Origin of the sequence: Pedobacter polaris (assembly GCF_005116505.1) — a bacterium.
GTDB lineage: Bacteria > Bacteroidota > Bacteroidia > Sphingobacteriales > Sphingobacteriaceae > Pedobacter > Pedobacter polaris.
Map to the genome: position 1 here is coordinate 1 of NZ_SWBR01000006.1, position 101,757 is coordinate 101,757.

General features: G+C 34.5%; 96 protein-coding genes and 2 pseudogenes. 55 read left to right on the top strand and 43 right to left on the bottom strand.

All coding sequences use genetic code 11. The annotated features are described in order from the left end of the window. The first annotated feature begins 192 nt into the window (after window positions 1–192). The 6 genes and pseudogenes from FA048_RS20150 (at window position 193) to FA048_RS18665 (ending at window position 5,185) form a co-directional block, all read left to right on the top strand. Entirely contained in the window at window positions 193–1,188 is a 996-nt protein-coding gene (locus FA048_RS20150) for an RHS repeat-associated core domain-containing protein (protein ID WP_394347501.1), read from the top strand. A 9-nt stretch (window positions 1,189–1,197) separates the two neighbouring features. Continuing rightward, a complete protein-coding gene (locus FA048_RS18645) occupies window positions 1,198–2,004 on the top strand; it encodes a toxin-antitoxin system YwqK family antitoxin (RefSeq protein WP_136843997.1) in 807 nt (268 codons plus the stop codon). A gap of 234 nt (window positions 2,005–2,238) precedes the next feature. Beyond that, window positions 2,239–2,481 (top strand): annotated as a pseudogene (locus FA048_RS19970) (RHS repeat-associated core domain-containing protein); the annotation flags it as partial. A gap of 545 nt (window positions 2,482–3,026) precedes the next feature. Beyond that, on the top strand, window positions 3,027–3,512 hold the full coding sequence (locus tag FA048_RS18655; protein WP_136844000.1) for a hypothetical protein: 486 nt from the start codon (window positions 3,027–3,029) through the stop codon (window positions 3,510–3,512). 234 nt (window positions 3,513–3,746) lie between these two features. Beyond that, window positions 3,747–4,037, top strand: a pseudogene (locus FA048_RS19975) (RHS repeat-associated core domain-containing protein); the annotation flags it as partial. Window positions 4,038–4,687: 650 nt separating this feature from the next. Next, window positions 4,688–5,185 (top strand): PsbP-related protein, encoded by a 498-nt coding sequence (locus FA048_RS18665; protein ID WP_136844002.1) that lies wholly within the window; start codon window positions 4,688–4,690, stop codon window positions 5,183–5,185. Here FA048_RS18665 and FA048_RS18670 read toward each other — a convergent pair. Further along, a complete protein-coding gene (locus FA048_RS18670; RefSeq protein ID WP_136844004.1) occupies window positions 5,144–5,509 on the bottom strand; it encodes a hypothetical protein in 366 nt (121 codons plus the stop codon). The genes FA048_RS18665 and FA048_RS18670 overlap by 42 nt on opposite strands. A gap of 166 nt (window positions 5,510–5,675) precedes the next feature. Here FA048_RS18670 and FA048_RS18675 point away from each other — a divergent pair, with 166 nt between their 5' ends. The 10 genes from FA048_RS18675 (at window position 5,676) to FA048_RS18720 (ending at window position 14,186) form a co-directional block, all read left to right on the top strand. Further along, complete coding sequence (locus FA048_RS18675; RefSeq protein WP_136844006.1) at window positions 5,676–6,026, top strand: hypothetical protein; 351 nt, start codon at window positions 5,676–5,678, stop codon at window positions 6,024–6,026. After that, window positions 5,981–7,561, top strand: coding sequence for an RHS repeat domain-containing protein (locus FA048_RS18680; RefSeq protein WP_136844008.1), 1,581 nt, complete (start codon window positions 5,981–5,983; stop codon window positions 7,559–7,561). The genes FA048_RS18675 and FA048_RS18680 overlap by 46 nt, the downstream gene beginning before the upstream one ends. Next, on the top strand, window positions 7,545–7,928 hold the full coding sequence (locus FA048_RS18685; protein ID WP_136844010.1) for a hypothetical protein: 384 nt from the start codon (window positions 7,545–7,547) through the stop codon (window positions 7,926–7,928). The genes FA048_RS18680 and FA048_RS18685 overlap by 17 nt, the downstream gene beginning before the upstream one ends. Before the next feature lie 765 nt (window positions 7,929–8,693). After that, window positions 8,694–9,389, top strand: a complete 696-nt coding sequence (locus tag FA048_RS18690; protein WP_136844012.1) for a hypothetical protein — start codon at window positions 8,694–8,696, stop codon at window positions 9,387–9,389. Between the two features lie 404 nt (window positions 9,390–9,793). Then, window positions 9,794–10,846, top strand: coding sequence for a hypothetical protein (locus FA048_RS19855; protein WP_205943527.1), 1,053 nt, complete (start codon window positions 9,794–9,796; stop codon window positions 10,844–10,846). An 8-nt stretch (window positions 10,847–10,854) separates the two neighbouring features. Further along, on the top strand, window positions 10,855–11,664 hold the full coding sequence (locus FA048_RS18700) for a hypothetical protein (RefSeq protein WP_136844014.1): 810 nt from the start codon (window positions 10,855–10,857) through the stop codon (window positions 11,662–11,664). Between the two features lie 27 nt (window positions 11,665–11,691). After that, the gene (locus tag FA048_RS18705; protein WP_136844016.1) at window positions 11,692–12,450 is read left to right on the top strand and encodes a hypothetical protein; all 759 of its coding nucleotides are present in this window, start codon (window positions 11,692–11,694) and stop codon (window positions 12,448–12,450) included. Window positions 12,451–12,759: 309 nt separating this feature from the next. Further along, window positions 12,760–13,113: a DUF2752 domain-containing protein gene (locus FA048_RS18710; protein ID WP_225872582.1), complete on the top strand. Its 354-nt coding sequence runs from the start codon at window positions 12,760–12,762 to the stop codon at window positions 13,111–13,113. A 4-nt stretch (window positions 13,114–13,117) separates the two neighbouring features. Continuing rightward, window positions 13,118–13,627: a CCC motif membrane protein gene (locus tag FA048_RS19860; RefSeq protein ID WP_205943528.1), complete on the top strand. Its 510-nt coding sequence runs from the start codon at window positions 13,118–13,120 to the stop codon at window positions 13,625–13,627. Between the two features lie 148 nt (window positions 13,628–13,775). Continuing rightward, complete coding sequence (locus FA048_RS18720; RefSeq protein ID WP_136844018.1) at window positions 13,776–14,186, top strand: BrxA/BrxB family bacilliredoxin; 411 nt, start codon at window positions 13,776–13,778, stop codon at window positions 14,184–14,186. Between the two features lie 124 nt (window positions 14,187–14,310). Here the strand turns inward: FA048_RS18720 and cdaA are convergent, their stop codons facing one another. Together cdaA and folP are read right to left on the bottom strand one after the other, a co-directional pair. After that, a complete protein-coding gene (cdaA, locus tag FA048_RS18725; RefSeq protein ID WP_136844019.1) occupies window positions 14,311–15,108 on the bottom strand; it encodes a diadenylate cyclase CdaA in 798 nt (265 codons plus the stop codon). A gap of 91 nt (window positions 15,109–15,199) precedes the next feature. Beyond that, entirely contained in the window at window positions 15,200–16,054 is an 855-nt protein-coding gene (folP, locus tag FA048_RS18730; protein ID WP_136844171.1) for a dihydropteroate synthase, read from the bottom strand. 55 nt (window positions 16,055–16,109) lie between these two features. Between folP and FA048_RS18735 the strand changes: the two genes are divergently transcribed. The 5 genes from FA048_RS18735 to FA048_RS18755 are packed head-to-tail and all read left to right on the top strand — an operon-like array spanning window position 16,110 to window position 19,809. Further along, window positions 16,110–16,652 carry a DUF1599 domain-containing protein gene (locus FA048_RS18735; protein ID WP_136844021.1) on the top strand — a complete coding sequence of 181 codons (543 nt, stop codon included), beginning with the start codon at window positions 16,110–16,112 and terminating at the stop codon, window positions 16,650–16,652. 11 nt (window positions 16,653–16,663) lie between these two features. Next, on the top strand, window positions 16,664–17,815 hold the full coding sequence (locus FA048_RS18740) for a BT_3928 family protein (protein WP_136844023.1): 1,152 nt from the start codon (window positions 16,664–16,666) through the stop codon (window positions 17,813–17,815). Further along, on the top strand, window positions 17,815–18,870 hold the full coding sequence (locus tag FA048_RS18745) for an ABC transporter permease (protein ID WP_136844025.1): 1,056 nt from the start codon (window positions 17,815–17,817) through the stop codon (window positions 18,868–18,870). The genes FA048_RS18740 and FA048_RS18745 overlap by 1 nt, the downstream gene beginning before the upstream one ends. A 1-nt stretch (window position 18,871) precedes the next feature. Beyond that, window positions 18,872–19,315 carry a DinB family protein gene (locus FA048_RS18750; protein WP_169306908.1) on the top strand — a complete coding sequence of 148 codons (444 nt, stop codon included), beginning with the start codon at window positions 18,872–18,874 and terminating at the stop codon, window positions 19,313–19,315. Further along, entirely contained in the window at window positions 19,312–19,809 is a 498-nt protein-coding gene (locus tag FA048_RS18755; protein WP_136844029.1) for a shikimate kinase, read from the top strand. The genes FA048_RS18750 and FA048_RS18755 overlap by 4 nt, the downstream gene beginning before the upstream one ends. A 25-nt stretch (window positions 19,810–19,834) precedes the next feature. Here FA048_RS18755 and FA048_RS18760 read toward each other — a convergent pair whose 3' ends face one another. From FA048_RS18760 to FA048_RS18805, 10 genes are all read right to left on the bottom strand, one after another. Continuing rightward, the gene (locus FA048_RS18760) at window positions 19,835–20,233 is read right to left on the bottom strand and encodes an acyl-CoA thioesterase (protein ID WP_136844032.1); all 399 of its coding nucleotides are present in this window, start codon (window positions 20,231–20,233) and stop codon (window positions 19,835–19,837) included. A 199-nt stretch (window positions 20,234–20,432) separates the two neighbouring features. After that, the gene (locus FA048_RS18765; protein WP_136844034.1) at window positions 20,433–22,838 is read right to left on the bottom strand and encodes a TonB-dependent receptor; all 2,406 of its coding nucleotides are present in this window, start codon (window positions 22,836–22,838) and stop codon (window positions 20,433–20,435) included. A gap of 224 nt (window positions 22,839–23,062) precedes the next feature. Then, the gene (locus FA048_RS18770) at window positions 23,063–24,766 is read right to left on the bottom strand and encodes a M28 family peptidase (RefSeq protein WP_136844036.1); all 1,704 of its coding nucleotides are present in this window, start codon (window positions 24,764–24,766) and stop codon (window positions 23,063–23,065) included. A 151-nt stretch (window positions 24,767–24,917) separates the two neighbouring features. Further along, window positions 24,918–25,361, bottom strand: a complete 444-nt coding sequence (locus FA048_RS18775) for a DoxX family protein (protein WP_136844038.1) — start codon at window positions 25,359–25,361, stop codon at window positions 24,918–24,920. A gap of 147 nt (window positions 25,362–25,508) precedes the next feature. Then, window positions 25,509–27,026: a glycosyltransferase family 39 protein gene (locus FA048_RS18780; RefSeq protein ID WP_136844040.1), complete on the bottom strand. Its 1,518-nt coding sequence runs from the start codon at window positions 27,024–27,026 to the stop codon at window positions 25,509–25,511. Between the two features lie 166 nt (window positions 27,027–27,192). Beyond that, the gene (locus FA048_RS18785; RefSeq protein ID WP_136844042.1) at window positions 27,193–29,151 is read right to left on the bottom strand and encodes a beta-N-acetylhexosaminidase; all 1,959 of its coding nucleotides are present in this window, start codon (window positions 29,149–29,151) and stop codon (window positions 27,193–27,195) included. Between the two features lie 100 nt (window positions 29,152–29,251). Beyond that, window positions 29,252–29,713, bottom strand: coding sequence for a hypothetical protein (locus tag FA048_RS18790; protein ID WP_136844044.1), 462 nt, complete (start codon window positions 29,711–29,713; stop codon window positions 29,252–29,254). 4 nt (window positions 29,714–29,717) lie between these two features. Continuing rightward, complete coding sequence (locus FA048_RS18795) at window positions 29,718–30,227, bottom strand: GNAT family N-acetyltransferase (protein WP_136844046.1); 510 nt, start codon at window positions 30,225–30,227, stop codon at window positions 29,718–29,720. Window positions 30,228–30,318: 91 nt separating this feature from the next. Beyond that, the gene (gene dacB / locus FA048_RS18800; RefSeq protein ID WP_136844048.1) at window positions 30,319–31,728 is read right to left on the bottom strand and encodes a D-alanyl-D-alanine carboxypeptidase/D-alanyl-D-alanine endopeptidase; all 1,410 of its coding nucleotides are present in this window, start codon (window positions 31,726–31,728) and stop codon (window positions 30,319–30,321) included. Between the two features lie 112 nt (window positions 31,729–31,840). Continuing rightward, window positions 31,841–32,833, bottom strand: a complete 993-nt coding sequence (locus FA048_RS18805; RefSeq protein WP_136844050.1) for an aspartate-semialdehyde dehydrogenase — start codon at window positions 32,831–32,833, stop codon at window positions 31,841–31,843. Between the two features lie 48 nt (window positions 32,834–32,881). On the opposite strand from FA048_RS18805, the gene FA048_RS18810 reads away from it, so the two are divergent. Both FA048_RS18810 and FA048_RS18815 read left to right on the top strand, forming a co-directional pair. Beyond that, window positions 32,882–34,681: a lamin tail domain-containing protein gene (locus FA048_RS18810; RefSeq protein WP_136844052.1), complete on the top strand. Its 1,800-nt coding sequence runs from the start codon at window positions 32,882–32,884 to the stop codon at window positions 34,679–34,681. 55 nt (window positions 34,682–34,736) lie between these two features. Beyond that, window positions 34,737–35,099 (top strand): YtxH domain-containing protein, encoded by a 363-nt coding sequence (locus tag FA048_RS18815; protein WP_136844054.1) that lies wholly within the window; start codon window positions 34,737–34,739, stop codon window positions 35,097–35,099. A 143-nt stretch (window positions 35,100–35,242) separates the two neighbouring features. Here the strand turns inward: FA048_RS18815 and FA048_RS18820 are convergent, their stop codons facing one another. From FA048_RS18820 to FA048_RS18860, 9 genes are all read right to left on the bottom strand, one after another. Next, complete coding sequence (locus FA048_RS18820; protein WP_136844055.1) at window positions 35,243–36,118, bottom strand: sugar phosphate isomerase/epimerase family protein; 876 nt, start codon at window positions 36,116–36,118, stop codon at window positions 35,243–35,245. Window positions 36,119–36,136: 18 nt separating this feature from the next. After that, window positions 36,137–37,363 carry a nucleoside permease gene (locus FA048_RS18825; RefSeq protein WP_136844057.1) on the bottom strand — a complete coding sequence of 409 codons (1,227 nt, stop codon included), beginning with the start codon at window positions 37,361–37,363 and terminating at the stop codon, window positions 36,137–36,139. 71 nt (window positions 37,364–37,434) lie between these two features. Then, a complete protein-coding gene (locus FA048_RS18830) occupies window positions 37,435–38,127 on the bottom strand; it encodes a 3-keto-disaccharide hydrolase (RefSeq protein WP_136844059.1) in 693 nt (230 codons plus the stop codon). A gap of 19 nt (window positions 38,128–38,146) precedes the next feature. After that, window positions 38,147–39,604 (bottom strand): Gfo/Idh/MocA family oxidoreductase, encoded by a 1,458-nt coding sequence (locus FA048_RS18835; RefSeq protein WP_205943529.1) that lies wholly within the window; start codon window positions 39,602–39,604, stop codon window positions 38,147–38,149. A 23-nt stretch (window positions 39,605–39,627) separates the two neighbouring features. Continuing rightward, on the bottom strand, window positions 39,628–40,008 hold the full coding sequence (locus FA048_RS18840) for a c-type cytochrome (protein WP_136844061.1): 381 nt from the start codon (window positions 40,006–40,008) through the stop codon (window positions 39,628–39,630). A gap of 78 nt (window positions 40,009–40,086) precedes the next feature. Then, window positions 40,087–41,139, bottom strand: coding sequence for a sugar phosphate isomerase/epimerase family protein (locus FA048_RS18845; RefSeq protein WP_136844064.1), 1,053 nt, complete (start codon window positions 41,137–41,139; stop codon window positions 40,087–40,089). A 4-nt stretch (window positions 41,140–41,143) separates the two neighbouring features. Then, window positions 41,144–42,298, bottom strand: a complete 1,155-nt coding sequence (locus FA048_RS18850) for a Gfo/Idh/MocA family protein (protein WP_136844065.1) — start codon at window positions 42,296–42,298, stop codon at window positions 41,144–41,146. A gap of 66 nt (window positions 42,299–42,364) precedes the next feature. Then, a complete protein-coding gene (locus tag FA048_RS18855) occupies window positions 42,365–44,065 on the bottom strand; it encodes a GMC oxidoreductase (RefSeq protein WP_205943530.1) in 1,701 nt (566 codons plus the stop codon). Between the two features lie 18 nt (window positions 44,066–44,083). Beyond that, window positions 44,084–44,764, bottom strand: a complete 681-nt coding sequence (locus tag FA048_RS18860; protein WP_136844069.1) for a gluconate 2-dehydrogenase subunit 3 family protein — start codon at window positions 44,762–44,764, stop codon at window positions 44,084–44,086. Window positions 44,765–44,994: 230 nt separating this feature from the next. Between FA048_RS18860 and FA048_RS18865 the strand changes: the two genes are divergently transcribed. Together FA048_RS18865 and FA048_RS18870 are read left to right on the top strand one after the other, a co-directional pair. Further along, entirely contained in the window at window positions 44,995–45,942 is a 948-nt protein-coding gene (locus FA048_RS18865) for an NAD-dependent epimerase/dehydratase family protein (RefSeq protein WP_136844071.1), read from the top strand. Between the two features lie 110 nt (window positions 45,943–46,052). Then, window positions 46,053–46,781 carry a YebC/PmpR family DNA-binding transcriptional regulator gene (locus FA048_RS18870; RefSeq protein ID WP_136844072.1) on the top strand — a complete coding sequence of 243 codons (729 nt, stop codon included), beginning with the start codon at window positions 46,053–46,055 and terminating at the stop codon, window positions 46,779–46,781. Between the two features lie 181 nt (window positions 46,782–46,962). Here the strand turns inward: FA048_RS18870 and FA048_RS18875 are convergent, their stop codons facing one another. From FA048_RS18875 to FA048_RS18925, 11 genes are all read right to left on the bottom strand, one after another. After that, the gene (locus FA048_RS18875; protein ID WP_136844075.1) at window positions 46,963–47,739 is read right to left on the bottom strand and encodes a carboxylesterase family protein; all 777 of its coding nucleotides are present in this window, start codon (window positions 47,737–47,739) and stop codon (window positions 46,963–46,965) included. 111 nt (window positions 47,740–47,850) lie between these two features. Continuing rightward, on the bottom strand, window positions 47,851–50,154 hold the full coding sequence (bglX, locus tag FA048_RS18880) for a beta-glucosidase BglX (RefSeq protein WP_136844077.1): 2,304 nt from the start codon (window positions 50,152–50,154) through the stop codon (window positions 47,851–47,853). 18 nt (window positions 50,155–50,172) lie between these two features. Continuing rightward, a complete protein-coding gene (locus FA048_RS18885; RefSeq protein ID WP_136844079.1) occupies window positions 50,173–51,156 on the bottom strand; it encodes a metallophosphoesterase in 984 nt (327 codons plus the stop codon). A 1-nt stretch (window position 51,157) separates the two neighbouring features. Then, entirely contained in the window at window positions 51,158–52,492 is a 1,335-nt protein-coding gene (locus FA048_RS18890; RefSeq protein WP_136844081.1) for a glucoamylase family protein, read from the bottom strand. A gap of 11 nt (window positions 52,493–52,503) precedes the next feature. Next, window positions 52,504–54,180: a glucoamylase family protein gene (locus FA048_RS18895; RefSeq protein ID WP_225872583.1), complete on the bottom strand. Its 1,677-nt coding sequence runs from the start codon at window positions 54,178–54,180 to the stop codon at window positions 52,504–52,506. A 73-nt stretch (window positions 54,181–54,253) separates the two neighbouring features. Further along, window positions 54,254–55,138 (bottom strand): LamG-like jellyroll fold domain-containing protein, encoded by an 885-nt coding sequence (locus FA048_RS18900; protein ID WP_136844083.1) that lies wholly within the window; start codon window positions 55,136–55,138, stop codon window positions 54,254–54,256. A 17-nt stretch (window positions 55,139–55,155) separates the two neighbouring features. Then, window positions 55,156–56,697: a RagB/SusD family nutrient uptake outer membrane protein gene (locus tag FA048_RS18905; RefSeq protein WP_136844085.1), complete on the bottom strand. Its 1,542-nt coding sequence runs from the start codon at window positions 56,695–56,697 to the stop codon at window positions 55,156–55,158. Between the two features lie 29 nt (window positions 56,698–56,726). Further along, on the bottom strand, window positions 56,727–59,753 hold the full coding sequence (locus FA048_RS18910; RefSeq protein WP_136844087.1) for a SusC/RagA family TonB-linked outer membrane protein: 3,027 nt from the start codon (window positions 59,751–59,753) through the stop codon (window positions 56,727–56,729). A 253-nt stretch (window positions 59,754–60,006) separates the two neighbouring features. Then, window positions 60,007–62,910, bottom strand: a complete 2,904-nt coding sequence (locus FA048_RS18915; RefSeq protein WP_136844089.1) for a triple tyrosine motif-containing protein — start codon at window positions 62,908–62,910, stop codon at window positions 60,007–60,009. 309 nt (window positions 62,911–63,219) lie between these two features. Then, window positions 63,220–64,149 (bottom strand): oxygen-dependent tRNA uridine(34) hydroxylase TrhO, encoded by a 930-nt coding sequence (gene trhO, locus FA048_RS18920; RefSeq protein ID WP_136844091.1) that lies wholly within the window; start codon window positions 64,147–64,149, stop codon window positions 63,220–63,222. 121 nt (window positions 64,150–64,270) lie between these two features. After that, the gene (locus FA048_RS18925) at window positions 64,271–66,721 is read right to left on the bottom strand and encodes a DUF5686 and carboxypeptidase regulatory-like domain-containing protein (protein ID WP_136844093.1); all 2,451 of its coding nucleotides are present in this window, start codon (window positions 66,719–66,721) and stop codon (window positions 64,271–64,273) included. A gap of 133 nt (window positions 66,722–66,854) precedes the next feature. On the opposite strand from FA048_RS18925, the gene kbl reads away from it, so the two are divergent. The 15 genes from kbl to FA048_RS19000 all read left to right on the top strand — a co-directional run bounded on the left by kbl (window position 66,855) and on the right by FA048_RS19000 (window position 78,535). Then, a complete protein-coding gene (kbl, locus tag FA048_RS18930) occupies window positions 66,855–68,042 on the top strand; it encodes a glycine C-acetyltransferase (RefSeq protein ID WP_136844095.1) in 1,188 nt (395 codons plus the stop codon). Between the two features lie 36 nt (window positions 68,043–68,078). After that, a complete protein-coding gene (locus FA048_RS18935) occupies window positions 68,079–69,005 on the top strand; it encodes an alpha/beta hydrolase (protein ID WP_136844097.1) in 927 nt (308 codons plus the stop codon). Between the two features lie 109 nt (window positions 69,006–69,114). Then, window positions 69,115–70,155 carry a phenylalanine--tRNA ligase subunit alpha gene (pheS, locus tag FA048_RS18940; RefSeq protein WP_136844178.1) on the top strand — a complete coding sequence of 347 codons (1,041 nt, stop codon included), beginning with the start codon at window positions 69,115–69,117 and terminating at the stop codon, window positions 70,153–70,155. Next, window positions 70,155–70,553, top strand: coding sequence for a Rieske (2Fe-2S) protein (locus tag FA048_RS18945; RefSeq protein ID WP_136844099.1), 399 nt, complete (start codon window positions 70,155–70,157; stop codon window positions 70,551–70,553). Before pheS ends, FA048_RS18945 begins: the two co-directional genes overlap by 1 nt. Continuing rightward, window positions 70,553–71,128, top strand: a complete 576-nt coding sequence (locus FA048_RS18950) for a TetR/AcrR family transcriptional regulator (protein ID WP_136844101.1) — start codon at window positions 70,553–70,555, stop codon at window positions 71,126–71,128. The genes FA048_RS18945 and FA048_RS18950 overlap by 1 nt, the downstream gene beginning before the upstream one ends. Window positions 71,129–71,381: 253 nt before the next feature. Continuing rightward, entirely contained in the window at window positions 71,382–71,960 is a 579-nt protein-coding gene (locus FA048_RS18955; RefSeq protein WP_136844103.1) for a Crp/Fnr family transcriptional regulator, read from the top strand. Window positions 71,961–72,062: 102 nt separating this feature from the next. Beyond that, entirely contained in the window at window positions 72,063–72,599 is a 537-nt protein-coding gene (locus tag FA048_RS18960; RefSeq protein ID WP_136844105.1) for a YceI family protein, read from the top strand. Between the two features lie 11 nt (window positions 72,600–72,610). After that, on the top strand, window positions 72,611–72,829 hold the full coding sequence (locus FA048_RS18965; RefSeq protein WP_136844107.1) for a tautomerase family protein: 219 nt from the start codon (window positions 72,611–72,613) through the stop codon (window positions 72,827–72,829). A 4-nt stretch (window positions 72,830–72,833) separates the two neighbouring features. Then, window positions 72,834–73,568 carry an SDR family NAD(P)-dependent oxidoreductase gene (locus FA048_RS18970; RefSeq protein WP_136844109.1) on the top strand — a complete coding sequence of 245 codons (735 nt, stop codon included), beginning with the start codon at window positions 72,834–72,836 and terminating at the stop codon, window positions 73,566–73,568. A gap of 72 nt (window positions 73,569–73,640) precedes the next feature. Further along, entirely contained in the window at window positions 73,641–74,021 is a 381-nt protein-coding gene (locus FA048_RS18975) for a nuclear transport factor 2 family protein (protein WP_136844111.1), read from the top strand. Between the two features lie 11 nt (window positions 74,022–74,032). Further along, window positions 74,033–75,121, top strand: coding sequence for an NAD(P)H-dependent flavin oxidoreductase (locus FA048_RS18980; RefSeq protein WP_136844113.1), 1,089 nt, complete (start codon window positions 74,033–74,035; stop codon window positions 75,119–75,121). 749 nt (window positions 75,122–75,870) lie between these two features. After that, entirely contained in the window at window positions 75,871–75,981 is a 111-nt protein-coding gene (locus FA048_RS18985) for a phenylalanyl-tRNA synthetase subunit alpha (RefSeq protein WP_136844115.1), read from the top strand. A gap of 142 nt (window positions 75,982–76,123) precedes the next feature. Further along, window positions 76,124–77,554 (top strand): 23S rRNA (uracil(1939)-C(5))-methyltransferase RlmD, encoded by a 1,431-nt coding sequence (rlmD, locus tag FA048_RS18990; protein ID WP_136844117.1) that lies wholly within the window; start codon window positions 76,124–76,126, stop codon window positions 77,552–77,554. Further along, entirely contained in the window at window positions 77,551–78,117 is a 567-nt protein-coding gene (locus FA048_RS18995; RefSeq protein ID WP_136844119.1) for a hypothetical protein, read from the top strand. Before rlmD ends, FA048_RS18995 begins: the two co-directional genes overlap by 4 nt. Before the next feature lie 4 nt (window positions 78,118–78,121). Continuing rightward, window positions 78,122–78,535, top strand: coding sequence for a hypothetical protein (locus FA048_RS19000; RefSeq protein WP_136844121.1), 414 nt, complete (start codon window positions 78,122–78,124; stop codon window positions 78,533–78,535). Between the two features lie 143 nt (window positions 78,536–78,678). Here the strand turns inward: FA048_RS19000 and FA048_RS19005 are convergent, their stop codons facing one another. Next, window positions 78,679–79,395: a head GIN domain-containing protein gene (locus FA048_RS19005; protein ID WP_136844122.1), complete on the bottom strand. Its 717-nt coding sequence runs from the start codon at window positions 79,393–79,395 to the stop codon at window positions 78,679–78,681. A gap of 133 nt (window positions 79,396–79,528) precedes the next feature. Between FA048_RS19005 and FA048_RS19010 the strand changes: the two genes are divergently transcribed. Further along, on the top strand, window positions 79,529–80,038 hold the full coding sequence (locus FA048_RS19010) for a phosphoribosyltransferase family protein (RefSeq protein ID WP_136844124.1): 510 nt from the start codon (window positions 79,529–79,531) through the stop codon (window positions 80,036–80,038). Between the two features lie 164 nt (window positions 80,039–80,202). Here the strand turns inward: FA048_RS19010 and FA048_RS19015 are convergent, their stop codons facing one another. Beyond that, complete coding sequence (locus FA048_RS19015; RefSeq protein WP_136844126.1) at window positions 80,203–81,156, bottom strand: Fic family protein; 954 nt, start codon at window positions 81,154–81,156, stop codon at window positions 80,203–80,205. Between the two features lie 150 nt (window positions 81,157–81,306). On the opposite strand from FA048_RS19015, the gene FA048_RS19020 reads away from it, so the two are divergent. After that, on the top strand, window positions 81,307–82,155 hold the full coding sequence (locus FA048_RS19020) for a 4-hydroxy-3-methylbut-2-enyl diphosphate reductase (RefSeq protein WP_136844128.1): 849 nt from the start codon (window positions 81,307–81,309) through the stop codon (window positions 82,153–82,155). 112 nt (window positions 82,156–82,267) lie between these two features. Further along, on the top strand, window positions 82,268–83,281 hold the full coding sequence (gene hemH, locus FA048_RS19025) for a ferrochelatase (RefSeq protein WP_136844130.1): 1,014 nt from the start codon (window positions 82,268–82,270) through the stop codon (window positions 83,279–83,281). Here the strand turns inward: hemH and FA048_RS19030 are convergent. Continuing rightward, a complete protein-coding gene (locus tag FA048_RS19030; RefSeq protein ID WP_136844132.1) occupies window positions 83,278–84,486 on the bottom strand; it encodes a 3-deoxy-D-manno-octulosonic acid transferase in 1,209 nt (402 codons plus the stop codon). The two genes, hemH and FA048_RS19030, sit on opposite strands and share 4 nt — an antisense overlap. Before the next feature lie 65 nt (window positions 84,487–84,551). On the opposite strand from FA048_RS19030, the gene FA048_RS19035 reads away from it, so the two are divergent. The 6 genes from FA048_RS19035 to FA048_RS19060 are packed head-to-tail and all read left to right on the top strand — an operon-like array spanning window position 84,552 to window position 90,236. Then, window positions 84,552–85,865, top strand: coding sequence for a UDP-glucose dehydrogenase family protein (locus tag FA048_RS19035; RefSeq protein ID WP_136844133.1), 1,314 nt, complete (start codon window positions 84,552–84,554; stop codon window positions 85,863–85,865). After that, window positions 85,865–86,854, top strand: coding sequence for a UDP-glucuronic acid decarboxylase family protein (locus tag FA048_RS19040; protein WP_136844180.1), 990 nt, complete (start codon window positions 85,865–85,867; stop codon window positions 86,852–86,854). Before FA048_RS19035 ends, FA048_RS19040 begins: the two co-directional genes overlap by 1 nt. Next, complete coding sequence (gene galE, locus FA048_RS19045) at window positions 86,854–87,873, top strand: UDP-glucose 4-epimerase GalE (protein ID WP_136844135.1); 1,020 nt, start codon at window positions 86,854–86,856, stop codon at window positions 87,871–87,873. Before FA048_RS19040 ends, galE begins: the two co-directional genes overlap by 1 nt. Beyond that, window positions 87,874–88,440: a hypothetical protein gene (locus FA048_RS19050; protein ID WP_136844137.1), complete on the top strand. Its 567-nt coding sequence runs from the start codon at window positions 87,874–87,876 to the stop codon at window positions 88,438–88,440. Window positions 88,441–88,443: 3 nt separating this feature from the next. Further along, window positions 88,444–89,496 carry a dTDP-glucose 4,6-dehydratase gene (gene rfbB, locus FA048_RS19055; protein ID WP_136844139.1) on the top strand — a complete coding sequence of 351 codons (1,053 nt, stop codon included), beginning with the start codon at window positions 88,444–88,446 and terminating at the stop codon, window positions 89,494–89,496. Between the two features lie 2 nt (window positions 89,497–89,498). After that, window positions 89,499–90,236: a tyrosine-protein phosphatase gene (locus FA048_RS19060; RefSeq protein WP_136844141.1), complete on the top strand. Its 738-nt coding sequence runs from the start codon at window positions 89,499–89,501 to the stop codon at window positions 90,234–90,236. Window positions 90,237–90,260: 24 nt separating this feature from the next. Here the strand turns inward: FA048_RS19060 and FA048_RS19065 are convergent, their stop codons facing one another. Further along, on the bottom strand, window positions 90,261–91,490 hold the full coding sequence (locus FA048_RS19065; RefSeq protein ID WP_136844143.1) for an ABC transporter permease: 1,230 nt from the start codon (window positions 91,488–91,490) through the stop codon (window positions 90,261–90,263). Window positions 91,491–91,580: 90 nt separating this feature from the next. Continuing rightward, window positions 91,581–91,934, bottom strand: a complete 354-nt coding sequence (locus tag FA048_RS19070; protein ID WP_136844145.1) for a HesB/IscA family protein — start codon at window positions 91,932–91,934, stop codon at window positions 91,581–91,583. Window positions 91,935–92,021: 87 nt separating this feature from the next. Between FA048_RS19070 and FA048_RS19075 the strand changes: the two genes are divergently transcribed. From FA048_RS19075 to dnaA, 3 genes are all read left to right on the top strand, one after another. Next, window positions 92,022–92,552, top strand: a complete 531-nt coding sequence (locus FA048_RS19075) for a DUF7935 family protein (RefSeq protein ID WP_136844147.1) — start codon at window positions 92,022–92,024, stop codon at window positions 92,550–92,552. A gap of 5 nt (window positions 92,553–92,557) precedes the next feature. Next, complete coding sequence (locus tag FA048_RS19080; RefSeq protein WP_136844149.1) at window positions 92,558–94,102, top strand: acyl-CoA mutase large subunit family protein; 1,545 nt, start codon at window positions 92,558–92,560, stop codon at window positions 94,100–94,102. Between the two features lie 193 nt (window positions 94,103–94,295). Further along, a complete protein-coding gene (gene dnaA / locus FA048_RS19085; protein WP_136844151.1) occupies window positions 94,296–95,726 on the top strand; it encodes a chromosomal replication initiator protein DnaA in 1,431 nt (476 codons plus the stop codon). A 98-nt stretch (window positions 95,727–95,824) separates the two neighbouring features. Here dnaA and FA048_RS19090 read toward each other — a convergent pair whose 3' ends face one another. From FA048_RS19090 to FA048_RS19110, 5 genes are all read right to left on the bottom strand, one after another. Continuing rightward, a complete protein-coding gene (locus FA048_RS19090; RefSeq protein ID WP_205943531.1) occupies window positions 95,825–96,364 on the bottom strand; it encodes an NUDIX hydrolase in 540 nt (179 codons plus the stop codon). A 5-nt stretch (window positions 96,365–96,369) separates the two neighbouring features. Further along, window positions 96,370–96,756, bottom strand: coding sequence for a hypothetical protein (locus FA048_RS19095; RefSeq protein ID WP_136844153.1), 387 nt, complete (start codon window positions 96,754–96,756; stop codon window positions 96,370–96,372). A gap of 38 nt (window positions 96,757–96,794) precedes the next feature. Continuing rightward, window positions 96,795–97,577 carry a TPM domain-containing protein gene (locus tag FA048_RS19100; protein ID WP_136844155.1) on the bottom strand — a complete coding sequence of 261 codons (783 nt, stop codon included), beginning with the start codon at window positions 97,575–97,577 and terminating at the stop codon, window positions 96,795–96,797. After that, window positions 97,577–98,023, bottom strand: a complete 447-nt coding sequence (locus tag FA048_RS19105) for a TPM domain-containing protein (RefSeq protein WP_136844157.1) — start codon at window positions 98,021–98,023, stop codon at window positions 97,577–97,579. Before FA048_RS19105 ends, FA048_RS19100 begins: the two co-directional genes overlap by 1 nt. Before the next feature lie 79 nt (window positions 98,024–98,102). Then, on the bottom strand, window positions 98,103–98,684 hold the full coding sequence (locus FA048_RS19110; protein ID WP_136844159.1) for a LemA family protein: 582 nt from the start codon (window positions 98,682–98,684) through the stop codon (window positions 98,103–98,105). 184 nt (window positions 98,685–98,868) lie between these two features. Here FA048_RS19110 and FA048_RS19115 point away from each other — a divergent pair, with 184 nt between their 5' ends. The 3 genes from FA048_RS19115 to FA048_RS19125 are packed head-to-tail and all read left to right on the top strand — an operon-like array spanning window position 98,869 to window position 101,260. Beyond that, window positions 98,869–100,407: an NAD(P)/FAD-dependent oxidoreductase gene (locus tag FA048_RS19115; RefSeq protein ID WP_136844161.1), complete on the top strand. Its 1,539-nt coding sequence runs from the start codon at window positions 98,869–98,871 to the stop codon at window positions 100,405–100,407. A 33-nt stretch (window positions 100,408–100,440) separates the two neighbouring features. Then, window positions 100,441–100,908, top strand: a complete 468-nt coding sequence (locus FA048_RS19120; protein ID WP_136844163.1) for a DinB family protein — start codon at window positions 100,441–100,443, stop codon at window positions 100,906–100,908. 37 nt (window positions 100,909–100,945) lie between these two features. Next, window positions 100,946–101,260, top strand: coding sequence for a CoA-binding protein (locus FA048_RS19125; protein WP_136844165.1), 315 nt, complete (start codon window positions 100,946–100,948; stop codon window positions 101,258–101,260). Window positions 101,261–101,757: the final 497 nt, after the last annotated feature.

Consider the following 101,757-nt stretch of genomic DNA (forward strand, 5'->3'; position numbering starts at 1 on the left):
GAAAAAGTGGTGATTTTATTATCATTGAGTAGTGCTTACTTTGATTAGTGGAAAGCTGATTGGCTAAAGTTACTTCCTATTTATGCAAGCTTCTTGTATTTAATCAAGTTAAAATTAGTTCGGCATATTGTAAAAGATATGCTGAACTTTTTGGTTTGAAAAGCTTGAAATTATCATTTCATTAAAGGAAATGTGAGATATAGTTTCGATATTTATAACGGAGCTGTTAGGAAGCTGCAGGAGGACAACTACTATGCCTTTGGACTGAGGCATAGCGCAACGGCGGGTACGAACAACTATCTGTACAATGGCAAGGAGCTGCAGGATGAACTTGGAGCTTATGATTACGGAGCAAGGTTCTATGACCCGGTTGTGGGGAGGTGGAATGTGATTGATCCGTTAGCAGAGATTAGTAGAAGGTTTAGTCCTTATGTATATGGGAATAATAATCCGATACGTTTTATTGATCCAAATGGGATGTCAGCGACGGACAAATATATGCCTATGCATTGGGCATCTTCATCTCCTCCTGATTGGGTCAAGAGTGGGAATACATGGGTCTGGAGAGAAGATATAACTAGTGCAGAACAAGCAAAAGAACAAGGGTTTGATGATTATAGGGCGCCAGGCTCTATCTTAAGCAATGCTAAAATAGGTACAAATGGAGCTACAGGTGCAGTGCGACTAGGGGACAATGCATCAGACGTTTCTTATATTGTAACGAGTAACTCTGAAAAACAAGAGCCCGGCTTTTTTGATAAATTAGCTGGTTGGCTTAGCAGTTTTCAATCGAAGGATGCTTCTGTTGGGGAGGGAATGCATATGTTTAATAATAATAACCTTGGAGGTGGGGACCCAGATGCTCACCTTAGACCAAATTCTATAGGAGAAAAGACTTACTTAGGAGATATTTCATGGCTTTTAAGTTATGGCGGACAAATAAGAACAAACAATTCAGGATATAATAAATGGAATCCCTTTGAGCCATATGACGCATTTGAAAATGTAAGAGATGTTACAACAAAAATTGCAGAAAATATAAAAATTAATGAACCTAGAATGTATGTAGATCCAATAAAAAAGGATACGGTAACTAATACTGAAGCTATAAGAAGACAAATTAAAAGATACGGTTCTGAAAATTGGAGTAGTTGGACACAGTTAGGTAGGGGTGAATATAAGTATTAACATATAAAAATGAAAGGCAAATACATTTTTGGTGCATGTACCATTATTTTGATGATAGTTTTTTTCAGCTTGTACATAGATGAAATTAGTAATTTATTCTATAAGACATTCCAGTTGAGTGGTAAATATGTTCGTTACAACAAGAAAGGGCAAATCCATGGCGAAGCAATTGCATATGTAAATGGAAAAATGTATGTCAAGGAGAATTTTGCCAACGGAGTAAAACAAGGATGGTCTTATGAATATTATGAAAATAAGATGCTAAAACGTAAGACACAGTTTGCTAATGGGAAGGCTCATGGACAAGAATTTCTTTTTGATGAGAAGGGTAGAATACTTGAATCAAGAAATTATCTCATGAATAAACCGTATGGGAATTGGTTTAAATATGATACTTTAGGCAATCTAACTTCATACGCTTTAGTCGATATTTCACAAAATATTATTTTTTCTTCTAAAGTTGATAAATTAGGTGAACTAAAGGATATGCATGGTTTTGTTGTAAGTTCTAATTTTTACTCATTCGACGCTGATAAAAACATTATTAACTTAATTAAAGATACAAGCTCATTAAAGAAAGGAATTAAAGATCTTTTTATCACGGTAGTCAATGTGCCAAATGATAAATTATTATTAAATGTAAATATTAATGGTTATAAATATGTTTTTGATAATATTAAAAGTAATACCGTAAAAATCCCAAACATCTTTAAAGCACCCGGTGATTATCATATTTTCTTGAAAAGTAAATTGGTTAATAAAAGGAATCAAATAGTAAATGGAATTGATATAGATGAAAAAATTGTAATAAATTAAATTCCAACCTCATCTAATGTAAGTGCCTCGCATGACCGAGTTAAAATAAGTTCAGCATATTGTAAAAGGTATGCTGAACTTTTTTGTTTGAAAAGCATTGAAATTATTATTTCATTAAAGGAAATGTGAGATATTTTTCGATATTTATAACGGAGCGGTTAGGAAGCTGCAGGAGGATAACTATCCACGTTTGGTTGTTGTTTTCAATGGCGTGAATGAGCTCGCAAGCTCGGTTACTATGCCTTTGGACTGAGGCATAGCGCAACGGCGGGTACGAACAATTACCTGTACAACGGCAAGGAACTACAGGACGAGCTGGGAGCTTATGACTACGGGGCAAGGTTCTATGATCCGGTTATTGGGCGGTGGAACAGTGTGGATCCAAAAGCTGAACTGGGAAGAAGATATTCACCTTATAATTATGTGTTCAACAACCCAATAAGATTAATTGATCCAGATGGCATGTGGCCAATTGATCCATTTGCAGCATTCAAGCTTGGCTGGGGTATTATGTCTAATAAAATGCAGAAAATTATGAGGCATGCAGGCAATACTGCACTGAAAATGGAAAAACCTCGAAAAACAACTACTGGTCAAGATGTTATGGGCATAGGATCTGGAGTAAACCTAGCTAGTGATAATGGGAAGAATAAGATTTCTAAATTAGAGGTGGAGTTTAAAACAGCCGCTAATACGGAGACTGGGTGGACAACTACAGCTTCAGCTGGGGGTGGATTTAAGAATTTATTTGAGGGTCAATTTTCAGTAAAAGTATCAGAGGGTCCTTTAAATGAAACTAAGGTTGAAAGTAAATTTGAGTTTAAAAATGGAGAAGACGCGATGAAAAACCAAAAGCCAAGTGAAGAAAAAGTTATACAGGGAGAAGGTATAAATTTAGCAGGTAACCCAAAAGAATTTATGCGGTCACTAAATGACGCTATAGATGGTGCTACAAAATATATTAAAGCAGAAATAGAGCAGTTAAAGACCGGGATGAATGGGGGAAAGAAAAATAATTAATTATGAAAAAACTCAATATAATAATAAGTGCCTATTTAATAATTACAGGCTTAGTTGGTATTATAAATTTGCTAGACATATTAACTAAGACTGATCACTATAATTTATTGGTTTTATTGTCAATTGTTTTTTTATGCCTTTCAATAAGCATTACTATATTAAATAATTTCTTCATCCTTAAAAGATTAAATAATATACCAAAAAAAAGTTTTTTAACTAATTTTATAATATGCTCTTTACAGGTCTTTAGTTTGTCCCTTAACGGTTTTCAGTTTAAATTTAATCAAGGAATTGAAGCAACTATTTATACAAACATTGGGAGTATTGGAAATTTCAATATTGGCGCATACTTTAATAATTTTAATCTTGCACTAAAAATCGAATTTTTAAATGTTGATTCTACTAGTATAGAAGTTAATATTTTAGCTCTTTTACTAACTGTGTTCTACTACATACAAATTCATAATAGTAATAGAAGGATCTCTTAATCAACGTATGCATTTTAGCATAAATATCTTTTAAGCGATATAATCAAAGGTTCAGCATATTGAAAAGGTATGCTGAACTTTTGTTTTTGAAAAGCATTGAAATTATATTTCATTAAAAGGAAATGTGAGATATAGTTTCGATATTTATAACGGTGCGGTTAGGAAGCTGCAGGAGGATAATTATTCACGTTTAGTTGTTGTCTTCAATGGCGTGAATGAGCTCGCAAGCTCGGTTACTATGCCTTTGGACTGAGGCATAGCGCAACGGCGGGTACGAACAGCTATCTCTACAACGGCAAGGAACTTCAGGACGAACTTGGGCAGTACGATTATTCATTAGTTATATATTTTTAAAGGTATTCATGAGCTCGGCTATGCCTCGGTTACGGGGCAAGATCCTATGATCCGGTGATAGGTAGGTGGAACAGTGTGGATCCGTTGGCGGAGAAGGGAAGACGATATTCCCCTTATAATTATGTGTTCAACAACCCTATAAGGTTTATTGATCCAGATGGGATGTGGCCAGATTGGAGTGGTTTAGTCAAACAGGCAAAGAATTATGTTATTAACAAAACAGTTCAAGTGGCTGCAGCTATTGTAAAAAATACAGCAACCTATATTAAAAACAAGTCTGTTGAATTTGTACGTTCTGCAAAAGTTGAAGCTAAGTCGGAGGCCACCTTATCATTAGGGGCCCAAGTTGCAGCTAAAATTGATAAAACTGCAGGCGGGAGTCTTAACGTTGCAAGTGTTGATATAACGAAAATCAAGATAGGATTTGAAGTTTCAGCAACGGGGGTTAAGAATACTTCATCTATAACAAATGTCATGGATGGGGGGAATTTTGACGTTCGATCAAGTGCATCAATTAATGCATCAATACCTGTAAGTGAAGCGACTGTTATTGGTACTGGTTATGACATAGAGAATACCGCGGCATTTAATGTTAAAAACAACAAAATTAATTATGTTGGGAACAACCTTTCAATGTCGAAAGGTATTTCTTTAAACTCTGTGAACGCTAGTGCAGGTGTAGAATTTGACAAGGCCAAAGGAGAAGATGCAAAAGAATACCTTAAATTAGGTCTTTCTAATGGGGGAGAAGTTGCTGCAGGCTTTGGTATTAGGTGGAGTTCTGGCGTTGAAGTTAAAATGCCTATTAATAGAAAATAGAAATGAAAAATTATATAGTAGTAGTATGGCTGGCATGCCTCTTTACTTCATGTCAACAAAATAATGAGACTTATCTTTATAAACACTCACTTTTTCAGATTGAAGTACCTAAAGGATGGTTAGAAGAGGAATCAACAAAGTCAATGCTTTTCGGTGCAAATGAAAATGCTAAAGAAAAGATCCTATCTGCAAACTATCATGTAATTATAATAGAACCTGAAAAGAATTTATATTCTGGAGTAAAACAGAATAGTGAAAGAAATTGTCTTAGGGGTGTATGTAAGAGTACATTACTAAAAAAAAGAAAAATTAATAATCAACCGTGCTATGAGGTTTGCCAGGACATAATTATTAATAATCAAAGATTGATAATTAGGCAGTATTACTTTGAAGGCAAAGACATAGTTTATCGACTATCCTTTGTTCATCTAAAGAGTGATGGTGAAAAAACGAACAAACTATTCAATAAGATTGTAAATTCCTTTATTTTCAAAATCTAGATAATATGTAAATTTGCTATTAACATTTACAATTCTTTCAATGCAAACAATCCCTTTTAATCTCTGTAGGCTTTGACTCTCAACGTCTACAGATTTGTAGTTTTGATGAATGGATTGCCCACTTTGAAATCCTCTAACAAAGGTGTCATCTTCGATGAATTTTGGTTTTTCAATTTGTTTAATAGCAATGACTTTGTAGCCCAGTGAATTGAATTTCTTGATAATTGTATTTTTGTTTTTTTCTTTAATATAATAATTTGAGAAAATGAAGTAACATAAAAAGAAAATAAAGCAAAAAATAATAAATAGAATAGCAATAATCATTTTGGTTTAGATTAGTTAATACAAACTAATAACGAAAAAAAAAATGATATATCCATCTTTGTATGTAGATTAACGTCAAGAAATTAAATGTTGAAATGAAATAATTCTGCTATTAACTAATTTACTCTTAGGGGAGGGGTAACGGTTCAGGATAAAAAGAATTAAAATGAAAAAATATATTTCTAAACTTATGTTGCTGTCGTTTCTTTTCCATATGGGCTGCAGTAATGAACCAAAGAAAAATAATGTTAAACAATTTAAAAGCGAACTGAACTGTAATCCAATACAAAACAACATTATTTGCATACCAAAGGAATGGAAAGTTATAAAACAGTCTGAACTGTTTTTCTTTGCCGCCCCCGAGAGTGATTATAAGTATACATTCTTTACGGTTGGAAAATATAATCTACGCTCGCACCAGGCTTCGAAGCGCAGCTTGGCTCTACCTTCAGCGCTTCCATTGCCGTGGGTATGCTCCAGCGGACGGAATATACTTATAATGAGCGTGGCTGGCTGAAAAGTAGCACCAGCGATCAGTTCAAGATGCAGCTCGATTACCAGGACGGCACCCATCTACAGTTCAACGGCAACATTTCCAACCAGCGCTGGGGAAGTTCTCTAAGCAACGTGTTCACCTACCAATATGATAAACTCAACAGGCTTGTGAATGGGACGAGCACAGGCGTACTAATGTCTGAGGTACTTACCTACGATATGATGGGCAACATTACCAGCATGGACCGTGACAATTTCGGTCCAATGGCTTACACCTATAAGAACGGCAACAACAGCAGCCAGTTGGATGCCGTTGCCGGGCTGACCACCACCAGTTATAGCTATGATGCCAATGGCAATGCCACAACCGATGGTAGGAATGGAGTTACACTGGCCTACAACCACTTGAATCTGTCGATAACGGCAACAAGAGAAGGTGTAGCTCCGCTTAGTCTTGCCTATGCCTATGATGCAACCGGAAAAAAATTAAGGAAGGTGAGCAATACAACTGGGACTACTGACTATTTAGATGGTATCCAGTACCAGGACGGCTCGATAGAGTTCATCCAGACAGAGGAGGGCAGGGCAGTGAACAATAGCGGCATCTATGTTTACGAATATAACCTGACCGATCATTTGGGCAACGTAAGGTATACCTTTAACCAACACCCTACAACTGGGGTAGTGCAAATGCTGCAAACAGATGATTATTATGCATTTGGAAAAAGATTTGGAAGCGGTGGTACAAATAAATATCTTTATAATGGCAAGGAGTTGCAAGATGAGCTGGGGCAGTATGACTATGGGGCAAGATTCTATGATGCAGCTGTTGGAAGGTGGAACGTGGTTGATCCACTTGCGGAGCTACATTTTGGCATTTCATCATATCAATATGTACTCAATAATCCAATTAATTTTATTGATCCTTTTGGTTTAGATACGCTGAAGTCTAGTCAAATTGTGCCACCTCAACCTGGGGTAAGACAGTTAGATTCTGATAAAGATGTTATTCTATTAGATAATGTTGTAACAATTACATATATTAAACCACTAACAGCTAAATTAGATAATTTAGCTTACCGTGCGCCAATGATGGCTCAGTATGACGATAAGCGGCATGATAGAGATAATTCTATAGTCAAGTATATGCAAGCTGTTAATAAACCTTTTGAAATCGGTAATGAACTTAATCCCAACAGGTTTAAGTTTTCGGGGCCAGTATCTAATGTTCTAGATGGTTTGGATGTATTGAATTCCAAGAGTAAGGACGAGGCCATTGAAAAAGTTACAGGGATAGCTCTTGAAAGAGCAGTAGAAAGAATGTTGGGAAGCAATACTCTAACAACGGCAGTAGTTTTAGTTAATGATTATCATACTAAAACAGTTAGAGGTAGTGCCGAAATGGCAAAAACTTGGCATTTAAATGCAATGAGAAATTTGGCATTATATAACCAAACAAAAAATGAAATGTACTATAAGTATTATTTAAGAGATATGAATATGTTTAGGTCTGCATCCCAAACTTTTTTAAAAAATTATAATGAAGCAAAAAAATAATTCAATTAAATTTGTGGTTTTGATACTATCTACACTCTTTTCTTGTGTATATAAAAATAATGGACCTGATGCGGGCGAAAACGTTGTTAAAACCTTAGATAGTCTGTCCCAATCTTTTAATAGGGATACCTTAAGTATTGCTGTGGCAAAGCTTGATAGTGTGCTGTCTTATGATGAAAACAAAAAATATGGGCACTATTATTATAAACGAGGTTATTGTCATACTGTATTGGGTAATTATGAGAAAGCGATAAAGGATCTCGTGGTGTCGCAGAAAATGGGATATAATACTAATAAAAGTAGTGAATTAATAGAGTACAATAAGGGCTTACTGGATAATGAAAGGAAATATGCGCCCTATCATTGATATAATTATTTCCTGGAATGTTTTTTCTTTGTTTGTAATAGAACGGATTTGGAGTAAGGATGCTTCCGAAAGTAGGAAAATAACTGTAAGTTTAACTTTGTTACTTATAACAGGCTTTTCTTTCCACGTTTTAATTTCAGAGATATGGAAGCCTTATAATTGGAAAGCTGCTTTCTTTTTAATATACTTTGTCCAGATTTTTCTATCAATAATATTTAGGAAAAAAATCTCTAACAATGTAGTCAATTTCCACAAAGGAACTTTTAAGAACTATTTTTGGATATATATAGTTTATTTGGCTGCTACATTATTGCTATTCATTTATTATGTTTATTCCTATTAGACTGTAATTAATATTTCCATCTAGCGCAAGCATCACAGCTTGTGATTGGGGTAAATAATTGTTACTGTCGTCCTAAAATAGGTTTACATTAAAGGATATATAAAAAGTTCAGCATAGTTTTATGCTGAACTTTTTGTTTTATAGGATTTGATAATCTTACCACGGCACTTATAATCTTATCCTAATTAAAAATTTCTTCCAAACCCTAATTTTAAGCAGAATTCGTCAAATTTCTTCTTTTTTAAGAGCGAAAAATGTCAATTTTCAATTTCAAATATCAGCCCAAAATGATAGTTCATCATGAGATTCGTATCGTTCGTCACCCGAAAATGGCAGTTGGCAAAAATATTTCATCAATGCTATATTAAGAGATAACTTGAACAGTAATTTTTAAGTTTTATTCACTCTTTAATATTCATAAAATGATTTCCTTATTAAAAAATAGAAAAATAACCTATACTTTATTGGTCTGCCTATTAAGCCTTAAAGCTTTTTCTCAAACTAATACTTTTCCACCCAGTGGCAATGTAGGTATTGGTACATCTGCTCCCACAATGAAGCTAGATATTGTTGGATGGATGAAATTGGGGGATACCCAGAGTTTCAACTACTTTGGACAAGATGCGGCCGGTGGTTTTATTGAACAGGTTGGTAGCACTTCAGCTACCAGTAAATTGCGGATTCAAACTTCGAAAAATGGTGATGGAAGCAATTACGCTTATATTTCTATCGACCCAATGAATGGAATTTCTTTTAATCACTTGGGCAATGGGAATTCTAATGTTGGAATCGGAACTGCCACACCCAATGAAAAGCTCTCCGTCAATGGTAAAATACGTGCTCATGAAATTAAAGTAGAAACTGCCAATTGGCCAGACTATGTTTTTGAGGATGACTATAAAATAGCTTCGCTAACCGAGCTTGAAAAGTACATCAAAGAAAATAAACATTTACCAGAAATGCCGTCGGCCAAAGTGGTAGAAGCAAATGGTGTTGAACTAGGTGAAATGAATAAGCTTTTGCTAAAAAAGGTGGAAGAGCTAACACTACACCTTATAAAATTAAATGAAAGGATAGAGGAGTTGGAGAAAAACAATCAAAAAGCTAAAACGAATTAAAAGATTATCAACTTCTACAGATTAGTTTACAGTATTATAAAATATCTAGCCTCGGCTTGTGCTAAGGTTAAACAAAAGTTCAGCATATCAAACTATGCTGAACTTTTTGTTATATAGGATTTGAAAAATCTTATCGTAATAACTCATAACTTTTAATCTTATCCTAATCAAAGATTTCTTCCAAAACCTACTTTTAAGCAGAATTCGTCAAATTTCTTCTTTTTTAGGAGCGAAAAGCGTCAATTTTCAATTTCAAATATCAGCCCAAAACGATAGTTCATCATGAGATTCGTATCGTTCGTCACCCGAAAATGGCAGTTGGCAAAAATATTTCATCAATGCTATATTAAGAGATAACTTGAACAGTACTTTTTAAGTTTTATTCACTCTTTACTATTCATAAAATGATTTCCTTATTAAAAAATAGAAAAATAACCTATACTTTATTGGTCTGCTTATTAAGCCTTAAAGCTTTTTCTCAAACGAATACTTTTCCAGCTAGTGGTAATGTAGGTATTGGAACTACTAATCCTGGGCAAAAATTAGATGTCTTAGGCAATATCTCTGCCAGTGCAGGCTCAAATGAGGGGCCATCATTAATATTAGACAATTCATGGAAAGTGGCCCCTGATGTTGCCTTTCGCTGGGCATTATATAATATGACTGGCCATTATGGCAATTCTCTCCAATTTTGGAGTTATAATCAAGCCGGTACTGTTTATGGGGCAAGGTTAACCTTATCAGATAATGGGAATGTTGGTGTTGGAACTAATCCAACAGAAAAACTTACAGTTGACGGGAATGTTAAACTTACGAATAGGGGATTAGGTTATCAGATTCTTAATGCTTCCTTATCAGAAACCAATGGAGGGGCATCAACCATATTGGGAAATAATGTAATGGCTGGTAGCACCAGTAATACGATAAAGAGAATATCCAATCCAGCTGATGCTGGCTCGTTTGTTTCTTTAAATTATAATCATGGAATTACATTCCATGCAGGAGTTACTGAGGGATTAAATGTTGATGTTCCAGTTGAGGGTAGTGAGAAGATGCGAATTACACAAGTTGGAAATGTTGGAATTGGAACTACCACACCCAATGAAAAGCTCTCCGTTAATGGCAAAATCCGTGCTCACGAAATCAAGGTAGAAACTGCGAATTGGCCAGACTATGTTTTTGAAGATGATTATAAAATAGCTTCGCTAACCGAGCTTGAAAAATACATCAAACAAAATAAACACTTACCAGAAATGCCGTCGGCCAAAGAAGTAGAGGCTAATGGTGTGGAATTAGGGGAGATGGTAAAACTACAACAAAAAAAGATCGAGGAGCTTACTTTACACTTGATTAATAAGGATAAGGAATTGCAAACTTCTGATAAAAGATTACAAAATGTAGAAGCTAGGCAAAAAGAGTTAGAAGCCTTATTGAAAAAATTAATTGAAAATAAATAATCAATTCTATGAAAAAAATTAATCTATTATTTCCACTAATGATGATTTCGCTTGCTGGCTTTGCTCAAACCTTAGCAGAAACTCAACAGCAAAACGCAAGGGCTACGGGATATGCTATTGTAGCATCAAGAAATCCGGGAAAGAATATATCTATAATCGTAATTCCATGGGATGGAACCAATACCTTAGAGTATAATGCTAATAACCAATTAAATAGCGGCTGGCATGCTCAAGCGGCAATAAAAGGTAACTATTTTGATCAGGCTTTTGATGGCAATAACTTTACGGCTTATAGTTCAGTAGTATTAAATCAGGCTGATTTCGATTTGTATAAACATACTGGTACTCAATGGTGGATTGTCTGTTCACCTGTAATCCCTCCCTTTAGCAATTCTGGAATAACCATTTCAGACGATCAAAATGTTGGAATCGGAACTACAACGCCAAAAGAAAAACTATCTGTTAATGGTAAAATCCGCGCTCATGAAATTAAGGTAGAAACTGCCAATTGGCCAGACTATGTTTTTGAAGATGACTATAAAATAGCTTCGCTAACCGAGATCGAAAAATACATCAAACAAAATAAACACTTACCAGAAATGCCCTCGGCAAAAGAAGTTGAGGCTAATGGCCTGCAGTTAGGGGAGATGAATAAGTTGTTATTGAAAAAAGTAGAGGAACTTACTTTACACCTTATTCAAAAAGATAAGGATTTATTAGAGACTAAAAAACTAATGGAAAAAACGAAAACTGATTTAACAGAGAAACTAACATTGCAAGAGGCAAGGCTTCTTAAAATTGAAAATCTTATCAAATAATAAACTACATCTCTAAAACTAATCTTTATGAAATTATCTCTTTCCTTAATTATAATCATACTCATAGGTAACACTGTTGCTGCACAACAATCTGAGCTCAATTTTACACATCAGACAACTAATTTTTCTACTACACCTCCTCGTTCTGCTATAAACCCAATGTCAATAAAACTATGGGATAATTATGGAAATGGGGGGCCAACTACTTATGGAACAATTCTAGAAATCTATGGGCGGTCCTCTCATCAAACCAGTCAATTGTACTTTGGGGGTTGGGATGATTCTAAGATTAGATATAGAGAGGCGTTTTATGGAGAAAGTACATGGTCTAACTGGATTACAATGCTTGACTCAAAGAATAATGTTGAGTCTGCAGGACGATTGATGGTAAGTGGAATTGGCAATCATTTTATAAATGGCGGCAACGTAGGTATTGGAACTGCCACACCTAATGAAAAGCTCTCCGTTAATGGCAAAATCCGTGCTCACGAAATCAAGGTAGAAACTGCCAATTGGCCAGACTATGTTTTTGAAGACGACTATAATATAACCTCGTTAACCGAGCTTGAAAAATACATCAAAGAAAATAAGCACTTACCAGAAATGCCGTCGGCAAAAGAGGCAGAGGCTAATGGTGTTGAACTAGGTGAAATGAATAAGTTGTTATTGAAAAAAGTAGAAGAATTAACACTTTTACTCATCGATCAAAATAAAAAGAATGATAAGCAAGATGAGACAATAAATAAACTAATTAAAGAATTAAATGGTATAAAAAAGCTCAAATAAAGTTTCTCTTAACTTATTTTTTTGGGCTAACAGCCTCAATGATTTTAAGTTTTAACTGAATGTCAGTTTCAGTACTATGTCAGTCTGAGCTTGCCGAAGACCATTGCCACGATCTGTAGTAATTTGTTAACAGGTTCTTAAATTTTCGAAAAACAAAGTCAGTATTTCATAGCAAATCAAGCCCCGCTATTCATTTCAATCTTTTACCCCTAAATCCCTAAAGAAAACTTGGTAAAAGTATTTACATTTCTATCGGGTTTAAAAACAAAGTTTGTGCATCAAAGGCAGAATGCATAATTTTAGCAAGCCATGAAGAACCACATATTCTTAATTTTGTTAGTTGCTCTCTCCAAGAGTAATGGTATTATGCAATGGCTCAAACACCATTTGTTAACCTGTCCCTTTAAAGCTTCTACGGGTTTAGATTGCCCTGGTTGTGGTATACAACGTTCACTTTTAGCTTTAATGCAAGGAGATCTAATTGCTTCTTTTAAACTTTATCCGGCAACAATACCAATTATCAGTTTATTAGCTTTTACTGTTATTCATTTAAAATTTGATTTAAAAAACGGGGCGTTTATTATAAAAATGCTTTATATTGGTATCGCATTAATTATTGTAATCAATTACACCTATAAAATATTTACCAATCAACTAATTTAACGTTATGACTGAAGAACAATTGCCGCAAGAAACGCCAAAAGAAAATTTACCAGAAGGAGCTTCACAGCCTTTAGAACCAAAACAACCTCAAAATACTAATGGTGGTGGTTTTCCGCCAAATAACGGCGGCTTCCCTCCAAACAATGGTGGTTTTCCTCCAAATAATGGCGGATTTGGGTATGGCATGCAACAATCTTTGCCAAACGCAACAGCAGTATTGGTGTTAGGTATTGTATCAATAGTTTTATGCTGCTGCTATGGTATTCTGGGTTTAATCCCAGCTATTATAGCTTTAGTTTTAAGTAAAAAAGATAAAGCACTTTATGCCGCAAATCCAACCTTGTATACAGAAGGTTCTTTTAAAAACCTTAATGCAGGTAGAGTTTGTGCCATTATAGGTTTGGTATTAAACATTTTAACATTAATCTATTACGCAGTTATCATTATCATGTTTGGTACAGGAATGCTGAGTGATCCAGAAGCAATGCAAGATTTCTTAAAAGGATTGCAATAATTGCTAACTATATTATTGGAACGGTCTATATTAATTTATAGACCGTTTTTTTATGTGCTGTAAGTCAGTAAATTGTTATTTTATGTTACGATAAATATTAGCGCATCATATTTGCTATCTTTGCACTGTTTAATAAAAATAGAAAGAAATGTATCCAGAATATTTAGTAGAGCCAATGCGTGCTGAGTTAACAAACGTTGGTTTTGAAGAATTAAAATCGGCAGATGCTGTTGATAGTGCAATTAAAAGCGAAGGAACTGTATTTGTTGTAGTAAACTCTGTATGTGGTTGTGCTGCGGCTAATGCTCGTCCTGCAGCTAAATTAGCAGCTTCTAATGCAAAACACCCAGATAAATTGGTAACAGTTTTTGCTGGAATGGAAAAAGATGCAGTAGATAGAGCAAGAGCATATATGATGCCTTTCCCTCCGTCATCACCTGCTATGGCATTATTTAAAGATGGAAAATTAGTACACATGATTGAGCGCCATCAAATTGAAGGCCGTCCTGCACAAATGATTGCCGATAGTTTAATTGGTGCATTTGAGCAATATTGCTAAAGGTTAATTACACCGCTTAAGGTGATTTCACAGATAATAAAGAGCCCATTCTGCTTTATGTAGGATGGGCTCTTTATTTTATAGGAATCTGTGTAATCTTCTTAAATCCGTGTAATCATCTTCTTTAAAAATCTTTATTCAGCAACTTTTCTAGCTCTCCGAAAGATACGTTCATTCTAACCCTGCCTTGTTTGGCGTAAGCAATTTCTCCAGTTTCTTCTGATATAATTACAGCAACTGCATCTGTTGTTTCAGATACACCAATGCCTGCTCTATGGCGTAGACCAAATTGAGGTGGTAATTTATCATTATCGGTTAAAGGCAAAATACAACTTGCACTTTTAATTTTATTTTCAGCAATCACTACCGCTCCATCATGTAATGGACTGTGTTTTTGAAAAATACTTTCTAATAATCGTTTTGATATTTTAGAATCAATTAATTCGCAACTATTGCTAAAAAGTTCATCATCATAAAATTTCACAAACACAATTAAAGCACCTGTTCGAGTCTTTTTCATGCTTTTGCAAGCATCTATAATTGGCTTTATTCTAATTAAGTTATCTCGCTCTAAATCTTTACTGCCGAATAAATAGCCCCACCAGGCTTTGTTTTTTTGCAAGAAAGTACTTTTTCCGATGTGGAGTAGAAATCTTCTTATTTCTGGCTGAAAAATAATGATAAGCGCCATAATACCTACGCTTATAAATTTATTAATGATGGTAGACAGCAAATCCATATGTAAACTTTTCACCAAATGGTAAAAAAGAAATATAATTAGCATGCCTAATAATAAATTTACTGCTAATGTATTTCTAATCAGGCTGTACACATAATAGATTAGTATGGCTACAACTATGATGTCGATTACACTTACCCAAGTTATTTTTTCTAGAAGGAAATCGAAATCAAGGTTTTTCATTGAGCACAAGTTAATTATTTTGAGGCTTTAAATCAACTAATTAAGAATTTGGGTCTTAAAAAAGAGATAATAAGCTATTTTATGTTAAAAATTAAGGGAATTTTATTTTTTCTGAGAGATTTATGCACTCAATTGCTGCTTTTACATCATGAACTCTTAAAATTGATGCACCTTTCTGTAAAGCAATAGTGTTTAGTATGGTAGTTCCATTTAAAGCATCTTCATTTTTTATGTTCAGTACTTTTGTAATCATAGATTTTCTTGAAAAACCCACTAGCATTGGCAACTCAAAAGTAGTTAGGCTTTGCATTTGTTGTAAAAGTTCATAGTTATGAGAAATTGTCTTTGCAAAACCAAAACCTGGATCAATAATGATATCCTTAACGCCTAATTTTTTTAAACTCGAGAGTTTTTCTGTAAAATAAGTTAGCACTTCAGCTGTTACATTTTCATAAGTTGGGTCTTGTTGCATGGTTTGCGGCGTTCCTTTCATATGCATGATAATATAAGGAATTTGAAGTTTTGCAATAGTTTCAAACATTGCCTCATCTAAACTTCCTGCAGAAATATCATTAATTAAGTGAGCCCCAGCATGAATGCTTTCTTCGGCTACTTTAGCTCTGAAAGTATCTATAGAAATTAGAATCGAAAATTCTTTTGATATAGCTTCAACTATAGGAATTAATCGTTTTAATTCTTCCTCTAAACTCACATCAATTGCACCTGGTCTAGATGAATAAGCACCAATATCTATAAACTTAGCACCCTCATTTATAAACTTTTCGGTAGATTTTAATGCTTCATCAATAGTGTTTACCCTACTTTTCTGGTAAAATGAATCAGGGGTAATATTTAAGATGGCCATAACAGCAGGAGTACTTAAATCTATTAGTTTCCCTTTGCTATTTAGTGTTAATTTTCGGTTTAAAAATGTATCTTTAGCCATCATTTAATACAAAAATAGGTATTAAAATAGCTTTAAACTAAATATTTTAATTGTTTTGGCAGTAAATACATCACACGAGTACGATAGCGTTATAGCGGTTTGCAAATCGCTTTTTTTAAAGAAGACAAAAGATTATGGAACAGCCTGGCGCATTCTTAGGCCAGCCTCTATAACAGATCAAATTTTTATCAAGGCACAACGCATCCGTACATTAGAAGAAAAGAAAGTTTCTAAGGTAGGAGAAAACATTACATCAGAATATATTGGTATTGTAAATTACTGTGTTATTGCTATGTTGCAGTTAGACCTAACTGAAAATGAGCCTAATGAGATGGAAGTAGATCTTGTGGAAAATTTATTTGATAAAAGAGTTAATGAAACAAAAGAATTGATGTTTGCCAAGAACCATGATTATGGAGAAGCTTGGAGAGATATGCGCATTAGTTCATTAACTGATTTAATATTGATGAAGATATTAAGAGTTAAACAAATTGAGGATAATTTAGGTCAAACTATAGCCTCTGAAGGTGTTAAAGCCAATTATCAAGACATGCTGAACTATGCCGTTTTTGCATTAATTAAACTTGGAGTTAATTAAAATCAACTGATATGCAGAAGATAGCTTTGAATTTTTGTAGATGGTTTATTGGAATATTATTTATTTTCTCTGGCCTAATTAAAGCTAACGACCCGCTTGGTTTTGGTTATAAACTGCAAGAATATTTTGAAGTTTTTCATATTGGTTTTCTAAACAATTGGGCTACTGGAATTGCTATCATTTTATGTGTGCTCGAGATAGTTTTAGGAGCTTTATTGTTATTTGGCTTCTGGAAAAATCAAGTAACTAAAGGTTTGCTTGCTTTAATTATTTTCTTTACGTTTTTAACATTTGTTTCTGCTGCTTTTAAAGTAGTTACTTCTTGTGGCTGTTTTGGCGATGCAATTCCACTTACGCCATGGCAATCTTTTAGCAAAGATTTGATTTTGCTAGTTATGATTGTCTATTTGTTCATTCACCGAGCTAAAATTAATCCCGTTACATCAAGTGCAAAATTGCAAAGAGGTTTATCATTAGCTGTTTTTTTAATTGCTTTGGCTTTTGGTATTTTCACTTACAACTACTTGCCAGTTATAGATTTTTTACCATATAAGGTTGGTTCTAGTATTCCTGAATCAATGAAGACTCCTCCCGGTGCTGCTCAAGATGAATATTTGATCATGTATGAGTTAAAGAATAAGAAGACTGCTGAAACTAAGCTCATGAGCGATAAAGATTACATGAAATTAGAGGTTTGGAAAGATGAGAATTGGGAAGTTGTTGGTACGCCAGAGAAGAAACTAATAAAAAAGGGATTTGAGGTTAAGATTAAAGATTTAATGATTTCGGATGCTTCTGGAACAGACTATACAAAAGAGATTGTAGAAAATCCTTATTATAATTTGGTTGTAGTTGCCTATGATTTAAATCATACGAATGAAAAAGCCATAGCAGAAACCAATGCTTTAGCTTTAAATGCTGCTGAGCAATTTAACATCAGAACGGTTTTATTAACTTCTAATTCTGCACAAGATGCAACTGTGTTTGGTAAAAAAATGAAACTATTTATAGAGATTTTTTATGCTGATGCGGTTCCTTTAAAAAGTATGGTAAGAGCAAATCCTGGTGTTTTGTTATTAAAAAATGGAGTTGTCATTAATAAATGGCATTACCATAGTTTGCCTTCGTTTGACGAATTGACCGAAAAATATTTCAGCAAATAATGGGAATTTACGCACTAAGAAAACTACTGTATGGCTTTGCTGTAATGGCCGGAGTTATTTTAGTTGTTTTTGTGCTTTTTAATATCTTACCTGGTGATCCAGCCAGAATGACTATGGGACAACGTTCTGATGTGCAATCTTTAGAAGCTGTTCGAAAAGAGTTTGGTCTAGACAAATCAAAGCCAGTTCAGTTTTTTCTTTACATTAATGATTTGTCGCCCATTAGTATTCATGACAATGATAAAGAAAACCAAGAAAAATACCATTATCAAAAACTGATTAGTGTTGGAAGTGATGTTATTGTTATTAAAAGCCCTTACTTAAGACGTTCTTATCAAACTAAAAGAGATGTAACCACTATACTTTCAGAAACTGTTCCGAATACATTTGTATTGGCATTAACAGCAATGATTTTCGCTACAATAATAGGCGTTTTTTTAGGAGTACTTTCTGCGGTAAGACAAGGAACTTGGATAGATAATGCAGCCAATACATTTGCAATTTTGGGCATATCTGCACCTTCATTTTTTGCTGGTATTATCATTGCATGGCTTTTTGGATTTGTACTGGCAGATTATACGGGCTTAAATATGAGTGGGAGCTTATATAGTTACGATCCATTTAAAGGAGAAATTATTACTTGGAGAAACCTCTGGTTACCAATGATAACTTTAGGATTGAGACCATTGGCTATTATTGTGCAATTAACTCGTAGTGCGATGCTAGATGTACTTGCACAAGATTATATTCGTACTGCAAGAGCAAAAGGTTTAAGCCGCAATACGATTATCTATAAACATGCCTTAAAAAATGCTTTAAATCCGGTAATTACGGCAATATCAGGATGGTTTGCATCTTTATTGGCAGGTTCATTTTTTGTAGAATATATTTTTGGATATAATGGATTAGGTAGAACAACAGTTACAGCTTTAGAAATGTCTGATTTTCCTGTTGTAATGGGCTCCATCTTATTTATTGCTTTCATATTTGTGGTGGTAAATATATTGGTTGATTTGCTATATGCTTGGGTTGATCCAAGAGTTAAATTGGCCTAATATGTTAGAAGAAAGCATTAACTATACTAAAATTGCTGATGGAAAATTGATTTCAATTTTTAAACAGCATCCAGAAGTTTCTCCAAAAGCAATTGCATTATTTTGCCATGTTTTAAATGCACAACATATTTGGGCAAATAGAATTTTAGGCTTAGCTCCAAAATATCAAGTTTGGCAAACTTATGGCGTTGAATTATTCGAACAGATTTCAGCTGAAAATTTCAAATTGCTAGCCCAGATATTTACAACTATCCCATTGGATAAGGAAATTACTTATACCAATTCAATTGGTGATCAGTATAAAAGTTTAGCTAAGGATATTTTATTTCATGTTGTAAATCATTCTACCTATCATAGAGCTCAAATAGCTACCATGTTTAAGTTAGATGGGATTACTCCACCTGTTACAGATTATGTCATTTTAAAACGCGATCATCAGTTATGAAAGTCTTCCTAATTGGATTTATGGGCTGCGGTAAGAGTACCAAAGCAAAACAATTGGCAAATAGATTAAATTGTCCGGTAATAGATTTAGATGCCGAAATTGTAGCGCAAGAAGGAAAAACAATTGCCGAATACTTTGCTGAAAATGGTGAAACCGCTTTTAGAGAATTGGAAAGTCAAACCTTAAAAACATTTCCTTATCCAGAAACCTGTGTAATTGCAACAGGTGGAGGACTACCTTGCTTTTTTGATAATATGGAATGGATGAATGCGCATGGTAAAACCATTTATTTGCAAATGACACCACCACAATTAGCGTCTAGACTTCACAATAGAGAAAAGAGACCTTTACTTAAAGGCATGGATGATGAGCAATTGCTGGCTTTTATAGAAATGAAATTAACAGAGCGAGATATTTACTATAACCAAGCTCAAATTATTGTAAACGCATTTGATTTAGATGTAGAGATTTTGGAAGAAAAATTGAATGCCTAGGGCGTATTATAAGCAGTCAAACTAACTATTGCTTTTCTTGCTCAAATTGTTCTTCAATGTATTTGATTTTTGTCTTGCCATGTGGTGTTGGCTCACCATAATCGTTGATATTTACAAAAACAATTTTATCAATTGTTAAAATACTTTTTCTGGTAATCTTATTTCTTACTTCACAACACATGGTGATAGATGTAGTGCCAAAAGATGTAGCCGTGATTCCCAATTCAATAATGTCACCAAGTTTGCCAGAACTAACAAAGTTAATTTCAGACATGTATTTGGTTACAACCTTTGGATTTTCTAATTGTACAATAGCATAAATGGCAGCTTCTTCATCAATCCATTTTAACAAGCTACCACCAAATAAGCCTCCATTGGGATTTAGGTCTTCTGGTTTTATCCATTTACGAGTGTGAAAATTCATAGTCTTATTTTAAGTATCAATTACATCCTATCAAACACAAAGATCCTTTTGTTGTATGCGTTTTCACTAATTTAATAAGAATCAAAAGAAGTGAGAATATTTTAAGTAATTTGAATATACTTAATTGTTATTGAATTCTTAAATGACTAATAAATGATAGATCGGATAGTTTTAACCCAATCCGATCTACCTATCAATATTAGAACTTATAACCTAAGGTTGCAGCAAACTGACGAGGAGGAATTGGATTTACACTATAGTTTTCGTGTACATAATAGTTTAGCTCATTTCCAATGTTAGAAAGCTTAGCCAGGATGGTGAATTTTTTGTAAGCGTATCCTGCAGAGAAATCAATAGTGGTAAATCCATCTAATGAAATAATTCCAGATGATGAATTGTTCTTAGTAGTATTTCTGCCACCTAAACGATCACCAACATAAAATGCAGAGGTGCCTAGTTTTAATCCTTTCAACCTACCTTGTGTAAAAGTATAAAACAAGGTTCCATTAGCCGTGTTTTTGGTAGTACCCACTAAACGTTCACCTTCCACAATCCCTGTAGTAGCTAGTGTTGAAGTATAACGCATGTAATTATAACTGTAACCTGCTATAAAATTTAATCCTTTTACAATTGTACCAGAAAGATCAATTTCTAAACCATCACTTTCTGTACTACCAGAAAACTCTCTTTTGGTAGCATCAGCTAAAGCGGTCTGGGCAAATTTATCGTTCTTAATTTTATAATAAGTAACGTTGGCAGAAAGCTTTCCATCTAGAAAGTCATTTTTTACTCCGGCTTCATATTGGTCAATAATGGATGGATCCATGGGTGCATCTGTAGCTATATCTGTTCCTGCATTCGAAGTAAAGTTGTTTGAATAGCTGACATAGATAGAAGTAGTTTTTAAAGGTTGGTAGATTAGGCCAACCTTAGGAGAAAAGGCTTTGTCAATCTTATCTGCAACCTTTCCTTTAGTCCTAGTGCCATTTGCTAAACTATCGATAGTAGTTGTTGGTGTTTTTTGGAATGACCATCTTACTCCTGCTAACACTTTAAATTGATCAGTTATTACCATTAAATCCTGAACAAATCCACCCATTCTAAAAACAGAAGCTTGGGTGTTAGCTATTCTTGTTGTTGCAGGCATATTGAAGTTAGTGGCTTGGTTTAAGCCAGAAAGCTCAAGTAAGTTTACTGAATCATAATATCTACTAGAAGCTGGACCAAGTGTGTTCGGATTAGAAAAACCAGCAGTTATGATTCTTGATTGATCTGCATCAGCTCCCACTAATAAGGAATGTTGAATAAAAGCAGTTTTAAATGATCCATTTAAATTGATTTGTTGGTTATAGGTAAACTCTTCAATATTAGAACGTGTAAGTGCACGTTTCCAAAGCCCTGCTGCATCAGCAAAAGGTCTTTCAGTAGAAAAATAATCTCTTTTATATGATTGCAAAGATGCAATCACATTTAATTTCCAATCCTCATTAAATTTATGGTTCACATTTAATTGTGCTGTAGCAGTGTGCGTATTGTTATATGCAAAGTCTGTGTTTATGAACATATTTCTGCTCAATGGTGAAATTGCATTTGCTACAGTACCTATTCCAAAATCAGGAGTGAAATCACTTTTTAGGTAATCACCTTGTAAAATCACCTCGGTTTTGTCATTAATTTTATAAAGTAATGAAGGATTGATATATAATCTTTTCGACTTTACATTGTCGCGGTAGCTGCCGGCACTTTCATAAGTAGAAATTACCCTGAAGGCAAGTTTTTTTGAAATTGGACCATATAGATCAACTATAGGTTTATAAAGATCATAACTTCCAACACGCATAGAAACCTCGCCACCATATTCAAATTTTGGTTTTTTTGTCACCATGTTTACTACTGCTCCGCCAGAAACACCACCATATAATAACGCTGCACTACCCTTAAGTACCTCAACAGATTCTAGTGTACTCGCTTCTGGAATACCACCAATTGTAGTACGAGCCCCATTTTTGAAAACATTATTTGCGCCTAAACTATAGCCTCTTGCATAAAAATTCTCACCAACAGAACCTCTATTCGCTCCAAGGGCAACCCCATTCACGTTTTTAAGTACATCACCTAATCGATTAGCTTGTTGGTCTGTAATAACCTGACTCCCTATTACCTGTACTGATTGAGGAAGATCTCTTGCTGGAATTGCAATCTTCCCTGTATTTGTTGTTTTTGTATTTGATGATTTGTAGGTAGAAATAACAATTTCATCCAATTGGTCTGCATTTTCTGAAAGTGTAAAATTAAGCGTAACAATCTGACCCTCTACAACTGATACTTTCTGTGACTGAACTTTTAACCCAACGTAAGAGGTTTTAACAGTATAATCACCGCTTTTTAAACCATTAAAAGTATAAACACCATTTGCGTTTGTAATGGTTCTTTTATTGGTTTCCAAAATTTGAACACTTACAGCAGCAGCAGGCTGGCCATCATTTGTGGTTACTTTACCAGTGATGGTTCCTTTTGCTACCATAGAGGTTAGTTGAGCGAAACTTTGAAATCCAGTTATTAGTAGAATTGTGAAAATTAGTAGTAGAGTGTAGGTTTTTTTCATAGTATATTTATTTAGATTAATTCTAATTTGCGGCAAATGTATCATTTGTGTTCGAATGATGCAAGTTCTATTTAGAATTATTTTAAATAATAGTGTATGGAGTACGTAGCTATATAGCTCGATCTTTTCGACAGATCATTAGCTAGTGCTAAGAAAAATGCAAATGGATTTGATACTCTCTAATTGGAAGAATTGAGGACTGATTAATAAATAGAGTATATAACTTATTTAAGTTCAGTTAAATAAGTCTGTGTTTGTTTTTCAATTTCGAGTGTAGCAACTTTAATTGCAGAGCCAACTTTAGTGGTTTCAGGTTTTACTGCCATAGTTCCAATAGTTGCCAAAGCATCTCTATAATATTTGCCCCAAACCTCTACAATGTGTTTTTCATCAGCTACAGATTTACCATCAGCAATTGCCTTTTTGCTCAATTCAAATTCAGTTTTTAGGCGAATTAAGGCATCATTTTTAACTTGAGTAACAGTAGCAGATGCCGTAATTTCATTCGCTGTAACTAGTGTATAGGCTGCAGTTAATGCACTAATGCCTACATTTTTCATCGTTGTAGCAGAAACCTTATCAATCCTATCGTTATCCGTGTGATAAAATACATCTGTAAAATGCCACATCAATAAACCAGGGATTTTATTCTGCAAGAATGGTGTATGGTCACTTCCCCCTTCAAAAGGGTTAAAATTTACTGTCCAATTAGCAAATTTGCCCTGTGCTTTGCAGATGTCAAATATGAAATCGTTGTAATAATGAGGGAAAAGGTCTTTTTCTTTTACATCTCCAGCACCCCATTCGCTATGTTTATCTGTACCACGTGTCCAAATTGCAGATGGATCTGGCATTTTTTCAATTAAAAAAGACCCTCCCGTTTTTTGGGTGTCTTCGCCAACCATATCTAAACTCATTCCCCATAGGATGCCTTTTGAACGAGTAGTGTCTTCAATAATGTATCTTCTTGTAGAAACAATTTCATCACCCCATAAAAAAGTTAAAGTACGTTGTGGCTTCAGCTTTCCAGTTTTTACTAAACTAGCAGTAACTCTTGCCATTTCTGCTAATGTGCCTACACCTGTGGCGTTGTCATTGGCACCAGGTTCCTGTACGTGAGCACTATAAACAAAGCGTTCATTGGGCTTTATATTTCCTTTTACATTAGCAACTATCGTTAGCTCTTCTGATTGGTAAATTTTGGTTTGGATATTTACTTTTAATTCTACTTTCCCTGTAAGACAGGCCGCTTTAAGTTTTTCTTTAACACCATATGATAAAAGCAAAGACCAAATGCCTGCATCAGCTGGCATACTACCAAAAGAAATTGAGGTTTGGTATTTTTCGGGTTGGTTATATTTTGGCATGGCGTATCCCATTACACCAATAGCGCCAGCTTTTGCTGCAGTAGCAATCAATCGACCAGTAGAAGCATCTGCAAACAAAATTTTACCTTTTAAATCTTTACCTTCTAACTCTTTCGCAGTTCCTCTGCCTACAAAAATTACCTCAGCCGTAATGCCTTCAGTTGGTGTTGAAGGGCAGTTAATCGGGATCATATTTCTGTTTGTTTGATAAGCTATTAAGGGCATTTTCTCGCCAACAATGGTTACACTCGCATCTACGGGTTCCCAAGTGTTTCTTTTCATTGGTCGTTTTTCAATGCGGTAGGTTAAAGGCGATTCGAATTCATCATTTTTTTGCTCAACAAAACCAGCCTTTTTCAAGATATTTTCAACATAGTGGATGCTCGCATTGAAGCCTGTATTTCCCGGAACACGAAAATATTTTTCTACAAATGCTGTTGTTGCATATGCATTGTCTTGATTGAAGTTCGCTCTAGTTAATTTAAAATAGGTGTCTGTTTGACTTTGCGAAAAAACAGTTGTTGTGATTAATGTTAGCGCAAAAAGAATAATTTTTTTCATGGTGTAATTTAAAGGCGAAAGTAATAAGTTTATCTTTAAAATTACTCATCATAAAGGCTAACACTGTAACAATTTCCTGCCAAATCTACCGGTTTGTTACCTGTAATTTAACGGCATGCATACATCACATATAATCAATGCCAATGAACTCTTAATGCCTTCTTCTAATCTGATGATCAACAGAAAATGGCCCAGAACCAATTACCCAGAACAGAACCAATAGACAAAGTACAATTAACGATAACCACAATTCTGAATTTAGCGCAGAAAATCCGTTAGAGATATTTACAAATAAGATTGCACACACTAAAATTGGAATTTGAATAACCACAGCAAATCTTGTGACTAAACCAATGGTAATTAAAATGCCGCCCACCAAATGTGCAAAAGCAATAATATGAATAGCTAAACTTGCTATCATTTCTGAAAAGCCGAAAACACTATTCTTTAACAAAAGTTCTTGTTGCTGACCAGTATCGCTGATGAGTGCAATACCCTTACTAAAAATTATTAAGCCTAATACGATGCGTACTACATCTAACCATTTTGCGTGATGGGCATCGCCCCAGTGCTCAACTTTTTGGATAACGTTCATGATAAACCTCCTTTTTAAGCTATATGAAGTTACAAAAATTATTGAGATCTGCAAATAAAAAACAATCCGCTATCGCTAAAAATGAATAACAATAATTTGTCTTGTAATGGTTTTCTGATTTAAGGATTTATGGAATAATTAAGCCGTCTAATCTAAATTTCCAGCAGCTCTTTCTTTCCTTAAAAGTTTGGCCAAATCTATTTTAGGATAACTTAAAATGATAACTTTTGTACCTTTTTCCCTGGCAAACTTATTCTCAATTTCTGCGACCTGAACTATACTTCCAAATAAGGATTTATCTCTAGTATAATCAGTGTTATCGATCTCCTTAATTCTAATCACTGTTTTAATTTCTTTGTCTAAATCTACCCAGCCCACATAATCTGCACTAAATGAATTGGCTATTAAACCTTTGGTTTTCGAATAATAGTTAATGGCACCTGCCTGCCCATAATTATCGCAAAGGATGAAAACAGTCTTCTTATCGCTTATGCCAGCATAAATAGAATCAACTTTTAGCGCTAATTCTTTCCAAGCAATCATATCTGCAAAATCCTGAGATATAAAATGTTTTTTACCGTCTTCCCAAGTATGTTCGCTAAATGGCTTATGCTCCTTCGCATCATTGGCATATTTAGCTGGTGTGTATACAGGTAAGGCAGTTTCTATCAATGGATATGCAAATAATAATATAATAACTATTGCTACATATCGGATATAATACTTCCAACCATGTTGTAATAGAATGCTTAAATAAACTGAACCAAAAGCAAAGAAAATAGGATAGAGGCCAATTGCATAATATGCTTTTGCTTTAAAAAAGATAAAAATTAGGATTGTAAAAATGTAGGTCCAAAAAAATAAACGATAAGGTTTGAAGGGAGTATAGCTGAAAAATGAAATAAATGAGATTATAATAATAAAAATAGAGCCTATAAAGAAGAAGATTTGCTCTTTTATAAAATCCATTCTATTTACATGAACTAACTGGGTTTCTGCTAATTCTTTCATGTGCTTAAGCACTGGAAAATCATTTTCAATTTGCCAGATAATATTTGGACTGATTAAGGCCAGGGCCAAAATTATACTGAAGTAGAACTCAGGCTTTAAAAATAATTTTCTGTGTTTGGTGAGCACTATTGCAGGTAGCAAACCTAATAAGCAGAATACAATATTGTATTTATTTAAAAATCCAATAGCAAAGCTGACTGCTAAAAAATATAACCATTTAGAATTACCTGTTTGGATAAAATGAATGAATGTGTAGTAGATTAAAGTCCAACATAAAATATCTAAAGAATTAGGTTGGTATAAAATATTTATCCTTAGCAAAACCGAAAAAAGTAATGCAGTGGAAGCTAATATACAGGCAAATAAACTTCCCTTTAATGCTTCAATTGTTTTCCAGACCACCAAAATTGTTAATGAGCCAAAAAGTGCAGGAAAGAATTTAATCCAAAAAGTGGAGTTGCCAAGTTGTAAAATTAGCCAAGAAATCCATGAAGTTAATGGTGGTACTGAATGAAAACCCCAAGCCAAATGTTTGGCCTGATCTAAATGTAAAAATTCATCCCGATGCAATTCATAAACTGGGTTAACCACTAAATATTGCAATACAATTTTAGCTAGAATAAACAATACAAGTAAAATAGTTTCTTTCTTCATTACTGTAAGGTTTCTAATAAACTCTTTTTGCTTTTTTCAACATGGTTAATGTATAAATATCAACCCAGAACTTAATTGCCCACAAGAAGCCAGCTAAAATAATAGAAAGATACAGGGTTAATAGGTTACCACGCATTGCACCAAAACTTTAGTATTGGCATTTATATTATCTCTTACCAGCTCTTTTCTCTAGTTCTTCAATAGGCATGTTCATCATTCGTCCAACTGGATCTTTACCTCTATATGTAATTACTTTTAGCACTTTGGCATCAATAGGAGGCACTAGGGGAGTAGTATACTTTGGATAGAAACGGTCTGGGAACGAATTATCGAAGCTATAATAAATATCTAAACCTTCTACTTCTGTGCTTAAATTAATAGAAAGATTTCTGTCTGCACTTCTTTTAACTGTAAATATTGGGTCATACACGCTTGGTGCATATTTAGTTTCAGCTATATCTAAACGCTTAAAATGTTGTTCTGTACGGGCAAAAAAGTTTGTCCAATTTTTTTTCTCTTTTGGACTCCAAACAGATTCTGCAATAGCAAAACCACGGGGCCAAGTCATATACTCTGCCTGACGGATATTGTAAACTTGCTCTGTCCATAAGTTAGCTTGCCCCCCTTTAATTAAAGCTGGGTTTACACCTTGTGGTATTGGATCAAACTCATAAGATTTACTTAGTCTTAAAGAAGCATATACTTTCGGTTCTGTAATGGCATCAGCCTGCATGTAATCTATATAAGCATATTGTGTTGGTGTCATTACTACTTCATGACCAGCCAAGGCAGCCTCTTTACCGTATTTCATATCTCTCCAACTCATTACTGCTGCACTTTGAGAAACACCACCTTCTAAAACCTCATCCCAAGCCATAAACTTTTTACCCTTAGCTACAATAATTTGCTCTACTCTTTTTTCAAAATAAGCTTGCACATCAGGGATAGTTTTTAAACCCTCACGCTTCATTAAATCTTTTATTTGGTCATTCTTTTCCCAAAAATTGCGAGCAACTTCATCACCCCCAACATGGATGTATTGGAAAGGAAACAGTTTTGCAATTTGAGTAAATACAGTATCTAAGAAAACATAAACTTTTTCATTAGCTGGGCAAAGCGTATTGTCTATTAAACCAAGTGGAGGGGCACCGCGGCTCCAGTCCATAATTTTTTCGCCGCTGCGTACTTTATAATTTACAGCTTCTGGTGTGCATGAAAGCTCTGGATATGATGCGATTGCTGCCAAACTATGACCAGGGACATCTATTTCAGGCATGATATCTACAAACCGATCTTTAGCATAAGCTACCAATTCCTTAATATCTTCTTGCGTATAAAAACCACCATAATTACGAGGTTCTTCAGGTTTTGGTGGTATAAAATCTCCAAAAGTACCTACTCTTTTAACATTCCAAGCACCAACTTCTGTTAGCTTTGGCAAACCTTTAATTTCAATTCTCCAGCCTTCATCATCGGCTAAATGTAGGTGCAAAATGTTATACTTATAGCGCACCATTGCATCAATATATTGTTTTACTTCTTGTTTAGTAAAAAAGTGCCTTGCAACATCAAACATTAGCCCTCGCCATCCTAAACGTGGAAAGTCTTTTACTTCTACACATGGAGCAGTCCATCTTATATTTTTAACTACTTCTTTACTTTCTATTTCTTTTGGTAGCAGTTGTATCAATGTTTGTACGCCATAAAATAAACCTGCAGGTTTGTTAGCTCTAATGATCACTTGCTTTAACCCAACAGTTAAATGATAACCTTCACTTCCTAAAGTTGCATCCTCAGAGTCGTTTATAATTAATTTAATAGTGGCATTGGCTGAAGGAGGATTAACTGAACTTACATAATATCCAGTCGGTATAGATAAACGTTCTTTTAAAAATGCTACCGTTTGTTTTAACTCTGGCAATTTGCTGACCTGAATGGTAATGTTATTTGGTAATACAAAATGTCCAGCTTGTTTAATTAAGCTAACAGGTTCTGGAATAATTGAAATTTCACTATTTGCTATGGGCTCATTGTTTGCAAAAATTTCAGTACTTCCATCTAAAGATTGTGCTGAAACATTAACAGATAAAAGTAAAAGTGGTATAATTCGGAAGATAAATTTCATCGGGTAGAAAAATTAGTAAAATTAAATCGCAATTTATCAATTATTTAAGACATTAAGAATTGGGGTACAATGGATTTATAGTAACAATTGAAATAGGAACTTAATCTTTAACAGATCTCGCATGTTTATGGAACAAATAGGAAAGAGGTAAGCCGATACAGCTAATTAAAATTAAACAATTAATTAATCCAGCCGACCATGAAAATGGAATTTGTGAGGCTTTTGAATTTGGAACAATAATTAAATTCATGATTGACCAAACAAAAACACCATATAAAATTGCAATAAGAATTGTGTTTTGAAACCATTTCCAAAGTTTGGAATAGATGAGCGAAAACAATATTGTAAAAATTAATGCAACCAGAAAATGCATTAATAAACCAAATAAAATCATGTCTGTGCCTCCAGTCATTGCAGTTTTACCAAATACAGCGCTGGCGATATATTTTAAGACAATCGTTACATTTTTACCTGTTTTTAGATAAAAATTCAAGAAAGCTGCAATGATATCTAAAGTTCCAGCAATTAAGCCAGCTTTAATAATTAGATTGATATTCTTCATGATTTTAAAGATTTGCTTGTTTCCTTATCGCATAAATTACTTCATCATATACAGTTCCGTTTTTATAGAATGTTTCCTTTAGCTGTGCTTCTAAAGTAAATCCTGTTTTTTCTAAAACTCGTTGAGATTTAATGTTGGTATCAAAAGTTCTGGCAAAAATTCTTGTGATGTCAAATGTTTTAAAGCCGTAATTTACCATCAATTTTATTGCTTCAGGAACAATACCCCGACCCCAATATTCTTCAGAAATCCAGTAACCCATTTCCGCATTTTTACAATAAAAGTCTAATTGTGGATGTATACCGATTGAACCAGCAACCTCACCATTAACTACAATTGCAAAAATTTGATTGGGTGTTGAGGATTGCGCAAAATTGATAAACCTAATACCATCATCTTGTGTATAAGGAAATGGGAATTTATTACTTAGATTTTTTGCAATATTATAATTGTTGGCATGTTTTACCAAGCTCATTAAATCTGTAGTTTGAAAAGGACGAAGCTCGAATTGCATTGATTTTAAACTTTATCATTCCGACTTTAGAGGAATCTGATAAGTTGAATATACTTAATAGATTCTTTGCTTAGCTCTGAATGACAAATAATTATTTCAATGCATCCAAAACTTTAAACAACTTTTTGCTAATTCCAGAACCATTGTAATTGTTGATGTTAATTACAGCAATGTATTTGTTCCCTTTGTTGTCAGTATAATATCCAGCATAAGCAGAAACATCGTTTATACTGCCACTTTTTAATTTCATACCATTATTTTCTGGAAATGAATTGTAATAAGCAGCAAACCAATCTTCTTTTTGAGCTTGGAATAAAATAGAGGCCATTGCTGAAGTGGTTACCCTTGTTCCTGGAGAAAGCCCACTTCCATCTAAAATATTCAATGCATTTTTATCAATTCCTTTAGCAGCCCAGAAGTTAATTATCGCTGATGCTCCATTTCTGGTGCTAGGGGTTTTGTCTAATTTCCAAGCAATTGTTTTTAGCAGTTGCTCCCCATAAAGATTAACGCTTTTTTTATTGAACCAATAAACGATTTCGCTCAAATCTGGCGAACTAATTGTTGCAAGTTTTTGTGTTATGGCCGGTAAAACTTTGCCTTCTAAGTGTAGCCTCCTAGCAGTTGTAGCCTCTTTACTAGCAGAAATAGCTAATCTCGATAAAGTATCTCGTAAGCGATAAGCTGCATCATATGCAGGATCTGGTAGTGCCAAAGAAATTCCGGCTTTGCTAATTCCCATACCCCAAGTGCCCCGTAAATAAGCTATTTCACTATAAGGAGGTAGAAAACCATAAGCATTATCTCCTGAACCTGTTGAGCCAGTTTTAAGTTCATTAATAACTTTTAAATAGGGCATTGCCGGAACAACTTTTTGTACACTAGCTTCTGCACCTGTGCTTCCTCCAGGTTTTAATTGGATGTCAAATTGGTTTTCCCTCCAAGCCAATGCTGAGGTTCCAGCTCCATAGTAATTCCCCATGTCTTGCCAAATCCAGCCTTCTGGCATAGATTGAGTGCCAAATAAACGATCATCTCCAATTATTGCACCTTCAATCTTTTTAATTCCAGCAGTTTTTATTGCGTTTACCCAACCTGTTAATATTACATTTTCTTTGGTTTGCTCATAACGCCATGATCCAAGCGTTGGGTCTCCACTACCAATAATGATTAAATCACCAAGTAAAGTTCCATCAGCAGTAATTTTTCCACTATATGCTAATGTTGTTTGATATTTAAAATCTTTTCCTAAAATGCTGAAAGCAGTAGCAGATGTAATTATTTTTAATGTTGAAGCGGTTGCTAGCCCAATATTTTCATTTTTAGCAAAAATCACTTTTCCAGTTTTTGCATCAAGTACACAGAGTGAAGTAATGGCATACTTTGCCTGTTCATCATTTATTAAATTTTGGTAAGCCTGCTCTAGTTTAGCGACTGGAAATTGAGCAAAACATTGACATGTAAAAAATAATAACAGTAGTTGAATCTTAAATATTTTCATTAGAATAATTTGTCTATTAAAAACGATTGATATTAAAAAAGTGATGCATAAGATACATCACTTTTTAAAATTTATATAAACTTAAAACGTATAATTTACAACGTTTAACTATCTAAACCAGCTCTTTTCTTACCAAATACTCAGCAATTTGAACAGCATTTGTAGCAGCACCTTTACGTAAATTATCAGCTACTATCCACATGTTTAATGTATTTGGCATCGATTCATCTCTACGGATACGACCTACAAATACTTCATCTTTTTCATGTGCATCTTTTGGCATTGGATATTTTAAATTTGCGGTATCATCTACAACGATAATTCCCTCAGTTTTTTCTAACAAAGAAGTTACATCAGCTAAATCGAATTCATTTTCAAACTCAATGTTTACTGATTCTGAGTGCCCACCCATTACTGGAATACGAACCGTAGTAGCTGTTAAACGAATATTGTCGTCGCCCATAATTTTACGAGTTTCGTTAATCATTTTCATTTCCTCTTTTGTATATCCATTATCTGTAAATACATCAATTTGAGGGATAACATTTAAATCAATTTGATATGGATAAGCCATTTCACCATCATAAATGCCTTTACGTTCATTCATCATTTGCTCAACCGCTTTAACACCTGTTCCGGTTACCGATTGATACGTAGAAACAACTACACGTTTGATTTTATATTTATCATGCAATGGTTTTAATGCAACCACCATTTGAATGGTAGAACAATTTGGATTAGCAATAATTTTATCATCTATTGATAAAGTATTTGCATTCACTTCTGGAACTACTAACCTAATAGCTGGATCCATTCTCCATGCAGAAGAATTATCAATAACTGTAGTGCCAGCTTCTTTAAAACGAGGTGCATGTTCTAATGAGGTACTTCCACCTGCAGAAAACAAAGCAATATCTGGGCGCATTCCAATCGCAGTATCCATGCTAACGATTGGATACTGTTTACCCTTAAACGTAATTAACTTACCAACGCTCTTTTCTGAAGCAACTGGAATTAATTCGGTTAATGGGAAATTTCTTTCCTCCAATACTTTTAACATTACAGTGCCTACTAAACCTGTGGCACCTACTACTGCAACTTTCATTTCTCTCTTTTTTTATTATATTTAGTTAATTCTTAATATCTACCAAATATGAGAAAAAGTTTACTTTTTTTAATGCTGCTGAGTGTTAAACTTACATTCGCACAAGTTTCTGATGATTTTAGTGATGGAAATCTTACATCAAATCCAACTTGGGTTGGTCAAACCTCACTCTATAATGTCAACACTTCTAAACAATTACAGAGTTCGCTAAGTTCTATTGCTCAAATAGTTAGCTTGTCAACATCCAGTTTTTTAGCAGTCAATACTAAGTGGGAGTTTTTTGTGCAAATGAACTTTGACCCATCTTCAAGTAACCAAGCAAGAATTTATTTAATTTCTGATCATCAGGATTTAAATGGTCCATTAAATGGATATTTTGTTCAAATAGGAGAGAGCGGAAGCGCAGATAGCTACGATTTATATAAACAAACTGGTACAATTGTCACAAAAATCATAGATGGTGCTGCAAAAACTAGGGCTAATGTTAACATACTCTTGGCTAAAATTAGCGTAACTAGAAGTGATGTAGGTAAATGGGAGTTGGCAACTGATATAACTGGTGGTACTAATTATTTTTTAGAAGGAACTGTTACAGATTTAACACATACTAATACGGATTGGTTTGGTGTAAGGTGCGATTACACAGCCACTCGTTCTTCGGGATTTATTTTTGATGATTTTTCTATTGCTGAATTGATACCAGATGTTACACCACCAGCCTTAGTAAGTGCAAAAGTATTAGATGAGTTTAATGTGGAAGCAGTTTTTTCTGAACGATTGCAACCGGCATCAGCCTTGATGGCAAGTAATTATTCTACTAGTTTAGGTACGCCAATAGCTGTTACTGCGACCTCTAATGCGAATGTTTATAAGCTAACTTTCGCATCTCCTTTACCCTCTGGTGGATATAAATTAACGGTTACTAATGTTAAAGATTTAAAGGGAAATCAGATTGGAACAGCTAATACAGCTTCATTCTTTTATGTAAAACCATATATACTTAAAAAAGGGGATGTTTTAATTAGTGAAGTTTTGTCTAATCCAAAAACCGGAGGAGTGGACTTTATAGAAATTTATAACAATACCAATCAGATTTTAGATTTGAAAGAATTGCAATTGGCCAATATTGATGCAACAGGAAGTCCAGCTAATATTAAAAACGTAAGTTCAACTTCAGTTTATATGCCAGCAAAAACATATTGGGTATTAACAACAAGCCCAACAGTTGTTAAACAGCAATATAATACAAAATTTCTAGATCAATTTATACAAATGAGCAGCTTACCCACCTTTAATAACGATAAAGGCTCAGTTGTTTTATTAGGTACTAATGGATTATTAGAGCAATTTGATTATAATGAAGGAATGCATATTGCACTCTTACAAGATGGTGATGGGGTTTCATTAGAAAGAGTTTCCTTTACGAGGGAGGCAAATGCCTATGGTAATTTCAAATCTGCAGCACAAGCTACTGGTTTTGCTACACCGACTTTTAAAAACTCGCAAGAAGAAGATATCAACCTTTTAAAAAGTAAAGTCAGCTTAGCTCATAAAACTTTTTCTCCTGATGGAGATGGCTTTGAAGATTTATTGCAAATTGATTATAGTTTCGTTAACAATGGCAATTTTGCTACAGTAAATATTTATACTGATAGAGGAGTTCTAGTTCGCAAGTTGGAAAGAAATACTTCTATAGCAACTGCTGGAAATTTTAGTTGGGATGGCTTAACAGATGCTGGTAAAAAGAGCAGGGTAGGCATTTATATTGTAAAGTTTGATGCTTTTGCTTTGAATGGCAAAATGGAAAGCTTTAAGGAGACTTGTGTATTGGCAGCAAAACTGAATTAAAATTTTGAAAAACAATTCCATAATACACTTGTTGTTTTTAAAAAAAGATTTAGCCATGAAATACAGAAAATTATTATCGAGTCTTACTAGAAGGTCTAACAGCGGTTATGTAGCTGTTGCATTGGTTGCTGGTTTAGCGGCAGGGGCCATATTAAGTATTTTGTTTGCTCCTGAAAGTGGAGAGGATACAAGAAGGTTAATAAGTGACAAAGCAAAAGGATTAGGAAATAATGCCAAAGATAAATACACGGCATTAAAAAATAAACTAACAGGTCATGATATGGAAGAAGAGGATGCTGTAGCTCCTGAAGTGCCTCATTTTACCCATACCACAACAAAAAGGCGTAAATCAGACATTAAAGACATCATTCATGATAGCCATGTAGAAGGACAGCATAATGAAGAAGCAACTAGCTAAAAATTCTATTTAGAATTCAGGAAATATTTTCGCGATGAAATAAATTATCCGACTAATCATATTTGATATTACAATGTGATTAGTCGGATTTTATATGCAATAGCACTAAAGCTTTAACTAATTAGTACTCTTAAGAAGCTAAACTATAACAATTGATTGTTAACGTATTCGAAACTTGTTTTAACAGAGCCCAATTCATCAGGTTTATAATTAAACTCATGCTCTACAAAATAATGTTTTACACCAGCTTGTTTAGCACCTTTAAATATTGATTTAAAATCAACCATCCCTTGTCCAATCTCTGTATTTACAGCTTTGTTGGTTTTGTCAATATCTTTCACATGGAACATTTTGAAGCGACCAGGATGAGCATTGAATAATGTTAAAGGATCAGCAGCAGATCGCACTGCCCAATATAAATCCAATTCAAAATCTACTAGTTTCTTATCTGTATTATTCAACATGATTTCATAACCAGTTGTGTTTCCAAACTTGGTAAATTCGAAGTCGTGGTTATGATATGCAAATTTTAAACCAGCCGCATTACAAATTTTAGCCCCTTCATTAAGTTTATCAGATAACCTCTTAAAATCATCAGCAGTTTTTCTTATTGAGCCTCCTAGGTATGGTACAGTAATGTATTCACTGCCAATAACATTTGCAGCTTCAATGTATGATTTTAAACCATCGCTACTTTTACCAGACATAAAATCTTCCAGGTCATAATGACCACTTGGAGCCTTCATTCCATATTCTTTTAGTAAACTATCAAATGCTTTTGCATCTAATCCCCAAAAGCCATCTTTAGCTGAATAACCGTAGGTTTCTACTTCTTTATATCCTATAGCAGCAACTTTAGAAATAATACCTTTAATATCATTTTTAATAATGTCTCTTAAACTGTAAAGTTGCAAGCCAATAGCATGTTTGGCAATTAGAGTGCAGGCAAATGATGGCGTAACAGTAACAGCAGCTGCTAATAAGCCTGTTTGTTTAATAAAGGTTCTTCTAGAGTTCATGTTGTGTAGTCTTAAATATTAAATATCGGTTTGAGCTTCAGTTTTATCGTTAAATAGCAATGCGAATATTAAAAAGACTACAAATGCGATGCCAGCTGGAATAATCCAAATCATTTTCCAGTCTTCAGCACCATTAACTTTATACATCTCTGTAATTTGACCAGCTACCATAAAACCTATTAACATTCCAATTCCATAAGTAGCTAATGTAATTAAACCTTGAGCAGCACTTTTAAATTTATCACCAGCTTTAGAGTTGGTGTAAATTTGTCCAGAAACAAAGAAGAAATCATAACAAATCCCATGTAATGCAATACCTGTAATTAACATGAAGCTAAACTCACCAGCGTTGCCATAAGCAAATAATACATAACGAATAGCCCATGCAAGCATACCCACTAAAATAGTTTTCTTAAAGCCGAATTTCTTAAAGAAGATAGGTAGCGCTAATAAAAATAATACTTCTGATGCTTGTCCAATTGTCATCTTACCAGTTGGATTATCCATACCTACATTTGTAAGGAAATTATTAGCATTTTGATAGTAAAAAGCTAATGGGATACAAATTAAGATTGACGAAATAAAGAAGATTAAGAAGTTTTTGTCTTTTAATAATTTCAATGCATCCAACCCTAAAATATCAGAAATAGTTATTTTTTCACCTGCACCTTTTGGAGGTGTTTTAGGTAATAAGAAACTAAATAAACCAAGTACTATTGAAGCAATACTTGCCATCAAAAATGTGTTTCTTAACAATCCATCTTTCACACCATCTTGAGAATCCCAGTGAAAAGCAAAACTTATTAATAAGCCAGCAGCTATCCAACCTAATGTTCCCCAAATTCTAATGCTCGAAAATTCTTTCTCGGGATCCTTCATTTGGTTAAATGATACTGAATTTACCAAGGCTAAAGTTGGCATATATAATATCATATAACTTAAAACATATGGGTAAAAAACAGACATATCAGCAGCGTTATACATTTGATACATTAAAATGGCGCCAAGGATATGTAATACACCAAGAATTTTTTCGGCATTAAAATAACGATCTGCAATAAGACCAATAATAAAAGGAGCAATAATGGCACCCCAAGATTGGGTAGAAAAAACAGCTCCAGTTTCTGGGCCTGTTGCACTTAAATTTTTGCTTAAGAATGTTCCGAGTGTTACAAACCATGCACCCCAGATAAAAAATTCTAGGAACATCATTAAAGACAATTTGACGCGGATAGTTGGGTTCATTTGTTTATTTGGTTAGGGTTGATAAATATAAGAATGGTTGATAGTTATTTACCATCAACCATTCATTTTTATTATTTTAATTCTTTAATCATGATATTTCTATACCAAACTTCATCTCCATGGTCTTGTAAACCAATCTTTCCACTTTTGTAGGTTCCAAAACCTTCCCATTTGGCAAATTTACTTCCAGCAATCAGTGCTTTCCAATTGTCATCCCACATAGTAGTTTTAACCACCTCTACGCCATTTAGTATTAAAGTTAATTTACCGTTGTCGCTAATAATTTCTGCTTTGTTCCATTCGCCAACAGGTTTAACCGGCTCGCTTGTGCTTTTTACCATGTCGTATAAATCACCAGCTCTGTGTTTGGTTATTTTACCATCTTTATGGCCATCATTGTCAATTACTTGCATTTCTGGACCAGTTAAGTAAGTCTGGCTATATTTTGGGCTTTCGAAAACATTAAAGATAATACCGCTATTAGCGTTTGGAGCAACTTTCCATTCTAATTTTAAATGGTAATTTGCATATTCCTTATCGGTAACTAAATCGCCACCACCATCTTTACCCTTTTTTGCAGGATTCATGTGAATTGCTCCATCTACAACTTCCCAGGCAGAGCCAACACCAGTTTTGTTATAGGTGTGCCAACCTGTTGTGGTTTTGCCGTCAAATAATTTTACAAAGCCCTTCTTTTTAGTCTGAGCAACAGAGCCACAGCCCATTGCTACTATTGCTATTACTGCAAATATGTATTGTTTCATGTTTCCTTTTAAATTAATATTAAGCACCTAAAGTCCAACCTTTACGGTACTCTCTTTTTACAAATTGATTTACATCATCGAAGTTCGTTACTTTCATTTGGTTATTATCCCAAAGCAATTTAGTGTATCTACCTGGATAAGTAATTTTTCCGTTAGCATCTTTACGTTGAATATCAGCACCGCGAATAGCTAAGTTCGCCATTAATAAAGCCTCAGTTAAAGGTCCAGCAATTTCAAATGGAGAACTTAATTCTTGTTTGCCATAACCAGCAATTGAAGCTTCTACCCATTGGGCATAATGTCCATTTGCTTGGTCTTTAACACGGGCAAATTTTTCTTTCACTTTGATATCTGCATTTTTTGATAAAGGCAATAAACGAGGATTAGCACTATAAGTACTTGCCATCATTTTACCTTTTGTACCAATAAACAAAGTGCCATTTCCACCATCGCCAAAAACTTCATTGGCACCAAGTTCTACAGGTCTTTCTGGTTGTATACCACCATCCATCCAGTGAACTGTAACATCACCTTTGGTTTTATTAGTTTTAGGGAATTTTAAAGTTACGTGGCTAGAAGGAGGACAACTGTCTGGGAAATACCCACGTTTAAATTCATCAACATAAACAGAACCAACGCTGGCTTCTACTTCACTTGCATATTTAAGATTTAAAACGCTAAATGGTGCTTCTAGTAAATGGCAACCCATATCACCTAATGCCCCGGTTCCGTAATCCCACCATCCACGCCAGTTAAATGGTACTAACTTATCTACATAGTCTTTGTAAGGAGCGGTTCCTAACCATAAATCCCAATCTAATTCTTTAGGGATATCTGCTTTATTTGCAGACCATGGAATACCTTGTGGCCAAACAGGTCTATCAGTAAATGCATAAACAGTATGCACATCTCCAATTAAACCTGCATCGTACCATTCTTTCATTTGTCGTGGACCATCATTTGATGCGCCTTGGTTACCCATCTGAGTAACAACCTTATATTGGGCAGCAGCTGCAGTTAAAGCACGAGCTTCATAAATGTCGTGGGTTAATGGTTTTTGAACATAAACATGTTTACCTAATTGCATTGCGGCTAAGGCTTGTATAGCATGGTTATGATCTGGCGTAGAGACTGAAACAGCATCAAAGTTTTTATGTTCTTTTTCATACATCTCACGCCAATCTTTATAGAATTTTGCTTTCGGGAAAGCTTTTACACTATCGGCAGCTCTACGTGTATCTACATCACAAAGGAAACCAATATCAGCTTTTCCGCTTTTTGCAAACATAGCAACATCGCTTTTTCCTTTTCCACCTACACCAACACTAGCAATGATTAACCTATCACTAGGAGCCAAATATCCCTGACCACCTAAAACATGACGAGGTACAATTGTAAATGCTGCTGCTGCGATTGCACTCGTTTTAAGAAAGTTACGTCTGCTGTTATCGGTCATTTCTTTTTTTAGTTTTTCCATTTGATTAATGTTTAAAGTCCAGGTTATTTTTTAAGTGATAAGATATATTTTACCATTGATTTCGCTTCGTCTTCAGTAATTTTAGTATGTGGTGTCATTGGTACTGCGCCCCAAACACCTTTTCCACCTTTTATAATTTTGCCAGCCAATAAAGCTATATTTTCATCATTTGATGGATATTTAGCAGCAATTTCTTGGTACGCTGGCCCAATTAGTTTGTTTTCTTTATGGTGGCAACCCACACAGTCAGATTTTACAATTAGCAATTCTCCTGCATCCATTGCAGGTTTAGCAGCAGGAGTAGAACTTGATGCCGTAGTAGTACTTTCGGTTGAGTCACCAGAGCCACCACAGGCAGCAAAAAATAGAGTAAGTCCGCTTAAAAATAAGAATGTTTTTTTCATCAATTTATGTTTTTTAATGGCATGAGCATATTGTGTAAGATGGGCTCATAATGGTTTCATTTGTATGTTTGTTTTTTATTATATGCCTAGTATTGTTTTGTTAAAATCTTGGTTTCCGCCAGATGCGGCAAAATCATCAAACGCTTTTGTAGTAACCGGAATAATGTGATTTTTAATAAATTCAACACCTTCGCGAGCTCCTGTTTCTGAATCTTTAATACAGCATTCCCACTCCATTACGGCCCAACCTTTAAAATCGTACTGTGTTAATTTGCTAAAAATCTTTTTAAAATCTACTTGTCCATCTCCGGGAGAGCGGTATCTTCCTGCTCTGTTTGCCCAACTTTGATAGCCTCCAAATGTACCTTGTTTACCTGTCGGATTAAATTCGGCATCCTTAACGTGGAAGGCTTTAATTCGCTCATGGTAAAAATCGATGTATTGGATATAGTCTAATTGTTGCAACACAAAGTGTGATGGATCATACAATAAACATGCTCTTTGATGATGATTAACTTTGTCTAAAAACATTTCATAGGTTTCTCCATCAAATAAATCTTCTCCAGGATGAATTTCATAGCAAACATCAACCCCGCAGTTGTCAAATTCATTTAAAATAGGCAACCAACGTTTCGCTAATTCGGTAAAACCATCATCTACTAAACCTTCTGGTCTTTGTGGCCAAGGATGAAAAGTATGCCATAACAAAGAGCCACTAAAAGTAGCATGTGCTTTTAAACCTAAATTCTGAGAAGCTTTAGCGGCATATTTCATTTGCTGAATGGCCCATTCTGTTCTCGCTTTCGGATTGTTTTTTACTTCTGGTGCAGCAAAAGCATCAAATAGCGAATCGTAGGCAGGATTTACAGCAACCAACTGACCTTGCAAATGTGTAGAAAGCTCTGTAATTACTAAGCCATAAGAAGCAACTTTTGCCGTTAATTCATCAGCATAGGTTTTGCTTTCTGCAGCAAGTTTTAAGTCTATAAATCTTTTGTCTAGTGTGGGCATTTGTATGCCTTTGAAACCTAAACTTGCTGCCCATTTACAAATTCCATCAAGGGAATTAAAAGGGGCCTCATCTCCAATAAATTGGGCTAAAAATATCGCTGGTCCTTGTATTGTTGTCATTATATTATACTTTAAAATCGAACCATTTCTGATCGGATTTGCTTGAAGCTACTACATTTTCTATAAAAGCCATTCCTCTAATTCCATCATCAGCATTAGGAAAATCTAGCATTGCTGCACTAGGTTCTTCGCCAATTTGTTTAGCCATAATAGTTTGTGCAAAGTTTTTATAAATATTAGCGAAAGCTTCTAAATATCCCTCTGGGTGACCAGATGGGGTTCTGGTATTGTATTTAGCAATTTCTGAATTGTAGCCATTACCAGTTCTGTAAATTTGCATAGGTTGATCTAACCACTTTACAGTTAAAGTATTTGGTTCCATTTGATGCCATTCTAAACCGCCTTTTTCGCCATAAACATAAATTTTAATTGCATTTTCTTCACCAGCGGCAATTTGTGATGCAAATAAAACTCCATTGGCACCATTGTTAAATTTAAGTAGCACGTTGCCATCATCATCTAGCAATCTATTTTCTACTACAATATTTAAATCTGCACATATTTTAGTGATTTGCAAACCAGAAATATATTCAGCTAAATGTGCTGCATGCGTACCAACATCAGCCATGCAACCGCTTATGCCACTTTTTGATGGGTCTGCTCTCCATGCTGCCTGCTTGTTATCTGCATCTGCTGGAAGGCTTAACCAACCTTGAGGATACTCAACAACAACCTTTCTAATTTTGCCCAATTTACCATCGGCCACCATTTGTTTAGCTTGTTTAACCATCGGATATCCTGAATAAGTATGGGTTAAACAAACCATTAATCCGGTTTCAGTTGCTTTTTGCTTTAGAATTTTGGCCTCAGCAAGGCTAAAAGTAATTGGTTTATCAATTAATACATGAAACCCATTTTCTAGAGCCAACATAGCTGGTTCAAAATGTAAATTATTTGGTGTAACGATACTCACAAAATGCATTCTCTCTGATTGTGGAAGTTTGCTTTCTGCAATAATCATTTCTTTATAGCTGGTATATATTCTGTCTTCTGGAAGAAATAGCTCTTTGCCAGAAGCGATTGCATTAGCTGGATCACTACTTAAAGCTCCACAACTCAATTCTATTAATCCATCTAAACTAGCAGCCATACGGTGAACAGCGCCAATAAAGGCTTTTTTGCCACCGCCTACCATGCCCATTCTTACTTTTTCTTTCATATTTAAAAGTGGTAAGTTGTACGTTATAAGTTTACGTATCACTTATAACGTATCACTTTTTACTTACTAAAGGTTTCCTTTTTTCAATTCTGTTACTGCAAAATCACACGCTCTTGCAGTTAATGCCATATATGTTAATGATGGATTTTGGCATGCAGCTGATGGCATACATGAGCCATCAGTTACAAATACATTTTTAACCTCATGCATTTGATTCCATTTATTTAAAACAGAAGTTTTAGGATCAAGACCCATTCTTGCTGTTCCCATTTCGTGAATTGCCATACCTGGCTCAGAACCATTGTCGAATGTTTTAACATCTTTAAGGCCTGCAGCTTCTAACATTTCTGCAGCATCATTCATCATGTCTACACGCATCTTTGCTTCATTGTCCCCAAATTCACAATCAATTGCTAATACTGGTTGACCCCATTTATCCTTTTTAGATTTATCTATATAAACATGGTTTTTATGGAATGGTAGTGTTTCACCAAAACCACCCAAGCCCATATTCCAATTACCTGGTGTACTAATTAAGTCTTTAAAATCTCCACCAAAAGCTAATTCTGCAATATCATTATGCCAGCCAGAACGACTTGCACCGCCTTGAAAACCAAAGCCACGAACATAATCGCGTTTATCATTGCCAACGTTTCTATAACGAGGAACATAAATTCCATTTGCTCTTTTTCCGTACGTATATTTATCCTCAAATCCTTCAGCTTGTCCATTGGCACCACAACGGAAATGGTGATCCATTAAATTATGGCCTAATTCGCCACTTCCATTACCCAATCCATTTGGATGTTCTGCAGAAGTAGAGTTTAATAATAAGAAAGTAGAACCTAAAGTAGAACCGTTTACGAAAACAATTTTAGCAAAATAATCTATATGCTCCATTGTTTCAGAATCAATTATTCTAACTCCTTTTGCTTTTTGAGTTTCTTTATCATAGATGATCTCATTAACCAAAGAAAATGGTCTTAGTGTTAAATTTCCAGTTGCTACAGCAGCTGGCAGGGTAGAAGATTGCGTGCTAAAATAAGCACCAAAGGGACAGCCGCGGCTACATAAATTTCTATATTGACAACTTCCCCTTCCGCCATGTTCAACAGTAAGATTTGCTACACGACCCATGGTCATGATACGGCTTCTGTTGTATTTTTTTTCAATGCGTTCTTTCACAGCTTTTTCTACCACATTCATTTGCATTGGAGGTAAAAAATGGCCATCTGGTAAGTGAGGATAGTTTTCTATCGCACCACTAATTCCTGCAAACTTCTCTACATAATCATACCAAGGTGAAATATCTTTATAACGGATTGGCCAATCTACACCGTGACCATCTTTAACATTTTCCTCAAAATTTAAATCACCTAAACGATAACTTTGGCGGCCCCACATTAAAGATTTTCCACCAACATGGAAGCCACGATACCAATCAAATCTTTTAACTTCTGTGTAAGGGCAGTCTAAATCATTTACCCAAAAACTTTCATTGTATTCTTGGTAAGGGTAATCTCTTTTTTGTACAGGGTGAGTTCTTTTTTGCTCTTCTGTAAGTTTGCCGCGATGCTCAAACTCCCAAGGCTTTTTCATTGCCGTAGTGTAATCTTTGATATGTTCTATATTTCTGCCACGCTCAAGTAACAGAACTTTTAAACCTTTTTCAGTTAATTCTTTTGCTGCCCAACCACCACTAATTCCAGATCCTACAACAATAGCATCATATGTATTTTGTGCAGTTGCTTTTGTATTTAAATTCATTATAAAATGAGATAAGATTTATGCGTAAACTCTTTGACCAGGCTTCATGTCAACATCGCCATCATAACGACCTGGAATTTCAACAAATTCGTATGCTTTGGTAGCTCCTATTTCAGAAGTGAAAAAGCCCAATATTGTTAAATCTCTTGCAATAGCAAAAAATTGTGGCGCAGTTTTAGGTTTTTCTTTAACCGCCATTGGATTTCCTGGTTTTTCTATTTCTGGTTTAATTTCTTTTGGATTTTCTTTAACTACTTTTTCGCCTGCTTTATTGGCATCACTCTTATCTTTTTCAGATTTTTGAGCTGCAACTGTTTCGTCACGCAGTTTAGTAACTAATTGTTCACGTTCCTTTACGCTTATTTCTAAAAAAGATTTGCTATAATCTTTTTTAGATCTAGCTTCTAAATCATCTAATCCTTTTACAAATGCATTTTGTGCATCTTCAGGATAACAATCTTTAATCATCATAGTGATAAACGGCCCAACACTAGCTGCTTTGGCCCCAGGAGATTTAGCAGTAGTTGGTATAATAATATCGGCTAGCTCTGTAACTAATTTTTGGTGTTCTGCAGTGAATAAATTTTCACTGTTTTTTCCAGGCTCGTTACAGCTATCAAACAAAGTGGCAATTGTGGTAGCTGACAATGCTCCACCAATTAAAAAAGCTACACTTTTTACGGCTTCTCTTCTGTCCATATGATTTGGTTTGGTTTTGTGCAATTAAATTAGGTAAAATATCTCAACATAAAGAAACTTAAAAAGGTAATTTATTAGGATAAGAATTAAATAGGTGTATAAAGTACACTTTGTGGCTATTTGAAGCTAAATTAAATGAGTTTGTAAAAATTAGTTTACATTAATAAATCGTTTTACCTATTATAAGGTTTGGTGCATTTTTTTACCTTTGTTCATTATCATTTTAAGGTATGAGCGAAAAAATATTAGTTTTAGGTTCTAATGGACAAATAGGTACAGAATTGGTTACTGCATTGAGAAGTGCTTATGGCAATGACAATGTAGTTGCGTGTGATATCAGAAGACCAGACTATGAGACCAAAAATGCTGGACCATTTGAATTTGTTAATGTTTTAGATAAGGAAATTTTAAAAGAAATCTTTCAAAAATATAAACCATCTCAAGTTTATTTGTTAGCAGCTTTATTATCAGCAACAGGCGAACAAAACCCAAAATTAGCTTGGGATTTGAACATGAATGGCTTGTTGAATGTATTAGATTTAGCCTTAGCCTTTAAAACTACTAAAGTTTATTGGCCAAGTTCTATTGCTGTTTTTGGTCCAAATTCACCTAAAGAGCGAACGCCACAATATTGTACAATGGATCCGAACACCGTTTATGGGATCAGCAAAATGGCGGGCGAGCGTTGGTGTGAATATTATTATCAAAAATATAATTTAGATGTAAGAAGTATCCGTTATCCAGGGTTAATTAGTTGGAAAGCTGCACCAGGCGGAGGAACTACAGATTATGCGATTCATATTTTTCATGAAGCCTTGAAAAAAGGAAGCTATTCATCATTTTTATCGGCTACTACAGAGTTACCAATGATGTATATGGATGATGCCATTAGAGGAACAATCGAGTTGATGGATGCTCCGGCAAAGGAAATTTCAATTCGATCAAGCTATAATTTTGGAGGAGTTAATTTTACACCAGAGGTTTTGGCTGCAGAAATTCGTAAGCATATTCCTGAATTTAAATTATCTTACACCGAGAATGATCCTCGTCAGGATATTGCGAATAGCTGGCCAAAATCTATTGATGATAGTTTTGCAAGAAAAGATTGGTTATGGAAGCCAGAATTTGATTTGGCTAGAATGACCGATGATATGTTAAAGAATTTGAAAAAGAGCTAAAAGACTAAACTGAAAAAGCGAAGAAAAAATAAGAAAATAAAGTAAAGGGCTGAAAGGTTGAGGGCATAAAGTCTCCTATCTCACATCTCGATACTCAATACTACAAAATAATGGGAAGAGCATTCGAATTTAGAAAAGAAAGAAAATTTAAACGTTGGGCTAAAATGGCTGTGCAATTTACACGTATCGGAAAAGATATTGTAATGGCTGTTAAAGATGCTGGGCCTCATCCAGAGACTAACTCTCGTTTACGTACAGCGATGCAAAATGCTAAAGCTGTAAACATGCCAAAAGATAGGGTAGAAGCTGCGATTAAACGTGCTTCTGATAAATCTATGGCTAACTACGAAGAGATTGTTTATGAAGGATATGCTCCTCATGGAGTGGCAGTTTTAATTGAAACAGCTACTGATAATACCAACCGTACTGTAGCTAATGTTAGGAGTTATTTTAACAAAACAAATGGAACACTTGGTAAAACAGGTTCCTTAGATTTCGTTTTTAATCGTAAATCTATTTTTAGATTTGTGCCTGCAGAGAATTTAGATTTGGAAGAGCTGGAGTTTGAATTGATCGATGCTGGTTTAGAAGAATTGTACGTAGAAGCTGATGAAGAAGGAAATGATATAGCAGTTGCGCAGGGAACTTTCGAAAATTTCGGACCACTTCAAAAAGCTTTAGAAGAAAAAGGAATTGAATTGAAAAGTTCAAAGCTAGAACGTATTGCTTTATCGCACCACGAAGTTACTGAAGAGCAAGCTTTAGATGTTTTAAAATTGATTGATAAACTTGAGGAAGATGATGATGTGCAAGCTGTTTACCATAACATGGCTGAGTAGAAATTTGTCATTCTGAACGAAACAGAAGATCTATAAATGAAGATAAAAGGGCTTGGAGATATTTCTTCAGGCCCTTTTTTTTACTGTAATTTTAAAATCTCGTCTGCTGAATTATTTCAGCATCTTAATTTTAGAAAAGACCCTGAAATAAATTCAGGGTGGAAACTTTACTAATAAAAATTTATTTCTTGTGACTAAATAACCAGGGTAATAATTCTGGCTCTGCAAATGCAGAATCCCAACTGTTATGATTTGCTTTTGGATAGATTGTATATTTTGGCTCATGCCCTAACGTTCTCAATTCTCTAAAAACACTATAAGAAAGTTGTGGATTTACCACATCATCTAAGCCACCATGAAAAATCCATAAGGGTACATTTTTGTATTTTTTAGCATTTGCGATGTTATCGCCACCACAAATAGCAAATGCTGCTGCAAATGTTTTAGGCTTACGTCTTAAAATTTCAAAAGTTCCCATTCCGCCCATAGATAAACCCCCTACATAAATTTTACTTTGATCTGCGGAAGGTTGACTTACAAAATAATCGGTTAGTTTAAGTAATAGCGACATTGACTTTGTAGATTCGCCACCTTTTACAAATGTGAAAAATCTTTTAGTATTGATAGCTTCAATTTCAACATTTGCCCAATAGCTTTCTTCTGCACACTGAGGAAAAATAACAATGGCCGAAAAACTCTTTCTGAAACTATCAGTTAAAAACATCTTTGCCCCATGTGTTAACTGTTTTTCATTGTCATTCCCACTTTCTCCTCTACCATGTAGAAAGAACAAGATTGGGTACTTTTTAGCGGAGTTATAGTTCTCTGGATAAAGAATCCGATATTTAATGGTATCAGCACCAACGATAAAATTCTCTTTTTTATACAGCGATAAATCCTGAGCAAAAGCTGATGAAATAATTAAACAAAGCGTAAAAATTAATGCTATTCTTTTCATTATTTGAATTAAATATATTTTAGGGATATGTCATCCTGAGCGTAGTCGAAGGAATTCTTCAATCTATAATTTAAAAGTCTTCGACTACGCTCAGACTGACAATATTTGTAATTATTTTATTAATTTAAAACTGGTTTCTTTAACATCTCTAGAATTTGCTCCAATAAACAATTTGAAATCTCCGGCTTCAGCTACAAATTTTAAATTCGAATTGTAGAATTTAAGATCTTCCTCTGAGATGGTAAAGGTAACATCTTTAGATTCGCCTGCTTTCAAGCTGATTTTTTGGAAACCTTTTAACTCCTTAACAGGTCTAGTGATGCTTCCGACCAAATCTCTTGTGTAAAGCTGCACCACTTCTTTACCATCATATTTACCATTGTTGGTTAATTTAACAGTAGCAGTAATTGATTTTCCGCTTGTTAATGTATTAGAACTTAACTTAATATCACTAAATGTAAAGTTGCTATAACTTAAGCCATATCCAAAAGGGTAAAGTGGATCATTAGTAACATCTAAATAATTAGAACGGAATTTTGTGAATTTTCCTGTTTCCGGACGTCCTGTATTTTTGTGAGCATAGTAAAGTGGAATTTGTCCAACGTTTTGTGGGAATGTTGCTGTTAACTTACCTGAAGGATTTACATCGCCAAATAAAACATCGGCTATAGAATTTCCTGCCTCGCTACCTGGAAACCATACATTTAATATAGCGGGTAAATTTTCATCCTCCCATTTTAATGCTAATGGGCGACCAGTAAATAAAACCAATACTACGGGCTTGCCTGTTTTTGCTAGTTCTTTTAATAAATTCTTTTGCGTTTGCGGAATTTCGATATTAGTCACACTGCTACTTTCTCCAGTAAACTCAGAACCTTCGCCCATTACTGCTACAATAACATCAGATTTTTTGGCAACTTCTAAGGCTTCTTTTATTAGTTCTGCTTCGGTTCTAGAATCGCGTTTATAAGTTGGATTATGAACATTCACATAACGATGTTCCATTACTGAGTCTGCCAAAAAATTAGAACCACGAGCGGTGATAACTTTGGCATTGTTACCTAAAACATTTTTTAAACCTTGTAAAACTGTTATAGATTTATCGGCATTTTCTGGCAGTGCAGCAACGCTCCAAGTTCCATACATATTTGCCGTATTATCTGCCAAAGGACCAATCAGACCAATAGTGCCAGTTTTTTTTAATGGCAAAGTGTTATTGCTATTTTTTAACAGAACAAAACTTTCTGCTGCGATTTCTCTAGCAGTTTTGCGATTCTCTAAGGTGAAAACCTCTTTTGCGGCTCTGCTTTCATCACAAAATTTATATGGATCTGTAAATAAACCTAATTTATATTTAGCCTCTAAAATTAACCTACAAGCACGGTTAATTTGCTCAATGGTTACTTTTTTCTCGGCTAATGATTTCTTTAAAGTATTAAGGAAACCATCACCAACCATATCCATATCGATACCAGCGTTTAAAGCTAGTGCAGAAACAGTTTGTAAATCACCCATACCATGCGCTATCATTTCGGGAATACCAGTGTAATCTGTAACTACAAAGCCTTTAAAGCCCCATTCTTTGCGCAAAACATCTGTCATTAACCACTTGCTAGCCGTAGCTGGAATTCCTTCTACTTCATTAAAAGAAGCCATAATACTTCCAGCACCAGCATCTATTGCAGCTTTGTAAGGAGGTAAATATTCATTGTACATCCTCACACGGCTCATGTCTACAGTATTGTAATCTCTTCCTGCTTCGCCAGCGCCATACAGTGCATAATGTTTAACACAAGCTAAAATTTCATTATTTGCTTGTAATTTGCCTTGATAACCCGTTACCATAGCCTTGGCAATCTGAGAGCCCAAATAGGCATCTTCACCACTTCCTTCAGAAATACGTCCCCAACGTGGGTCTCTAGAAATGTCAACCATAGGTGAAAATGTCCAGTTAATACCACTTGCACTTGCTTCAATAGCACCTATTCTAGCTGATTTTTTAACAGCGTCCATATTCCAAGTTGCGCTAAGACCCAAAGGGATTGGGAAAACAGTGTGGTAACCATGAATAACATCCATACCAAAAAGTAACGGAATTTTCAATCTGCTATTTTCTACAGCAATTTGTTGAACAGCTTTAATTTTATCAACTCCTTTAATGTTAAATAAACCACCAACTTGACCAGCTTTAATTTTTCTACTGATATCCGAACTGCTTGCCTGACCTGTAGTGATATCGCCAGAACTTGGTAAGTTCAGCTGTCCAATTTTTTCATCTACTGTCATTTTAGACATTAAATTGGTTATGAAGCTGTTCATTTTCTGTTGCGCAGGATTTATCGTTTTCTTTTGCTGAGCAGAAGTTGAAAAGGAGTGGAGAGCGGCTAATAAAAGTAGGAAGCTGAGTTTTTTCATTATGCGTGTTTTAGTATTCTATTTTATAATTGAGTTGTATTTGATGTCCTTCAGATCAAAATTTTGCGTTGGCTCTAATTTGTATTCATTTAAATACGGAGAGTAGGTACGTACTTTAATAGATTTCTTTTTGAAGTTTAAATCTAGTATTCTCAAAAAGCCGTTTCCTCCGTTAACAGAGCCTTTAACGCCTTCTTGATAATTAGCTAACATTTGATAAACTGGTAAACCTTTTTCATTAATACTAGTAAGTGTACCTACGCCTGTGTTAAGTATATGGCCTGAAAAAACAAAACGAACATTTTGATTTTTGCTGACTAATTTATTCCAAATTTGTTCGCCATCATTAACGGCTTTGGCAGCACTATCTTTCCCTATCCCGTATGCCTGTGGCCTCCATTTATCTCCTTCGCCAATTCTTGTATTGTCATCATACATATATGCATGTGTGTTAATAATGGCTAACCTATCTTGATGTTTTCCTAATACCTGATCTGCCCATTCTAACACTTCATTTCTTGGCCCGAATTCTAACGTAATGATGATCCATTTTATTTTGCCAGTTGTAATTAAGTAATAAGAGTTATCTAATTTTTCTTGTTCAAAACTACCGCCAAAGAACGGCGCCTTCGCATATTCTTTAAATGGGAAATAACTATTAAATGCAGCACTATTCCTTACGTCGGCATATTTTCCTGGTCCGCTGCCCATATCATGGTTACCTACCGCTAATACATACGGAACTTTATTATCTATTTTTGAAAAGGCCTTTTTTACGGCAATCCATTCTTTATCGTTATTGTTTTGGGTCAAGTCTCCTTGTTGCAAAACGAAGCTAATTTCCTTTTCATTTTTGGCAATCCAGTTGAGCTGGCTTTCCATAATTTCAGGGAATTTTTCAGCATAGGTTTGCGTATCAGGCAATAAAATAATTCTTGCTTTTTGACTACAAGAAGCTAAAAATAAGCTAACTACCAAAAAGTAAATTGGTTTAACGTTCATTTTATATTTTTGGGCTTTGAAAATCTAATTTTTTTAAACCTTGTTGTATTTCTGGTGCACTCATAAAAAGATTCCAGATTAAACCTGTACGGCCATTTTCTATCATTACAACTATTGGACCTTGATCTATACCAATGTAACGTTTTGGAAACCAATTAGCAGTTTCGCTGTAAGCGTCATAAAAACCGAATTCTCCCCAAACTTTATCACCGAGATTTTCATACAAATGCCTAATCATTTGCATGCTTTCTACAGGTGCATAAGGATATGAAGAAAGTGCGGCGGTTGGACTTATTACTCCGAAATCTTCATTTGGCATATGTGCAGCATAACCTTTTACTGAATAGCTAGCTGTTAAGCCCCAAGAGTTTTTACCGTAACCTTTGTAACCTTTAGGATTAGCAATAGCATAATCGTAATTGATTAAGGTGTGATTTTTATTCTCTTCCCAGTAATCAGCATATTTATCTTTTAAACCTTTAGGATTTAAACCCAAATAAGAATAGTGCGACCAAAAAAGTGGCCCAACACTTTCTCCTACAACATTATGTTTTAATTTAACAGGATGACCATATAAAGAAATATTGGTATTGATAGCTCCGTTTTTCGCCCAACCTTTATGATATACATCAGCAGGAACCCCATAAGTTGGCGAGCAGGCGGCCATAATGTAGGTAATTAAACATTCATTATACCCCGTAATGGCAAAATTCATTTTCCAACCAGAGTTTGGCGACCAATGCCAGTACAATACATTTTCATTATTTTTTCTGTAAAAATTCCAATCGATACCTTTCCAAAGTTCATCTGCTTTACTAGCTAATGCTTTTTCTTCGGCATTGCCATTTGCATAATATTGGCGAACACAAACCAAAGCCTGTGCGAGGAAAGAAGTTTCTACCAAATCTCCAGCATCATCATTTTTGCCAAAAGCTTTTGCTTTTCCGGATGGTAACATCCAATGTGGCCAAGCTCCATGAAATCTATCGGCTTTTGCCAAGAAATCAAGTCCCTTTTTAAGATGCTTATATCCTTGTTCTCTGGTAATAAATTTACGTTCAATAGCTACAATCGTTCCCATAATGCCAAAGCCACTTGCACCTGTTGCAATGATATCTTTATCATTTTGTGGATACACATTATCACTATGGTAACGCTCTCTTGAAAGACCAGAAATAGGTTCTGCACCTTCATAGAAATATTTATAGGTTTGTTTTTGAACCAATGTAAGCAATTGGTCATCAGTAAGCCTGCCTTTAGTAGACAACTTGTTTTTTTGCTGTGTACTACAGCCGCTTAATACGATGAGTAGTAGGAATATATATATAGGTTTCATTTGTGTATTCTTTAAAGATTAGGACTTGTAAAGCCTAAATTTTTCATTCCTGTTTTTACTTCAGGAGCACTCATGAACAAGTTCCATAGTAATTTACTCCTATGGTTTTCTATCATGATGATTATTGGGCCTTGGTCTATAGCTAAGGTAGAAGAAGCAAACCAAGGTTCATTTAAACTAAAAGCATCAACAAAACCGTATTCTTTGAAAATTTTATCACCTAATTTATAGTAAAAAAACTTTAAGGCTTGCATAGATTCTGTTGGTGTGTATGGGAAAGAACTTAAAGCTGCAGTTGGTGCAATCACTCCTTTATCATTTGTTGGTGAACTAGCACCATAACCCGTAGGAAGATCGCTCGCTGTTAAACCCCAACAATCCGCACTGTATCCAGCATATTTAGCAGGATTAGCAATACAATAGTTGTAATTGATTAATGTATGTGCTTTAGTTTGCATCTCATAATTTGCATATATATCCGACAAGCCAATAGGATTGATTCCTAAAAATGAATAATGTTCAAGGAAAAGTGGTCCACCACCAGCCGGACCAAGGGGTAATTGAACTCCATAATAAGAGTTTCCATTCTTTATTGATCCATTTTTCGCCCAACCTTGATCATAAACTGATTTTGGTATTGTTGACGTAGGAGAAGCTGCCGCCATTACATAAGTGATTAAACATTCGTTCCAACCTTGAATTGGCAAGTTGATTTCCCATGCATTTGTAGGGCTCCAATGCCAGTATAAAGTATTGCTATTGTCTTTTCTAAACCAAGCCCATTCTACACCATTATAAATGTAATTAATATCAGCTCTTAATGCAACTTCTGAAGCATCTGAACCGCTAAAATATTGCCTTGCAGTGATTAAACCTTGTATTAAATACGAAGTTTCAACCAGATCTGCTCCGTTATCTTTTGCGCTAAAAGGTAGGGTTGCACCAGTATTGCCATCAATCCAATGTGGAAAAGCACCATGGTGCTTTGTAGTTTTGTTTTTAAGGAAGTCTACAATTTTTTGCAATCGGGCAAGTCCTTCTGCTTTTGTAATAAAATTACGGTGAATACCAGTTACAATTGCCATTATTCCAAAGCCAGAACCACCTGAAGTAACTGTATTTCCTGATGTATTTCTTTCTCTTGCTAGCCCACTAATTGGATGTGCAAAATCCCAAAAATATTTAAAGGTTTGTTTTTGTATTAAGGTAAGTAGCTCATCATCAGTAACTCGAGGAAATTTATCGGAATTATCTAAACCTGAAACTAGTGTGATGCTAATTGGGTTAATTAATCTTCCACCACTAGATGATTTTAGCTTATCATTAATGGCTAAGGTGTAGGAAGTATATGATTTGAAGTCGTTTTGAGGTGTCAAAATCAAAACTTTATTTTCATCTTGATAAGAAATAGTTGTAGCAATCATATTTCCAGAAGCATCTGTTAATACAATTCCGCTACTTACTGTTGCTGTGTTAATGGCTTCTGTAAAACTAAATTTTACGTTAGGTTTTAGGTTGACGTTACTGTACTTTAAAGTTCCATTATAAGTATCGTTTACAGTAAAAGATAGTGAAGTATCTTTATTAATTTGAGGTTCCGTTTTACTCTTCTTGCAGCCAAAAATAAAAATAGCTAACATTATAGTCGCTAAAGTTTTGACTAAGTTCTTATCAGTTAGATGATTCATTTGGTTTAACTATTGAAATTTCGGTTATAAAAAGTACAGTGCCTCAAAAAACAGGCACTGTACCTAAAAAATATTATTTGTTAGCTAAACCTAATTGATACATAGATTTGATAATTGCATCTGGCATGAACCTGTTATAAATTCTTACTTCATCAATTACCCCAGTCATTGCTCCGAAAGCAGCATCAGTATTAACTGTTTTACCTGGAATTAAATTATAATTCGCACCAAAAATTAATTCACCAGGCTCATAAGATTTGAAAAGGTTGTTGCCAACTCCTCTATCAGAGAAACTACCTATGTTTACACCATTAGCTACAATGTTTAATCTTCCAGTTAAACCATTGTAAGCCAACACCAAATGAACCCAGTTATCAGGTCCAATTTTTGGGGAAACTGTATTGTTTAAATTATCTTGTGTACCACCCCCAACAGTTGCGAAAACAGGTTGAATACCTATAAAATCTAAGTTAGTTGCAGGTCTAGAATTTGTATTCAAATTGATGTTCAGGCTCCCTTGAAGATTTCCAGGTCTTGCCAATGTCAATAACATTGTACGTTTTGAACCATTGTTAGATATTTTAATCCATTGGCTTATAGTGAAACTTTTAAATACATCTGTTTTAAGATTAGCTAATTGTGTTCCATAATAAAGATAACCAGCGTTAAGGCTTACTGCTTTACCTTTAATGCCTGTTACAAGTGTGTTCCCTGCAGCTAATGTTGGTGCAGTGCCACTTATTTTTTCAGCATAATTCTCATCGAAACTAAAGTATGCCACTAAATTAGCTGGATAGATCTCATCAGAGCTTTTAAAGCCATCAATTGTTCCTACATAATCTGCTGGATCAACCTCTTCAAGATCATTTGGATTATCATCTTTTTTACAAGAAGATAATGTTACTGAACCTACAAGCAGGCCTAGCATTACATATTTATATAAATTTGAAAATCTCATCTTTCTGTTTTTTAAAATTAATAACCATCATTTTGTTTCAACACGTTTTTACTCAAATCTATTTGAGTTTGTGGAATTGGCAATAAATTATCTCTACTAGCAGAAAAATTTGTTTTACCAGCTGCATTCATTGCAGTTTGAGAAATACCCCATCTCACAATATCAAAGAAACGATCATGCTCCATAGCTAGTTCAATTCTTCTTTCTTGTTGTATAGCACTTCTTAACAAAGTTTGATCGGTTGTAGTTACATTAGGTAGAATACTTGCGTTTCCTGCTCTAGCTCTAGCTCTTACACTATTCAAGGCAGTTAATGCATTTGTAGTATTGTTAGCTCCACCCACCTCATTTGCAGCTTCTGCGAACATTAAAACCACATCTGCATATCTTAAAATTCTAACATTCATCCAATAGCCAAAGTTATTGCCAATAGATGCTCGGTAAGCAGGACTGGTATGCGTTTTATGATTGTACCTTGGATTTGGCAAACCTAATGGCGTAACCTCTCCATAAACTGTAATTCCTGGTGTTGTACCTGTACTTGTATAAAGAATTGTTCTTGCTTTACGAGGGTCATTAGGTTCATACGCTGCCTCAAGCATTGCGCTTGGCACATTCCATCCCCAACCTAAATTCCATGTTCCAGAGCCACGTACACCTTGATGACTAGAGTTTTGAATTCCGTTAGCAGTTGGTACTGTTGCACTTGCTGTAGCCTGAATTTCAAAAACAGATTCTGAACTGTTCTCACCACTTTCACCAAAAATTTTGGTATATGGAGTTAATAAATCATATTGACCAGATGTCATTACTGCATTTGCTGAAGCCATAGCCATAGACCATTTCTTTTCAGTTAGATATACTTTAGCTAGAATGCCATTTGCGGCACCTTTTGTAGCACGGCCAACAAATTTTTTGTCCCAGTTTAATGGCAAGTTTGCAGCTGCAAAAACTAAGTCACTTTCAATGAATGCATAAATTTGCTCTGGTGTACTTTGTGGGATGTTTGAGCCTACAACTGTGCCTAGTTTATCTATCAAAGGAACTTTTCCAAAAAGACGCACTAACATAAAGTAAGCGTATCCACGCATGAATTTTGCTTCAGCTTCTGATTGAATTTTAACAGCATCTGTTGCAATAAGATCTTTATTGTTTTCAATCTCATATAAGGTAATATTACATTTGTTGATTAATGCATAATACCCCAACCATAATGCGTTACATCTTCCATTACTTGGTAAAACGGGGAAATTATCCATAGAAATCACATCGGCCCCACCATCTGAAGGAGTACTACCTTTATCGGCATCATCACTTCTAATACTTGTGGCTACCATAAAACCATCTACGTGTACATCATAAGATCTTAAATCTTTATAAGCACCAAACAGGAATTGATCATATACTCCAGAACCTAAAGGATATGGATAATCTTCTTTGGTATATTCTCCCTGTTTTTCTGTATCAAGGAATTTTTTACATCCCGAATTGATAGATAACAATGTTGCAGCAAGTACTGCAACACCTATATATCTTTTTGTATGATTAAATATTTTCATTTTATTTATATTAAATAATGATTTACAACTTAGAAAGTTACGTTTAAGCCAAACGAGTAAATTGCAGGTACAGGATAAACGCCGTTATCAGCACCACCTGCCAAAATGTTTCCAATTTGAGCTTCAGGTGTATAACCACTCACTTTACTCCAAGTTTTGATGTTTTGACCACTTAAGAATAACCTCAATTTGTTAACGCCAATTTTAGTCAATGCATTAGCGGCAAACGTATAACCAACTTGTACATTTCTCAATCTGAAATAGTCACCATCTTCTAGGTAATAACTACTAAAAAGGAAATTGTTAGATCTAGCATTGTTTAATATTGGCTCTACATTTGTTGACCCTTGACCAGTCCATGCATTTAGCCTGTTGCTTTCGTAGTTTAATACTGCAAACGCTGCAGTTCTACGTTGTGTATATATTTTGTTTCCAGCTACACCTTGACCGTCAATTGTGGCATCAAAACCTTTATAGTTCATACTTAAGCTTAAACCATAGCTATATGGAGGGAAAGGGGTTCCTAAATACGTTCTATCCGCTGGAGTTATAGCACCATCACCATTTAAGTCTGCATATTTTATATCACCAGGTTGAGAATCTGCAAAACTGCCATTCGTTGCAATGTCTGCAGGATTTTGGTAAATACCAGTTTGTTTGTATCCATAAAAATAACCAATTGATCTACCAGTTTCAGTTACATTTATACCACCATTACCTAGAATTTTAAACTCAGATGTATTGCCAAGTGAATTAACAAAGTTCTTATTGTAGCCAAAATTGGTTGTGAAATTATAAGAAAAATCATCGCCAATTTTGTCATTCCAACCCAACATCACCTCAATACCTTTATTTGTGATTTTACCTAAGTTGGTGAAAAATGTTTCACTACCCAGTGTGCCAAGAAGTGTATATGATGTTACAATATCACTAGTTGTTTTGTTGTAGACTCCAATCTCTGCTGATAGGCGATTATTTAATGCTTTAACCTCTAAACCTAAATCTACGCCTTGTACAGTTTCGTAACCCAAGTTTGGATCCACTCTATAGGCATTCTGAACAGCAGTATAAATATTATCCCCAAATATTGCAGTTGATGAATTTGATAAGCCAATTTGGAAATAGTTATTTGGAACTCCGTTAGAATTTCCAATTCTACCCCACGAACCGCGTAGCTTTAAGAAATCAATTCCTTTGATATTGTCTTTAAAGAAAGACTCCTCACTTGCAACCCATCCTAATCCAACACTACCAAATGTTCTCCATCTGTTCATCTGTGGAAATTTAGAACTTCCATCTCTTCTAGCAGTTGCATTTATTAAATATTTGTTTTGGAATGAATAGCTACCTCTTAAGAAAAATCCTGCATTAGATTCCTCAGAACCGCCACCATTATTGAAAGTAGGGTTATTTGCATTAATAATTCCTAAATACCATAAATCTGGATCATTTGGAACGTTCAATGTTGTATCTCTACGAGAACCTGAAAGACTTGTGCTTGATGCAAAATAAGATGAAAAACCGCCTACCGCAGTTACCTTATGCCCACCTTTAAATTCTTTATCAAAAGTTATGGTATGATCTTGTTGATATTTACGGAATTCACTCGCGGCTTGACCAACGGTTGTTCTAACAGATTGATCGTAAAATCTTTCTGTTTGTGCAAGGCCTTCTCCTAAGTTAACTACCGTAAATGGAAGTGGTGAATAATCTCTTGAATTGTTAAAGCCTAAATCGGTATAGACAGTAGACCTTAATGTGAAATCTTTTAAGAATTTAATCTCTGCAAATAAGCTACCATTTATTCTGTAACCTCTATTAACTGAAGTATTCCTGTTACGTTCTAAAGCATAAATTGGGTTGCCAACCTGCGCTCTTTGAAATAACGGCATTGTATTGTATAATCCGTCTGGACTTTGAACAGCAACAATAGGAGCAGCCCAGATTGCATTATTTAAACCAGCTTGTGATGGGTTGTTTCTCCAGTGAAAACCAGTTATGTTTCCCCCTACTTTTATTTTATCGGTAATACGAATCTCCTCATTTAAACGTGCAATGAATTTTTTATAGTTATTATATTTAACTACACCGTCTTGGTCATTATATCCAATATTAATTAACGTAGTGCTTTTTTCTCCGCTATTGCTAATACTCACTGAGTTGGTATTAATAGTAGCATCACGCAAAATTAAATCCTGCCAATCTGTATTAGCCGTATAATTTGTATAATCTTGGGGAGCTGCATTTAAATTTGCTAATTGTGCAGAATATAATTTCTTAAACCCTTCAGCATCTGTAACATCAATTCTATCGATAATTCTTTGAATACCTAGAGTACTTTGAAAGTTTACAGTAGTTTTCCCTCTAGCAGAAACTTTGGTAGTAATTGCAATTACACCATTAGCCCCTCTTAGACCGTAAATTGCAACAGACGACGCATCACGCAATAAGTCTATAGTTTCTATATCAGCAGGGTTTAAAAAGTCGATATTATCAACCATTTGCCCATCTACAACATATAATGGACTAGCACTATTTGTACTGTTTATCCCACGAATACGAACAACAGGACTTGCACCTGGACTACCTGAATTGGTAATTGTTAAGCCTGGTACCTTACCTTGCAAAGCTGCAATTGGATTTGTTACAGCGTACTTTTCAATATCGGCTCCTTTAACGCTGGCGATTGACCCTGTAACATCTCTTTTCTTTTGAGTACCATAACCAACTACAACAACTTGATCAAGATCATTTTGTGCTAGTCTTAGGGTAACATTAATTGTTGTTTCATTGTTGATTGCGATTTCTTGCGTTGTAAATCCAATATAGGAAAATACAAGTGTTGAATTCGCAGGAGCACTAATAGAATAGTTTCCAGTTGCATCTGTTTGAACTCCATTTTTTGTTCCTTTAATTATAACGCTAGCGAAAGGAATTGTAATTCCTTGATCGTCTTTAACTACACCCTTAACTGTAACATTTTGGGCGTAAGCAACGTTTAATAAAAGCAAACAAAGTGTGGTGAGGACAGAAAATTTTGTAAAGATTTTTTTCATACTATTTACATTTGTTTATAATTGATTACTCTAATTTTCTGTTTTTGTTTGGTTAATACAAGTTATAACACCTATACATTAATACATCATTGGTTAAATGTGTACTATCTCATACCGGTAGACAAAGTTGAATATTAGTCTAAAAACGATGTTTTTTAAGGTATAACAGGAAAATTACAACTACTACAAAGCAATTATTTCAAGATAGACTTGATGAAAGAAAAATTGAGGTATGAGAGGTAATGATGTAGTGTTAAAGTTCCATTAAAAACTCTGTTAAGTTTTTATCATGCGGAACTTCTAATTTTTTACGCAAACGATAGCGTCGAATTTCAACGCCTCTAAGTGAAATATTTAAAAGAGAGGCCATTTCTTTGCTGCTCATATTCATGTGTAAGTAAGCGCAAAGTTTAAGGTCGTTGGGTACTAAATCTGGGTGGTTAGCTTTAAGCTTTTTAAAGAAACTTTCATGTGCTTCATTGAAACTGCTCTCAAATAAATTCCAATCTCGCTCATCATTCATCCCATCATCAATAACTTTTTGAATTTTTCTCAATTGATCTTCTGAAAGCTTCTTACCGTTCTCATCTCTCAATTTCGTCATTTCTTCGCTTAGTTTTTGAAGCAATTCGTTTTTGTAAACTAAACTCATGGCAGAATTTGCTAGTTCTCTATTTTTACTTGCAAGCTCTGCCTGTAACTTCTCAGTTTGTATCTTTATAATTTGCTTCTCTGTAACTTCAGCTTCTTTCTTTAAAAATTCTTCTTTTTCTGCTTGAAGCTTATCAGATATAGCTTGCTGGTCTTTACCTAATTTAGCTTCATAAATTCTTTTACCAGCTATTAAGGCAATAATACCTGCGATGATGTAAAACAAGATTGCCCAATTGCTGCCATACCAGGGCGGTGCAACTGTAAACTCAAACTCTGTTATAGTGCTAATTGATTTCTCATTTATTTTTGCCCTTACTTTAAACTTGTAATTTCCCCTACTAAGGTTAGTAAAATCTTTTTGAGTTGCAGGGCTCCAATCAGACCACTGTTTTGAATATCCTTCTAAGTAATACTGAAATTTAACTTTTGATTGTCGGTAATAAGGAAGTGAAAAAGATATTCTAATGTTATTTCTACTAAAAGAAATTTCTATTGGATCGCCATCATTACCGTTTTCGGTTAGTGTAGCATATTTGTCAGTAATATCTTCAACCCTCCTAATAAGTACTGAAGGAAGTTTTAGTGGCTCATTGTTGTATTGGGCATTTGTTGTATTATAGATTACAAAACCATCATCAACACTTATTAGATATATTTTACTGCTAATCTGACTAATGTTTTCATAATACTGCACCATTCGTCCATCTAAGATGCTGAATCTACTAGAGTCTATTGCTATTTTACCAGGTTGAATTAAGTTAACCAAGCTCATTTTACCATGATTTATGAACCAGTATTTTTTTAAACCTGCATTGATAATCTTATTAGCTGTAGCGTAACTGCCTAACCTTTTATTAAGTGCCTCATATTTGCTAAAGCGATTACTGATTTCGTCATAAACTAAAAAGCCAGCATCCGAAGAAAAAATAATCTTGTTCTCAACATTAAACATATTGATATTAAAACTGCTTGGTAATCCATTACTTTCATCATAAAATTGGATGTTTTTAGCACTTTTTAAATCTTCACTTAAGGTTAGCTTGTATAGTCCTTTGTAGGCATGACTAACCCAAATGTCTCCCTTGTTATCTTGTTCAATATATCTAGAAGGTTCGCCAAAGCCGGTTACTTTATGACTAAATCTCCAATTTCCACTGGCATCTTTAACAAAAAGAACCAAGCCAGTATAAGTGCCTTGAATAAGATAATTTGGATTAGAATTTAACTTTTTAATGGTCCACCCACCACTTATGCTAGATATTTTTTCCATTCTTTCTCCAACAATGTTGAAGGTGCCATCGTTATGCCCGCAAATTAATTGGTTGTCTATTAAACTTAAGTCCCAAACTTGGCCTTGTGAATTTGGTATGAGCTTAAAATCAAAACTATTAAAAAGGTTGCCGTTTTCTGGTAACCAAGGGCTTACAAATAAACCTTGATTTGTACCTAGATAAATCTTATTCTTCACAATCAAGCTCGAATACACAGTGCCAAACTGACCAGTTTTATCAAAATAAAAATAGAGTGGAGAGTTAAGTTCAATTCTATCAATTCCATTATCTAAACCTGCCCAAAGATTTTGCTCATTATCAGCATATAAACTAAGAATGGTATTGTTCTGTAACCCACTAGATTTATTAATTCTTTGTACCACATTCCCATTTTCATCAATAATGATTAATCCATTTAGAATAGTGCCATATGCATAATACTTGTTTAGTATTTTAACACCATTATTGAGTTGGTAGGTTTTTAGAAATGAGTTTGCAGGACTTGAAAGAGGTTTAAAATTAGTGCCATCATATATGAAAAGTCCATTTTTGCTGGTTCCTATAATAAAGCTGTTGTTTTTATAAGGGAGTATAGAAAGGATACCAGTAACTCCTAAAATTTCGCTTCCAGCTAATGGAATTAGGTTTTTTCCTTGCAACTCAAAAAGCCCTTTGCCCAACACTTCGGCAAAAAGTTTATTTCCAACTAAGTGTACAAACAAAAACGGATTGGATGCTTTTATAACACTAACTTTTTTGTTTTCGTAAACAAAAATGGTAGAGAAAGTTTGAAAAATCACCTTTTTATCAACTACATATATTTTCCAAACTTCATCAGTTATTTTATATGGTTTCGGAATAAGGTTGATTAAAGATTTATAGGTTAGTCGTTTATCCTGATAAGACCAAAAACCAAACTCTCCAAAACTACCTGTATATATCATTCCATCAGTTGAAGTTGCTACTGAACGAACAATTTGACGATTTGGCATTTTATATTGTTGCCAATATTTGCCGTCAAAAGTTAAAAGACCTTCGGCATTGCCAAAATACATTAGTCCATTTTTGTCTTTAGCAATAGACCAATTTTGGTTGCCAGATAAATAAGATGATTTAGGATAATTTTGAACGTAAGGAACCCCTATGCTTTGAATATCACTAGCTAGTAGCTGCACCGAGCTAAACCAAAATGCTATAAATGCAATAAAATATTTGGTAAAACTGTTTTTCATTTTAAATAACGCAACTACAATTGTTGCAAAATAATATTAATAACTAAGAATATGTAAATTGAGCATAAATATAGTTGAAGCGCAATGCCTGTGATCATCGGTTTTGATAGTCCCGCCACCATTTCATTACTCTCTCGATGATATCGAGATTGCTGGCTTTCCATTTTGTTGGGGCTAGTTAATTTAGGCTAACCTAAGTTACTTAAACCTGACAGGAGCGAGTACGAAGCCAATCTTTCTAGCATTAAAGTGAATGGCAGGACTCACTGATCCATAAAATGCCGGAGCTTGCTTTTTCTAAATGTAAAACTAAGCTTTTACAGGCTGAGGAACTTTTACATAATATCCAGTACCATCATAAGGACGCTTGCGAGGATGAGTGGTGCACGCAACGGAGCAGCAGCCCTGTAGCTTATCTCCGCATTCATCACATTGCGTAATGTGCTCATTGCATTCTGGATTGGCACAATTTATCATTTTTGGAGTTGTAGTGCCACAGTTATAACAAACAGAAACTATGGTAGGATTTACAGAATTCACATCAACGGCAATACGATTGTCGAAAACATAACATTTGCCCTCAAAATCTTTTCCACCCGCTTCCTTGCCATATTTTATAATGCCACCATGTAATTGATAAACATCAGTAAAACCATGATGAAGTAGTAATGCCGATGCTTTTTCACATTTAATACCTCCTGTACAGTAGGTCATTACTTTTTTGTCCTTGTATTGAGCTAGCGCATTAATTTGATCTGGGAAATCACGAAAATTCTCAATATCAAGTGTTACGGCATTTTTAAACTTACCAAGATTATGCTCATAGTTAGAACGTACATCGAGTATAACAACGTCATCGCGATCTAGCATTTCACTAAACTCTTTTGGCTCTAAATATTTTCCTGTTTTCTCATTCGGATTAATAATACTTGTGTCTCTTAAGCCAGAGTATACTATTTCTGCTTTGTAACGACAATGCATTTTGATGAACGAGGGTTCAGCAACCTCATCAATTTTGAAATCGGTTTTAGCAAAACGATCATCGGCTTTAATGTGTGCCATGTAAGTATCACAAGCTTCTTTTGTTCCTGAAACAGTTCCGTTAAGACCTTCTTCGGCAACGATAATTCGGCCAACTAATCCTAAAGATTTACAAAAAGCTAAATGGTCTGCTGCAAATTGTTCAGCATCTGCTATTGGAGAATAGCAATAATAAAGTAAAGTATTGTATGTCATAATTTCATTGATACTGTTGCAAACAGCGTTTAATGCATGACAAAGATAATAAATTGAGTAATAAGTTGTAGGTTATAAGTAATAAGTATAAACTTAGAACGTAAAACTTATAACTTACAACGTATTAAAGGCCATAAGCTATTCTAAATCCTTGATCAACTTTTTTGCTTCCATCATAAGAATACCCATAACTTATACCAAAACCTAAACGTTGAATTCCGAAATAATATTCAGTATAATTCTTTTTAGCAGGTTGAGTTAAGTAGTTGATTCCTACAAACTCTTCTAGTTTTAATTTACGCAACAACGGAACTTTATTTAAGAAAAAGCCAGCAAAATTATGCTCTAAATGCGCTTCAGCATATTGTCTATCGGTACTATACTGATAAAAATCTAAGTACCTAAACTTCCTTAAGTTTGGGGGGAATACCGTTGAATTGTTACCTCTAAAATGTTTGCTATCTGGATAATAAACTACATTATTGTTTAAGAATTTTCCAGCACCGATTACAAAAGATGTGTAACCAAATAATCCTGCACTAATTCTTTCTTGGTAAATCTCTAAGCTTAATAAATCATAATCTACGTCACTACTTAAAATGCCTTTTATTCCTTTTCTATAACTCAACTGAAAACGAGGATATTTAGACTCCTGGTAAATTTTAGCATCAGGTCTGGTAATGTATTGCTGGCCAATAGTGTAAACCAAGCTTGCAGAAACATTAAATGAATTGTAAGTTGGGAATAAAGGTGTTTCTAAACCTGGAGTAAAAGGGTTGTTTGAAGTAAACTCTTCATCTTTAACATTCCTAAATTTATAATCGCTAGTGTTTTTTAGCGTATGGTTTCTAGTATATTCAATCGACGCATATGCCTGTAAACCATCGGCTAACTCTCTTGTTGTATTGATGTTTAAAAATTCCTTTTTGTAAAATTTAGCTAAATTTCTTTCAAAAAATAAAGTGTTAATAGAGTTGGAGAGTAAACTCATAGAGCCATATCTATTTAAGTCTGCAATGTCAGAACCAAAACTACCGCTTATACTCCCTCTTTTTAGAGGGTCATACAAATAACTACCGCTTAAATTAGCTGTAAATACGTGATTAGAAAAACCGTAACGAACCTCTGGTCTTATGTTAAAGGTCTTTCTATCATCAAGATTTTTTCTGAAAGTAACACCGTATTTTACCGCAAAACCTTCAACTGTGTTATAAAAAATAGATCTTATAATTGGGTCAAATTGAATATATTGTTTTTCGTATCTTTTATTAATACTATAACCACGAAGCATGAGTTTAATAATACCAAATTCGTTACTGGCTTTCTCTAATGAATCTAAATATGGTTTAGAGAGCTTACGCATAGCGATACTATCCTTGCGCTTGTAATCGAATCTTTCTTCATCTGTTAAAGGAATAGGCCTATTGTTCATCCAATACAGCGAATCTTTTTTATTTACGGCTTTGGTAATTTTTAAAATTTCTGCTGTGAAAAAGTTTTTCGGGAAATTAGGGTGAATATTATAATTACTATAAATCCCTATGAAATAACCTTCAAACTTAAATTTAAAAATTCCACCATTAAACTGAAACCTAACACTATTTGGCATATAAACATCCTCAACCTTAACAAATTGTTGGCTAATATTTAAAGTGTCAACAAAATTTATTCCTGCATCTTTAGTAAGGTTAAGATTGGTGCCCATTAAACGCCAACTATCATCGGCAATGTATATAATTCCTCTAAAAGCAGGGTCGTTGGTTCTACGAGGAGTTACCTCAATTTTATTTATCGTTACTCCGTTTTCTTCAGTTGTACCTAATAATTTATATTTATAGTAAAACATTGCCTTATCTGCAATTGGCGAAACAAAACTTCGTGCACTTAGCCCTGTATTTTCTAGCATTAAATTTTCATAAAAATTGATAATCAAATCTGATGCCTTATTGAAACTGAATGCATTATTATTTCCGGAAACCTTTGATGAAACCATATCTTCATGAATTTGATTTGGTCTCTTGAAGCTAAATGTAGATTGAGTTTCTGATAGATATAAAATTCCTTTTCTATTGGTATCTAGGTCTAAGGTTTTTTGTATATCTCTACCGAAGAATTTTTTTGGAGCACCAACTAATTTCTGTAAACCTTTGGTGTAAACATCAGCACTGTAAGCTTCAACCTCATTTAAATGTTGTTTCCTTAACTTAATGGTTTTCCGAATAATCTCATAAGCTGGATCTTCTGCATTTGGTCTAATAGTTACATTATTAAGTGTATAACTTTCTGTAGACAAAGTCTGATTGATGATTAAATTCGAATTAACCTCAATATTTCTTTCTGTAATTTTAAAACCAATTGCTTTATATATTAAGGTATAAGAGCCCTTATCCAAGGTGAGTTTGTATGATCCATCAACATTTGCAGAAACGCCTTTACTCGTATTTTTTACATAAACTGAAGCAAAAGGAATAGCATCGCCATTGCTTTCAATAATTTTCCCTGTAATTTGATATTGTGCTATAGATGTACTTGCTAGCGCTAAAATAATAAGTAGCGAGAGGTATATTTTCTTCATATATAGATTAAAACTGTAAATATCGGTTTAGTTCTAAAAGTAAACGCATATAATGTGTTAAAGTTTGTTAACGAGTAAAATATTATATTTGTGACGAAATTTACTATCAAATGGTTGCATCAACAAAATAACTATGTATAAAACACTACAACCCGTTTTACAAAAAGAACTTCAAGAAATAGAAAACGCAGGCTTATTTAAACGCGAACGTATCATTACTACACCACAGGGTGCAGATATAAAAGTGAGTTCTGGCGCAGAAGTAATTAACTTTTGTGCCAATAACTATTTAGGTTTATCATCACACCCTAAAGTAATTGAAGCTGCGAAAAAAGCAATTGATGATTATGGCTATGGAATGTCTTCAGTGCGTTTTATCTGTGGCACTCAAAATATTCATAAAGAGTTAGAAGCAAAAATTTCTGAATTTTTGGGAACAGAAGATACCATTTTGTATGCTGCAGCATTTGATGCCAACGGTGGTGTTTTTGAGCCATTATTTGGGGCAGAGGATGCTATTATTTCTGATGAGTTAAACCATGCTTCTATTATTGATGGTGTGCGCTTATGTAAGGCTCAACGTTTCCGTTATAAAAACGCAGATATGGCTGATTTGGAACAGCAATTAATTGCAGCTGCAGCTTGTCGCCATAGAATTATTGTAACAGATGGCGCATTTTCAATGGATGGTTCTGTTGCTCCTCTTGATAAAATTTGTGATTTGGCTGATAAATATGAAGCCTTAGTTATGATTGATGAATCCCATTGCACTGGTTTTATAGGTAAAACTGGTCGTGGTACGCATGAATACTTTAATGTTATTGATCGTATCGATATCATTACAGGTACTTTGGGTAAAGCTTTAGGTGGTGCATCTGGCGGATTTACAGCTGGTAAAAAAGAAATCATTGATATGTTACGCCAGCGTTCTCGCCCTTATTTATTCTCAAATACTTTGGCCCCTGCTATTGCTGGAGCTTCTGTTGCTGTTTTAGACATGTTAAGTGGTACCACAGCTTTACGTGATAAATTAGAAAATAACACTAAATATTTCCGCGAAAAAATGACTGATGCAGGTTTTGATATCAAGCCTGGTTTTCATCCAATTGTTCCGGTAATGTTATACGACGCTAAGATTGCACAAACTTTTGCTGCAAAAATGTTAGAAGAAGGAATTTATGTAGTAGGGTTTTTCTATCCAGTAGTTGGACAAGGTAAAGCAAGAATTAGAGTTCAACTTTCTGCTGCACATGAGCAACATCATTTAGATAAAGCTATTGCCGCATTTACAAAGGTTGGTAAGGAGTTAGGGGTAATTTAATTACCCTTAATTCGTTATATTCTCAATTCCCCCTAAATGAAAAGTTGCTCAAAGTTTATTATTCTAAGTGTAGTTGTATTGATGCTATTGGCAGGATGCGAAAAAAGCACGGCTCCATCGTATAAAATTGAAGCAGAAGCCAAAACGCTTTTGGATGTTGCTTACGGTACAGAATCCAAACAAAAAATGGATGTCTATTTACCCGCAAATCGGACTTCAAATACTGGCATAATCATATTTGTACATGGTGGAAGTTTTATTGGGGGTGATAAAGCCGATATACAATCACAGGCAAAATACCTGGCAGGTAGCGGTTATGCAGTTTTAAATGTTAACTACCGCTTGGTGGATGGTACAGGTTTAATGCAAACTAATCCCGCACGAATAGAGAGCGCTATAAAGGTAAAAGATCAAATTACAGACATGAATACCATTATAGATTATGCCATTGCACACGCTAAAGAATGGGTTGTAAATGCAGATCGAATTGTAATGGTAGGGCATAGTGCTGGTGGTTCATTGGCCTTGCTCTATAGTTATGATAAAAGAAATACCAAAGTAAAGGCTGTTTCCAATTTGGCTGGTGCAATAGATTTAGTATTTTCAAATATCCCAAATTGGCAATTTTTACCTCCGGCATTGTTAGAGGCTGGTTATCGGTTTACTGGTTTTGAAGTTGCTTTAGAAAACGAGCAATATTATAAAAACATCAGCGCTTTAAGTGTTGCTAATACAACTCAAAAAATTCCTACTTTAAATGTTTTTCCGCAAAACAATAATGTTCAGGGTTTACCTAGGCAAGATATTGTCACTTATCATACTTTTACAGCAAAGCTAAATGAACTAAAAGTGCCTAATGAGTTTTATTTTGTAGAAGGCTCTGATCATTATTTTAGTCAGAATGGTAAATGGCAATTGGTCTTGGCTAAATCAATCAGCTTTTTTAATACAACGTTAGATTAGCCTAACTTTTATAGTTACTAGTTCATTTTCTTGTAATAAATGCGTTTCAAGTGAATATTTGAACCGACGACCTATAAAATTATTCTATAAAATGCTGTATATTTGGCAGATGTTACAAGACCAGATCACACAGTATACCGCAGAGATCAATGCATTTGACACCACAAGTGCAGATGAACTGGAACAATTCCGTATTCGTTTTTTAGGAACAAAGGGTATTATTAAAGACATCTTTGATGAATTTAAAGCCGTTTCCCCCGAAGAAAAAAGAACATTAGGGAAAGTATTAAACGAATTTAAGCAATTAGCAGAAGCAAAATATCAAGCTTTAAATGAAATTACCGCAAATTCACAACTGAAAGCAGAAAACTCAGACGTGGATTTGACTTTACCTGGAGAAGGTTTTGAAATTGGTGCTCGTCATCCATTAGCTTTAGTAAGAAGAGAAATTATAGAAATCTTTAATAAATTAGGTTTCAGCGTTGCCGAAGGTCCAGAAATTGAAGATGATTGGCATAATTTTTCTGCTTTAAATTTTCCAGAAGAGCATCCAGCTAGAGATATGCAAGACACTTTCTTCATTAAAAAAGGTGGAGAAAAAGGTGATATTGCCTTACGTACACATACTTCATCGGTACAAGTTAGAATGATGGAAGCTGGTCAGCCGCCATTTAGAGCTTTAATGCCTGGGCGTGTTTACCGTAACGAAGCAATTTCTGCAAGAGCACATTGTTTCTTTCACCAAGTAGAGGGTTTATATGTAGATGAGAATGTTTCATTTGCAGATTTGAAACAAACCCTGTTTTATTTTGTTCAAGAACTTTACGGAGAAGGTACAAAAGTACGTTTCCGCCCATCATATTTTCCTTTTACCGAACCAAGCGCAGAGATGGACATTTCTTGTACCATTTGTAAAGGTGATGGTTGCCAGATGTGTAAACATAGCGGTTGGGTAGAAATTTTGGGTTGTGGAATGGTGGATCCTAACGTTTTAGAAAACTGCGGAATTGACAGTAAAAAGTACAGCGGTTTTGCATTTGGAATGGGTATTGAACGTATTGCCAATTTGAAGTTTGAAATTAAAGATTTGCGATTATTCTCTGAGAACGATGTTCGTTTCTTAAAACAGTATAAAACAGCAATTATATAATGAAAAGGTTATTGGGCTTGCTAATGCTATTCTTAGTGGCGAGCTGTGGAAAAGAGGAATATAATATTCCAGATGTACCAGTTAATTACAATGTTACCTTGGTAGAGTTTGGGATAAAAGCTGTAAATAATGTATTACTGGTTCCAAACAAGGGGGTAGCTGGCCTAATTATTATTAGAACACCAAATGGTTTTGTTGCTTTTGATCGTTGTAGTACGGTTAATCCTGAAAAAGCTTGTAGTATAAACCCAGACGATAGTGGTTTCACAGCAACAGATCCTTGTACGGGTGCGAAATTCTCACTTCTCGATGGGAGCCCCCAAAAGGCTCCAGCAGAAAGAAATCTCAAATCTTACAGAGTTTCGCAGAACAATAGCACCTTATACATAACTAATTAATGGAACCAGAAAAAATAAAGGAAAGTATTATAAGAGCTGCTAAAGAGCTTTTTAGAAAATATGGTTACCATAAAACCAGTGTAAATGAAATTGCCAAAAAAGCACGTATTGCAAAGGCAACCATTTACAAATATTTTGATAGCAAAGAACAAGTTTTGGATGCTATTTTAATGGACTACCTTGATGTAAATCTCCATGAAATTTTAAGCAATAAAGTAACTTTCGCAAGTGAAGAGGAGCATTTAAAAGCATTGGTAATGAAAACCTGCCGTTTGTCTTATACAGTTTGTAATGAGTTTATTGGCTGGGATTTTGTGCGTGAAAATGCAAACTCTCAAGAGTTCTTAAAACATCTTTCAGACCAGCTTGAAGCACTTTTGCTTTCTGCATACTTAGAACTAGACCACTTTAAAAAGAACCCAGCACGACGTGGTGGCTTGGCGTTTCTATTAAAAGCGAGCAAAAGTATTGTTTTCTCTTTCGCTTTCACTTCGGTAAGTGATGCCGATGTGCGCAAGAACTTTGTAACCTTCCAAAAAGAACTATTGCCTTATTTGGTAAAGGCAGCTTTATAGGTTTTTTCATGTCGTCATGCTGAATTTATTTCAGCATCCTTTATGCTCTTCGTGATTTGCAATCACGAAGTCTTATCTTTCGCTACTATAAATTAAATCCGCTGACGGTAATTCTTAACTAATTATTCTATTGGTTAGTGCCTCACCAACCAAAACCCAATTCATATCTATATTCTATATTTTAACGGGTGATAATAAATTTATTTATAAGAATCCTAACTTTGAAGTATTGTCTATATAATTAATGCTGTGTATGGAAGCGAAAGAAATCTTAAAAAATCATGTCTGTAAGATAACGCAGCTAACTGATGAGCAGTTTGATTATTTTTTCTCGCATTTTAAAAAACAAAGTTATAAAAAAGGACAAGCGATCATTAGTGATGGCGATAACGTAGACTGCGAATACTTTGTAATTTCAGGATGCTTAAAATCTTTCTTCATCAACGATGACCTAAAAATGTACATCCTTCAGTTCGCCATGCCTACTTGGTGGGCATCTGATTTTAATGCACTTTATAACCATACAAAAGCTACTATAAATCTCGATTGTATCACTGATGCAGAAGTGCTTTGTCTCTCCAATAGTGATAGAGAAAAATTATGTAATGAACTTCATTCAGTAGAACATTTTTTTAGGTGGAGAACAAATAGAGGATATGTGGCAACCCAAAAAAGGTTATTATCATTGATGAACAACAATGTTAAATATAGGTATGAGGAATTGCTAAAAATGTATCCCGAACTTTATAACATTGTTCCCAAAAATCTCATAGCAGCTTATTTAGGTGTTTCAAGAGAAACACTTAGTCGATTATATAGTTCTGAAAAGTGATGTACATCACATAAACAATAGCACCTTTCAAATGTGATGTAGGTCACGCTAGCACCTCAAAAATCCTCCCGTACTTTGTGTTGTAATTAAAACATAAAGAAAATGAAAAATCAAAAATTTGAAGTGCTAAATGCTCAAAGCAGCATTCAATGGGTAGGGAAAAAAGTAACAGGTGCACATGATGGTACTATTGGTATAAAAGGAGGTGAACTTATTTTAAGCGATGGCGAACTAATAGATGGTAACTTCACCATAGACACTACATCCATTGTCATACTTGATGTAACCGATCCCACAACTAATGCTCAGTTTGCAGGTCACCTTGCATCTGATGATTTCTTCTCTAGTCAAAAATTCCCAGAAGCCACATTAAAAATCATTTCTGTTTCCGGTAAACATATCGAGGCTAACCTAACTATCAAAGGTATCACACATCCAATTGGTTTTGATGCAGACATTAGCTTAAAAGAAGGTGTGTTAACAGCGACAGGTAAATTAATGGTTGACCGTACTAAATATGAAATGAGATTTCGTTCAGGCAATTTCTTTAAGGATTTAGGTGATACTTTAATCTACAATGATTTCGAACTAAATGTAAGTGTAACCGCTAAAGAGGTAAGTGAAACCATTTTAGCATAAAAATTATAGCCATGCCATATATAAAAATAGAAGTAACTCGTGAGGGAGTTACAAGAGCGCAAAAACAAGCTTTAATTAAGGGAGTAACTGATCTAATGACAACTGTTTTGAATAAAGATCCACAATTAACATTTGTTGTAATCCAAGAAATTGATTTGGATGATTGGGGACATGCTGGAGAACAAGTATCAGTATTGAGAGAAAAAGGTATAACTGCTGAAAAGAAATAAGACGATGAAAAAGCAAACAATAATTGTTACTGGTGCCTCATCTGGTATAGGTAAAGAAATAGCTCGTCACTTTTTAGCAAATGGCGACAACGTAGTGATCAATTCATTAACTAGTGAGAAATTAGAAGAAGTCTATCAGGAATTAGGGGGAGGAGAAAATCTAGCGTTGGTTGCTGGTAATATAAGCGATAAAAAAACAGGCAAACAGCTTTTGGCTACCGCTATTGCAAAATTTGGATCAGTAGATGTATTGGTCAATAATGCAGGTATTTTCGAAACCAGAGCATTTTTAGAAGTAGATGAGGCTTACCTTAACAAATTTTTAGATACAAATTTAAAAGGTACATTTTTTACTACGCAGGCTATCATCCCACAAATGATTAAGCAACAAGATGGGGTGATTATCAATATAGGCACGCCATTGGTAAACCATGCGCTAGGTGGAGCAAATATTACTGCACAAATGGCTTCTAAGGGTGCAGTACATGCACTTACCCTACAGTTAGCAGCAGAATTTGGTAAAAATAATATCAGGGTTAACACCATTGCACCTGGTACAATTCGTACTCCTATGCATGGCGATACTGTAGATGAGAGTGCAGGATTACACTTGCTAAACCGCGTAGGTGAGGTACATGATGTTGCAGAAATGGTTTTTTTAGTTGCCAAAAGTAATTTTATTAGTGGTGCTACCATCAATGTAGATGGTGGAATGGGAGCCGGTCATCACTTAAATTAATAGGAGAACGCTTTTACTAACTGCTATTCATTTGTAGCAACGCTGTTATCAAAAGCACAAAATTTTAAGAAAATGGAAAATAATCAGCAAGAATTATTAGCAATTACTGAGATGCTAGAAAAATATTATTTCAAAGGAATCTATGAAGGTGATGTTGATAAATTAAAACAAGTTTTAAATCCTGGCGCTTTATTGTTTGGAGATGTAAAAGGGCAAGCTTATGCAAAAACACTCGACCAATATCTGGATGCTGTGCAACACCGCCAAAGCCCGAAAGATTCAGGTAAATTATTTAAAGGAACAATTACATCAATTCATGTAATTAACTCCATCGCTATTGCTAGGGTTCGAGTTAAAATGTATGAGTTTAATTATGAAGATTTCCTATCATTTCATAAATTAGATAACCGCTGGGTAATTGTTAATAAGATGATGACAGACATTGCCGACTAAAATTTTAAATTATGTGGTATCAAACAGAAGCATCCAAAATATTAGGTATTCAATACCCTATTTTGCAAGGACCCTTCGGTGGTAATCTGTCATCCGTTGAGCTGGTATCAATTGTATCTAATGCAGGCGGACTTGGTGGTTATGGCGCTTATACATTAACTCCGGAAGAGATTATTCAAGTAGATCAGCAAATAAAAGCATCAACAAATAAACCTTATAATATCAATTTATGGGTTTCAGATACAGATACAGTAGATGGTTCGGTATTAGATGAACATTTTAAAAAGGTAGAAGTATTATTTAAGCCATATTTTGATGAATTGGGAATTGCCATGCCTGGAAAACCAGAACCGTTTAAATCTCGATTTGAAAATCAGGTTGAAGTAATCCTTCATCAAAAACCTCCAGTATTTAGCTTTATGTTTGGTATCCCATCAGCAGATATCCTTGAGCAATGTCATAGACAAGGAATTGTTACTATTGGTGCTGCAACTACATTAGATGAAGCTATCGCATTAGAAGTAGCGGGTGTTGATCTGATCATTTCCTCAGGTTTTGAAGCAGGAGGACATCGTCCATCCTTCCTCAGACCGGCAGAGTCATCTACAACCGGAACATTTGTATTGCTACAATTAATTAAAGAAAAAGTGAAAACCCCAGTTATAGCAGCTGGCGGTATTGCGAATGGTAAGGGTGTGGCTGCGGCATTGATGTTGGGCGCTGATGCTGCTCAAATTGGTACGGCTTTTTTGGCTACCGACGAGTCTAATGCTACTCCCAAACATAAACAAATGCTGTTTTCGGATGCAGCAAAATACACTACCTTGTCCAGAGCATTTACAGGAAGATTGGGTAGGGGAATAACTAGTCGAATTGCTAAAGACCTCATTCATAAAGAGAAAGATTTCTTGCCATTCCCATTGCAAACAAAATATATGTCTCACTTAAGACAAGCAGCTATTGAACAAGAAAAGTGGGATATGATTTTGTTCTGGGGTGGACAAATTGCTCCCTTACTAAAATACAAAAAAGCAGCTGAGTTGATGAGGTCGATACTAGAAGAAACAACAACTTGTTTCGAGCAATTAAAGGTTCAATGATAATTGCTAAAAGAGATCATGCACGCTATTTAGAAGACCTTGCATCATAACATGAAATTATCAATCTGTAATTGGTTAAGTTTTTGACCTTAGATTTTTATTGTGACTTGTTGATGTCTTCTGTTGTTGTTCGTACTAATAATCAAAACTCAATTCAATATTTTCAAAAGAGTTTAACTATTAAAGCTTAAAATTTTAATTAACTACAAGTTTAAACACATATGCTCTAGCCATTTTCGGTTGGCAATGCAGCGGGCATAATCTGTTGTGTTATCCTTCATATTTGCATCGTAAAAGAATGATAAAAGGTTAACCTTTTAGACGCACTTTAGTCGGGGTTAGTTCGGGCCTGGTTCGGGCTTATGACAATTGAACCCGAACTAACTGTGTCTCAAATGCGAATGAAGTTAGAACTAAAAGTGAAGCTGTTAATAAGCTGTTATTATTCTTTTGATAAGCACATATATCCAAGTTTTAATTGTTGATACATCTTTTCTGCACAAGGTAACCTCAAACTGTGATGGCCTACTTTTGTAAAACCCGATCATAAACGAAAATCATTTTTTGTCGTCCTAAGTGTAGTCGAATCATAAAAAGATTGCAGTGAATTGCGAAACTTCCATTAAAAACAGCGTTAAACCTGCTTTTCAAATCATTCAACTAACTTAACAGAAAATTAACATATACCGTTTTGGTTTTTGGTATATAATAGCCTATATTTGTAATATTATCATCATAAATCTATTGAAATGAGTAAAGAGACACTAGAAATTTCTGTAATGGTTGATGAACAATTCGATATGAAATTTAATTGGCTAGAAGGTACTTTTGGGTTAATCCTTAAAATCTTTGGTAAATAAATTCACTATCTAATTTGTTTATTGTTCACGAGTTCCCTCAACTCGAAAGGAATTATAGTGCTTCAATTTTAATAGTGGAGTTATATTAACTCACCAGTCTCATATCTCACTTCTCAATACTCTTTTTACTATCTTTGCAACAATGAGTAGAAACAGAAGAAATGCTGAGCCAATCCGTATTGAAGGATTAAGCATTATTGATATTGCAGAAGAAGGAAAAGGCGTAGGCAAAGCCGACGAATTAGTCATTTTTGTAGATAAAGCCGTTCCAGGTGATGTGGTTGATATCCGTGTGGTTAAAAAGAAAAAGAACTTTGCTGAGGCTATCATAGAGAACATACAAAAACCATCAACATATCGTGTAGATCCTTTCTGCAGTCACTTTGGCACTTGTGGGGGTTGTAAATGGCAACACATGGATTATGATGCTCAATTGCGTTTTAAACATAAAAATGTAGAAGCTGCTTTACAACGTTTAGCAAAAATTGATACTTCTGCAATGGAACCAATTTTAGGTTCTGCATCAAATAGATATTACAGAAATAAATTAGAATATACTTTTTCGAATAAACGTTGGTTAAATGCAACCGATATGGAATTTGAAGCTGAAGGTAGAGAAATGAATGCCTTGGGTTTTCACGTTCCGTTACGTTTTGATAAAATTTTAGATATTGAGCATTGTTATTTACAAGCAGAACCAAGCAATAGTTTGCGTTTAAGAGTTCGTGAATATGCTTTAAAAAATGATATCAGTTTTTACGATTTACGTAACCACGAAGGTGCATTAAGAAACCTGATCATTAGAACTTCGTCTACCGGAGAAGTGATGGTTGTTGTAGTGTTTGCATATGCCGAGCAAGAGCAAATTAATGGATTAATGGAGCATTTAAAAGTTTCATTTCCAGAAATTACAGCTTTACTTTACATTGAAAATCAAAAAAAGAACGATACTATTTTTGATCAAGATGTAATTACTTATGCAGGTAGAGATCATATTTTTGAGCAAATGCCAGTAGATGGTGGCGTAGTTAAATTTAAAATTGGTGCAAAGTCATTCTATCAAACCAATTCGGAGCAAGCTTATGAGTTATATAAAATAACCAAAGAATTTGCAGGTTTTAAAGGTGATGAATTGGTTTATGATTTATATACCGGTGCCGGAACAATTGCCAATTTTATAGCTAGTGGTGTTAAACAAGTTATAGGCATAGAGTATGTGCCAACAGCGATAGAAGATGCAAAATTTAATGCAGAGTTAAATGGAATTAACAACACCATTTTTTATGCAGGTGACATGAAAGATATCTTAACAGGCCATTTTATTGCAGAACATGGTAAACCAGATGTGGTAATTACAGATCCTCCAAGGGCTGGCATGCATGCAGATGTAGTAGAGAGATTGTTAGAAATGGAAGCAGAAAAAATTGTTTATGTAAGTTGTAATGCAGCTACACAAGCACGTGATTTAGCCTTACTGAAAGAAAAATACGAAGTATTACGAATTAAACCTGTAGATATGTTTCCGCATACGCAACATGTGGAAAATGTAGTTTTGCTAAAACTAAGATCATGAAATACGCCTGGATTGGTTTTGTAATTATTGTTTTTTTAGCTGCTTGTAAAGGAGAGGCTAAAAAAGAAGAGACAATAATAGGAAAAGCTGATTCAAGCTTAGGTTCTGTTTGGGTTAAAGCAAAAGATGGGATTATTGATACCGTATTACTAAATAAAACAGATACTGCTTTTGTTTGTAAGCCAAAGCCCATTAAAGATGATATTGGTGATAAAAGAAAGGAATATTTAACTTATGTGTATTTCTCTAATAAAGACTTTCCCATACTTACCCACAAAAATGCCATTGGTGCATCGTTATTTTTATGTGATGATTTAGATGGTGATGGGAAACCAGAATTGTTATTAAAGTCAGATTGGTTTAGCAGTTGTTGGGCAAGTATAAATCTGTATTCAATTAAAAAAGGCAATTGGAAATTGATTAAACAGGGGAGCATGTATTTCTGCTCAGATAAATACCCACTAAACAAAAGAATAATTAAAACAGAAAAAGGTTACGGCTTATTAACAGATAGCTTAACCGATGATAAATTTATTACACTAAAAAAAGAGATTAAGTTTTAAGCATATGGAGAGCGAGGAATTATTAGGCAATTTAGGCCAAGAAGAAAATGGAGTACCAAAAAAAGAAAAGAAAAGTCCGCTAATTAGTTTAGAAAAGGATTTAACTTTTTACGCAGATTCGATTAAAGAGGTTGCTGTAGAGATTATGATGGAAGGAATATCTTTACATCCGATTTTTATTGCCCATCAGCACGAAGTAAGCATCGGCGAGGTGATTTTAAACAAAGCCGATTTAAATACAGACTGGACCATCCAAGCATCTACATTAGAAGAATTTATTCAAAAAGGAATTATTCATCCTGATAAGAAAGAGCAATTTTTAAAGACCTATAAAAAGCCTGAAAATTATATGTGTGTTTTTGTGGTTGTACCGCAAGGAGCAAACTTTGTGTATTATCCTTACCCAAAAGAGAAATAAAAGATAGTTAATGGTTGATAGTATACCGTCTAAGAGCCAATAATAAAACATAACAAAAGCCAATATTGCATCCACAATATTGGCTTTTTAACTAAAACTAAACTAAAATTATTTTCTTTAAGTCTTCTCTAAGCGATTAGAGCTTAATTGACGTGATGTACATCTCCACTTTTAGATGAAGAAGTCTTTTTCAAAACAGCACTTCCTTTGTAATTTACATCACTGCCGCCACTAGCGCCCGCTTCTAAAGCCTTGTTTACGTAAATATTTGCATCGCTACCACCACTTACAGTTACTCTTGCATTGTTAACCACGTAGCCAAAAGCATCAATGTCAGAGCCTCCGCTAGCAGTAGCTTGCAAGTTTTCACCGCTACCTTTTAATTCAGCATCGCTACCACCACTAATGGTTAAGGTTAAATCTTTAACAGAAAGTGTTAATTTTAAATCAGCACCACCACTAGCTTTTAGATTTAGAATATCAGCTTTTAAATTATTCTGCGTATATACATCTGAGCCACCACTTGCACTTAAACTTTTTAAGGTTTTATAATTTAAATAAACTTTAATGCTTTGATTTTTAAACATACTACCCCAGTTAAGGCCTTCTTTGTATTTAATGGTAAGTACACTGCCACTTTGTTCAACAACTACATTTTTAATTAAATTATCTTCTCCTTTAATTGTTAAAGCTTCATTTGTTCCCTGGGTAATGTATAAATCAATCCCGCTACTCACTGTTACTCCATTAAAAGTTTTTACACTTACGTTTCTACTATTTTGAGCTATAGCATGGCTGTTATTTAAACCAACAACTAATAATAGGAGTGCACTGGTTTTTAATAAGGTTGATAATTTCATGATTTTATCTTTAAGGTTTGTGTTTATTAGACGCAACTACCTATAGAAACGTTGCAGAAAAATGAAATTATTTTTTTGTGTTTGTTTTTGAGGCTTAAAGTCGTTCTTTTGTAATGCGTAATAATGCCATGCCATGCCGAATAATCAAGTCTTAATTCTCGATAAACAACAAATTGCTCAGAAGATTAATAGAATCGCCTACCAGATTTTAGAGGATAATTTAGATGAAAAAGAAATTATCCTTGCAGGAATTTGGGATCGTGGTTACAAATTAGCCCTTCGCTTACAAACAGTATTACAACAAATTGCAACATTTAAGGTTACAATTTTACGTGTAGATCTCGAAAAACAGAATAGCAAATTAGTAGCTAAAACAGATTTACCAGAAAGTGAATGGAAAAATAAAGTGATTATTCTGGTAGACGATGTTTTAAACAGTGGTAAAACCCTAGCTTATGGATTGGGCGTTTTCTTAAATACACCACATAAAAAAATACGTACGGTTGTTTTGGTAGATAGAAGTCATAAAATTTTCCCAATCGCAACAGATTTTGTTGGCCTAGAATTAGCCACCATTTTAAAGGAACATGTGGATGTGGTAATGGATGTTGAGGGAGAAGAAGATAGAGTCTATTTGAGTTAGGTATTATAAAAAAAATACGCAGCTGGAGATAAGGTTTTTAAAATAGATGATTTGTTTGAATGCAATTAATTAGCTCCGATAAACAATTTCATATACTTAAAAAGATATAATCTTTGCTGAAGATATGATAGGTAGTTTCAGACAAGAAGAATTGGGGTAAATGATTACCTCTCCCGTTTTCTAGCGTTTATGTAGTCTTCTATAGCAGCTTTTGTAGTTAACCAATTTCTTCCTTCTTTATAAGCATCAATTTTACCAGTACGAGCTAATAAACTCACATATTCTTGTCCATATTTAGCACCAGGTTCTTCAATTATAGAGGAAATAGGCTCGTAATTGTAATAATTGCCAGGTAAAACATTTAAATAGATATTTAATGAACGCTCTAATGCCTGCAACATTAACAAACAAAGCTTATGATAGCTTCCTTTGTTAGCTTGGTTTAGGGCTTCATAATATTTTTTTCTATCATTTTTTAAGATAATAGCTGGCGGAAAACCTTTACGCATTAAAAGTAAATTCATGACAAGTCTAACGGTACGGCCATTGCCATCAAAAAAAGGGTGTATCCAAGCTAATTTATGATGAAAAATGGTTGTTAGTATCAAATTATCTAAACCTAAAGGATTCTTATTTACAAAATCTATTAATTCATCAAAAAGGATAGACGCTTTGCTTGCATTTGGTGGAGTAAAATTTGCACCCATAATGCGAACACCACCATTTCTTAAACGTCCAGCAAAATCATCTTCAATACTGCGCAATACCAAGCCGTGTAGGTTTAAAATATCAATACTGCGTAGCGTATAATTATCATTTACTAAGGTATATAAATACTCAATTGCCTTTTCGTGATTGTGTACCTCGAAGTGCTCTCGTAAAGATTTGCCCCGAATGGTAATTCCTTCCTGTAAAATTAACTGAGTTTCTTTTAACGTTATGGTATTTCCTTCAATGCTATTAGAGTTGTATGTCCATTCTAATGTTAAATCTTCTTTAATTTTTAACAAAGCGCTGCTAGGCAAAGGTCTAGCAGTATCTAGCTTTGCTTTTTTTTCATACAACCTATCTATTTGAGGTTGCAACTCTGTTAAATCTTTTAAGTCAAATTCCCACACCCCCAAATATACTAATATCGTTCAGTATAAAAAAATTATGTATCCGATATTAAAAATTATTTTACAAAACATTGCTTTTCAATAATTTGATTTGTTAAAATCTCAATCTCATTTTATGTACTTTTGTAAGCTTAATTGGAACAATTTAAAATGGGATACAATTTAAACGTAACAATAGATAAATCTTCTGGCTTTTGCTTTGGTGTTGTGTATGCAATAGACATGGCCGAGGATATTCTGGATAACGAAGGGCATCTATATTGTTTAGGCGATATTGTACACAATGATGAAGAAGTAGAACGTTTAAAAGCAAAAGGCTTAAAAATTATTGATCATGAGCAGTTACATCAATTACATAATGAAAAAGTATTAATTAGAGCGCATGGAGAGGCTCCTTCAACTTATGAATTAGCGCTTGCAAATAACCTTACTTTAATTGATGCTTCTTGTCCAGTTGTTTTGAAACTGCAAAACCGAATTAAAAATTCTCATGATGATGATGAGCAAATTCTAATTTTTGGTAAACATGGTCATGCAGAGGTAATTGGATTACAAGGTCAAACGAATGGAAAAGCTATTGTTTTTCAAGATTTAGCAGAGTTAGATCATGTAGAATTGCCTCGCAATATTACCTTATACAGTCAGACCACAAAAAGTGTAGATAAGTTTTATCAAATTAAAGATGAGCTAATTAGTAGGGGTTTCGATTTAAAAGCAAATGACACTATTTGTAGACAAGTTTCCAATCGTTATGAAGAGTTAGAAAAGTTTGTATCAAATTATGATAAAATCATATTTGTGTCTGGGAAAAAATCATCTAATGGGAAAGTGTTATATGATGTTTGCAAAAAGCATAATCAAGAATCATATTTTATTTCTAATGTTGAAGAATTAAATCCAGAATGGTTTTCTATAAATGATAAGATTGGCATTTGTGGAGCAACATCTACACCAATGTGGTTAATGGAGAAAGTTAAATTAGAGCTAGAATCGTTATAATTTTTCCTTCTCAATCATCAAAAAGTAAATATTCATTCTTAAAAGATTTACAAACCATTATCTTTTAAACAGGTTTAACCTTTAGCGTATATTCGCCAAACAAAATATATTTATGAGTAAAAAGGGAGTTTTATTAGTCAATTTAGGTACACCAGATAGTCCTGAAACAAAAGATGTAAGAAAATATCTTGATCAGTTTTTAATGGATGAGCGGGTAATTGATATTCCTAAACTTAACCGTATGTTATTGGTTAAAGGAATTATAGTTCCTTTCCGTAGTCCTAAAACCTCAAAACTATATAAAGAAATTTGGGGAGAAAATGGTTCTCCTTTATTGTACTATAGTGAAATTCAAGCCAAATTATTGCAAGAAAAATTAGGTGATGACTATCATGTTGAATTAGCAATGCGCTATCAAAGCCCATCAATAGAAAATGCGCTTGCAAATCTTAAAGCTGGGCTGGTTAAGAGCATTAAAGTAATTCCTTTATTTCCACAATATGCTTCAGCTAGTTCTGGTTCGGTAATGCAATTGGTAATGGAATTGGTTAGCAAATGGCCAACTATTCCACCAATTTCATTTGTAAGTTCGTTTCATGACAATAGACAAATGATTGAAATTTTTGCTGAGAATGCAAAAAAGCATCAACCAGAAAACTATGACCATGTTTTATTTAGCTTTCATGGGTTGCCCGAAAGACAATTGTTAAAATGTGATCACACCGGAAATTATTGTTTAAAAAATGCTGATTGTTGCCAGACTTATAACGATACCAATAAATTTTGCTATTCTGCACAAGGCCATCATACGGCCAGCTTAATTGCGGCAGAAATGGGAATCGATAAAGATAAATACACAGTTTGTTTTCAATCGAGGCTGGGTAAAGAGCCTTGGGTACAACCATATACAACAGATGTTTTAAAGAAATTAGCGGCGGAAGGCAAAAAAAAACTATTGGTTTTTAGCCCTGCTTTTGTGGCAGATTGCTTAGAAACTTTATATGAAATTACAGTAGAGTACCATGAAGAGTTTAAAACCTTAGGTGGTGAGCATGTTCAATTGGTAGAAAGTTTAAATGATCATCCTAAGTTTATAGAAGCTTTAGCAGAAATGGCTGTAAGTTAATTATTTAATAGTTTTTCAATAATCATTTCTGTAGCTCCTTTTTTCTGTTCTACATAATTTTTCGCAATTGCGGATGCTTGAGCATTTTCTTTAAATAACTCAAATGCATGGTTTAATTCTTCCTGAGTTGAAATGCTTTTTGCTGCATCAATATTTATCAGATCTTTTGCTTCTTGAAATTTATCATATTTAGGCCCAAAAATTATTGGCAAACCAAACGCTGCGGCTTCTAATGTATTGTGGATACCAACCCCAAAGCCCCCACCAATATATGCTACTTTTGCATATTGATACAATGAAGAAAGCATTCCAATATTGTCTATAATTAGAATTTGAGCATCCTGAAATTGAGTGTTGATGGATGAAAATTTAACTGCTTTCGGAAAAAGATTTTCAATTTCCTGGATATGTGACCCACCAATTTCATGTGGAGCGATGATAAATTTCCAATCAGTATGTTCTTGAACTAAGGAGACCAATAATTTCTCATCTGGTAACCAAGTACTTCCACCAATAAATACAGCAGAATTGCCGCAAAATTTTTCAATTAGCTCTAGCCTTTTAGGAAGTTGTGCATTCTCATACACCCTATCAAACCTCGTATCTCCACTTAAACTTACTTCATCTATACCAATACTTTTTAAAAGAGAAACACTTTCAGTATTCTGTACAAAAAAATGAGTTACAAATTTTAATATGCCCTTATAGAAACCGCCATACCATTTAAAAAATACTTGGCTGGGTCTAAAAATTCCAGAAATTAAATAAAGAGGGATTTGATTCTCATCTAATACTTTAAAGTAATGAAACCAAAATTCATACTTGGTAAATATAGCTTGTTTGGGATTTACAAGCTGAATAAACTTTCTTGCATTGCTTTGAGTATCCAATGGTAAATAAAAAACAGTTGCTAACGGGTAATTTTTTCTTACTTCATAACCTGATGGGGAAAAAAAAGTTACAACTATTTTTTGCTCAGGATCCTTACTTTTTAAGTTTTCTAAAACAGGTCTTCCTTGTTCAAATTCTCCTAAAGAAGCAAAGTGAAACCAAATAGGCTTATCATTAGGCTTAGTTTTAGTTTTAATTTGTTCCCAAATGTTTTTTCTTCCATTTACAAACAATTTTGCTTTAGGGTTAAAAAGTGCGGCAATCCTAAGTAGAAAACCATACAGTACAACTCCAATATTATAAATCCCAAGCATTTTGCGTCTTATTTCTTATCTTCGTTGCAAGATAAATGAATAAATTTAAAACCTTCAAATAATATATGAAGATAGCTGTAATTGGAACAGGATATGTTGGTTTGGTTACTGGAACATGTTTAGCAGAAACCGGTAATAATGTAATTTGTGTAGATATTAACGAAGCAAAAGTACAAAAGATGATTGATGGTGAGGTTCCAATATATGAACCAGGCCTAGACGTACTTTTTCATCGCAATATTGCTCAAGGCCGCCTTTCTTTTACAACAGATCTAGCGCTTGCAGTTAAAGAAGCCCAAATTATATTTATGGCTTTGCCAACGCCTCCAGGTGGAGATGGAGCGGCGGACCTCTCTTATATTTTAGGTGCAGCAAAAGACATTTCTAAACTGGTAACAACTTACAAAGTAATTGTAAATAAATCTACTGTTCCTGTTGGGACAGCTGATAAAGTTCAAGCGGTTTTTAAAGAACATACAACTGTCGAGATTGATGTGGTGTCTAATCCAGAGTTTTTACGGGAAGGTGTAGCAGTTGATGATTTTATGAAACCAGATCGCGTAGTAATTGGCACCAAAAGTGAAAAAGCTCAAAAGCTAATGGCAGAATTATATGCGCCATACGTTCGCCAAGGCAATCCGATTTTCTTTATGGATGAACGTTCTTCTGAACTAACTAAATATGCTGCAAATTCGTTTTTGGCAACTAAAATTACATTCATGAATGAGATTGCAAATCTTTGCGAAATTGTGGGTGCAGATGTAGATGCAGTTCGAAAAGGGATAGGTTCTGATGATAGAATTGGTAAGCGTTTTCTTTTTCCAGGAATTGGATATGGAGGGAGCTGTTTTCCGAAAGATGTACAAGCTTTAGCCATTGCAGCAGATGCACATCAATATGACTTTCAGATTTTGAAAGCCGTAATGAATGTAAATGAAAAACAAAAAACAGTTTTAGTAGATAAATTATTAAAGTATTACAAAGGTGATATCAAGGGCAAGCATTTTGCTCTTTGGGGCTTAGCGTTTAAACCTGAAACGGATGATATAAGAGAAGCACCTGCTTTATATATCATTGATGAATTGATAAAAAATGGGGCTACTGTTTCGGCTTTCGATCCAGAAGCAATGAATAACGTAAAAGCAATACTTGGAGATAAGATCAGCTTTGCTGAAAACCAATATGATGTATTGCAAAACGCCGATGCTTTATTGATTGCTACTGAATGGTCTGTATTCCGCAATCCGGATTTTGAGAAAATGGATAGCATTTTAACCAACAAAACAATATTTGATGGAAGAAATCTTTTCGACTTGCAAAAAATGATTGATTTAGGCTATTATTACAATAGTGTTGGTAGAAGATTAATAACAGAATGATGGAACGTAAAAGGGTATTAATTACTGGTGCAGCGGGGTTTCTCGGATCACATTTATGCGATAGATTTATCAAAGAAGATTTTAATGTAATTGCAATGGATAATTTAATTACCGGCGATTTGCAGAACATCGAACATTTATTCAAATTAGAAAATTTTGAATTTTACCATCATGATGTTTCTAAATTTGTTCACGTTGCTGGTAATTTAGACTATATCCTTCATTTTGCCTCACCAGCAAGTCCAATAGACTATTTAAAAATTCCAATTCAAACCTTAAAAGTTGGTTCTTTAGGAATTCATAATTTATTAGGTTTAGCTAAAGCAAAAAATGCAAGACTGTTAATTGCATCAACTTCAGAAGTATATGGAGATCCAACTGTAAATCCTCAGCCTGAAGAATATTGGGGAAATGTAAATCCAGTTGGCCCTCGCGGAGTTTATGATGAAGCAAAACGTTTTCAAGAAGCTATGACAATGGCTTATCATACTTTTCATGGACTAGAAACGCGGATTGTAAGAATTTTTAATACTTATGGGCCAAGAATGCGCCTAAATGATGGTAGAGTATTGCCAGCATTTATTGGTCAGGCTTTAAGAGGAGAGGATCTTACAGTATTTGGAGATGGCAGCCAAACCAGATCTTTTTGCTATGTAGATGATTTGATTGAAGGAATTTATCGGTTGTTATTTAGTGACTATGCTATGCCAGTAAATATTGGTAACCCCGATGAAATTACCATGATGGATTTTGCAGAAGAAATTATAAAATTAACTGGAACTACTCAGAAAATTGTTTGCCACGAATTGCCAACAGATGATCCAAAGCAGCGTAGACCAGATATAACAAAAGCCATAGCGCTATTAAACTGGACACCAAAGGTTGGAAGAGCAGAAGGATTAAAAATAACATATGAATATTTTAAATCTTTACCTCATGAGGCCTTAATTAATAAAGAACACAAAAATTTTAAAACTTATAATAAATAATGGCTAAAATATTAGTTACTGGAGGTACCGGATATATCGGTTCTCATACCGTTGTAGAATTATTTAATGCTGGCTATGAAGTAGTAGTAGTTGATGATTTTTCTAATTCAGATCCTAAAATATTAGAACAAATTGAAAAAATATCAGGTAAGAAACCTGAGTTTTTTAAAATTGATTTGTGTGATGAAAATGCGGTAAACTTATTTGTTGATCAAAATAAAGACATAACTGGTGTAATTCATTTCGCTGCATTTAAAGCTGTAGGTGAATCTGTTCAGCAACCCTTAAAATATTATAGAAATAATTTTTTCTCACTAATTAATATCTTAACAGCTTTTAACAGTAAAATACAATTGGTTTTTTCATCATCTTGTACAGTTTATGGCCAGCCAGATCAATTACCAGTAAATGAATTGGCAAAAGTTAAAAAAGCCGAATCACCATATGGAAATACTAAACAAATAGCAGAAGAAATTTTACAAGAAGCTTGTGCAGTAACACCAGATTTAAATGTAATCGCTTTGCGTTATTTCAATCCAGTTGGTGCTCATAAATCTGCTTTAATTGGAGAACTACCTATTGGCGTTCCGCAAAATTTAGTTCCTTTTATTACACAGTCAGCAATAGGTAAACGTGGTGCAATTACAGTATTTGGTAATGATTACAATACCCCAGATGGTTCTGCAATTAGAGATTATATTCATGTTGTAGATTTAGCAAAGGCACATGTTGCAGCTATAAAGAGGTTAGAAAGCAAAGCAGGAGCTAATTTTGAAATATTTAATGTTGGCACAGGAAAGGGATCATCTGTTTTAGAGATCATAAGCGCATTTGAAAAATCTACTGGTGAAAAACTAAATTATACAATTGGTGCAAGGAGAGAAGGAGATATTGAGCAAACTTATGGAGATGTTACCCTATCTAACAATGTTTTAGGTTGGAAAGCCGAACTAGGTTTAGAAGATATGTTAAGCTCTGCTTGGAATTGGGAAAAATATTTAAGAGAAAACCCTTTTTAAATGAAGCTAAGTGAGCACAAAGAACTTAAAATAGAAATTTTAGCTTTACCACCAAAAGAAAAAGATAAACTCTTACTTCGCTTGGTGGCAAAAGATAAGGTGCTCACAGAACATTTGCATTTTTTATTACTTGAGGATGAAAGTAATTTAAGAGATAGGGTTTCAGCAATAAAAGATCACATCTTGCAAACAATGCAAAACTTAAAATCATCAAAAAATAACAATGCAAAGGAAGTTTTAACAATTTTACGTAAGTTGGCTAAAGCTGTTAATCATAATTTTAGAGTAACTAAGACTAATTTTGAAGATGTTGAATTAAGAATTTTTCTTTTTAATAATACTACAACAAAATTTAAATCAGGTGTCTTTTCAGCTTATAAAAATTATGAACAACTTTTTGGAACATATTTTGTAAAAGCTACACTAATAACCTTACGTAAATTCTATAAATTGCATGAAGACTTGCAATATGACCTTAAGGATGATATGAATAAACTTTTGGCAAAAATATATACTGAAAATATGGCAGGTGTGGCAAACAACTTAGGTTTGCCAGAACAAATATAAAATATGAAGAAAATTTTAATTACCGGAGGTGCTGGTTTTATAGGGTCACATGTAGTGCGCAGGTTTGTAAACAAATATCCGCAATATGAAATCATAAATCTTGATGCACTTACTTATGCCGGTAATTTAGCAAACCTAACAGATGTTGAAAATAAAGATAACTATAGGTTTATTAAAGCAGATATTACTGAAGCAAATGAAATAAATAACCTTTTTAAGGTTGAAGACTTTGATGCGGTTATCCACCTAGCGGCAGAGTCCCATGTAGATCGTTCCATAATAGATCCATCTGCCTTTGTAATGACTAATGTGATTGGAACTGTAAACCTGTTAAATGCTGCTAGAGAGTATTGGAAGGGTAGTTACAATGAAAAGAGATTTTATCACGTAAGTACCGATGAGGTTTATGGGGCATTGGGAGATGAAGGGATGTTCACAGAATCTACAGCATATGATCCACATAGTCCATACGCTGCATCAAAGGCAAGTTCAGACCATTTTGTGAGGGCATACCATGACACTTATGGATTAAATGTTGTAATCTCTAACTGTTCTAATAATTATGGTTCGAACCATTTCCCAGAGAAGTTAATCCCGCTGGCCATAAATAATATCAAAAAAAATAAGCCCGTTCCTGTTTATGGTAAAGGTGAAAACGTACGTGATTGGCTTTGGGTTGAAGATCATGCCCGGGCAATTGATGTCATATTTCATGAGGCCAAAACTGGCCAGACCTATAACATAGGCGGGCACAACGAATGGAAGAATATTGATTTGATTTATTTATTGTGCAATATAATGGATAAAAAGTTGGGCCGTGAGTCGGGAGAGTCTGCAAAACTGATTACATTTGTAACAGATAGGGCTGGCCATGATTTGCGATATGCAATAGATTCTACTAAATTACAGAATGAATTGGATTGGGTGCCAAGTTTACAGTTTGAAGATGGGCTTACAAAAACGGTAGATTGGTATTTAGAGAACGAAGATTGGTTAAATAACGTAACTTCGGGTAATTATCAAGCCTATTACGATAATCAATATAAAGGGAGGTAAGTTTGCTAAATTGGTTAAAAAAGAAGAAAGAACCTGTATTTAACTTTTCATCTATCAGAACGGATATGCATTCCCATATCCTGCCGGGTATAGATGATGGAGCTAAAAATTTAAGCGATTCTTTAATTTTGGCCAACCGTTTCCAAGAATTGGGTTATAAGAAATTAATCGCTACACCACATATCATGGCAGATTATTTTCGCAATACACCACAAAGCATAAATAAAGCATTGGACATTTTGAGAGAAGGATTATTGGAGAATAATATTGATCTTGAGGTTAGTGCGGCTGCGGAATATTATCTCGACGAAACTTTTGAGAACAAAATCGAGAAAAAAGATGTGTTAACTTTTGGCGACAAAAAATATCTTTTATTCGAGCTTTCTTTTATTAATCAGCCTCATAATGTTTTTGATGTGATTGCTAAAATGCAAGATGCAGGTTACCAGCCAGTTTTAGCGCATCCAGAACGTTATCCTTATTACTATAGTGGCATAGAAAACTATCAACAGATAAGAGATACCGGTTGCCTTTTACAGTTAAACATAATCTCTTTAACTGGATATTATGGCAAGAGCTGTAAACAAGCGGCAGAAGAATTGGTAGATAATTATTGCATTGATTTAATAGGAAGTGACATGCATCACCCTCGTCATGCAGATGCGCTTAAAGAAAGTTTGCATTTAGATAGAGTACAAAAGATTTTATCTGAACCCCAAATGCATAACTTATTATTATAAGTTTCAATTTAATTGTAAACAGAATTATTCGTAACGTAGTGCTTCAACCGGATCAAGTTTTGATGCTTTTTTAGCAGGATAGAAGCCTGAAACAATCCCTACGCCAACACACAATAGAAAACCACCTATAATAAACTCCCAAGGCATTAAGAATGAACCACCCATAGAGAAAGAAATAAGATTTCCTATACCAATACCCAGCAAAATACCAAGGCTTCCACCCATTAAGCAAATTACTACAGCCTCAATTAAAAACTGTTTCCTAATTACTGATGGATTTGCACCAATGGCTTTTCTAATTCCAATTTCCCTAGTACGTTCAGTAACAGAAACAAGCATTATGTTCATTAGCGCAATAGATGCTCCAATTAAAGTAATTACGCCAATTGCAATACCGCCCCAAACTACATATTTTAAATTTTCATCTAATGTTTGAGCAACAGAATCACTTTTGGTAATTTCAAAATTATTTGGTTGCTTTATCTTTACCTTTCTAATATTCCTAAAAGTAGAAGTTGCTTCGCCAATAACATTATCCATAATGTCTTTACTTGCAACATTTACAGTTATAGTATAAGATGGATTTGCATTTGAATTAATGATTTTAGCTTTATAAAGAGGTACATAAACAGCTCTGTCAGTATTTTGCCCCATTCCAGAACCTTTTTCAGCAAGTACACCAACTACCTTAAATTTATTATTTCCAACGTTAATAATTTTGTCTAATGGATCTTCCTTTTTAAATACAGTTTTCGCTATTTCACTGCCAACAATACATATATTATTTCCTGTTAAGGCTTCGGTATTTGTGAAATTTCTTCCTAATGAAAGGTCAAGCCCCTGTGAACCTAAACCATTTTCATCAATTCCCTGAATGTTTATATTTGGATTTGTTTTCTCTTGCTTATATTTAACAGTGGAACCTCCACTTGCAAAGACACTTACCGATACTATAGCAGGAGCATTTAGCCTTTCTTTAAATTTGACAGCGTCCTCATAACGTATTGATTTGAAGGGTTTTGGTCGTTTTCCATTTCCAATTCTAATGCCACTTCCTCTATTTCTTATATTGAATGAATTTGCACCCATACTAGAAAAAGCTTCTGTCATACTTGTCTTTATAGCATCGATTGTTGTTAAAATACCCACTAAAGCGGATAAGCCAATTGCAATAATTAAGGCTGTAAGAATAGTACGAAGACGATTGCTCTTAATAGATTGTAGTGCAAGTCTTACATTTTCTGTATACGTCATTTGATGGAAATAATATGCTAACGGGTATAAAAATAAAAAGTCCCGCTGTTAAGACAACGAGACCAGTTAAAATGTTACAAACTAATATGCTTAAACAGAGAAACTTGTTCCGCAACCGCAAGAGCTAGCTGCATTAGGGTTGCTAAATGTAAAACCTCTCGAGTTTAAACCATCTTGCCAGTCAATCTGCATGCCTAATAAATACATTTGGTGTGCTTTGTGCATGAAAATTTTAATTCCGTCTATTGAAAATTCTTGGTCACCATCTTTTCTTTGATCAAAACCTAAAACGTAGCTCATACCAGAGCAACCACCACCTTCTACACCAACGCGTAAACCAAAATCTTCGGTAATCTCTTGTTGGTCTTTTAGTTTTAAAAGTTCTTTAACAGCGGTTTCGGTAAACGATACAGGGGCAAAAGCAGTTTCTACAGTGTTACTCATGTTATTTAAAATTAAGAATACAAATATAAATATTTATGTACATTTTTGTTCGTTACACTTATTAATATTACGATAGCTAAACATATAATGAACATTACTAGTTTTTTAACAACGGCAGCAACATTTGCATTAGGAGGAATTATTACGGTTGTAGTCGCCTATTTTCTAATTAGAAATGATATTCAAAATTATTTCAGGTTTAAGTCTTTAGAAGCAAATAAAGATAGTCGCACATCCTTGTTCCCACTACGTTTGCAAGCGCATGAAAGACTAATAGTTTTTGTAGACCGTATAAACCCATCAAATTTACTAGTTCGTTTGCATCAACAGGGTATCAGCCCTGCTGCTTTACAAGCATTGGTGTTAAATGAAATAAAATCAGAATATCAACATAACATTACACAACAGCTTTATGTAGATGCTGCTAGCTGGAATGTGGTACGTAAACTAAAAGATGATACCGTTGCAATGGTTAATAATGTGGTACAGGGATTGCCAGAAACTGCGACAGGAGTAGACTTAAGCAAAAAGGTTTTACAACATATGAGTACGGTTGAGGAAAATCCTTATGAGTTAACTATCAATTTACTTAAAAAAGAAGTACACTCTTTATTTTAATTGCTATGAACAAAAAACATACAACAACATCAGGCATAGAAATAAAGGATATATATACTACTGCGAAACCGTTAACAGAAACTCCTGGGCAATTTCCTTTTACTAGGGGGATACAAAAAGACATGTATCGTGGTCGTTTATGGACGATGAGGCAATATGCTGGTTTTTCAACTGCTGAAGAATCTAATAAGCGTTATCATTACTTATTAGCACAAGGTACAATGGGTTTATCCGTCGCCTTTGATTTACCTACACAAATAGGTTATGATTCTGATCATGAAATGTCTGAAGGGGAAGTAGGAAAAGTTGGTGTAGCTATCGATTCATTAAAGGATATTGAGATTTTATTTGATGGCATTGAGCTAAAAAAGATTACTACTTCAATGACTATCAATTCAACAGCATCCATTTTATTAGCAATGTATATTGCATTAGCAAAAAAACAAGGTGCAGATTTGAAGGAGATCTCGGGGACTATACAAAATGATATCTTAAAAGAATATGCTGCTCGTGGAACTTATATCTATCCTCCAAAACCTTCGATGCGCATTATAACCGATATTTTTGAATATTGCATTAAAGAAGTTCCTAAGTGGAATACCATTTCCATATCTGGATATCATATTAGAGAAGCAGGTTCTACTGCTGTGCAAGAGCTTGCTTTTACTTTAGCAAATGGAAAAGCATATTTAAATGCCGCTTTAGAAAAAGGGTTAGATATTAATGTTTTTGCAAAACGATTATCTTTCTTTTTTAACTGTCATAACAACTTTTTCGAGGAGATTGCAAAGTTTAGGGCAGCCAGAAGAATGTGGGCGCACATTACAAAGTCATTAGGCGCAACTGACGAGAAAGCTCAGATGCTTCGTTTTCATACGCAAACTGGGGGTTCTACGCTTACTGCACAACAACCATTAAACAATGTAATTAGGGTAACAAATCAAGCTATGGCTGCGGTTTTAGGCGGTACCCAATCCCTACACACTAATGGATATGATGAAGCCTTGTCGCTACCAACAGAAGCAGCGGCTAAAATCGCTCTACGTACTCAACAGGTAATTGCGTTTGAAAGTGGGGTGACAGATACGGTTGATCCATTAGCTGGCTCTTACTTTATAGAGACTTTAACAGAAGAAATTGAAGCAGCAGCACAAACATATATTGATAGAATAGATGCCATGGGCGGATCGGTAAATGCAATAGAAAATGGATATATCCAACAAGAGATTGCAAATGCTTCATACCAATACCAAAAGGAGGTAGAATCAGCAGAGCGAATTATAGTAGGGGTAAACAAATTTAACCAAGAAGTAGAAGGAATTAATGATGTTTTAAACATTGATGAGTCGATAAGAACAATCCAAATTGAGAAATTAAATAAGCTAAAATTAGAAAGGAATAATCAAGCGGTTGATTTAGCGCTAAAAAATTTAACTAATGCAGCAAAATCTGACCAAAATTTAATGCCATTTATATTGCTTGCAGTCGAAGAATATGCTACCTTAGGTGAAATAGCAGATTGTTTAAGAAATGTCTTCGGCGAATATTAAACTGAGGTTAAAAAATAGTTATCCACACAAAAAATTTAGGTTAAGTATGATATGCTACTGCATTTGAAGTACTTACAAATTATTTGAAATTTTTGTTCATTATGTTGATAATTTTTTGAATATTCGAAGACTCAAAAGGGCATATCCGTAATGTCCTTATTAGAACTGAAAACCAACAAATTAAAGATTAACAATGGAAAAAACTTGTACCGAAGTATGGAAGAACTGTCTTCAAATAATTAAGGATAACATTCCGAACCAGAGTTTCAAAACTTGGTTCGAACCGATATCTGCACTTAAATTAGAAGGCAAAGTTTTAACCATCCAGGTGCCTAGTTTATTTTTTTACGAATGGCTAGAAGAACACTATGTTGGTCTACTTCGTAAAACAGTAAAGAAGCAATTGGGAGACGAAGGAAGATTAGAGTATAACATCGTGGTTGACAAGTCGTCAAACAGTGGCTCTCCTTACACTACAAATATGCCCTCAAACGGAAATGGGGCAGAAGCAAAAATGCAATCAATGCCAATTCCTGTATCAATAAATAAGGACATTAAAAATCCGTTTATTATACCTGGTTTAAAAAAGTTGAATGTTGATCCACAATTAAATCCTAATTATACTTTCGAAAATTATATAGAAGGAGATTGCAATCGTTTAGCTCGCTCTGCAGGTTATGCAGTTGCAGCAAAACCAGGTGGTACATCATTTAATCCTTTAATGATTTATGGTGGTGTAGGATTAGGTAAAACACACTTGGCTCAAGCAATTGGGAATGAGATAAAACGTAGCATGCCAGATAAATTGGTAATCTATGTTTCTTGTGAGAAATTTTGCCAGCAGTTTGTAGATTCATTAAAGAATAACACTATTAACGATTTTGTTAATTTTTACCAGGCAATGGATGTAATCATCATGGATGATGTACACAATTTTGCAGGTAAAGAGAAAACACAAGATATTTTCTTCCATATCTTTAACCATTTACATCAATCTGGCAAACAGGTGATTTTAACATCTGATAAAGCACCAAAGGATTTAGCTGGTTTAGAAGAAAGATTATTGAGCCGTTTTAAATGGGGATTATCTGCAGATTTACAAGTTCCTGATTTGGAAGTTCGTATAGCTATCCTTAAAAAGAAAATGTATGCAGATGGTATTGAATTGCCAAGCGATGTAGTAGAATATGTAGCCCACAATATTGACAACAATGTACGTGAGCTAGAAGGGGCAATGGTTTCGTTATTAGCTCAGTCTACGCTAAATAAAAAAGATATCGATTTGGCCCTAGCTAAACAGATGTTGAAGAATTTCATCAAAAACACATCGAAAGAAATTTCGATGGAATACATCCAAAAACTAGTTTGTGAGTATTTCGAAGTACCAGTTGATATGGTTAAATCACAAACACGTAAGCGTGAAATTGTACAGGCTCGCCAAATCTCTATGTATTTGTCTAAAAGCCATACCAAATCATCATTAAAAACAATTGGAGCATTTTTTGGTGGTAGAGATCACTCAACAGTAATCTATGCTTGCCAAACGGTTGAAGATTTAATAGAAACAGATAAAAAGTTCAAAGCCTACGTTAATGATATTCAGAAAAAACTGAAAATGAGTTAAAATAAATCTATTACATCATTGCCGTGATTTTAGTCAGCGTTATAAAAAAAAGCCCATTTTGATTATTCAAAATGGGCTTTACAATTTCTAAGGGTTTGCTACAAATGCATTAATCCATAATATAAGCCAGCAACATGCAGCGCTTGCTCTATTTTATTTTCCTTCAACATTTGTTTAACTTCTTCAATAGTATATTCTTCAACATTTAAAATTTCATGCTCATCTAAATGTTGTTCATGAGTTTTAACTCCCCCTTTTAATAAATAAGTAAATGTTTTATTGGTTGATGTGGCAGGGTTAGGATACAATGTAGCAACCAATTCACAGCTATCAAAACTATATCCAGTCTCTTCTTGTAATTCTCTTATAATAGCTGTTTCTGAATCTTCGCCATCATCAATTACACCACCAGGAATTTCAAGTGAAATGATATCTGCAGCAAAACGATATTGCCTAACCATAATAATTTTATTTTCTTTCGTTAAAGCAACTGCATTAACCCAATTGGGATATTCAAGTACATAATAGTCGTCTTTAATTGATCCATTTTGCAACTTACATGTATCTACCCTTAATGTTGCCCATCGTTCTTTAACTAAATATTTAGAGGCAATTTTTTGCCATTTCAAAATTTCCATATTGATTATAAGTACTGCTGAATTATTTTTTGACGATGCAAATTTGTAAGATGGACTATTTTATGTCTATTAGATAATTCTTCGTAGATCAAGTTAAGCTTAGGTGCAATAATCTCATTTCTGCTTTCATTACCCCCTAGTTCGTAATATAGAAACTCACTCAATGAATCTAGTTTTTCTGGGGGAAGGTTGCTTGCTTGTAACCAGTTTTCAAAAAAAGATAAATCAGCATTTTGGATTATTTCATTAGAAAGCCCAAAACTATTCAGCATTGTTTCTTCAAAGAGCTTTTCGGCTTCCTCAAGTTTCAACTCAACTTTTAAACCCATAATTCTGGCTAATACTTGAGCTAGTTTTTCAATTTCTGAAGTGATAAGATCTTTTCTATACATTTTTCAATATTTAGCCATAAGCAATTGGGTCAATCGTATTACCAACTTCCACTACTACCTCCACCGCCAAAGCTTCCACCGCCAAAACCTCCAAATCCACCGCCGCCACTGCTTCCGCCACCAAAACCACCTCCAAATCCGCTACCACCAGAACCTCTTCCACCTCCACCTAAAAGCATGCTCCAGAAAAGAGCGTCTGCAACACCTCTTCCGCCAATTACTTGGCTTCCACCACCTCCACCACCTCTTCTTAAAATGGCAATTATAATAATTACAATAATAATCACAATAATGCCTGCAGTGCCTTTTCCGCTTTTCGACTTCGCTTTTGGGTTGTCGTTTTTATATTCCCCTTTAATTAAAGATATAATTGAATTTGTTCCAACATTAATCCCGTTGAAATAATCGTTTTCCTTAAAAAATGGTTTAATGTCGTTTTCTATTATTCTTTTGGTATATAAATCTGGTAAAGCACCTTCTAAACCATAACCAGTTTGGATAGACATCTTTCTATCGCCCATGGCAATAAGTAAAATAACCCCATTGTTTTTAGTCTTTCCACCAATTCCCCATGCTCTTCCAAGCTCTTGCGCATATTCATTGATGTCGTAATCACCAACAGACTTCATAATTATTACAGCAATTTGATTCGATGTAGAATCGTCGAAAGCAACTAGTTTTTGCTCTAATTGTTGTTTTTGATCTGCACTTAAAGTATTTGTATAATCATTTACCAAAGTGCTAGGCTTCGCTGGGAATTTTTGTGCGAAACCTATATAAGAGCTTAGCGTTAATATAAATAAGATGATTGCTTTTTTCATTATTTATTAGTTTCATCTTGGTTCATAAATATAATGTCGTTTGGTAATTCATTAACATCCCCGTTCTGATAAGGAAAAAATAACGCCAACTTTTCACCGGCTAAAGCAACTCCCGCTACAATTCCTTCTGCCAAATTGCCCGACAAAAAATGTGCTTTCATAGCAATTTGTGTAGTTTCCCAAAAATCTTCTGGTACAACTTTATCAATTCCACGGTCGCCAATAATTGCAAATTTATGATCTTCATGAGCTAAATAAATAAGTACACCATTATGTTGTGATGTTTTATCCATTCCTAAATCTGAAAAATATTGGGTAGCCCTTTCAAATGCACTACCATAACAATGTTTATCTATTGCAATTCTAATCTCCCCAGAAGTTGCTTTTTCAGCCTCTGCAATTGCATTGGCAATTAATTCTTGTTCTTGTGTTGTGAATAAAGACATGCTTTTTGTTTTATAAAAAATAAAGGGTAATGTATGTTTACATCATAAACACGCATTACCCTAAAATGTTAGTCTATAACTAAAATTCTACTTTGGGTGCATTTTGAGCACCAGCATCAGCTTTAAAGCCCGTTTTAGCACTAAATCCAAATAACCCAGCTGTTAAATTAGTCGGAAAAGATCTAACCTTAGTATTAAACACTTGTACAGATTCATTAAAATCTTTACGAGCAACAGTAATTCTATTCTCAGTTCCTTCTAATTGAGCAGAAAGATCGCTAAATTGTTGGGTAGCTTTCAATTCAGGATAATTTTCAGTCAATACCATTAATTTTCCTAATGCCTGAGTAATTTGTCCTTGAGCAGCTTGGTATTTTTCAATGTTCTCAGCATTTAATTTATCTGGATCAATTGTAATTTTACTTGCACTAGCACGAGCTTCAATTACAGCCGTTAAAGTTCCTTGCTCAAATTTAGCAGCACCTTTAACTGTACTTACTAAATTCGGAATTAAATCTGCTCTACGTTGATATTGAGCTTCTACCTGATTCCATTTAGTTTTAACATCCTCATCCATTTTAACAAGTCCATTATAGCCACATCCGCTAACTAAAGCTAATAATACTACAACTGCAACTATTCCAATTAATACTTTTTTCATGTTATTGTTTTTGTTTTTTAGGTTTCTATTTCAATTTAGATATCAATACTCATGCCTTGTTACTAAAACAGACAAAATACTGACAAGTTGCCATAATTAGTACATAAACTTACAACTTAAACCCTATAACTTACAACTCTAATCATTAAATTTGTACAATTCGAGATAAAAACTCGACTAAACTATGCAGAAAGAAATCGAAATTACAGTTGCTCCTGAACATGTTTCTAATGAACAGGTTATTCTCCAAAACTTAGCTAGAGCCTTAAAAGTTGATATCGCTAAACTCAACAGCTATAAAGTTTTAAAACGTTCTATAGATGCTCGCTCTAGAAAAGTAATTTACCGTCTTCAAATTAGGGCTTATATAGATGAGCAACCTTTAGAAGAACAAAACACTTTTTCTTATCCAACATTGAATAAAGATAAAATTGTAATTATTGTTGGTGCGGGTCCTGCTGGTCTTTTTGCTGCACTACAATGTTTAGAGAAGGGCTTAAAGCCAATAATTGTAGAACGAGGTAAGGATGTAAAGCAGAGAAGAAGGGATTTAGCCGCTATAAATAAACAGGGTGTTGTAAATACAGAATCTAATTATTGTTATGGCGAAGGTGGTGCCGGAACTTATTCAGATGGTAAATTATATACTCGATCTAATAAACGTGGTGATATAAATAAGATATTACAGATTTTTGTACAACATGGAGCAGATGAAGATATTTTAATAGATGCTCGTCCGCATATAGGCACGAATAAACTACCCCATATCATTACCGCTATAAGAGAAACAATTCAAAATGCAGGCGGTGAAGTGCTCTTTGACTCTAAACTAACTGATTTTCTTGTTACAGAGGGTAAAATTAAAGGTATAGTCATTAATCAGGAACAAGAGTTACTGGCAGACCATGTAATATTAGCAACTGGTCACTCAGCTAGAGATATTTACGAACTTTTAAACAAAAAAAATATTTTAATAGAAGCCAAACCTTTTGCCCTTGGTGTTAGGGTAGAACATCCTCAGCAAATCATAGACAGTGCCCAATATCATTGTGACATACGCTCAGAATTTCTCCCGCCCGCTTATTATAGCATGGTAGAGCAAGTAAAAACCAGAGGGGTATTCTCATTCTGCATGTGTCCAGGAGGTATCATAGCGCCATGCGCAACAGACATAAACGAGATTGTGGTAAATGGATGGTCACCTTCTAAGAGAAATAACCCTTTCGCAAATTCAGGAACAGTTGTGCAGGTTACGTTAGATGATGTTCAAGGCTATGATCCTTTGCGCATGTTAAATTTTCAGTCTGAAATAGAACAGCTTGCATTTGAAGCTGGAGGTGGTAATTTAGTTGCTCCTGCACAGCGGATGATTGATTTTGTAGAAAATAAATTGTCAATTGATTTACCAAAAAACTCATATCTCCCTGGTACAAAAAGTGTGATGTTGGATAACATTTTGCCGGATTTTGTCTCGTCAAGTTTAAGAGCAGCACTCCCATTGTTCGGGAAAAAGATGAAAGGCTACTATACCAATGAAGCTATTTTGGTAGGGGTGGAAAGCCGTACCTCTTCCCCAGTACGTATTCCTCGAGATAAGGAAACCTATCAACATCCACAAATTACAGGTTTATATCCCTGTGCCGAAGGAGCTGGTTATGCAGGAGGAATAGTTTCTGCAGCAATAGATGGAATTAATTGTGCAAATGCTATTGTAAACAAATAGCATTTGTAAATGTTATAGTTCATATTTTTAAATATGATTGATTTAGTAGATGAATTAAAAAAAGCTTATACTGGTGATGCATGGCATGGCAATAATACATTGAGCTTATTATTAACTGCAAATCCAGCTAAAGTTTTTACTCACCCAATTCCTAATGCCCATTCAATAGCAGAGTTGGTTTTGCATTTAACAGCGTGGACAGAAGAGGTTGTAGATCGAATAAGTGGGCAGGGTGCTAAAGAACCTGCCAAAGGGGATTGGCCAGAGACCAAAGAAATGTCAGAAAGTCAATGGCAATCAATCTTAGAAGAATTTAAAACTGCCAATGATAAATTAATAGAACTGGTAAATATCTTCCAGCCTTCACAGTGGTCTAACGATGTTAAAGATGAGCGTGATAGAGAATTAGGTGCGGGTGTAAATAATGCTCAATTGATTAATGGATTAATTCAACATCACGCCTACCATTCAGGTCAAATCGCATTGTTATTAAAATTTTAATGACCGCAATAAATTAAATCTGTATAACCATTATAATATGAAAAAGACTTTAATTATAGGAGCAACTCCAAATGCAGATCGTTATGCGTATCGTGCAGCACATATGCTAAAGGCGAAAGGCCATGCAATAGTTAATATTGGTATAAAACAAGGAGAGGTTGCTGGAGTTAAAATAGAGAAACCCTCAACTCCTTATAAAGATATAGATACAATTACACTATATATAGGTCCAAATATTCAAAGTGAATATTATGATTATATCCTAGAGACAAAACCTAAGCGGGTTATTTTTAACCCGGGCACAGAGAATGTAGAATTCGAAAAGATGCTAGATCTTCCATTTTTTTGCTAAGATTTTCTGTGGAAGGGATGGGGTTGGTCCTCAAAAAGTATTCCCCCTTTAATAGGGTCTAGCTGATAAATGACTATGAACAGCACAAAAATCAGCCTTATCAATCATTCCATTTTCTATTTGATAAAATCTTTCTGTTTGTAAACCATGCACTTACCTTTAACATTGGATATAATAGTTGATATGAGTTTGCGGTTACGGATAATATTGCTACTTTTGCAACCCGCTTCGGAGGAGGCGTTTGGTTGGCGAAAGTTGGCTGGGAGTATTGAAAGGGGGGATTTGGATTGGGGATGCTGGCTTACAGCGACTTAGGAGAAACCTTAAAAAACTTTAAAAAAAGTTTTTGGAAAGCGGAAAAGTTTTCTACCTTTGCAACCCGCTACGGAGGTAACGACGGAAGGAAAAAAGAGGGGGATAAAAGGTGAAGGTTGGTTTGAAATAAGGGACTATATATATTGCAAACATACGGGACGAAAAAAAGTTTCGAAAAAAGA

Excerpts from the sequence above, each read along its gene's own strand:
- FA048_RS18780 (WP_136844040.1), bottom strand. The coding sequence starts at position 27,026 with ATGAAGAAAGAAACTATTTTACTTGTATTGTTTATTCTAGCTAAAATT.
- FA048_RS18865 (WP_136844071.1), top strand. The coding sequence starts at position 44,995 with ATGAGCGAAAAAATATTAGTTTTAGGTTCTAATGGACAAATAGGTACA.
- FA048_RS18645 (WP_136843997.1), top strand. The coding sequence starts at position 1,198 with ATGAAAGGCAAATACATTTTTGGTGCATGTACCATTATTTTGATGATA.
- FA048_RS18720 (WP_136844018.1), top strand. The coding sequence starts at position 13,776 with ATGTATCCAGAATATTTAGTAGAGCCAATGCGTGCTGAGTTAACAAAC.
- FA048_RS19855 (WP_205943527.1), top strand. The coding sequence starts at position 9,794 with ATGATTTCCTTATTAAAAAATAGAAAAATAACCTATACTTTATTGGTC.
- rlmD (WP_136844117.1), top strand. The coding sequence starts at position 76,124 with ATGAGTAGAAACAGAAGAAATGCTGAGCCAATCCGTATTGAAGGATTA.
- FA048_RS19035 (WP_136844133.1), top strand. The coding sequence starts at position 84,552 with ATGAAGATAGCTGTAATTGGAACAGGATATGTTGGTTTGGTTACTGGA.
- FA048_RS18960 (WP_136844105.1), top strand. The coding sequence starts at position 72,063 with ATGAAAAATCAAAAATTTGAAGTGCTAAATGCTCAAAGCAGCATTCAA.
- FA048_RS18850 (WP_136844065.1), bottom strand. The coding sequence starts at position 42,298 with ATGAAAGAAAAAGTAAGAATGGGCATGGTAGGCGGTGGCAAAAAAGCC.
- FA048_RS19040 (WP_136844180.1), top strand. The coding sequence starts at position 85,865 with ATGGAACGTAAAAGGGTATTAATTACTGGTGCAGCGGGGTTTCTCGGA.
- rfbB (WP_136844139.1), top strand. The coding sequence starts at position 88,444 with ATGAAGAAAATTTTAATTACCGGAGGTGCTGGTTTTATAGGGTCACAT.
- FA048_RS18860 (WP_136844069.1), bottom strand. The coding sequence starts at position 44,764 with ATGGACAGAAGAGAAGCCGTAAAAAGTGTAGCTTTTTTAATTGGTGGA.
- FA048_RS18980 (WP_136844113.1), top strand. The coding sequence starts at position 74,033 with ATGTGGTATCAAACAGAAGCATCCAAAATATTAGGTATTCAATACCCT.
- FA048_RS19050 (WP_136844137.1), top strand. The coding sequence starts at position 87,874 with ATGAAGCTAAGTGAGCACAAAGAACTTAAAATAGAAATTTTAGCTTTA.
- FA048_RS18710 (WP_225872582.1), top strand. The coding sequence starts at position 12,760 with ATGAAGAACCACATATTCTTAATTTTGTTAGTTGCTCTCTCCAAGAGT.
- dnaA (WP_136844151.1), top strand. The coding sequence starts at position 94,296 with ATGGAAAAAACTTGTACCGAAGTATGGAAGAACTGTCTTCAAATAATT.
- FA048_RS18975 (WP_136844111.1), top strand. The coding sequence starts at position 73,641 with ATGGAAAATAATCAGCAAGAATTATTAGCAATTACTGAGATGCTAGAA.
- dacB (WP_136844048.1), bottom strand. The coding sequence starts at position 31,728 with ATGAAAATATTTAAGATTCAACTACTGTTATTATTTTTTACATGTCAA.
- FA048_RS18690 (WP_136844012.1), top strand. The coding sequence starts at position 8,694 with ATGATTTCCTTATTAAAAAATAGAAAAATAACCTATACTTTATTGGTC.
- FA048_RS18655 (WP_136844000.1), top strand. The coding sequence starts at position 3,027 with ATGAAAAAACTCAATATAATAATAAGTGCCTATTTAATAATTACAGGC.
- kbl (WP_136844095.1), top strand. The coding sequence starts at position 66,855 with ATGTATAAAACACTACAACCCGTTTTACAAAAAGAACTTCAAGAAATA.
- FA048_RS19110 (WP_136844159.1), bottom strand. The coding sequence starts at position 98,684 with ATGAAAAAAGTATTAATTGGAATAGTTGCAGTTGTAGTATTATTAGCT.
- folP (WP_136844171.1), bottom strand. The coding sequence starts at position 16,054 with ATGGCTAAAGATACATTTTTAAACCGAAAATTAACACTAAATAGCAAA.
- FA048_RS18855 (WP_205943530.1), bottom strand. The coding sequence starts at position 44,065 with ATGAATTTAAATACAAAAGCAACTGCACAAAATACATATGATGCTATT.
- FA048_RS18965 (WP_136844107.1), top strand. The coding sequence starts at position 72,611 with ATGCCATATATAAAAATAGAAGTAACTCGTGAGGGAGTTACAAGAGCG.
- FA048_RS18805 (WP_136844050.1), bottom strand. The coding sequence starts at position 32,833 with ATGAAAGTTGCAGTAGTAGGTGCCACAGGTTTAGTAGGCACTGTAATG.
- FA048_RS19005 (WP_136844122.1), bottom strand. The coding sequence starts at position 79,395 with ATGAAATTATCAACCTTATTAAAAACCAGTGCACTCCTATTATTAGTT.
- FA048_RS18845 (WP_136844064.1), bottom strand. The coding sequence starts at position 41,139 with ATGACAACAATACAAGGACCAGCGATATTTTTAGCCCAATTTATTGGA.
- FA048_RS18675 (WP_136844006.1), top strand. The coding sequence starts at position 5,676 with ATGAAAAAATATATTTCTAAACTTATGTTGCTGTCGTTTCTTTTCCAT.
- FA048_RS18770 (WP_136844036.1), bottom strand. The coding sequence starts at position 24,766 with ATGAAAAAAATTATTCTTTTTGCGCTAACATTAATCACAACAACTGTT.
- FA048_RS18785 (WP_136844042.1), bottom strand. The coding sequence starts at position 29,151 with ATGAAATTTATCTTCCGAATTATACCACTTTTACTTTTATCTGTTAAT.
- FA048_RS18815 (WP_136844054.1), top strand. The coding sequence starts at position 34,737 with ATGAAATACAGAAAATTATTATCGAGTCTTACTAGAAGGTCTAACAGC.
- FA048_RS18670 (WP_136844004.1), bottom strand. The coding sequence starts at position 5,509 with ATGATTATTGCTATTCTATTTATTATTTTTTGCTTTATTTTCTTTTTA.
- galE (WP_136844135.1), top strand. The coding sequence starts at position 86,854 with ATGGCTAAAATATTAGTTACTGGAGGTACCGGATATATCGGTTCTCAT.
- FA048_RS19070 (WP_136844145.1), bottom strand. The coding sequence starts at position 91,934 with ATGAGTAACACTGTAGAAACTGCTTTTGCCCCTGTATCGTTTACCGAA.
- FA048_RS19080 (WP_136844149.1), top strand. The coding sequence starts at position 92,558 with ATGAACAAAAAACATACAACAACATCAGGCATAGAAATAAAGGATATA.
- FA048_RS19065 (WP_136844143.1), bottom strand. The coding sequence starts at position 91,490 with ATGACGTATACAGAAAATGTAAGACTTGCACTACAATCTATTAAGAGC.
- FA048_RS19075 (WP_136844147.1), top strand. The coding sequence starts at position 92,022 with ATGAACATTACTAGTTTTTTAACAACGGCAGCAACATTTGCATTAGGA.
- FA048_RS18900 (WP_136844083.1), bottom strand. The coding sequence starts at position 55,138 with ATGAGATTTTCAAATTTATATAAATATGTAATGCTAGGCCTGCTTGTA.
- FA048_RS19860 (WP_205943528.1), top strand. The coding sequence starts at position 13,118 with ATGACTGAAGAACAATTGCCGCAAGAAACGCCAAAAGAAAATTTACCA.
- FA048_RS18750 (WP_169306908.1), top strand. The coding sequence starts at position 18,872 with ATGTTAGAAGAAAGCATTAACTATACTAAAATTGCTGATGGAAAATTG.
- FA048_RS18705 (WP_136844016.1), top strand. The coding sequence starts at position 11,692 with ATGAAATTATCTCTTTCCTTAATTATAATCATACTCATAGGTAACACT.
- FA048_RS19090 (WP_205943531.1), bottom strand. The coding sequence starts at position 96,364 with ATGGAAATTTTGAAATGGCAAAAAATTGCCTCTAAATATTTAGTTAAA.
- FA048_RS18835 (WP_205943529.1), bottom strand. The coding sequence starts at position 39,604 with ATGGAAAAACTAAAAAAAGAAATGACCGATAACAGCAGACGTAACTTT.
- FA048_RS18890 (WP_136844081.1), bottom strand. The coding sequence starts at position 52,492 with ATGAAACCTATATATATATTCCTACTACTCATCGTATTAAGCGGCTGT.
- FA048_RS18755 (WP_136844029.1), top strand. The coding sequence starts at position 19,312 with ATGAAAGTCTTCCTAATTGGATTTATGGGCTGCGGTAAGAGTACCAAA.
- FA048_RS18760 (WP_136844032.1), bottom strand. The coding sequence starts at position 20,233 with ATGAATTTTCACACTCGTAAATGGATAAAACCAGAAGACCTAAATCCC.
- FA048_RS18910 (WP_136844087.1), bottom strand. The coding sequence starts at position 59,753 with ATGAAAAAAATCTTTACAAAATTTTCTGTCCTCACCACACTTTGTTTG.
- FA048_RS18830 (WP_136844059.1), bottom strand. The coding sequence starts at position 38,127 with ATGAAACAATACATATTTGCAGTAATAGCAATAGTAGCAATGGGCTGT.
- FA048_RS18895 (WP_225872583.1), bottom strand. The coding sequence starts at position 54,180 with ATGAATCATCTAACTGATAAGAACTTAGTCAAAACTTTAGCGACTATA.
- FA048_RS18775 (WP_136844038.1), bottom strand. The coding sequence starts at position 25,361 with ATGAACGTTATCCAAAAAGTTGAGCACTGGGGCGATGCCCATCACGCA.
- FA048_RS18985 (WP_136844115.1), top strand. The coding sequence starts at position 75,871 with ATGAGTAAAGAGACACTAGAAATTTCTGTAATGGTTGATGAACAATTC.
- FA048_RS18955 (WP_136844103.1), top strand. The coding sequence starts at position 71,382 with ATGGAAGCGAAAGAAATCTTAAAAAATCATGTCTGTAAGATAACGCAG.
- FA048_RS19100 (WP_136844155.1), bottom strand. The coding sequence starts at position 97,577 with ATGAAAAAAGCAATCATCTTATTTATATTAACGCTAAGCTCTTATATA.
- FA048_RS18700 (WP_136844014.1), top strand. The coding sequence starts at position 10,855 with ATGAAAAAAATTAATCTATTATTTCCACTAATGATGATTTCGCTTGCT.
- FA048_RS19010 (WP_136844124.1), top strand. The coding sequence starts at position 79,529 with ATGCCGAATAATCAAGTCTTAATTCTCGATAAACAACAAATTGCTCAG.
- FA048_RS18795 (WP_136844046.1), bottom strand. The coding sequence starts at position 30,227 with ATGCAATTCGAGCTTCGTCCTTTTCAAACTACAGATTTAATGAGCTTG.
- pheS (WP_136844178.1), top strand. The coding sequence starts at position 69,115 with ATGTTACAAGACCAGATCACACAGTATACCGCAGAGATCAATGCATTT.
- cdaA (WP_136844019.1), bottom strand. The coding sequence starts at position 15,108 with ATGAAAAACCTTGATTTCGATTTCCTTCTAGAAAAAATAACTTGGGTA.
- FA048_RS18935 (WP_136844097.1), top strand. The coding sequence starts at position 68,079 with ATGAAAAGTTGCTCAAAGTTTATTATTCTAAGTGTAGTTGTATTGATG.
- bglX (WP_136844077.1), bottom strand. The coding sequence starts at position 50,154 with ATGAAAAAACTCAGCTTCCTACTTTTATTAGCCGCTCTCCACTCCTTT.
- FA048_RS19030 (WP_136844132.1), bottom strand. The coding sequence starts at position 84,486 with ATGCTTGGGATTTATAATATTGGAGTTGTACTGTATGGTTTTCTACTT.
- FA048_RS19095 (WP_136844153.1), bottom strand. The coding sequence starts at position 96,756 with ATGTATAGAAAAGATCTTATCACTTCAGAAATTGAAAAACTAGCTCAA.
- FA048_RS18685 (WP_136844010.1), top strand. The coding sequence starts at position 7,545 with ATGAAGCAAAAAAATAATTCAATTAAATTTGTGGTTTTGATACTATCT.
- FA048_RS18870 (WP_136844072.1), top strand. The coding sequence starts at position 46,053 with ATGGGAAGAGCATTCGAATTTAGAAAAGAAAGAAAATTTAAACGTTGG.
- FA048_RS18875 (WP_136844075.1), bottom strand. The coding sequence starts at position 47,739 with ATGAAAAGAATAGCATTAATTTTTACGCTTTGTTTAATTATTTCATCA.
- FA048_RS19120 (WP_136844163.1), top strand. The coding sequence starts at position 100,441 with ATGATTGATTTAGTAGATGAATTAAAAAAAGCTTATACTGGTGATGCA.
- FA048_RS18740 (WP_136844023.1), top strand. The coding sequence starts at position 16,664 with ATGCAGAAGATAGCTTTGAATTTTTGTAGATGGTTTATTGGAATATTA.
- FA048_RS19125 (WP_136844165.1), top strand. The coding sequence starts at position 100,946 with ATGAAAAAGACTTTAATTATAGGAGCAACTCCAAATGCAGATCGTTAT.
- hemH (WP_136844130.1), top strand. The coding sequence starts at position 82,268 with ATGAGTAAAAAGGGAGTTTTATTAGTCAATTTAGGTACACCAGATAGT.
- FA048_RS19000 (WP_136844121.1), top strand. The coding sequence starts at position 78,122 with ATGGAGAGCGAGGAATTATTAGGCAATTTAGGCCAAGAAGAAAATGGA.
- FA048_RS18950 (WP_136844101.1), top strand. The coding sequence starts at position 70,553 with ATGGAACCAGAAAAAATAAAGGAAAGTATTATAAGAGCTGCTAAAGAG.
- FA048_RS18665 (WP_136844002.1), top strand. The coding sequence starts at position 4,688 with ATGAAAAATTATATAGTAGTAGTATGGCTGGCATGCCTCTTTACTTCA.
- FA048_RS19115 (WP_136844161.1), top strand. The coding sequence starts at position 98,869 with ATGCAGAAAGAAATCGAAATTACAGTTGCTCCTGAACATGTTTCTAAT.
- FA048_RS18765 (WP_136844034.1), bottom strand. The coding sequence starts at position 22,838 with ATGAAAAAAACCTACACTCTACTACTAATTTTCACAATTCTACTAATA.
- FA048_RS18970 (WP_136844109.1), top strand. The coding sequence starts at position 72,834 with ATGAAAAAGCAAACAATAATTGTTACTGGTGCCTCATCTGGTATAGGT.
- FA048_RS18810 (WP_136844052.1), top strand. The coding sequence starts at position 32,882 with ATGAGAAAAAGTTTACTTTTTTTAATGCTGCTGAGTGTTAAACTTACA.
- FA048_RS18995 (WP_136844119.1), top strand. The coding sequence starts at position 77,551 with ATGAAATACGCCTGGATTGGTTTTGTAATTATTGTTTTTTTAGCTGCT.
- FA048_RS18680 (WP_136844008.1), top strand. The coding sequence starts at position 5,981 with ATGCTCCAGCGGACGGAATATACTTATAATGAGCGTGGCTGGCTGAAA.
- FA048_RS18790 (WP_136844044.1), bottom strand. The coding sequence starts at position 29,713 with ATGAAGAATATCAATCTAATTATTAAAGCTGGCTTAATTGCTGGAACT.
- FA048_RS18945 (WP_136844099.1), top strand. The coding sequence starts at position 70,155 with ATGAAAAGGTTATTGGGCTTGCTAATGCTATTCTTAGTGGCGAGCTGT.
- FA048_RS18840 (WP_136844061.1), bottom strand. The coding sequence starts at position 40,008 with ATGAAAAAAACATTCTTATTTTTAAGCGGACTTACTCTATTTTTTGCT.
- FA048_RS18915 (WP_136844089.1), bottom strand. The coding sequence starts at position 62,910 with ATGAAAAACAGTTTTACCAAATATTTTATTGCATTTATAGCATTTTGG.
- FA048_RS18820 (WP_136844055.1), bottom strand. The coding sequence starts at position 36,118 with ATGAACTCTAGAAGAACCTTTATTAAACAAACAGGCTTATTAGCAGCT.
- FA048_RS19020 (WP_136844128.1), top strand. The coding sequence starts at position 81,307 with ATGGGATACAATTTAAACGTAACAATAGATAAATCTTCTGGCTTTTGC.
- FA048_RS18925 (WP_136844093.1), bottom strand. The coding sequence starts at position 66,721 with ATGAAGAAAATATACCTCTCGCTACTTATTATTTTAGCGCTAGCAAGT.
- FA048_RS19105 (WP_136844157.1), bottom strand. The coding sequence starts at position 98,023 with ATGTCTTTATTCACAACACAAGAACAAGAATTAATTGCCAATGCAATT.
- FA048_RS18905 (WP_136844085.1), bottom strand. The coding sequence starts at position 56,697 with ATGAAAATATTTAATCATACAAAAAGATATATAGGTGTTGCAGTACTT.
- FA048_RS18745 (WP_136844025.1), top strand. The coding sequence starts at position 17,815 with ATGGGAATTTACGCACTAAGAAAACTACTGTATGGCTTTGCTGTAATG.
- FA048_RS18825 (WP_136844057.1), bottom strand. The coding sequence starts at position 37,363 with ATGAACCCAACTATCCGCGTCAAATTGTCTTTAATGATGTTCCTAGAA.
- FA048_RS18885 (WP_136844079.1), bottom strand. The coding sequence starts at position 51,156 with ATGAACGTTAAACCAATTTACTTTTTGGTAGTTAGCTTATTTTTAGCT.